The organism is Alcanivorax sp. S6407, assembly GCF_023016115.1.
Lineage (GTDB): Bacteria > Pseudomonadota > Gammaproteobacteria > Pseudomonadales > Alcanivoracaceae > Alcanivorax.
Genome location: NZ_JALKBH010000001.1, coordinates 402,447 through 517,789, shown reverse-complemented (window position 1 = coordinate 517,789; position 115,343 = coordinate 402,447). Strand labels below are relative to the sequence as shown.

Below are 115,343 nucleotides of genomic sequence, written 5' to 3'. Positions count from 1 at the left end.
GCATCGCCAGCTTCCTGAGCCTGTTCGAGCGGGACAGTGGGGCGGCAACGGGGCTGAATGGCACACTGCAATTTCTGCTTGCGGGCATCGTAGGGACCACGCTGGGTAATCTCCACGATGGCACCCCCTTGCCCATGGTCGGACTGATGGTACTCGCCAGTGTCTCGGCACTGACCCTGTTTCTGCTGCTGACCCGTGAGAAGCCAGCAGTCTGACACGCTACCCGACTATTGGCGGGCGTGTTGTTTCGTTTTCAGTGGCGCGATCATCACCGCCAGGGTCGTCAGTGACAAAGGTAGCAACCAGGGCAGGGCGAGCCAGTAACTCAGTGGCAGTTGGCCATCGAATAGCCGCTCGCCCAATGGCCAGAGTGCCACTGCGTGGATCAGGGTGGCGAGCAAGGCCGCGCCGCCTGCCATGAAGAATGCTTGCAAGGCGGCGGTCTTGCGCAGCAACCGGTTGTCACCTCCCAGTGTCATCAGCAGGCTGTTGTCCTGACGTAGTTGGTCGGCAGTGGTCAGCAGGGCGGCCCCCAGTACCAGCAACGCGGCCAACATCAACAGTACCCCTACCATGAAGGCGGCTTGACTGGCTTGGGCAACGATATCCTGCAGGTTGCTGAGTATGGCGTTGACGTCCAACAGGCTGATCTGGGGGAATTGCACCACCAGCTGACTCAGTTCCGCGCTTTTCTCTGCTGGCATGAAGAAGCTGGTAATCCAGGTACGGTTCTGGTCCTCAAGGGTGCCTTCGGCGAACATGAAATAGAAATTCGGCGCAAAGCTTTCCCAATCCACTTCGCGCAGTCCTGTGACAGTGGCGTTGATAGGGGTGGCAGAACCGGTAAAAGTCAGTTTGTCACCGATGCTCAGCCCCAGCGAATCGGCCAGTTTGCTCTCGACAGTGACTTCACCGGGTTGTTGCGCCATCCGGCCGTCCTTTATCAGGTTGCTGTCTGGCAGGGTATTGCTCTCGGTCAGAGACAGATCACGGTTCAGGGCTCGTTCGGCACGATCCTCTTCCTTGGTGACGGCATCGCGAACCGCTTCGTCGTTGATCCCGGTCAGGCGTGCCCTTACCACCGGATAAAGCGGCTGGCTCTCACTGTCATGCCCGGCAAGCCAGTCTTCAAAAGCCGCAAGGTCTTCATCAAACAGATTGATGACAAAGTAGTTGGGCGCCTGCTCCGGCAGGGTGTTTTGCCAGTCCGCCAGAAGTTGACGCCCCGCCTGCATGGACATGGACAGAACCGACAGGGAAATGATCAGCGCCGCCAGTAACGGCAGGGTAGTGGCCTTGCGCCGGCTGAGGCGGCGAAATGCCAGCCGTGCGGGAAGTGGGGCGTTGCGCAGCAAACGATCCACCATCATTACCAGCGGCCAGAGCAGTACCGGCAGCCCGATCGCCACGGCACAAGTGAGCAGCAATAGTGGCCACAGCGCGGTAAAGGAGCCAGTCAGAAGCAGTGCAAGCGGTACCGGGGTAATCAGGGCGATCAGCAAAGGGCCCCGGGAATGGGCTGTTTCCGCTCCACGCAGCAATGACAGGGGAGAAAGAGACAGCTGCTGCCACAGGGTGGGGGCCGCGAAACCTGTCCACAACACCACCGGGCCAATCAGCCCTTGCAGAAGTGCAGGCCAGGGCACAGTGACGGTGCTTTGCAGGCGCTCAGCGATGATTCCGCCCAATAACGCAGCCACAATGACGCCGCCCAGTGCTGGTAACAGCAAGGCCAGAGCGTCATTGCCAAGCAGGCGCCGGGCAATCTGCTGCTGGGTAGCGCCTACGGTCTTCATTACCGCACAGAGTGTCTGTTGCTGCCGCGCCCGGTGACGTGAGGTAAGGAAAATAGCAGCAGCGCACAGTAACACCACCAGCATGATCGCCAGCTGCGACCACAGGAAAAGCTGTTGGATCGGACCGCGCTCACGTAAAGAGGTGTTGGCAACGGTCTCCACTTCCTGATCGGGCCGCAGCGTCGGCTGAAGTGCTGTTTCGAGTGCCTGTCTTTCGTTCTCGCCTGCAGCAATAAGAAGATTGTGGTGATAGCGGCTGCCAGCAGCCAGTACCCCAGTGCTTTCCAGATCCTCCAGGGCAATCATGGCGCGAGGGTTCATGCTGTAAAAGCCGGACTGCTGATCCGGTTCCTGCACGATCACTCGCTCGATCAGCAGGGTACGTTCGCCAAGAGAAAGCGTCTCACCTACTTTCAGCTGGAGGCGATCCAGGGCCTGTCCGGCCAGCCAGATGCTGCCGGGCTGCGGACCTGCAGCGGCGGCATAGGGCGGTGAGAAACGTTCGTCGCTGATTTGCAGCTCTCCGTAGAGCGGATAGCTGTCGGAAACGGCACGGACACTGGCAAGCAGAAACTGGTCCTGGTGAATCAGCACGCTGGCAAAACTGGCCGTCTCGGTATGATTGAAGGCCTCCAGCAATTCACGTTGCCCAGGGTCTGGAAAACGGGTGCCATCAAGTATCAGGTCGCCGCCAAGAGCCACAGCGGTTCGCTGATTGAAGCGCTCGTCGACGCTGTCGCGCAGCACCAGCATGGTGGTCATGGCCAAGGCAGCAATGAAGATCGCCAGGGCCTGCAGGCGGAACGCATTGGAGCGCCACATGTTAAACACTGATGCGGCCCTCGTTCAGGGAGCATTGACGCTGACAGCGTTCTGCCAGTGCCGGGTCGTGGGTAACCAGGATGAGCGCCGTTCCCTGTTCCTTGTTGAGTTGGAATAGCAGGTCCGCCACGTGCTGACCATTGGCATAATCCAGGCTGCCGGTGGGTTCATCGGCAAACAGGATAGCGGGAGATACGGCGAATGCCCGGGCCAGCGCCACCCTTTGCTGTTCTCCACCGGACAATTGAGCAGGGTAGTGTTGCTGGCGTTTGCCGAGACCTACCTGATCCAGCCATTGTTGGGCTGTCTGTCTTGGGGCAGGGCGGCCAAGGATTTCCAACGGCAACATCACGTTTTCGATGGCAGTGAGGTCCGAGACCAACTGAAATTGCTGGAAGACGAAACCGCAGTGGCGGCCACGACGTTGCGCCCGCTGATCTTCATTGAGAGAACTGAACGATTCGCCTTTCAGGGAGACTAACCCACTGGTAGGGGTATCCAGGCCAGCCAATAGCGACAACAGGGTGGACTTGCCAGATCCTGAAGGGCCGGTAATGGCCAGGCTGTCTCCGGGAAACACATCGAACGTGATATTCTGCAGGAGTTTCAGGTTCCCTTCCGGGCCGTTAACCTCTTTGCCAAGATCCTGTGCTCGTAAAACCGGAGAAGTGTCATTCATGTCTGTCTGGAATCTCATGTTGCCGCGTCATCGCGTGATGGCTGTATTCGTGTTTGTGACCGCAATCCTGGCCACAGGTTCTGTTCGGGCACAGTCTGTGCTGATTCTTGGCGATAGTATCAGTGCCGCCTACGGGATGGAAAAATCCGAGGGTTGGGTGCACAGGTTCGAACAGAAGCTTATGCCCTATTGCAGCAACAGCCGGGTGATCAATGCGTCAGTGAGCGGCGAAACCACGGCAGGAGGGAAGGCCCGCCTGCCAACGTTGCTGGACACGCACAAGCCGGATATTGTGGTGATCGAACTGGGGGGTAACGATGGTTTGCGTGGTCTGTCACCGATCGCCATGCGACGCAATCTCGAAGCCATGATCACCCTGGCTCGAGACAATGGTGCCACGCCGGTCTTGCTGGGGATGCGTATTCCCCCCAATTATGGGCCGCAATATACACAGTTGTTCGAGCAACAGTTCAAGCAGGTAGCCAGCCAGCAGGCAGTTCCCTTTATGCCTTTTTTTCTGGAAGGCATTCTTGAAAATGGGGGATTTCAGGAAGATGGAATCCACCCGACAATAGAAGCCCAGACCTTGTTGTTGCGCAATGCAGAGACGGTACTGGGCCCCATTCTTCCGGACTGTTATGCGGGGAATGGCGACGCCAAGGAGGGTGATGAACATGTTTGATCTGATGTCTCCCTGGGAAAGCATTCTCGATTACTGGTTCGAGGATGGTCTTACCCGGGGTTGGCCCAGTGATCCGGCCACGCGCAAGTGGTTTCGTGCAACCCAGGGGGATGATGCCGAGATTGAACACCGCTTCGGAGATGCCGTCAGTGCAGCCCTGCAGCAGGAACTGGTGGAGTGGGAGCGGCATCCGGAGTCTCGGCTGGCGTTGATTCTGTTACTGGATCAATTCACCCGCCACATTCATCGCGGTACGGTTAATGCCTTCGCCGGTGATCACCGGGCAGCGACTCTGGCAGTAGAAGGCCTGTCACGGCGTATGAATACCCAGCTTCCCGTATGTGGCCAGGTGTTTTTCGTCATGCCATTGATGCACTCCGAAGACCCTGACCTTCAGGACCTGTGCATTCGCACACTGGTTGAGGTGGAAAGGGAGGCGCCGGACTTTGCCGCGAACCATGTGAAATTGCATCTGGCGTCTGCCAGGCACCACGCCGAAATCATTCGTCGCTTTCAGCGTTTCCCGCATCGTAACAAGGTACTTGGCCGGGAAAGTACCCGTGAAGAACTGCAGTTTCTGGAAGAAACCGGGCGTTTCGGTCAGTAGATAGCCATTAGACACACAAAGGCGGCTTACCACAGAGATCACTGAGTTCACCGAGTTAAATCATGTTTCTGGCGGCAGCCTGGCACAATGTTGCCACTGTTGGCAGGGAGGGAACCCCTGAATTTGGTCAGGAGTGGATAGGTTTGCGGCGGATATAGAGGGTCTTTGCGACCCGGGCCACGCATTCTCCCTGTTCATCCACGATATCGACTTGCCACTCCGGCAGATATTTTTCGCCACCAGCGGTGTGCTGGTGGATGGACTCGATCTGCTTGTCAGTCAATGTGAAGTGGGCAAACACACGGCCCTTGCCCGGGCGGATGAAATCGATGCTTGCTGCCTTGTCCCACACCACATAGTCCGGCCCCATCACGTTCATGACCATCAGCATGTAGAACGGGTCGATCATGGAATACAGGCTGCCGCCGAAATGGGTGCCGACATAATTACGGTTATACCAGCGCAGCCCCATGGAGACTTTCAGTTCACGGAAGTCCGCAGCCAGATAATCCACCCGGACACCGGCCCCCAAATAGGGGCCATAGAGATTGAGAAACCAGCGTAATCCCGCAGGGCTGCGGGCAAACCGGCCCAGCAATTTACGCATTACCCGGTTCCAGCACCGCCAGGGCATCAAGCAGTCGTTTGCGCTCTGCTTCGCTGATGCCACCTTCGTGCGTCTTGAGTAGCCTCTGCATCTCATCCATTACCGCGAAGCCCTGCTTCTTCATGGCAGAGGGCAGGGCTTCCAGTTGCCAGGCGAGGCGACGCTGTCGCTCAGGTTCCGGTGAGGGGACGCTGGCCAGCGCCTCAAAGGCCACCGCGAGAACCAGAGCGGCGTCGCTGGGGGCTTCTTCACCCGGTAAGGCCTGTACCTGTTCCTGCAAATGGTGCCAGTCCTGCCAATCACCAAGCCGGCTGAGTCGCTCCTGGGCTCGGCGACGCAATTGCTGAAGCTTCTTGTTCATGGGGGCAGGCAATCGTCCGCCACTGACGTCATCAAGGGCATTCAGTTCTGCCTTGAGGGTGGCGGCGTTGGCGTCAGAGAATTCGGCACCGAGAGCGGTCTCCAGAGCAGCAAGGTGGGAAGACAGCTGCTCCTGACGCTGTGCCATTTCCTGTTTTTGCTGGTCTTTTTGCTGGTCCCGGGCCTTGAAAACCCGGTCCATGGCCTTGCGGAAACGTTTCTGTAACGGACGGTGCCGTGAAGGAGGGAGCCAGGAGGTATTACGCCATTGCTTCTGGATCTCCTGAGCCAGGCCAATGGCGTTACGCAGATCCTCTCCTTCAACCGAAATCTGCTCAGCCTGTTCAATAAGCCGGGTGCGCTGGGATTCCGCTTCTTTGCTATGTTCATCCAGCTTCTCGTCGAGAGCTGACAGGGCAGCGGAAAAACGCTTCTGGGTATCGCGGGCATCGGTAAAGCGAACCGGGTGGTAACGTTTCCAGTCCCGCGGAGCTTGCTGGCGTATCTGCCATACCCCTTCCCAGTCGGCCTTGCTCCAGTCCTGGGCTTCCATGAATGCTTCCAGTTGCTGGCAAAGCTCCTTGCGCTTCACCAGATTGGCCTTGCGCTGGGCATCCTGCTCTGCGAAATGCGCCTTGCAGGGTTCATAGGCCACGTCTGTCGCGCCTTTGAAACGATCCCAAAGGGCCTGATCCTCATCCTGATCCGAACTCATCAGGCTTCGCCATTCTTCATGCAGGGCCTGAATGGCACTGGCCAGCTGAGGGGCGTCCATGGTGCTTCCTGCAAGAGCTTCCATCTGTTCGCACAACTCGACCTTTTTCGGTTCTGCGGCAAACCGATGCCAGTCCTGCAGTTCTGCCCGGCGCTCGCTGAGTTTCTCCAATTCCCGAGCCAGGGAAGGAGCGTCCCCGTCGGCAAGCACTGCTTCGGCCTTGTGCCAAAGCCGGTTCGCGTGACGCAGGTTGCCCTTGCTCAGCTCTCGTTTGAGAGCAATAACCAGGCCGCGATGCGGGTCAGCCTTCACCGGTTTCGATGGTGTCTCATCCAGCCGGGATTGAGGCTGCGTAATGGTGTCCAGGATTGGCGGGCGGGCGTATTCGTTTGGCCACTGGTTTGCCAGTTCGACCAACTTCTCAGGGTCGTCCCGGTGTTCATTCGCCTGGGTGGCGAGGGCCAGCATGGCTTCAAACGCTGCCGTCAGATGTGTGAAGGCATCCCGTTCCTCACTGCCGGGTTCACTTTGCTGGCTGGCACCTTGCCAGCGTCTCTGCTGGGTAGCGAGTGCAGAGCGCATCTCTCCAAGTTGGCTTTCCCAGGTCTCACCGCTGGCTTCCCCGAGAAGCTGGTAAAGCGATCGGCAGGCGGCATTGCGTTCGAGTCTGGCGGTTTCTTCCAGGGCCTTTCGGCGGTGTTCTTCCTGCAATTCCGATAATTGGCTGCGACAGCGGTGAAGTGCCTGGTTGACCCTTGTGGCCAACTCGGGGCTGGCAATGGAAGAAGACTCGTTCCACTGCTGTTCCAGTTGTTCCAGTCTTGGACCATAGAGGGCATCCACACGGCGACGTGCATGCTGCTCAAAACGGTCGGCTAACTGGATGATACGGGCCGACTGGGCTTCCTGTTGTTGCTGTTGCTCCTGCAATGCTCTGGCAGCATCACGGGCAATGCGCACCACGCGTTTGTCGCGTCCTTCCCGGGCAAGACGCTTCAGCTCAGGTAGTGAGGTTATCCGTTGGGCTGCGGCCACTCTGACCGGCTCACTGGCGGCTTCCAGTGCCAGGTTGACTAGTAGCGGGGCACGGTCAAGCCGTTCGATGGCTGCCAGCTGGCAGGCCTCATCCGGGCTTTGTGCAGCAATATGGGCAAGGACTTCCGGGTTGTCAGTCAACCTCACCAGGCGCAAACGGGTATCGTGAGGAGGTGCATCACTGGTCGTGCCGGCCAGTAATGCCATGATTCGCATGGACGCTGCTTCACGCACCGAAGGAGCCGCATCGTGGTTGAATACCTCGTCCAGCAAGTTGAAATCCGTCGCTCTTGCGGTGGCAGCGGCCCGCACCAGGGCACTGGCATCGCCACGGGCGAGTTGGGCGAGCACATCAGCGTCATCGTTTCCGGAAAGGGTCTCGATGGCTTTCAGGCGGATATCGGGGTTGGTATGTTGCCAGCGCGGTTTGAAAAATCGACCAAACATAAAGTTATAGGCCCGGTCTTTGCCGGGCATCCTGTCAGGGAGTGAAGCTGGCGGGAGTTACCGCTGCTCCAGTCGTGATGCGATCAAGGCGTCCTTTTCTTCCCAGAGTTCACCAATCCATTGCTGAAAACGTTCCCGGAAAGCCGGATCAGCTTCGTAGTTTCCCTCTGAAGCCCAGGCGGGAACCACGCGCTGTGTCACAACCACTTCCACATTGCGCATGGCTCCACCGAGATAGGCAAGCAGTGAGCGGGGCGCCTCCGGGGGGTAAATAATGGTCACATCGAGGAGATTTCGCAAATGGCCCGACATGGCGCCCAGGGTAAAGGCTGCACCGCCGGCTTTGGGTTTGAGCAGGTAGCGGTAGGGCGACTGTTGCTGGTCATGTTTGGCCTGGGTAAAGCGGGTCCCTTCGAAGAAATTCATCACCGAGGTGGGGAAGTAGGCAAACTTCTCACAGGCCTTGCGGGTGGTCTCCAGATCCCTGCCCTTGAGCTCGGGATTGTTGGCAATTTCTTCCCGGGTGTAGCGTTTCATGAACGGGAAATCGAGGCCCCACCATGCCAGCCCCAGAATCGGCACCTTGATCAGCTCCTGTTTGAGGAAAAACTTGAGGAACGGCACGCGGCGGTTGGAGATGCGTTGCAACACGAGGATGTCGGCCCAGCTCTGATGGTTGCAGGTCACCAGGTACCATTGGTCACGATCCAGGTTCTCCATGCCGGAAACCGTCCATTTTATCTGGCTGGTCAGGGCAACAATGAGGTTGTTGATGGCGATCCAGGTCTCGGCGATGGCGACCAGCACTTTGGACAGGGCGACCTGAGCCTTATCAAACCGTAGTATCAGTCGCAGAAGTACAAACAGGTAAAGGATGGGGCAGAGAATCAGGGTGTTGATCACGATGCCAAAAAGAGCGGCTATGCCACGAATTTTATGCCAGATATTCATAATTGCGTCTTTGTCGAATTCCCTTCACGGATGCTACCCAATGACCGTTCATAAGTCCCATTCGGTTTCGGTCAAAAACTGTTGGTAGAACGCTTTAACGTGCAGCTATTCTGTGAATATGGAGAGGATTTTTAGTCAGTTATTCTGGCTGTTTGCGGTTCTTTTGCTGGTTTCCGGGGTGCATGCAGAAGCAGAACAAAGCACCGATCCGATGCCGCCGGCATCCGTTGAACAGGCGCCGCATCCGTGCACATCTGACGGTTACAGCAGTTGGCTGGACAAGACCCACAACTGGATGTCGAAAACGGTGTGTGGCCCCAGCCGCTGGGTGGATGGTTTTTTTGTCGGCCCCAACGACGTCTATTCAGATCAGCCCGGAACCCAGGTGCGGGTTATCGGTGCTTCGCGGTTTCAGGAACATGATGGCGACAACCGGGAGCTCAAGGTGCGTGCCCGGGTGGAACTGCCAAACGCCCAGGAACGGTTGAGCCTGATGTTCCGCAATGACGATGACACCAGTGACGAGCTGCGTAACGATCTGGACAGCCGGCCAGAAGAGGTGGGCGAGAACAATACAGGCTACCGTGCTGCTTTACGCTGGATGGTCAACATGCCTGAGCGCATGGATGTGGATCTGGATGCCGGGGTCCGTTCCGAACTGACCACATTCGTGAGGGCCCGCTACCGTTACGTCAAACCCATCGGTAACACACTCGCCACCTTCCGCTTTACCGAGAAAGTCTATTGGGAAGACCCGGACGGGTTTGGAGCCAACAGCCTTTTCGAAATCGACCGCCCATTCACTGACAGGTCCACCATTCGTTTTGCCAGCGAATGGGAAAAGAGCGAGGAATTCAATGAGCTGAAGCGAGATTGGTATTTCAATCAGTCCGCCAGTGTCTATTTTCGTCTGGGCAGGCAGAGTGGTATCGGGGCTTCGGTAGGTTTTGACGGTTTCACGCGACCGGTATCGACGATTCAGACGGTGCGCACAAGCGTCCGTTTCCGTCGAAATATCTGGCGACCCTGGTTCTTTTATGAAGTCGAGCCTTATGTGTTCTGGCCCAGAGAAGAGAATTACAAGGGCGTGTCCGGAATCGTGCTGCGTCTGGAATTGCAGGCTGGCTTGCTATACGACTAGGGCGTCTCCAGGCCACGCCTTTATGCTCGTTAGAGTGCTCCCGGGTCTTCCAGGCTGGCTCGCACTCGTTGTTGCACTTTCTCGACAGGCAACCAGCATGCCATCAAAAGTGCGCCCCCCTTAACCTATTTGGCCCTAGAGGGGGCGAGCCAGCCTGAAAGACTGAGCATGCAAGGAGTTGTTCAGAGGCTCCCTAATTTGCCCAGCCACCGGTGCGGCGGCGGCCGGAGCGGGAGCGCATGATCAGGCCGATCACCAGGCCTGCAGCCAGGATCGCCAGGCCGGTGAGCCACTCGCGGTAACGGTTGCTGCTGCTCAGCATGACGTTTTCGGCTTTGACCTGATCCAGTTCGGAGCGCAGCAGACTCAGCTCTTCATTGAGGCGTCGGTTGGCCTGATCAAGACGAATCGGATCGGAAGCAACTTCCTGCAGTTGCTCGAGCTCATCACTGCGCGATGTCAGCGAATCTTTCAATGCCTTGGATTGTTCGGAGAGGGCATCCCGCTCCCCCTTGATCTCGGCTAGCTGGTTGCGCAGCTTGGCGGCTTCGGCCTTGGCTGCTTCACTCTCATTGCGGGCACGCTCCAGAAGAATAGCGGCGGTGGGTGACTGGCTCAGATACTGCTTGCCAATGTAGCCCTCGATGTCGCCGTACTGGATTTTTGCCCAATCGCCGTCGAAACCGAAGAATTCCACACGGGTGCCGCTCTTGATGCCTCGGTGGACGATGCGCCCTCCCGGGTTGGCCGCGGCACGAATGGGTACATAGATGCTGTCATCAACCCAGGCGGCGGCAGCATGGGTGTTGCCCCAGCAGGTGGCAAGGACCAACAGGACAGAGAGGCGTTTGAGCATGGGTGGAACTCCTTGTTTCAAGCGGCGCAGTCTAAAACACTGGGGGCAGTGACGGCGCAACAGTAATCACAATTCAGGCGGCAGACAGGGCTGTGTTTGTAAAAAATCGCTAATTGGCGGTCAAGGCAGTACTTTCTTGAACGGTTTGACGATCACATTGGCGTACACACCAGCCTTAATGTATGGATCGGCGTCAGCCCAGGCCTGTGCTGACTCCAGTGAATCGAACTCGGCAACCACGAGAGAACCCGTAAAGCCGGCCTCACCGGGATCATCACTGTCGATGGCCGGGTGGGGGCCCGCAAGAATCAGACGCCCTTGGTCACGCAGGGTTTCAAGGCGAGCCAGGTGGTCGGCACGGGCCTGCTTGCGTAGCGGCAATGAATCGGCGACGTCCTGACTGATGATGGCGTACAGCATGGCAGAATCCTTTCAGAGATTGTCTATTTGTGGTGTTCCAGCATTTCTTCAAACGTCAGACCAGTCAGGCTGGTCAGGCGGCGGATAAGATAAAACAGAGCGGCGGCGAAGATGATCATGGAGGGAATGACAATGACCGGGTAGCTGAGCGCGGTCATCTTTGCCAGCTCCTCATTGAATGCAACAGTGCCGGGCGGACTCTCGAGAATGACTTTGGCGAGCACATAGTTTAACACCGAGGAAACAAAGAAAGAGCCGGCAATCATCCAGGAGGCGACTTTCAGGGTGCGCTCGAAGTCAGCTTCGGTCCCTTTGAAGGCGAGCCCTGCGGCAATCTTCTCGGTGGCAAAGATCTTGTCGTTGTAGACGAAGGTGCGAACCAGTGGCCAGCGGGTGTACAGGGAGCCCACGGTAGCGATGCCGAGAATGCCAGGGATGGTGGCCTCCTTGACTGCCATGTACTCGGCATCCAGCTCGAGGAGTCCGATACCGCCGGTGAGCATGATGCTGATGATACCCAGTGCTGAGTAAAAATTGACCTTCCTGTCGCTGATCAGATCCTTGAGTCCGTACAGAAAGGGGAAGGCCAGCGCCACGACGATGGCCAGCTTGGTACCCAGATAGTCGTCACTGGAGAGTTTGCTGAGGATCAGCGTGGGGATAATGATGTTCAGCAGCAGATTGGCGAGCAAGCTTTCTTTCTTCGCAGGCGGTGCGCTGGGGCGTTCTGTGTCGATGGAATTGGACATGCGGGACGAATTTCACCTCGTTTTAGGAAAAGGGCAGCGCAGGCGCATGATGTTAACCACATCAGCGCAGCAATTCACCCTGCAATATGATAGGTTGTCGACCTTCTTAAAGGTGCCCGGTTCCATGTCAAATCAGGATTCAGTGTGTTTCGATCTGCATAGCCACAGTCTGGCCTCGGACGGTGCCCTGTCGCCTGCAGATCTGGTTGCCCGAGCGGCTGACTATGGCGTAACCGCACTTGCCTTGACGGATCACGACACCCTTGCTGGATTACCGGAAGCTCATGAAGCCGCCAAACAGCACGGTATCCGGCTGATCAACGGGATTGAACTGTCTGTGCGTCATGACAACCGTGAATACCACATCCTTGGGCTGGGGCTGGATATCGATAACGGCCAGCTTTTTGAGCGTGTGGAGTCTCAGCAGCAGGCCCGGGTGAAGCGGGCGCAGGAAATTGGTCGCCGGCTGGACAAGGCCGCAGGGCTGGCCAACAGCTATGAGCGCACTTGCGAGTTGGCAAACAGCTCCGCACCTGGTCGGCCATTATTTGCCCGTTACCTGGAGCAGGCGGGCAGGGTGCGTAATTCCCGCCATGCCTTCAACCGTTTCCTCAAGCAGGGCCAGTCTGCCTTTGTGGCAACGCCCTGGTGTAGCATGGCTGAAGCCATTGATGATATTCACGCTGCAGGCGGCCAGGCTGTTGTTGCTCACCCCCATGGCTATGGCCTGACGCGCAAGAAGCTGCGCCAGCTGCTTACCGCGTTCAAGGAAAGCGGTGGAGATGGCCTGGAAGTGGCCATGCCCGGGCTGACACGCCAGCAGCAGGAGTTGCTGGAGGAATGCTGGCGACATTTTGACCTTAAGGTGTCAGCCGGGTCGGATTTTCATTCCCCTGAGCAGAAGTGGCTGGCGTTGGGGCGCCTGCCGCCATTGCCCAGTGAGGCCACGCCGGTTTGGAATAGCTTCATTCATTAAAAACATATAGTTACTGGCTCATTTTCAAGTTACTTATCATGCTTGATTCGGGCAAAAAATGGTGGGATCAGCATGACCGAAGTGCTTTACATTCATCCGGAATCCCCACAGCCGCGGCTGATTCGTCAGGCTGTAGAGGTGATCCGCAAAGGGGGACTGATTGCCTACCCGACGGATACCACTTACGCGTTGGGTTGCTGCATTGGTGAAAAGAACGCGCTGGATCGCCTCATTCGCCTGCGCCGTCTGGACAAGAAGCACCAGTTTACCCTGCTGTGTGAAGATCTCTCCGCCCTGGCCACCTACGCCAAGGTAGAGAATCCGGATTACCGTCTGATCAAGGCCCATACACCGGGGGCGTATACCTTCATTCTCAACGGCACCACCGAGGTGCCGCGTCGCCTGATGGACCCCAAGAAGCGCACCATTGGTATCCGCGTTCCTGACCATCCCATCTGTCAGGCACTGCTGGCCGAGCATGGCCAGCCCATCATGACCTCTACCTGCCATCTTCCCGATGACGAGTTTCCGTTGACCGATCCCCAGGATGTCCGTGATTTCCTGCAGGGGCAGGTGGATCTGGTGATCGATGGCGGCTTTGGTGGAGTGCAGGAAACCACGGTGATTTCACTGGTGGATGGCGATGGCCCGCAGGTCATTCGTGAAGGTGCAGGCCCCCTCGATAGCATTTTTTAGCTTTATCGAGGAATTGCGGCATGGCAGATTTTACCAGGGATGGCCGGATGTGATTTCGACTTTGATGTGGGAGCTTGCTTGCAAGCGAAGGTTTTTCCACGCTCGACCAATAAACCTTCGCTTGCAAGCAAGCTCCCACAGTGAGAATAGGAGCAATGTTTGCTGATCCTGACGTTCAGTCGCTTTATGGTTAACCGTTAATTTGGCCCATTGGCGAAGATTTCGCCAGTGACGCCAGCCGGGGCGGCATTATGCTGTCCCTGATCCCCCTGTTCACCGTATAATCGCTTGCTTTGCCGGCGCCTCACCAGCGGCGTTGGCGTCGATCAGGCATAAGGAGTCGATTTTGAGTTCCGTGGTTTCTTCCCAGCGCGTTGTTTCCGGCATGCGTGCGACCGGCAGTCTTCATCTGGGGCATTACCATGGCGTCCTCAAGAACTGGGTGCGTCTGCAGCATGAATATGAATGCTTTTTCTTTGTGGCCGACTGGCACGGCCTGACCACGGAATACGAAAATCCTCAAAAAATCGAACAGCATGCCTGGGATCTGGTCATCGACTGGCTGGCAGCCGGGGTGAATCCTGGATCTGCCACCCTGTTTATCCAGAGTCAGGTGCCGGAGCATGCTGAACTGCACCTGCTGCTGTCCATGATGACGCCGTTGTCCTGGCTGGAACGGGTACCCACCTACAAGGACCAGCAGGAAAAGCTGCGCGAGAAAGACCTCAGCACCTACGGCTTCCTCGGCTACCCGCTGCTGCAGTCCGCCGACATTCTTGCCTACCGCGCCGGCCAGGTTCCGGTGGGGGCCGATCAGGTGGCCCACGTGGAGCTGACCCGGGAAGTGGCGCGCCGCTTCAACCACCTCTACGGTCGTGAGCCCGGTTTCGAAGAAGCCGTTGAGGCCGCTATCAAGAAGATGGGCAAGAAGCAGGCGAAGATCTATGTGGGTCACCGTCGCCAGTATCAGGAAAAAGGCGATGAGACCGCTCTGGAAACCGCCCGTGCCCTGGTAGACGCCCAGCAGAACATTACCCTGGGTGACAAGGAACGGCTGCTCGGTGATCTGGAAGGCGGCGGCAAGGTGATCCTGCCGGAGCCCCAGGCGCTGCTTACCCCGGCCTCCAAGATGCCGGGTCTGGATGGTCAAAAAATGTCCAAATCCTACGGTAACTTCATCAGCATGCGTGAAGAGCCGGCAGAAGTGGAAAGCAAGATTCGCCGTATGCCCACGGATCCGGCGCGGGTGCGCCGCACCGATGCGGGCAACCCTGATAACTGCCCGGTGTGGCAGTTCCACATGGTGTACTCCGATGAGCCCACCCGTGAATGGGTGCGCGAAGGCTGCACTAGCGCCGGGATTGGCTGCCTTGACTGCAAGAAGCCCATCATCGAGGCGGTACAGGAAGAGCTGGAGCCGATTCGCAAGCGAGCCGAGGAGCATTTGCGCAATCCGGATCTGGTCCGCACCATTGTCGCTGAGGGCTGTGAAGAAGCTCGCGAAGCGGCGCGTGCCACCCTCGAGGAAGTTCGCGCCAGCATGGGACTTAGCTACCGCTAAGGCGGTAACGGTGGCGCTATGACGGAAACGGCAGAATCGACAGCACAGGCACCCCAGGATGGCCATCTTGCCCAGCAGGCGGAGATGCCATTCGGTCTGGTGTACGGCAAGGCGATTACCAAGCTGCCGGATGACCTGTATATCCCGCCGGATGCCCTGGAAGTCTTCCTGGAGGCCTTCGAAGGCCCCCTTGATCTGCTGCTTTACCTGATCAAACGCCAGAATCTCGACATCCTGGATGTGCCGGTGGCTGCCATCACCGTCCAGTACATGGAGTACGTGGAGCTGATGAAGGCCATGAACTTCGAGCTGGCGGCGGAGTATCTGGTGATGGCGGCCATGCTGGGCGAGATCAAGTCACGCATGCTGCTGCCGCGCCAGTCCGAGGATGACGAGGAAGAGGGGGAAGATCCCCGTGCCGAGTTGATCCGTCGGCTGCAGGAGTACGAGCGGTTCAAGAAAGCAGCGGAGGACATTGACGAGCTGCCGAGGCTGGAGCGCGATGTGTTCCCGGCGGCGGCAAAGCGCCCGGAATACACTCGCGAGAAAGCCCAGCCCGATGTGGACATGCGCGAATTGCTGCTGGCCCTGAAAGAAGTGATGCATCGGGCGGATATGTTCGAGAGCCATCAGGTATCCCGGGAGAAGCTGTCCACCCGTGAGCGCATGGCGAACGTGCTGGACAAGCTCAAAGGCCGCGAATTTGTCCCCTTCATCGAGCTGTTCAACCCGGAAGAGGGCAAGCTCGGCGTGGTGGTGAGCTTTCTGGCGGTGCTGGAACTGGTCAAGGGCTCGCTCATCGAGCTGGTTCAGACTGAACCCTTTGCCCCGATCCATGTGAAGGCCAAGACGCTGGTAATGGAAGAATCTGACGTTCTCGCTCAACTGGAGCTTGAGGACGAACCGGAAACGGAGAATGACGCCCATGACGGTACCGAGGGGTAAGCGTGGACGCTGACAAGATCAAACGAGTTATTGAGGCAGCGATTCTGGTAGCGGAAGGTCCGCTGGATCGTGATGCCATGCTGATGCTGTTCGATGAGGAAGATCAGCCGACCAAGCCAGAGTTGTCGAAACTGCTGGAATCACTGGCGGAGGACTATGCGGACCGCGGCATTTATCTGCGTGAAGTGGCCTCCGGCTTTCGTTTTCAGGCACGCCCGGAACTGGGTCCCTGGGTGAGCCGTCTGTGGCAGGAAAAGCCCCCTCGCTACAGCCGGGCCATTCTCGAAACGCTGGCGCTGATTGCCTACCGACAGCCTATTACCCGTGGTGAAATCGAAGAGATTCGTGGCGTTTCGGTAAGCTCCCATATCGTCAAGAGCCTGCTGGAGCGAAACTGGGTTCGCGTGGTGGGCCATCGTGATGTACCAGGTCGGCCGGCCATGTTCGCCACCACCCGCCAGTTTCTTGACTACTTTGACCTGAAGAGTCTTGAAGACCTGCCACCGTTGTCCGAGATCCGCGATCTGGACAAGGTCAACGAAGAGCTGGAGCTCACCGACGTACCGCCTGTGAATGCGGCACCGGGTGATCATGACGAAGCACCGGTTGGCGAGGATGGACAAAGCCTGCTGGAAGAAGAGCATGAACACCGCTTGCCCAGCGACCAGGAAAGTTTCCCCGGCCTTGAGCAGGAACCGGATGTGGATGAAGCCGACCTGATGAGCATGGACAATGTGGATGCCGTGCTCGCCAGCTTCGAACAGGAGTTCCGTCGCAAGCCTGCGCCCGCGGCTGAAGAAGAATCGGAAGCCACCACGGAAGAGAATGAGGATCAGGCGGGTGCCGATGATGCGGCACAAACAGGTCAGGATGAAAGTAATGAAAGCAGCGATGAATCTGTCGCTGACGTGACAGCCGCGGAGGCTGGCAATACCGAGGACGGTCCCAATCGTCATGAGTGAAACTGAAAAGCTGCAAAAGGTGCTGGCCCGTGCAGGGCTGGGATCCCGTCGTGAACTGGAAACCTGGATTGAAGCCGGCCGGGTGTCTGTGAACGGCAATATCGCCACTCTGGGTGACCGGGTTGGCCCTGAAGATGTACTCCGAGTGGATGGCAGGACAATCAAAGTGAAGGCAGAAGAAGACATCGAACAGCGTGTGATCATGTACCACAAGCCCCCGGGCGAGGTGTGTTCACGCAACGACCCTGAAGGTCGCCCAACGGTGTTTGATAACCTGCCACGCCTGAATGGTCTGCGCTGGGTACAGGTCGGCCGTCTTGATATCAGCACTACCGGCCTGTTGCTGTTTACCACCGATGGTGAGCTGGCTCACCGTCTGATGCATCCCTCCAACGGTTTTGTCCGCGAATACGCCGTTCGTGTGCGTGGTGAGCTGACCCCGGAAAAGCGTCAGGCCATGCTGGATGGCGTGCTGCTGGAGGATGGGGTTTCCAAGTTTGAAACCATAAGTGACGCCGGCGGTGCGGAAGAGGGTGCCAATCACTGGTACAAGGTCACCCTGGTGGGTGGTAAATATCGCGAGGTTCGCCGTCTTTTCCAGTCCCAGGATCTGGATGTGGCCCGGCTGATGCGGATTCGCTTTGGCGATCTGCGCCTGCCGCCGCAACTGCGCCAGGGCCGCTGGATGGAACTGCAACCCGAGCAGATTCAGGGGCTGATCGACAAGGTGGAGCTGAAGGGCAAAAAATACACCGGCCTTTATGGTCGTGCCCGACTGCGTCACCAGCGTGGCAACAGCAGCAAGCCGCCGCGCAAGGCCCGCCGCGGGCCGTACCGGCGCTAGCGCAACAAAAAAGGGAGCAGAAATGCTCCCTTTTTTTGGGCCGCTCCGCGGCTGCTTCAGGCTTCAAGCAACATGCAACACGCCAACCCCCGGGCTATGTTGCTCCGTACCCGTTCAGGACTATTGCGCAGGCAGCAGCTGTTTGAGCGGGTTTTCGCCCTGGCTCAGCATCTTGTTTGCCAGCCACTGTGAACCGGCCTGGTTCAGGTGATCGTCATCACGATACAGCGGCACATCCTCGAGCTCGGTATAACAGCTCTCTTCGTCACAGAGCACCGCATTGGGGTCGATAAAGCCCAGCTCCGGAAATTCTTTTGCCAACCGGGCAAAGAGTTCCCGCTTGTGAGCCTGTTGCGAATCCGTGTGTTCACGGGGGAAACTGCAAACGGCGTCATGGAATGGCAGCAGGTTCATTCGTGAGCATTTGAAATCGCGCTTCTCTACCTGCGGATTGTCGTAAATCAGTATCGGTTTCGCCCCGGCGTCGACGATGGTGGCGATGGTTTTACGCAGGCCATCGGCAATGTTCTGGTTGGAGTTATCTTCGGAAGGCTCGGGATTCTCATCCGTCACGAAGAAATAACGATCGCCCTTGATATCAGTCAGAGACCAGTAGCCAGCAAGAACAATGGCGCGGTATTGCCCCGCATCGGCAAGAGCGGCTGCGTTTACCTCAGGGCATTCCTCGTCGACTTCGACATGATCCGCTTTGAAGTTGAGGGGCTTCAGGCCGGTATAGCCGGGACAGCCCGGGCGCCATTTGACGTTGTAAGCCAGTCCGGCATCCTTGGCGAGGATGCCGATGAAATCGCCAAAGTGCTGGGCGTGGGAATCTCCGAGTAGCAGGATGTCCGAGCACAGGCCATCCTTCTCCACGTTACAGGTGGTGGGGAATTTCCCGGGCTCACTTTCCAGTGCGTGGATCTTGCTGATGGTGGCGTCATCAAAACGGTTGATAAAGCCATCCCCTTCATCAATGGCGACCGTGGCAACACCAAACACCAACACCGGAATGCCGAACAGTCGCGCGGCAGTCTTGCCGGGCGGGAAGGTCCAGCGGAATCGGAACGGCTGCTCCACGAACTTCCAGGTCAGATGTGACAGCAGTACCGCTGCGGCAATCCCCACCAGAGCATGGCTGGTCTGGATTTCCCCGGTGGCATAGGTGGTAAAGCTGAAAATGGGCCAGTGCCAGAGATACAGCGAATAGGACAGCATCCCCAGCCACAGCATGACACGGCGGGTCAGCAACCAGTTCACTGAAGACGTGCCATCACCGGCATAGATCAGCAGCGCGGTACCCAGGCAGGGAATGGCCGCCAGATAACCTGGGAACGCGATGTTGGAATCCCAGATCACTGCCGGTACCACGATTAATACCAGACCCATCCAGCTGAGCAGTTCGCGCACAATGCGCGACGGGGCAGGCATCTTGTTCGCCTGGAAGGCGATCGCCAGCATGGCACCCAGAAACAGCTCGTGGAAACGGGCTGGCAGCAGGTAATAGGAGCGCATCGGGTCGGCCTGGGTATACCAGACCGAAAACGCCAGGGAACCGAGGAAAATGCTGGCCAGCAGGCCGGGCCGCCAGAAGCGGGCGCCTGAACGGAAAAACAGCAGTAACAATACCGGCCAGATCAGGTAGTACTGTTCTTCCACCGCCAGCGACCAGGTGTGCAGCAGGGCGATCTCGTCCGTGGCGACCTCGAAATACCCGCCGGTGGTATTGGCCAGGTAGAAGTTGCTGAGGCTGAGGACAGTGAGCCCCGCCAGCCGGGACAGGTAAATCAGATCTTCCGGGAGCAGGATAAAGGCGCCGGCCAGTAGGGTAGTGAACAGCACCACCACCATGGCCGGGGCCAGTCGGCGGATCCGGCGCATGTAGAACTGGGCAAAGGAGAACTTGCCCTGTTGAATGTTCTGCACCAGCTGACCGGTAATCAGGAACCCGGAAAGAACAAAGAAGACATCAACACCAATGAAACCGGCCCCGAAGACGCCAAGGCCCGCGTGGTAAACCACAACAAGTCCTACGGCAATGGCCCGGAGTCCGTCCAGATGCGCCAGGTAGCGTTGCTGCATGTGTTTCAGTTCCCGGTTTTTTTGAAAGGCGCAAGGATACTCGGGTTCATTTGGCGGGTCGAGGGAGGGGGTGGTTTTGCACCCGAACAGCGACGTTGGCAGGGAAAGCGTGTTTACCACAGAGATCACGCAGGAAAACCCTGGTGATCCGCTGTGACACTGAATTTCGGCGAGGCTGATACGAGTGATGAGAAGCGAGTTTGGAAAGCCAGACCCTTTTCCCCTACAGAGTGCCGGGTTTTGATTTCGAAACTCGCTATCGCTCGGTTCGCGCCTCCAGTGGCGCTCCTACAGCTCAAGCATGCGTTGCCCTGATTATGTTTTTCCTCAGTGAACTCGGTGATCTCTGTGGCAAAACAAGGTTTTCAGGGAAGTTGCATCAGGCGCCCGATCAGGGCGGGCAGGGCGGTTTCTACGCGTAATATGCGTGAACCGAAGCTGTGGCAGGTGAACCCCTGTTTCTGCAGCATGTCGATCTCGTAATCGGTCCAGCCGCCTTCGGGGCCAATGGCTAGGGTGGTCGGGGTTGTCTGGCTGTGAGGCATGGCGGGGTAGTCCCCAGGGTGAGCCAGGATTCGCTGCCCATCACCAGCCCAGGCATCCAGCTCATCTTCCACAAAGGGGCGGAACCGTGGCGCCAGGGTCAGGGTCGGCAGCAGGGTGTCCCGGGCCTGCTCCAGACCCAGCAGCATCTTCTCGTGTAGCAGGTCCGCCTTGAGATTGGGGGTTTGCCAGTAACTCTTGTCCACTTTCCAGCTGTTGATCAGCGCAATCTGCTTGATGCCCAGGCTGGTGGCATCGATCAGGATGCGTTTGAGCATCTTGGGGCGGGGCAGGGCCAGCAGCAGTGACAGCCCGGGTGGATCAGCGGGTTGAGAAAGCGCCTTAAAAGATACCCTTATCTCATTGTTATTAATCGACAATATCTCCGCCAATCCCATTGATCCACCAAGGATGCCGGCCTTAACGGTATCTCCCACGCCAGCCTGTAGAATCGCAAGCACATGGCTGGCCTGGCGCTCTGAAAGACGCCAATGGTCGTCATGGAGATGTTGTTCCGGTGTGAGAAGTAGCAGATTCATGGCGCGGATTATGGCACAGGACTGACGTAAATCACTGTTTCCTTGGCTCAAACGGCCCTTTGCGCCCTGAATGGGGATTGTTAGAGTGGCAGCCTTGTCTCGGAAGCACCAAAAGAGTGGAGAAATTCATGCAGTTTCAGGGTACTGACCAATACGTCGCCACTGATGACCTCAAAATGGCCGTTAATGCCGCCATCGCGCTCAAGCGCCCGTTGCTGATCAAGGGCGAGCCCGGCACCGGCAAGACCTTGCTGGCCGAGCAGGTGGCCGAGTCGCTGGGGCTGCCGCTGTTGTCCTGGAACGTGAAGTCCACCACCAAGGCGCAACAGGGCCTGTACGAGTACGATGCAGTATCCCGTCTGCGTGATTCCCAGCTGGGTGCCGAAGGTGTGGAAGATGTTTCCAACTACCTGAAGAAGGGCAAGCTGTGGGAAGCCTTTACCCATGAAGGCCAGGTGGTGCTGCTGATCGATGAGATCGACAAGGCCGATATCGAATTCCCCAACGACCTGCTCCAGGAGCTGGATCGCATGGAATTCTACGTTTACGAGACGGGTGAACTGATCAAGGCCAAGCAGCGCCCCATCGTGATCATCACCTCCAATAACGAGAAAGAGCTGCCCGACGCCTTCCTGCGTCGCTGCTTCTTCCACTACATCAACTTCCCTGATGCCGAGACCATGCAGGCCATCGTTGATGTGCATTACCCCGAGATCAAGAAGAACCTGGTCACCGAAGCCCTGCAGATCTTCTTCGACCTGCGCAAGGTGCCGGGCCTGAAGAAAAAGCCGTCCACCAGTGAGCTGATCGACTGGTTGAAGCTGTTGATGGCCGACGATATTCCCGAGGACATCCTCCGCAACCGCGATACCAAGAGCGCCATTCCGCCGCTGTACGGTGCCCTGGTGAAGAACGAATCCGACGTGCAGCTGCTCGAGCGGCTGGCCTTCATGAACCGTCGCGAAAGCTGATTTCTCCATGCTGATTGGTTTCTTTGAAAATCTGCGACGTTATCGGGTGCCGGTAACGTTGCGTGAGCTGCTGGATCTCTGCAACGCGCTACACGCCCACGTGGCGTTCGGCTCGGTGGAAGATTTCTACATGCTCAGCCGCGCCGTGATGGTCAAGGACGAGAAGTTCTATGATCGCTTTGACCAGGCCTTTGCCAGCTACTTTGAAGGGCTGGAGGAGCTGGAGCCGGACTGGCTCAGCAAGGTGATACCGGAAGAATGGCTGCGCAAGGAACTGGAAAAGAACCTGAGCCAGGAGGAGTTCGAGAAGCTACAGGGGCTCGGTAGCCTGGAAAAGATCCTCGACGAGCTGCGCAAGCGCCTGGAAGAACAGGAAAAGCGGCATCAGGGTGGCAACAAGTGGGTCGGTACCGGCGGTACCAGTCCGTTCGGTGGCCACGGCGCCAATCCGGAAGGGGTGCGCATGACCGGGCCTTCCCGGAACAAGAAGGCCGTGAAAGTCTGGGAGAAGCGGGAATTCCGTAATCTTGATGATTCTGTTGAGCTGGGTACCCGCAACATCAAGTTGGCCCTGCGACGGCTGCGCAAGTTTGCCCGTACCAGCAACCAGGAAGAACTGGATCTGGACGACACCATCCGCTCCACCGCTGCCAATGCCGGTCTGCTCGACATCAAGATGCGTCGCGAGCAGGAAAACCGTGCCAAGGTGCTGCTGTTCTTCGATGTCGGCGGTTCCATGGATCCGTTCATCAAGATCTGCGAAGAGCTGTTCTCTGCCGCCCGGGTAGAGTTCAAGCACATGGAGTACTTCTACTTCCATAACTTCGTGTACGAATACGTGTGGAAGGATAACCGTCGCCGCTGGGACGAGAAGATGTCCACCTGGGACGTACTCCACAAGTACGGCAGCGACTACAAGGTGATCTTTGTGGGCGATGCCGCCATGAGCCCCTACGAGGTGAATTCCGTGGGTGGCAGCGTGGAGCACTGGAACGATGAGGCCGGCGCAGTGTGGTTCCAGCGCATCATGGAGACCTACGAGAAGGTGGTGTGGCTCAACCCGGAACCGGAGCGCGCCTGGCAGATGACCACCTCAACCCAGTGGATCAAGCAGCTGGTGGAACACAACATGTTCCCGCTGACTCTGGAAGGCCTGGAAAAGGCCATGAGGTATTTAAGCAAGTAAACTTGCTCCCGAAGCCACACCTTGTGGGAGCGTGCTTGCACGCGAAGGGTTTGGTATCCGTCATTCGCGTGCAAGCAGGCTCCCACACGGTTTGATGAGTAGCATCGGCAAAAGCTAAAAGGCCGGACAAATGTCCGGCCTTTTAGCTTTTTCCGTCCGCCATCAAGCGTCCGGCATCCGGCATACATTCACGCCGCGTTTTCGATAATCTTTACCGGCTCACCGTCGGTGATATGCAGGTGGTCGATGTAGTCGGCGAGGGCGCGCAGCTGGTCGTCGTTCAGGTCCGGCAGGGTTTTCTTCAGCATCAGGCGCATGGCGCCTTTCACGGCCGACGTGGCCGCGCTGGCCATCTTGCGTAGCACGATCCCCACCTGAAGCAGTCTGACGGATTCATTGATATAGACATCAACGGCCTGGTCGGTGAGCTTGTCCAGCACATCCATGGCCACTGGCACGAATTCTTTCGGGTTATCGCCGCGCAGGCCGACCAGCAGGCCCTCGATTTCCGTGGACAGATCATCCGTCACCGGAACGCCCATCCAGGGCTGAACGTCGCCCTCAACATCCACGTCAAGCATCAGCCCGGCAACATGCTCTCCCATGGGACGGAGTTGCTTGTTGTCCATTTTCTTCAATGAGGCACTCGCAATGGTGGACCCCGCCTTGTTGATAGTGCCGGCGGTGCTGCGCACCATCTTGGCCATGAAGTTCTGCATCTCGAGCACATCAATCAACTTGAGCAGAAAACCATCCAGCAGGTCTTCAATCAGCAGTTCAATGGTGGACATGGCCAGTTTGTTCTGCGGTTCAGACACACCCATGTGCAGGTTAATGATCAACTTTTCGGTTTCACTGCGCAGCTCGGCGGAGCAGGGGAAGGCCACAAAAGGCTGTGTCATGGGTTGTCCCTCGGAGTCGGTTTAACAAAGGCCAGCGGTTGGTTGGCGTCGCGAACTGAAGGATAGGCAAAAGGTATACACCGGGACAATGACACGAAATATTCTCGTATGTTGCGTTCTGACAATCCAATAAAAGCTTTTGCACACCGCCTGTCGGTCGATGACAACCTTTTGAATCTTGTTCGTTTTCTCCCATGGCCTGTATACCCTTGCATCATTATAGTGCGCGCCTTTCGCGCTCCGCAGGCATGAATAAACGCCCACAAGGCAACCTATAACGACACACCAGGGATAGCGGAGCTCCCCAATACTGCCGTAATCCGGCAGAGACCAGGAGAATGCAATGTCCAGGGTGCAATCCACCATCTGGATGGCGGCATTGGCGGTGGCATGCGTCGCCACCCCGGCTCAGGCTGACAATACCCAGGCTGAAATCCGTCGTCTTCAGGATCAGATCGACTCTCTCAAGGCAGAAATTGCCGGCGAACCCGCCCGCTCTCTGTCCCTTCCCCGTCTGGCGGTATTTGGCAAGGTCAGCCTCGACGCCATCTACGATGACCGCAATGCCGGCCTCGATGAGCTGCTCATCCCCAGCACGCTGCCCATGGGCAACAACGAACAGCAGAACTTTGTCCTGCATGGCAAGAACAGCCAGCTGGGCGTGCGGGTAGGGGACAAGTCCGGCCCCCACGTGGTGTTTGCCGCCGACCTGTTCGGCAGCATCGATAGTTACGAGCTGCGTGTACGGGACTTCTACTACAAGCGTGGCGGCTTCCAGGCGGGTTATGGCTACACCAAGTTGCTGGATGGAGCCGCATGGCCGTTGACTCTGGATGCCCAGGGCCCGAACAGTGCCATCTTTGCCCGCCAGGCGGGCCTTAGCTGGCAGGGCGATAACCTGTTCGTTGCCGTGGAAGACCCCAACAGCGAAGTCTACGACCCGCAGAACCTCAGCAGTGCAGCAGGTCGTCGTCCGGATCTGGTCGTCGGCTGGCAGCAAGGACATCCCTTTGGCCATGGGCGTCTGGGCATGGTCTCCAGGGAGATCGGGGTGGAATTTGCCAATGGTGACCAGGAGTTTGCCCAGGCCGGCGGTGCGGTGCTGAGCGGCACTCTCAACGCGGCAGAATCACTGCGACTGCTGGCCAGCATCAGTGCGGGCAAGGGTTTTGCGCATTACTACAATGATCTGTCCGGGTTTGGCGATGGCGGCATGGACGGCTATGTCTTTGCCGGTGGCCTTGAGGCACTGGAAACCACTGGTGGCTACCTCGGAGCCGAATGGCAGGTAGGACAGGACTGGACACTGGCGTCGGTGGCGGGGCAGATCGACATCGAATCCGATAACCGACTTCCCGATGACGCCATGCGCCGCACTCGCTACGGCACAGTGTCACTGGTATACCAGCACAGCCCCCGGCTGAGCTATGGGGCCGAAGCCTCCTACGGCATGCGTGACAATCAGGCCGGCCAGCGTGAGGAAGTGCCGCGGGTGCAGCTGAATTTCACCTATCGGTTCCTGCACGAAAATCGCAACTGATCAGAGCGGCTTCAAGAACCAGCACACCGATCAAACCACTACTGTGGGAGCGTGCCTGCACGCGATGAGGCATCTCCACCCGCTCCATCGTCTGCAGGCAGACTCCCACAGAAGAGGAGAGGGCGCCTGCCTCCGTAGGAGCCTGCCTGCTGGTGATACTGCGGTTATCCAGAACCCTTCGCTTAATGTCATGATAGGTCAGCTTCCATAAAGGAAGCCTCGATTACAGTCGTTACTGTCTTTAAACGTAATAAAGGACGATCAATGCCGACCATTGGATCACTCTCGGTGAGCAGGGAATAAGTGGTATGGCGTAAGCCCCATACCTATACATCTATGTATACTAATTCGAACGTCATTCGTGAATACCCCAATTGGATGATCGGTTTGATCTGGATCAGAAAAACATGAGTTTGTTCTGTCAGTGGGGGCGGCGCTTCCAAAGTCTCCGGTAAAGGTTTGACGAATACTGTATAAAGAGAACTGGGGATTCTGAAGAGAAACGGATTAACCAAGCGCTCAAACAATAAGGGTAGCCATCTTTCCATTGCAGTTGGGTTAAATGGACAGGTTAAAGGTGCTGAGTGGTTGCGAAAGGCCTGATGCTTGAGGTTCAGTGCCGCGCTGGGCGGCGAAAGTAGATCTTTAGTTGGTCGGCCAGCTGGTGGCCGACCAACTAAACATCTAAAACACCCTAACCGAAAATCAATAGGTTAGGGGTAGCTAAACAACTAAAACCATTAACAAATGAGGTTGGTCGGACATTCGAAATGTGAATGAGATAGAGCCAACTAAAGTACTGAAATTGATAACGAGATTTTAACGAAATTGTATGTCGAGTCTCGTTTAGCTGTCATTTTGGACAGCATAGCAGATATTACGAATTATGTAGGGTCTTAGGAAGCAAATCACTCGATTGGACGCTCCGTGAGCAGTTTCAGCAGCCGCTTGTAGATATCCTCTCGGCGGTTGTTGAACCTGAATTCTGTCTCTTTCAAATGTAGATAAAACGTGTGTTTTGGCAAGCCCTTAAAGCGGCTCAGTCGCAGTTTCGCGTAGGCCCAGAAAGACTCAATGCCATTGATGTGGTTGCTGCCAAAAACCAATGCCAAACCCTCTTCAGGCCAGATGTAACCAGCGATACCGGAGAGTTGCTTGTTAGTAGTATTGGTGGATCTAAGCAATGGTGCATAGCAAACAAGGCAGCAGGCAACTATCGGGCGGCGCCAATGGCTTGGGGGGCAGTCAACCAGTGGGCTCGAGAATGGCGATTCTGTGCCATTAGTTCCTGTTTTCAATAGCTTACCGAGCGTGGGTGCTGGAAATTACCCAGGACAATTCCGGCATGGCGGAATGGTTCAGAGGGGCTCTGTTACCTGTCTTCCATGATCGAGCCCTCCTTCAGATTACACATATGCAACTTTACGTTTTCGAGGGGCGCGAGCCTGTTTGTTGACATTTGGTTGTTCAACCAAATAATATCAGGGCATGTCATCCTATAGACAGCCTGTTTCATTGGAGGAGTTATGAGTTCTGTGCCAATCCAACCGCGGAAAGTCGCTTTTGATGTCTCGTCAGTGCCACGGCACTGGAATGGCGGTGACCCCGTGCTGACCCGCTTCTTTGATGCCCTCTCAGTGCATTTCCCGGAGGGGGAGCGCTTCTTTATCCAGTCAGTGCGTAACTTCAAGGATCAAGTGACAGATGATCAGCTGAGCGAGGATATTCGTCACTTTATTCGCCAGGAAGGTCAGCACGGGATTGTCCATGATCGTTTCAACGATGTGATGGCCAGCCAGGGCGTGGATGTGGATAAGGTCACTGCGAATCTAAGGACCTTTATTCGCACCACACAAAAGTACCTGCCGAAGAAGTATCAGCTCGCCATGACGGCGGCGTTTGAGCACTTTACGGCAACCCTGGGCGAAACCATGGTCAGCGAGAAGAGCGAGATGTTTAGCGAGGCTGACCCCGTCATGAGAGCGCTATTTCTGTGGCACGGGGTCGAAGAAGTAGAGCACAAGGCCGTGGCCTATGATCTTTATCAGGGCGCAGCAGGTGGAGGCTACTTGACGCGCGCGTCTGCGTTGGTGGTTGCGACCCTGATGGTTCACCTTGTCGTGGCTCCAGTATTTTGGAATATGCTCAAGCTTGATGGCGTAACGCGCCAGCCTGGTGTGATTCTGCGAGGCCTGAACAAGCTTTATGGGCGAAAAGGTATTCTCACAGGCATGCTGCCTGATTTCCTCGCTTGGTTCCGCCCTGGATTTCACCCTTGGGATACCGGTATGCCTGAGAAGGTTGCCGCGTGGTTGGCGGAGTATGAGACTCATGGAGATCCGATGCGGGCATCGGAAACCATTTACGGTCCGGCTCCAGTGAGTGAGGCAGCCTGATGCCTGGAGACAAGAAGGATGTCCCCAGTACCGTCGATGTTCCTCATACACATCGGCCTGGGCGTCACTGTGGCAGTTCAGCTATCAGAGACCTGCTGGAGTTTCATGGGCTTACGTTGACGGAGGCTTTCTGCTTCGGGCTGGGTGCCGGGCTTGGTATTACTTATGTAGAAATACCAGGCACGGACACCCCGTTTATTGTCCATGTCCGTTCAATGGGATTTGAGGAAACGTTGTTCTCTACACTGGGCGTGCCGTTTCGCTGGGAAACTTGGCAAGATAAATGTGCTGCCGCCGATGCGCTGGATGCCCATCTTGATGCGGGGCGGCCTGCGCTTCTCTTAACTGATATTTTTTACCTTCCTTATTTCAAGAGCAGTACACATTTCCCCGGTCACGCCATCGTCGCCTGGCAGCGAGCCGAGAAGGGCGAGACGATGCTCGTTAGCGATACCGAGCGCCCAGGGCTTTTAGAGGTGCCTCGTGACAAGTTGGTTGAAGCCAGATTCTCCTTGTCGCCACCCTTTATCCATCATGGTTCATTGTTCGCCCCCGAAAGTGTTTCGGTTCAGGTGTCTGCCGATAACGTGCGCAGTGCGATTGTGAAGAATGCAGATAATCTCCTGCAAGGAAGCAGGAATCACGGTATTCAAGCGCTAACAACTTGGATCCAGGAACTTCCTCGCTGGAAGGCAGTGGATAAATGGCAATGGTTGCTCCGTTTCGCCTATCAAGTGATCGAGAAGCGTGGAACGGGGGGCAGCGGCTTTAGAGCGATGTATTCAGAATTTCTCGATGAAGCGAGTGAAATTGTTCCTGAAATACATGAGGCAGGCTTGGTCGAGTTGATGCGAACGAGTGCTGCGGCATGGTCCACTCTGGCTGATTGTCTGCGAAAGGGGTCCGAAAGTGAAACATTCCCTGAAGAGGCAATAACGGACGCCATTGAATCTGTGCGTGTTGCAGAGACCCGGTATGCGGATGCCGCTTCAACATTCTGATAAAAAGTTGCTAACTATGACAGCTGAGACATCACTCCCAAGAGAACTGCTTGCCGCAAAGGCTTTTTTTGGTTCAGGGCATCCGTTGTTCAGGGTTTTTGGTATCGCAATGGATGACATTACCAAAGATGGCGCGGTAATGAGCATGCCTTGTGTGGAAGAGGTTTGTGATCAACAGGGAAAGCTTCATCGGGGAGCCATCGCTACCTTGCTTGATACGGCATGTGGTTTGGCGATTTTTGTGCGCCTCGGCGACATGCGCCCAATTGCGACAATTGACTTGCGCGTTGATTTCATCGCTAACCCCGAGGCTGGCGAAGGGGTGGCATGTAATGTCACCTGTTTTGCAGTTGAAGAAAATATTGCCTATGTCCGTGGAGAGGCATTTGGGCGTGATGGCGGCAATTTGCTGGCGTCGGTATCAGGCAGTTTTGCGATAGGAACGGCAGGCCCGTCCTTTGATCAATCTGTGAATCCTAGCAATAAGAGAGCCCCCTCCAAGAAAAAAACAATCGATGATGAAGGAATCATCAGCTTCGAAACAGAAAGGGTAACCGCTCTCTCTACTGTGGTCGGCGATGTATCACCATACGAAAAATTTCTTGGTATGACGGCTTCGGACGATAACGGCGAAGCAACCTATAAAATGCCGTTTCGCGAGCAGCACATTGGCAACCCTCTGATCAAGACTTTTCATGGCGGTATTATCGCAAGCTTCGCGGAGCTTGTTGCTGGCGCGCACTTAACAGCGAATCAGACTGAAAAAAATAAGCCAGTATGTTCAAGTATGACTCTGGATTATTTGCGCCCGGCCTTTGCGGGTACGTTGGTGGCCAAGCCGAACATTATTCGTGAAGGAAAGCGCTTCATTGTGGTTGTTGTGGATGTGTTTCTTGATGGCGCCCAGGTTTCCCGAGGTCGCTTCATTTATAAGAGAGCCTTCGCTTCCAGCTAATCCAATCTATAAACAACCCTCCCCCCTTCCTTTTCTGCCTCAATAGAGGAGTTCTGTTATGTATATTTCACAGACTTTGCGCCGTGCGGTTCAATTAAACGGCCAAGGTACGGCTACCGTTTTTGCTGGTCGGCGGCAAACCTGGCGAGAGTTTGAAGACCGTATCGCATGCCTTGCTAACGGGTTGCTAAGTCTGGGCATCAATGCGGGTGACAGGGTTGCCATACTGGCATTAAACAGCGATCGCTACCTGGAGTATTTCTATGCAGTGCCGTGGGCCGGTGCGGCAGTGAATCCCGTCAATATTCGGCTCGCACCACCTGAAATCGCCTATACCTTGAATGACTCAGGTTCTAAAGTGCTTTTCGTTGATGACACCTTTGCAGCATTGCTGCCATCCCTACAGCCACAGCTTGAGTCTATCAAGCATGTTGTCTTCATGGGTGAGGGTGAGTGTCCACAAGGGTGTATTGATTATGAATCCCTTGTCGCCAACGCCGATCGAATCCGTGACGCCAATGCTGGCGGTGACGATCTGGCGGGGCTGTTTTATACCGGTGGTACCACTGGGCGGTCAAAAGGCGTGATGCTGAGTCATGACAACCTGGTATTCAATGCCCTGAACGTGGTTGCCGAGATGGGCTATGACAGTGACACCATATATATGCATGCCGGGCCCATGTTCCACTTGGCTGATATGGCCAGCACGTTTGCCGTGACACTGGCTGCGGGAACTCATGGCATTGTTCCTCGCTTTGATGTTGATGAAGTGCTGGCTTTCATTGAGCAGGAGAAAGTCACGAACACCCTGCTGGTGCCGACCATGGTCAATCTTCTAGCCTCATCTGGGCGCATCGCCAATTACGATGTCAGCAGCATAAAACGCATGCTGTATGGCGCCTCGCCAATGCCAGAGGCGGTATTGATTAGTGCTATGGAACAAATGCCGACAGTGTCATTTGCTCAGGGCTATGGCCAGACCGAAGCCTCCCCAATCATTACCTCACTCGGGCCAGAACATCACATTCCCGGCGGAGAAAAATTACGTAGCGCCGGTCGCGCAGCACTGGGTGTGGAGGTGGTGGTGCTTGATGAAAATGATCAGGTGGTATCTCAAGGTACGGTTGGCGAAATATGTGCGCGGGGACCAAACGTCATGTTGGGTTACTGGGGAATGGAATCAACAACCGCTGATACCTTGCGCAATGGTTGGCTACATACCGGCGACCTTGGCTACATGGACGAGGATGGATTTGTCTTCATCGTTGATCGAGCCAAGGACATGGTAATTAGCGGTGGAGAAAATATTTTCTCTGTTGAAGTTGAAGGTGCCATTTATAGCCATCCTGCGGTACAGGAGTGCGCGGTAATTGGTATTCCCGATGAACGCTGGGGTGAAGCTGTGCATGCAATCGTGGTGCTGCGTGAAGGAGAGCACGCCAGTGAGGCAGAGATTATCGAACATTGCCGTGAAAGAATTGCAGGTTACAAAGTGCCTCGTAGCGTTGATTTTAAGGCAGAGTCGTTGCCGGTGAGTGGGGCAGGTAAGGTGCTGAAAAACGAACTGCGAGCCCCCTTTTGGGAGAGCAACGGTAAACAGGTTAATTGAGTAATCGATGACCTTGTATTGCGAAATTTATTGGCTTGGAGGCTTCCATGAATCTGGATTTCAGTAATGACGAAAAAGAATTTCGTAAGAGTATCCGGCAGTGGATGAAGGAAAATGTGCCTGATGATATTCGGCGCTGTACTGCCCGAGGAGCGATGCCAGACAAGAATATGCAGCAACGATGGGAGCGTTTGCTGGGCAGTCAAGGTTGGCTCACGTCTACTTGGCCAGAACAATTTGGTGGCCCAGGGTGGAGCGCAACCCAGCGGTATATTTTCGATCAGGAACGCGCCTCGGCAGGGGCTCCGCCAACAAGTCCTTTTGGTGTGGCCATGGTTGGGCCGGTGTTATATACCTTTGGTTCTGAAGCACAGAAGGAACGGTGGTTGCCCGGCATTCAGCGTGGCGAAACGCTATGGTGCCAAGGTTATTCTGAGCCCAATGCGGGCTCAGATCTGGCCTCGTTAAAAACGCGAGCCACGCGTAATGGCGACCATTATTTGGTTAATGGTCAAAAAATCTGGACGACACAGGCCCATTGGGCAGACATGATGTTTTGCTTGGTGCGAACGGATAGCACCGTGAAACAGCAGCAGGGTATTTCATTCCTGCTGATCGATATGAAAACCCCCGGGCTTGAAGTACGGCCGATTTATTCAATTGATGGGCATCATCACCTTAACGAAGTCTATTTTACCGACGTGAAAGTGCCTGTGGAAAATTTGGTGGGTCAAGAAGGAATGGGGTGGACCATTGCCAAGTTTCTTCTTACCCACGAACGCACCACCATTGCCGGTGTGGCGGATATTCACTACGAAATCAATCGCCTTAAAAGTGCTATCGATGCGCTACCAACGGAAACAGATAAGCAGTTGGCGGTGCGTCGGTTGGCTGGCTTGGAAGTCGATCTTATGGCACTGGAATACACCAACTTTCGCACCGTTGCTGCCACAGATGAAGGCAAGCCGTTCGGCCCAGAATCGTCAGGACTGAAAATCAAAGGCACGGAACTACAGCAAAGGGTTTCCCAAGCGATGGTGGAAATCGGAGGTTTGATGTCTTTGCCATGGGATAACGAGGAGCCCATTGGGGAGCAAATTTTTAATCAGGCCAGTCGCCGCTATAACTTCCTGCGTGCGTGCACCATCTATGGTGGATCTAACGAGATCCAGAAAAACGTGTTGGCGAAGATGTTGCTCGGATTGTGAGGTGAAAAATGGATTTCAAGTTACCCGAAAATACCACCATGATTGCGGATACCGCGCGCCGTTATCTTAAAGACAACTATTCATTTGACAGCTACATTGCACAGTTGAATGAGAGTAATCACCTTGAAGCGAATCGCTGGCAGGCCATGAATGATTTGGGTTGGTTTGGCCTTCCGTTTGCTGAATCTGTTGGAGGGTATGGCGGCTCATTGCTTGACGTGTGCGCCATTGTTCAGGAGTTAGGAGCCGCGCTTTGTCTTGACCCTTTTGTCGATTTAATTGTTTCCCCCGGCAAGTTATTGGAGTTCGCCAATACGCCAACATCCTTGGCGTTGCTTGATCGCATTATTTCTGGTGAGGCACGTGTGGCTTGCGGTCTTTATGACCGGCATGCCGGTTATCACGTGCTGAACCCTTCCTTGAGGCTAAACGGAGAACGACTTTCCGGGCAGAAGCACGTTGTGTCTGATGGTGGCGTTGCAGACGCCGTGCTCGTCTCCGCTATGTCTGGTGATGAGTTGGCCATTGTCGCGCTACCTTTCGACGCCTGTGACGTTGAAAGATATCGACTGCTCGATGGAAGCCGTGCTGCCAGTTTGACGCTTGATGATGTGCTCATCACAGACGAAATGGTTTTGTGTCGTGGTGATGCGGCAAAGCAAGCGGTTTCTGCCTGGTTCGATTATCTGTGCGCATTGGACTGCGCACGTATGTACGGCGCCTGCCGAGAGGTGTATCAGGCCACTCTGGAATACGCTCGAACGCGTAAACAGTTTGGTACAACGATTGGCAGTTTTCAGGTAATCCAGCACTACCTTGTTGATGCGTTTATTGATCTCCAGCAGCTGGAATCCATGCTCTTGATGGTGTCAGTAAAAGGAGAGAGCGCAAACGTCTGTGAGCGCGGGCGCGCGACAGCGGCGGCAAAGGCTTACTACGCAAACCGGGCCGTTGGTATCACTCAGCAAGGTATCCAGATCCATGGTGGCGTTGGTGTTACGGAAGAGCTGAACATTGGCCATTACTTCCGTCTGGTGACACATGCATCATTGAGTCATGGCGACCGAGAGCACCACATGTCACGGTTTATTCAGGCGGGGGAGAAGCAAAATGAAGTCGTTTGATTTTATCGTCGTGGGGGCGGGCTCTTCGGGCTGTGTTCTTGCCAACCGGTTAAGCGAGTGCGGCAAGTATTCCGTTTGTCTTATTGAGGCCGGCCCCCACGATAATAGCGGTTTTATTAATATTCCGTTTGGACTCATCGGTCTAATTAAACAAGGAAAGCGAAACTGGGGCTACGACACCGCGCCACAGAGTCACCTTAATAAAAGGCGCCTCTACTGGCCGCGAGGAAAAACACTGGGGGGCAGCAGCTCAATCAATGCCATGGTCTACATTCGAGGCCAACAACAAGACTATGATGACTGGGCAGCGCAAGGCGCAACAGGGTGGGCGTGGAAAGATGTGCAGCCGGTATTCAATGCACATGAAAACAATGAACAATACTCCGCTGACAATTGGCATGGTGTGGGTGGGCCACTGAATGTTACCCGAGTCAGGGATGTTAACCCGTTAACCCCGCTGTTTATTAAGTCCGGTGAAGAGCTGGGTTATACCCGAAACGATGATTTTAACGGGCCGGAACAGAAAGGCTTTGGCCGGTTTCAGGTAACACAAAAAGAAGGGCGCCGATGGAGTGCCGCGCGTGCTTTCCTGGATCCTGCACGTGGCCGCGATAACCTGCACATCATGACGGATGTGCAGGTAACCAAGGTGTTACTGGATTGCGGCAGGGCGATTGGCGTCGAAATTTGTGATAGTGATGGTGCTCAATCGGTCATTCGTACGAACAAAGAAGTCATCCTGTCCGGTGGGGCGATCAATAGCCCTCAGTTGCTGATGTTGTCGGGTATTGGAGAGCGAGAGCACCTATCGAAAATCGGCATCACCTGTTTGCAAGACTCGCCGGAAGTTGGGGAGAACCTTCAAGATCACCTTGATATGACCGTCATGATCAAGGACAAAAGCCGTCAATCAATCGGCATGTCACCGTTTTTTATACCTCGGCTGATTAGTGCCTTCTACCAGTATTTTCGTCATCGGCGCGGCTTTCTTGCCAGTAACGCGGCGGAAGCGGGGGCTTTTGTCAGCCTGCTCAGCGAGCCGGATCGTCCGGATGCTCAGCTACACTTTTTACCGGCTTATCTTCGAGATCATGGACGTCAGTTGACGCCTGGGTTTGGTTGTACGATTCATGTGTGCCAACTGAGGCCTAAGAGTCGAGGCCAGATTCGATTGGCCAATAGCGATCCATTTGCTGCGCCTTTGATAGACCCAAACTATCTTTCTCATCCTGACGATATTCTTGTGCTCCGTGAAGGCGTGAAACTAGCCAGAAAAGTGTTTCACAGTCATTCTTTCAGCTCTGCTTTTGGCGGTGATGACGAACCGGCCTCCAGCGTGGAGAGTGATGACCAGATTGATGCGGATATTCGCCAGCGCGCTGAAACAATTTACCATCCCGTCGGCACTTGCCGAATGGGTAGTGATGAAAAAGCGGTGGTAGATGTCCGTCTGCGGGTAAACGGTGTGAAGGGGTTGCGTGTCGCGGATGCCTCAATCATGCCACTGTTGATCAGTGGTAATACGAACGCGCCATGTATGATGATTGGCGAGCGAGCGGCACAATTCATTCTAGAGGATGCGCAATAAAGATCGGCTAGAGAAAAGCTATGATAAAAGGTGTAATGCCGGAGTTGCATGGAAGCAATTCCGGCATTTTTTTGTGTGTCTTTTAGCAAACGGTGGTGACAGAGTCGTCAACTATTCAGAGGTTCCCTAAACCCCCTTGAGCATTATTATGCCGCCGGATTGCTATACAGATCATGCAGTTGGCCACCTTCAGCGAACAACTTCTCACGCCACAGTTTTTCCAGCCCTTTGGTGTCATGTTGATCAGGGTGGAAATCCGGCTGAATGAACTCAGGAAGGCGCGAAAGGATTTGCGATACAAACCCGTTACGACCTAGCAAAATATTCAGACCTTTAACATTATCGCTTATGTTGCCGAGCTGACCGTCTTTGAGAAGCATCCAGCTCCAGGTGATGCCCAGCATCGGCAGCAAGACGACCATCGAGGCGAGGGCTGCAGCCACGCGCTCTGTACGGCTGTTACCAATAAGCTCATATACGTCGTAGGCAACAGATTTGTGTTCCAGCTCTTCGAGCGCATGCCACTGCCATATTTTGATCATTTCAGGGTCTGCCTGGCGTACAAAATTCTCGTCTTCAAGTAGCTGCTCGGCGAGAAGCGCAGTAAAGTGCTCCATAAACGTGGTGGCGGCTAGCCGAGTGCTCGGCGGCAACTTCTCTAGTATGGCCAAGCCAATTTTGACAAACCGATCTGGCGACTGCATGTCATAGCCGTACTCGGCGAGAATCTGGTTCAGCCTGTCGTGCTCTCGTCCGTGAATGGCCTCTTGCCCCATGAAGCCCGATATGGCCGCCCGTAGAGATTCGTCCTTAACCTGACCACGAAAGTGTCTAACGGACTCCATGAAATAGCGTTCACCAGGTGGGAAAAAACCGGAGAGCATGGCAAAGAAAGTCGTTGCTGTGGCATTTCCAGCATAAAAATACTTTGGAATGGAATCCGGAAATTGAAAATTGATATGACGCGGTGGAATGCCCACCAGCGCGCCGCTGAGTTTCTTAATGCTTTTTACCGTATTAGACGAGCGCATATCGCCTCCAATCAATAATGTGATAGTTAAAGAGAAAAATGTCAGGCCATCCCCTGATGCGTTTTTTTATTTTTGCTGCTTTGCTGTTTTTTAAACATAATTTCAAGCAAGCGTTGGTAGCCTGTGGGTATCAGTCTCTGTGTGGTGTCCAGCATGACCGCGTCACCGCCTACCAAAACTCTTCGCCGGTTTTTCCGCACGCCTTTCAGGATGGTTCTAGCGGCAGCTTCGGGTGTGGTCATGGCAATTTTTTCGAACATGCTGGCAATCTCTTCTTTGTCGCCCATGTTCATGCTGCCCATGTCTCCCATGCGACTATTACGCGCGATGTTGGTCTTTACTCCACCTGGATGAACGCAAGTCGCGCTGACAAGGCCGCCCGCGATATCCAGCTCTTCACGTAATGATTCTGTAAATCCGCGAACAGCAAATTTTGCGGCGTTGTAGGCTGACTGGGTTGGAACACCGATAATGCCGAAAACGCTGGAGATATTGACGATATGGCCTTCACCTATTTTCTGGAGATGGGGAAGAAATGCCTTTGTACCGTATACGACACCCCAGAAATTGATATTCATCAGCCATTCAAAGTTTTCATAGCTCATGTTCTCGACGGTCTCACCCAGTCCCACACCGGCATTGTTCATGATGAGATTTACTTTTCCGTGTGTTGATACGGTATCTTCCGCGTATTGATAAACCGCATTTTTGTTGCTGACATCAACAACATGAGTGCTGATGTTGACGGCGTAGCCTGCCAGTAATTCGACCGTCTTCTCTAGGCTTTCTTCGCTGATATCAGAGATCGCTAAGTGGCAGCCTTCTTTTGCTAGAGCAATCGCCGTGGCTTGCCCGATACCTGACCCGGCGCCAGTGATCGCCGCGACTTTTCCTGAAAATGATTTCATCGTTGCGCCTCTATATTGAGTGTGTTAATCAGAAGTTTTTGGACGAGATTGCGTTTCGTTTTATGTAGGTTTGTCGTTTCGAATTTAAGGTGGCCATCATTCATTTTTCCATAACGAAGCGCCGGCAGGTCGTGAAGATAATCGTTGAGGTTTTGCCAAGGATCTTTGTTGCCTTGGCGTGGCAGGCGGTCATCAGCACGTTGAATGTAGCCAGAGCGAAGGTTGAGAAAGTTGACATCAGAGCCACACCCTTCCTCGTCGATAGGGGTCACTTTTTCTGCGCCTGTCTTGCGCATATGCTTGAGAAGCCGACAAACAAATTCGGAGGCAATATCTGCCTTGAGGGTCCAGGACGCGTTGGTATAGCCAAAGACCAGTGCCATATTAGGCACTTTTTCCAGCATTAAGCCTTTGTACATCATGGTGTTTGAGAGATTGACGTGCGTACCATCAACACGTAGCTCTGCGCCGCCCAACATTTGCAAATCCAGACCGGTAGCTGTGACGATAATATCGGCAGGTATCCAATCCCCAGATTCCAGTTTTATACCGGTTTTGGTGACATTTTTTATATGATCCGTCACCACGGAAGCCTTGCCTTCACGAAGCACCTTGAACAGATCCCCCTTGGGAACTGCGCACATTCGTTCCTCCCATGGGTTGTAGTGAGGTTGAAAATGCTTCATGTCGATATCCGGCCCCAGTTGTTTGCGAGCAGCGGCCAGCAGTAATCTGCGGATCGCTTTGGGCTTACGAATCGATAGGTTAAATACGGTTCTCTGCAGCAGGATATTGCGTGTGCGCGCCATGCGGTAAACAAGCATTTCTGGCAGTACTCGGCGCAGGTTTTTCGAGATGAGATCTTGCTCAGGGACGGAGGCAACATAAGTAGGGGAGCGCTGTAACATGGTGACATGCGCAGCGCGGTCGGTCATCGCGGGCACCAGTGTTACGGCGGTGGCGCCGCTGCCGATCACGACAACTCGCTTACCCGTATAGTCGTAGTCAGCTGGCCAGTGCTGCGGGTGAATTACGTCGCCGCCAAAGCGATTGATTCCAGGAATTTTCGGTGTGTAGCCGGCGTCATAGTTATAATAACCGGTACAGTTGAGGACAAACCCAGCGGTGAAAACTTCTTCTTCACCGGTTTCCTCGTTCAACGCGGTAACCGTCCAGCGATTGAATTCGCTGCTCCAGTCCTCGGCAGTGACTTTCAGGCCAAAATGAATTTTCTTGTGGACCTGATGATGCTCAGCGGTTTCTTCGATGTAATTGCGAATAGAGGGGCCATCGGCAAGCATCTTGGTGTCTGTCCAAGGCCGAAAGTTATAGCCGAGTGTGAACATATCGGAGTCCGAACGGATGCCGGGATAGCGAAATAAATCCCAGGTGCCACCAACGCGCTTGCGTCGCTCAAGGATGCCATAGCGTAGATCTGGGCACTTGCGGCTTAGGTGACAAGCCGCACCGACGCCGGAAAGGCCCGCGCCAATGATCAGCACGTCGAGGTGTTTATGTTTCATGGTGTAAGTCTCCGATCGGTGGAGCGTATGTGATTTCCTTGCGGGTCAAGGTGCTGAAGAAAGTCCAGCACTGCTCCGGTAAAAATACTGTTGCGGTCACCCGCTACCATATGACCTGCTTGATGGATTACTCGGTACTTGGCATGTGGCACGAGGGCTAATAATTCCTGGGCTCCTGCTTCGCTGAGTACATCACTGTGATGGCCGCGGATGAGTAATATCGGTAATTTGAGTTTGCTTGCTGCAAGATTGAGTCGCGCTCGGCCGAACATGCCTTCATTTGCTTCAGGGATTACCGCATGATCAAGAAACGCAGGATCCCAGTGCCAATGGAGACGGCCATTAGCGTCCTGGCGGAGGTTTTTTCGCAAGCCCTGTGAGCTTGATGGTGCTTTTCGTGTTGGGTTATAGGCAGCCACGGCATCCTGAACCTGATCCAGAGAGTCGAAACCGTCAGGGTGGCGGCGCATGAACTCAATCACCCGGCGAACGCCTTTGGTCTCAAGCCGTGGGGCCACATCCACCAGTACCAGACCTCGACAGGGCAAGGGGGGCTCCTCCCCAAGGGTAAGCATGGCCGTCAGTCCGCCCATTGACGCTCCCACGATATAAGGTGATGTGGGAAGTGATTGGATGATGGCGCGGAGGTCTGATACCAGCGCGGTGCCGCTGTAATCCCCTTCAGGGCACCACTGGCTTTGACCATGACCGCGGGCATCAATGCAGGTAGCGCAGTACCCTGATCTGGCCAGAGCTGTTGCCGTGTGCGCCCAGGCATGACGGGTCTGTCCGCCGCCATGCAGCAAAAGCACCTGCGGTGACTTCGGGTCCCCGAACTGGGTTGCACTAAGAACCAACCCGCCGTTTCCCGGGAACTGTATATCCCTGCCAGATTCCGGTGAGTGCTTTGAATCGCTGTAGGCAAGGCTTGCGAGGCTGTCGTGAGGATGCATCATTATAGGCATTTATTTATTTGGCCAAACAACCAAATATTAGCGTTTCTTCTACACAAAGAAAAGTCCTATTTGACGATATTGATGATCATTCAGCGGTGTGGCATACGGTGAGGACAGAAAAAAGCCCCCATAAAGGGGGCATGAAAGTGCGTTAGCACAAGGGGAATATATTAAAAATCTTTTACCGGCAAAAAGGTAAAGGTCAGATCTACGCCGAGGGGGGGGACTTCCAGCTCAACACCCGCCAAGCCGATTCCCAAGAGATCAATGTTGGCCGGTATGATGAGAGGGTCGGGGTTACGGACTTTGAGAATCAGACGACCATCATCGACAAAGCGCAGGGGGCCTTCGAGGGTGACTCCGGTAATTACTTTGCTGCGGATGTCATGCCCGAGTTCTATAATTAGCCGTGGTTCTAACTCTGGTGCATCCACCATGAGATCAAACGTAGTACTGAACCAGGGGCCATCCGGGGTTTCGGTGATATAGCCCGTAATGGGTTGATTGTTTTCGTATCCCAATCGAAGTACCAGAGGACCGGTGTCCAGCGGTATTGTGATTAATCCCAGTGCGCGAGCTTCCAGAAAGACACTGGTCGTTGAGAGAACGGTAGGGAAGACTTTGGCAATGACGGCGCCGGTGACTTCATTTGATGTCATTGGGTCGCTGTCGATGAGGCGTCGGTTGATGGTGACATCCGGCTCATACTGGCTTACCCCGGCTTGCAAGGCGCCTGACCCGACAAAGGCAAATTTCTTTTCCGGGCAATCGTCGCCTATACCACAGCCAATGTTGGCATGGGTTATTACTCCCGATTTGTTTTTTAGCCTAAGCTGTAGGTAGTTGGCATCGGCAATGGCACCGCCGTTACCATCGGGTACCGCACCTTGCTCATTGTCATCGAGACTGAGGTTCGCGTTGACATCCGCTACAGGTAGTGACCGTAATGATACGCGGGTAATCCTGTCCTCTTCTCCTGTTACCACAAAGTGATTGGTCAGGTCCGGACCTCCTTGTCTAAGGCCAGGCGCTGTGGAGCTGGACTGAGAAATTTGCCGTGTTTGCAGAGGGGCTCCATCATTTGAACATATGGCGTTGACTCCACAGTTCGGCGCTCCTTCCTCGGAGTGCAGGGTATAACGGTAAAGGTCACCAACCCGCCAGGGACTGTTCGGTAAAAATTCGATTCGCTGTGAAAGTACTTTATGGCGACCATTGACGGGTTGCCATACGTTATTAACGGTATCGAAGTGTTCAACAACAAAAGTCTGATCATTAACCGTGTCGCCGTCGATACTGCGGCTAAAGATGACTCGAATACTAAAATCCTTGAACATATTCGGTACAGGATAGAGCGGGTCGCTATTTTTACCTCCTACACATCGGCCATTGCGCCAAGTCTCTCTTTCGCCGGTAAGATCGACATCGGTTAACGCACAGGGGTAACCGGGAAAAACAGCAGCGACAAGTGGTGCACGTAGCTCATTGGTGCTGCCATTGGGAAGCACGAAGTCCGGTAGGCGGATGTTGAGTGTCTGGTCCTGGTTGAGCGGGTTTCCCTGCGTATCTCGGAGCAGGCTGGTGAGGGTGAGCTCGACGTCTTTTCCGTGTTGAAGGATATCTCCTCCGATGATGATCGTGGCTCCATCGTGACGTATTGGGTACGTCTTTACTACATCATCAACAGAAACCTGTACGGCACCGTCAAGGAACACCGAAGCTGGGTCTAATGGTTTGTTGAAGTTCAGGATAACGGGGTCACCAGGCCTTGCATTGGGTTGGAACGTTTCTCCCGGTGCCCAAGACTGAAGCTGCAAGGGTCGAGTGTCTTGGCTTGGGGCAGGCGCTTGGCGCTGGTTTTGATAGGCCTCCATGCGGAATGAGAGCAGACCGGATGCCTTCTCCAGGCCCAGTACATCAGGTTCAACCACACTGACCGCATCCAGTACTAGTACACCATCCTTTACAACGGCTAAACCCGCTACCTGCACATTAAGCAGGTTCTGGCTGAGAGCCGCATTGGGCTCTTGACCTGCTGCAGTCATTGCTGCGTCCATATTAAGCAGGGCATAGCGGGGAACCGATGGGGAATCACTGAATGGATTAGGGATCAGATACCCATTAGCGTCGCTGAGTATCGTGATGGTGACTTCACCGGTTTCCAGCCCGGACGGTATTTCGCCCAGTATATTGACGTCCACGGGGGTGCCTCGGAGTACGGAACCAGCGGGTACTCGCAGTGGAACGGCATTAGGAAAGTTGGGAGCAAAAGCCAGATCTGCAGCTAGATCCCCGCTCAACCCGGTAAATGATTCATCTCCCAGCACAAAGGATTGTACTGGCACCTGATTGATCGGGTTGCCGGTTAAAGTTGACACTAGTCCAGGTTGCTCAGCTCCAAGACTGCCAACTTTTAGAACGGATGTAGCACGGGGAAGAGTGGCTTCCGGAACAAAAGTCCGATTGTACTCCGGCAACTGTTCACCGGTAGTCTGGGCCCGCAGCCCAGCAATCGTTAGTGTGTGTTCCACAGGTTTCAGATCCTGGTCAGGATCCAGTGTCAGGTAACGACCCTGCAAAAATAGCGATGCGGGAACCAACTTGCCGAGGTTGTCACGAAGTTGAACCGATCCGGTTTCGCCATATGCTGTGCTGGTCGGATCAACCGTTTGGTTAAACGACATCCTGAAGGTGCTCATGTCGTTGGGATGGCTGGCATCATCAATCGGCTCTAGCAATGACGGTTGGTCTAGAGGAGTGGCTGAAAGCAGGGTGAAAGAGCCGCTTCCCATGGTTTGCGATGCGCCGGCTTGACTGCCTGCAGTCCGAAACCGAACGCGGGCCACGGAGTTATCATCAATGGCTCCAAGGCCATCATCGTTGACAACCAGATGGTACGCTTCCGCCGGAGCCAGCCGCGATTGAGGATACAGGGCCAGGCCTCTGCCATTGTCTACCACCTGATAGTCAACCATGACGGTATTCCCATCAGTATCACTGACCAGCTGTAGGCGTGAGTCAATGTCATCAATAACCTCTTGCTCAAGTGCAGAGGAAAATCGCAGGATTACTGGCGCGGTAGCTGGAACCTCGGTCTGGCCAGGATAAGGGTAAGAAAAAATTAATGTCTCTGGTGTGCTCCAGGGATTGCTTACATCGCCCTGATCGCCACCGCACCCGGTCAGAAGGGCTGCTATGGCGACCGCCAGACTAATCAGAAACTGGTGGATTGTGATGGGGTTATTATTCATTGCTCTTCTCCTGGTATTAATCGCATGCCTGTTGTTAAAACTTTAGCGACAGGGAGGAAGAAAATACGTTTATTTCACCATCAGCCCTTACCGTTTCATAAGGGGCTGGATCGGTGGAAGAGTTGATGGAGGTCAATTCGAAATCAGCTTCATCCAGCATTTGATACTGGTAAGCGAAGGAGAGTTCTAATGGCATATCTATTATTGGCGCGCTGGACAGACGGTAGCTGGCACCCAGACCGAAAACCTTTTTATCGGTGTCAAGATAGTTAACGTCCTGGGATCGGCTGGATTTTAAAGGTGAGTCCTCCAGGGCTGCGCCGGCAAAGAGTTTCATGGACTCCGACCACTGATAGCTAACGCCAATTCGGGGAATGGTGATGTCGTCAAACGCTAGATTAGCCTGATCGCGAATAGTATCGTCGGCAAACTCGCTTTCAAGCGCAGACCAATTGTGCTGCTCAATGCCTGCCGTCAATTCGAATTTGCCAACGGGAAGCAAAATGGCTGCGCCGAGAACTTCAGGTTGATAGGTATCAATTGTACTAAGCGCTAGGCTCAGGCCTGGTTCAGGGATAACTCCCGGCACAACCACATTGGCATCCACGGATACCTCATAGCTACTTTCCCCCCGCCAGAAAAGAGCCAGCTCCATCTTATCCATTCCAAAAGGCATGCACTCGCTTGTACCGCAGAACATTTCTCCAGAGCGGATATTGATACCTAGTGCCGGTGATAGGGATGGAGAGGCTTCCAGGGAAAGTTTTTCAGAGTCTGTGTTGCCGCCAAGGTCTGAAACTGCTTCCAGGTTGGCTTTGGCCTGGAGGGTAAGACGTGCTGATGCGCCGACGTCAACGCCCCTCAGGACGTTGCTGATAGCGCCACCAAAGGCGAGATAAAGTGGCTGAGATTCATAGCGTAGAAACTGCCCTTTCTGGCTGGTATTGGCCTGATAGGGCAATAGGTTGGATGTGTATTGGTCTACACCCACGTTCAGGCCAAAGTAAATGGGCTTGTCGATGCTGGAAATGCCGGCGACGCGGCTTTTGAAGCCGATTAATAATAGTTCGGAACTGGTGTCAGAGAGGATATCATTCTCTCGCTCCAAAGGGTCTGTTCCTCCCAGTGATTTGGCACGTAATTCCTGGTCGCCATACTGCACAATGACTCCCAGTTCGCCCTCCGGGGAGCGGGCCATGGCGGCCGGGTTGTAGTACACCGACCAGCTGTTGGATGCAAAAGGACTGAATGCCAAGGCAGTGCCGGCATTCATCGGGCCTAGCCCATAAGTGCTCGCTCCGTCGCCAGCACCGCCAATGGCCAAGCCGGGTGAGAGCAATGCTGTAGTGCACGTGAAGAAAAGGAGAGGTAACCGTTTTGTTTTTTTTGCAGACATTTCAGGCTCCTAAAGGGGGCTGTTCTGGTTATAGATGGTGAGTTGTTCTGATTTTCTGTTTGTTTGGTTAAACAACCAATATTGGTCTCAGGCTTAGCTGTCTGTGTCCATGACTGTAATGACGTTGTGCTCTGGCGCTCCGGTAATGTCACACATTAATGCGTGACGCCCAGTCGTCGTCTATGACGAGATGCCGTGTTCTGTTGCTGACCAGGCATGGGTTATCGAGTGGTGTAACGCCTCCTGGGCAGCGCTAAAGCGCACGGTCAACTGGATCTGGAGAGCTCTGCTGGCGTGACATGTACAAGCAGGCTCCACACTTTCTCTGGCACAGTCACTGAGAATTGTTATCTGTTTGTTTTGCCGGAATGCCCTTCTCTGGCAGCTGGGGATGTGGCTCACAGGCTTGTCTCCCGCCGTCGTGTCTGCTGGGAGTGTGCCCGGCCAGTACACTGAACCGGTAGTGATCCATCGGTAAATGCTTGGCTCGCCACAGCATTTCCAGAGAGGTAGAGGGCCGCAGCATTGGCGCGTCACCATGATGGTCGAAGTAATAACTGTTCGACAGCGCGCAGTTGTGGTTAAGGAACACGGTGTTTTGCTGGCGTTTCTGGATATTGCGGAAATACGCGTCATGGACGGACTGACGTATTTCCACTTGGCTGGCTCCACGTCGGTTGGCTTCGCGAATACAGCGAGAGAGGTGGATGGCATTCCCTTCGACCATCTTGAAGTAAGAGGTGCCGATAAGGGCATAGGGACCGAGCATGATGTAAAAGTTCGGGTAGCCCGGAATGGTCAACCCTTCATAGGCCTGGTAACGGTAGTCATGCCAGAAATCGCCCAAATTGATGTTGTTGCTGCCGATGACGTCGAACGAGGGAATATTTCCTTTCTCGAAGGTTTTGTAACCGGTGGCGAGGATCAAGGTATCTATGCGTCGTGAGCGGCCGTCTTCGGTGGTGATGCCACGGGAGGTGATGCGTTTGATCGGCGTCGTCACCAGCTCGACGTTGTCCCGGCCGAAGGTGCGGAAATAGTCGTTGGAGAAGGTTGGTCTTTTACAGCCGAAGCCGTATTTCGGTGTCAGTTTCTCCCACAGGTCTTTGCGGTTGGGCAGTTGTTCGCGCAAGTTGTTTATGCCCGCCTTTTCGCACATGCGGACCAGCCAGGGGGCCTGGCGATAATAAATTGCTGAAAGCACCATCAGGGTTTCACTGGCGGTATCGGTGGCGCCCCGAAGGGTGCGTTGCAGGCCCGGTACGGTTCGGAACAGAGTCTTGAGCCAGCCGGGCAGGCTATGATCGGGTTTTTTCAGTACCCAGATGGGGGTGCGCTGGTAGACATCCAATTGGCGGGCCTTGCCGGCAATTTTCGGAATCAGTTGCACTGCAGTGGCGCCAGTGCCTATTACCGCTACTCGCTTGTCACTAAGATCAAGGTCATCTGGCCAGCGTGCAGTGTGAATGACATTGCCCTGGAACGTATCAAGCCCTTCAATATCTGGCATCTTGGGTGATATCAAACCGCCACAGGCCGAGACAATATGGCGTGCACTAAGTCGCCTGCCATCCGTAAGATCGATCAACCAGACATGGCTGTCGAGATCAAAACGGGCGCTAGCGACTTCGACACCAAAGCGAATCAGTGGGTAGATGCCATACTTGCTTGTTACCTGTCTTGTATACTGGTAAAGCTCGTTTCCCGGCGCAAAAACGCGAGACCAATTTGCGTTTTGTTCGAAGGAAAATGAATAGGTAAACGAGGTAATGTCGACAGCGATTCCCGGATAACGGTTGTCGCGCCAGGTTCCTCCCACATCCTTGCTTCGCTCAAGGATCAAGATATCTTTGATGCCATCGGCACGCAGCTGGATTGCCGCACCAATTCCAGAAATTCCCGCGCCGATGATAATGACTTCATGATCAGGAGTAACGCTGGGACGAGGGTTATGGATTGCAACAGCAGCCATATTCATGATGCAACCTCAACTATGGCGCTATCGCTAGCATTGACCGTTTGGGATGGGGCTTTGCCGACGTTATTGCTGGTCAGATACTTTTCCAGAATTCGGACGATGGTAGGGAAGTCCTGCTTTGCCTCTGGTAGCAAAAAGGTGAATACGGGCCACACGTGCGGCATATCATCGCGCTCCAGAACCTGCACGGGCACCCCCGCATCTCGCGCGCATTGTGCTGCTGCATGGGTATCGTCGCGCAGACACTCTTCGCTACTGACAGTGAAAAGTAGAGGGGGCAAGCCGGTGAAATCCGCGGTGATTGGTGAGGCATACGGGTGAGCGGGGTCCGCGCCGGCCAGATAGATATCCGTTGCCACCTCAATCATGCCATGGGAAAGCATGGTATCGCTGTCGCTATTCGCCTGTCTGGACATCAGGGTGCCTCGCGCATCCGATGCCGGCGAAATGGCGAGGGCGCAAGCCGGCATTTTCAGCAGCTGATCACGGGCACGCAGCAATGTGACTAACGTCAGGTTGCCTCCCGCAGAGTCTCCCGCAATGACCACAGGGCGAGGGTCTGCGATCAGTTCACGATACACATTAAAGGCGTCATCCGTTGCTGCCGGGAAGGGGTGCTCAGGGGCTAGTCGGTAATCCGGAAGAAAGACCCGCGCATTCAGGGCGTGAGCCAAACGGCCACAAAAGTGGTGATAGGTATCAAGCCGCCCGCCGATGAAGGCGCCACCATGCAGGTAGAGTATGGTGATTTGTGGGTCTGCGGTGCCTAGCCAGTGGCCAGCTATTCCTGCAACCTTGCCTCGCTTGAGTCGCACTCCGCGTGGCAGCAGAGAGGGGGCCAAAGGCGCGTTCATCACCCTGCGAAGATGTCTTACCAGTTTGTCCGGGTCGCGTATATCACGCTTCATGCCGGCGCGAAAAAGTAGCTTCAAAATTGTTGTAGGAATGGAGGCCATATTGAATTCCTTGCGTGTTTCGTTTCCACTAATGCGGTTTAATCAGCCAGCATTCTGTAAGCTTCGCCAATCGCGCGGGCGTATAGTCGTGGCGTCAGGCGTTTCAACCGCCAGGCAAGCCGGCCGTCAATTTGTGGCAGCATGTAAAGCTCACCTCGATCAAGGGCACTGAGGGTCTGTCGGGCCACCTGGTCGGCGTTGGTGAGGGCATAGCGGGTCATCGCTGAACGGGCAAAGTCACGGCGACGTTCAGGCAGGCGCCCATTCTCGACGATATTGGTCGGGACCACGGTTGGGCACAGGGCCGTGATTTTTACGCCGGTTCCGGTCAGTTCAGAAGACAGCGTTTCGGACAGGGCCAGTACCCCTGCCTTGGTGACGTTGTAGGCGGCCATTTCCGGGGCGGACCCGAATGCGGCAGCAGAGGCCACATTGATGATGCCTCCATAGCCCAGATCGCGAAGCTGAGGGGCAAAATAATGGCAGCCGTGAATAACTCCCCATAGATTGACGTTCATGCACCAGTGCCAATCTTCAAGTGACACCTCGCCGATTGGGCCACCGAGGCCGACGCCGGCGTTGTTGATTACCAGGGTTACCGGCCTGCCGAGCAAAGGCTCGGCATTTTCCGCCAGGTATGCCATCTGTTTTTCATCGCCGACATCACACCCCAGGGCTACCGCGTGAGTACCGAGTGCTCGCAGGCTGATCGCCACCTGTTCGGCGCGCTCTTCATTGATATCGACACACAGTACCGAACCGCCTCGACGGGCAACTTCGTAAGCAAAGCTACGACCGATGCCGCTACCCGCCCCGGTGATGACAGCTGCCGCCTGAGTTGACGGGTGCAAGGGTTTCTTTTTCATGCCTGCCCCCATGCGGGTTCAGGTTGTGGCGTTTCGAATGTACCGTGTACATTGTTGGCTCGGTGGTCTCTGAGCGCTTGATAGGCCTTATGAGGGTCGCCAGTTCTTTCGTAGGCGCGTTTCCAGATCCGGATTACATCACGGTTATCGTCATCCCACGGGTGGAAAGTGGGGGAGAAATAGGGGGGCACGCCAGCGAGTACCTTGGAAAGAATGCCGGGACGCCAGAACAGGACTTTGGTCATTTTGGCGGCGGACCACAAATTCAGAATTTGACGATCCTTGTAGAGCAGATAGGTCTGGTTGCCGATCATAATGGGGAAGCCCAGGGCAATGGCCAGTAGCATGCCACTGATACGCAGTCGGTAACTGCGGTAGCCACCACCACTGGCATCGACGAAGACGTCATAACTGACGCTCTTGTGCTCGGTTTCTTCGACAAAGTGCCAGTAGAGCATGGCACGCAAATCCGGGTGGGTTTCGTCAAACAGCTCCGGGTGCTCAAGCAGTACCGAGGAAATAATGGCCGTGAAATGTTCAAACGCCGCTGCGATGGAGCTCTGCATATCGTCACTGAGGCGGTGTTGGAGTTGCTTACGGATCAGCTTGAACACGCCTTCAACCTTGTCGATGGGAACCCCGTGTTGCACGCCGATGGCGTTCATTTCATCGTGCTCACGAGCATGAATGCGCTCCTGACGAATGAATTCTTTAGCTGCGTTCAGCACTTCTGGATCGTCAAGCTTGCCAAGCTGCCGTCTTGCAGAATTCATCACCCAGCGTTCACCGTCGGGGACGGCGGCGAGAATGGCATTCATCCAGTGAGTGGACCACGGGTCGTTGCGAAACCAGTGGCGAGCCACGTTTTCGATGTTCATGGGAAAGTGAATGTCACGGGTTACAACCTCGTCGTAACCAATCTTGCGGTTTGCCAGAGCCATTGGATCGCTCCCAAGTAAAGTGCATTCATTGGACTTTATTTGTATGACCAACCAAATTCAAGATTATAAGGTAGACAGCGTGTTTTTATCTGTATAGATCGAATAGTGCCATCGGCCAGGAAGGCTGGGCCGACTTTAAAAGGAATGCTAGAATCAAAGGCTTATAGTATGGGAGTGGCTTGTGGGAAGAAAGAAAAATCAGGTAACACCGGTAGCGCAAGCGGATCGAGAGTTTGTGCTCGGTGCTGCGGCACGTCTATTTCGTCAAAAGGGGTTCGATAAAACCACCGTTAAAGAAATTGCCGAAGCTTGTGACATGTTGCCTGGCAGCCTGCATTACCGTTATCCCTCCAAGGAAAGCATCCTGGTAGACCTGATGCGTCTTGCGCTTGAGCAAGCCTCCACAGCTTTGTCTGAGGCTATTCGGGGGGAGAGTGAACCACTTGAGCAGTTGCGTCAGGGCATTAATGCTCACCTTGAGTTACTGGTCGGCGGTTCGGATATGGTCTATGTGCTCCTTTTTGAATGGCGCTCCTTGCAGGGCCAGTCACGCAAGGAAATGATTGATCTACGAGACAGATACGAACTTCTTTGGTCTGCTATGATCCAATCCTTGTCCTCTCAAAACCTGATTCGTGCGGATGTAGATCGTGACCTTTTGCGCCTTATCGGCTTGGGAGCGTTAAATTGGGTCGCAACATGGTTTAACGAGGGCGGGCGGTATACCGTAAAAGATATCGGTGACTTTGTGTGGGTGGTAATTAAAGACGGTGTGCTCAAGCGCTAGACGATCTATTGAATGAGAAGTCATGACCAGCGCTGATTGCTGACTGTCAGCACGGCTTATGTGCCCGTCCTTTGTCTGTACTGATCAGGAGTCTGACCAAACCAGCGTTTAAACGCCCGTCTGAAGCTGGCAGTGTCATGATAATTCAACAGTGTAGCGGTTGCTTCGACCGAGAGCTGACTCTCGCACAAATAGCTTGCTGCTTGCCTGGATAGCACTTCATCGCGAATCTTTCTGAAGCTGCTGTTTTCTTTCTTGAGCTTCCGTGCAAGGGTGCGTTTGCTCATGAAGAGGGAGGCGGCGGCTTCATCTTCACTCAGTGTCCCGGGTGGTCGGGAAAGCATCATTTTCTGTAGCCGAGTCCGATAGTCCGGTTCAGGGTTCTGAAGGCGCGCAAGCATGGATTCGCACTGCTGAAAGGCCAGATGATAGCTTTCATGATTGGCTGATGCGTTCGGCTTTCGACATAACTCCATTGCTAATTTTAGTTTGAAGTGATTGCAGTCGAAGTAAACTTTGCCTGGTAAATACTCCCGGTACATGTCCTGGTAGACGGGGGCTGGATGGGGGAAATGAACCTCTGATTCATACAATGGGCGACCTACGATGAACTCGCCAATTTCAAAAAAAGCCTTGATCACAGTATCTGCCAAGCAGCGCTCCACGTCGTTGTCCATCGCTACCTGAAAGCTCACAACACATTCCAGATAATCCTCAGTGTTTTGCAAGTTCACCTGAATAAAGCTTGCTCGCGTAGGCAGGAAAGTGTGAACGGCTTGCAGCGCGGTATAAAGGTCGGGGCTGCTGTTAGCAACAAAGCCCATCACCCCATGGGTTGCCGGGGTGAGGCGCCTGCCCAACCGCAAGCCGAACTCTGGTTTACCGGATAGATCCAAAGCATTACGCAAGATCTGGATCTGTTGGGTTGCGGTGAGTCGACTCTCATCTTTGAGTAATTGCGTAACATCCACATCTGTGTTGCGCAGGAGTCGGGGCAGCCCTCGTGCACTCAGACCAAGTTCACGGGCGATAAGGCGTGAGTAGTTCGATGGGATATCAGCATCCACGCTTTGCAAGCTATCACTCTGCGTAGTTATTGCCATTAGCCTCTCCTCGGAAAGTCATTACTGTCTTTAAATGTCCCTGTCCTGTCAAGAAATGTCCTCGCTGGCATGCCGCTATATAGCCAATCTTCAGGTTAGACATAAATACTAGGAGACGCGCTGTGGGAAAAATTATCTTTATTGAACATGACGATACCGAGCATGTGACGGAATTCAGGGCGGGTTCTACGCTTATGCAAGTTGCGGTTGATAACGCCGTGCCAGGTATCGATGGTGATTGTGGCGGCGAGTGCGCCTGTGGTACCTGCCACATGATTGTTGCCGATGAGTGGTTCGGCAATACCGGAACGGTTGGTGACGCGGAAGAACAGATGCTGTCCATGACCCCGGAGCGGGCGAGAACCTCGCGTCTGGGCTGCCAGGTAGAAATTACTGAGGCGATGGACGGTATGACCGTGCATTTGCCCGAATTCCAGATGTAATCAGGGATAAAGCTATGTCAACAAAAACAAGCTCAAGCAATAGTTTGCAGACCAAGGTTTTCAACGTTTCGTCGAAAGTGGTGCCAATGCATTTTCAGATTAAAACCATGAAAATGTTGATGAAGGCAAAGAGAAAGGCCGTGGGTTCTCGCTCCACACAAATGGAGTTTGTCGAAACTCCCCTGCCTGATGTTAGCACCTTGGCACTGGAAGATATCGACACCAGCAACCCTTTTCTATATCGACAAGATCAGTGGCGCGCCTATTTTAAGCGGTTACGAGATGAAGCTCCGGTACATTACCAGAAGAACAGTCCATTCGGGCCTTTCTGGTCAATAACGCGCTATGAAGATATTTTGTTCGTCGACAAGAACCATGAACTGTTTTCCTCTGAGCCGCAAATTATTCTGGGTGATCCACCGGACGGACTATCGGTGGAAATGTTTATCGCCATGGATCCGCCCAAACATGATGTACAGCGCCGAGCGGTGCAGGGCGTCGTTGCTCCGAAAAACCTTAAAGAAATGGAAGGGCTGATTCGTTCTCGTGCGGCGGAAGTGCTAGACAGCTTGCCTCTGGATAAACCTTTCGATTGGGTGCCGGCGGTGTCCAAAGAACTGACTGGCCGTATGCTCGCTACGTTGCTGGATTTCCCTTATGAGGATCGTCACAAACTCGTTGAATGGTCTGATCGTTTGTCTGGCGCGGCATCCGCCACGGGTGGAGAATTTACCGACGAAGATGTCATGTTTGATGACGCGGCAGATATGGCGAGGGCGTTCTCCAGGCTGTGGCGAGACAAGGAGGCGCGACGTGCTTCCGGCGAAGAACCCGGTTTCGATTTGATCAGTATGCTGCAGAGCAACGACGATACAAAAGACCTTATCAATCGACCGATGGAGTTTATCGGGAATCTGGCTCTGCTTATCGTTGGCGGCAATGACACCACAAGGAATTCCATGAGTGGTGGTGTTTTGGCCTTGAATCAATTCCCCGAGGAATTCTCCAAGCTGAAGGCGAATCCGGAACTGATTCCTAACATGGTTTCGGAAATCATTCGTTGGCAAACTCCACTGGCCAACATGCGTAGGGTGGCGACACAGGATGTAGAACTTCGTGGCCAGACCATCAAGAAAGGCGACCGGGTGTTAATGTGGTATGCCTCGGGTAATCGGGACGAACGCAAGTTTGATAACCCCGACCAACTCATTATTGATCGCAAGGACGCACGGAACCATATTTCTTTTGGCTACGGTATTCATCGTTGTATGGGTAACCGCTTGGCCGAACTGCAATTGCGCATTTTGTGGGAAGAGCTGCTCAAGCGCTTCGAGAATATCGAAGTGGTTGGTGACCCGGAGCGTGTACAGTCCAACTTCGTGCGCGGCTATTCCAAGTTGATGGTCAAACTGACGGAAAAAAATTAATGAAAGGTTTGACCGGACTGGCGACTGAAAAATTCGATTATATCGTTGTGGGGGCTGGGTCGGCAGGGTGTGCGGTAGCCAATCGTTTGTCTGAGAGTGGCCTCTATACGGTGTTGCTACTCGAAGCCGGGCCAGAGAGTCGCCGCAACCCTTTCGTCAGCACGCCTCTTGGATTTTTGCAGTTGATGTTCAGTCGCCGTTTCAACTGGCAGTTCTATACTGAGCCACAGCGGCACATGTACGGTCGTTCATTGTTCCAGCCGCGGGGCAAGATGCTTGGCGGTTCGAGTGGGATTAACGCCCAAGTCTATATCCGTGGTCACGCCAGAGACTACGACGAGTGGGCACGGCAGGGGTGTAACGGTTGGTCATACGCCGAGGTGCTGCCGTATTTTCGTAAGTCAGAACATTACGAGCCTGAGATGGTGCCGGATACAGAAGGGTTCCATGGTCAGGATGGCCCTCTCAATGTGGCGGAGCGGCGTTATACCAACCCGTTGAGTACGGCGTTTGTCGAGGCCGCAGTACAGGCGGGGTATCGGCGTAATCGGGATTTCAACGGTCCTGATCAGGAAGGTGTCGGTTATTACTACGCCTACCAGAAAGACGGCTCCCGTTGCAGTAATGCGCGTGCTTATCTTGAGCCTGCGGCGGGGCGATCTAACTTGACCATTTGCAGCGATGCACATGTTACCCGCGTGCTATTTGAGGGTGCTCGAGCTATTGGTGTCGAGTATCGTCACGCAAAGCGTTTGGTTAGAGCGCATGCCAGACGGGAGGTTGTCCTCTGCGGTGGTGCATTCAATTCGCCGCAACTGCTTATGTTGTCAGGCATCGGTCCCCGCGAGGAACTTGCTCGGCATGGCATTGAGCTACGTCATGCACTGGAGGGGGTGGGGCGCAATCTCCAGGACCATATTGATGTTTTCGTCCGGGTCAAGGCACGCAGCCGCCATAGTATCTCGATGCACCCCAGCTACTGGTTGAACGGTGCGTGGGCCTTGCTGCAATACCTATGGGGCCGTCGCGGAGCACTGTCGAGCAACGGCGCTGAGGCCGGTGCGTTTATCTGTTCCCGGCCAGAGTTGCCGATGCCCGATCTGCAATTGCATTTCGGGCCAATGCTATACGCCGATCACGGACGTGACATAAGAACCGCGATGAGCGGTTATGGCTACATAGTGATGCTCTATGGGCTCAGGCCTTTGTCCCGTGGCCGTATTGGTTTACACAGTGCCGATCCTCTGGCAGCCCCGTTGATTGATCCCAACTATATGGCTGAACCTGCCGATGTCGAGCAGCTCGTTCGTGGGGTAAGGATTGTTCGTAAGATATTGATGCAGCGTGCATTTTATGAGCACCAGGACGTAGAGCTTTCACCAAGCCAGTCCGTACAGGAGGACGTCGATCTCGCCGACTGGGTGCGTCGCAACGGCGAATCGGCATATCACCCGGTCGGCACCTGCAAGATGGGGAGGGGGCCGATGGCTGTGGTGGATTCCCGACTTCGTGTGCACGGTTTGCAATCGTTGCGGGTGGTTGATGCTTCCATCATGCCAACACTGGTTGGTGGGAATACTAATCAGCCGGCGACCATGATCGGTGAGAAAGGCGCTGCGATGATTCTTGAGGACGCCGCGATGACAGGCGGTCAGGCATGATGTTCTTAGTTCGCTGGATATTACAGGTTCTTTTTCTTCACTAAGTTTTTGGTAAGTGGATAACTCGGTTACAGGACACATAGAAAGAGACAAGATATGACCAACAAAAAGAAAGAGACCACTGTCATCATTGGTGGTGGACACGCAGCAGGAACACTTCTGACCGCCTTGCTGCAAAAAAAATACCCAAACGAAGTGGTCTTGGTGAGCGAAGAGCCGCACCCTCCCTACCAGCGGCCGCCCTTGTCCAAGACTTATCTGGCGGGGGAGGTTGATCAGACGTCGTTATACCTTAAATCGCCCTCTGTCTACGAGAATGCGGGGCAGCAATTACGACTCGGCGTGCGCGTAGAACAGATTAACAGAGACGACAAAAACCTCATTTTGTCAGATCAGAGCACCTTGCAGTACGACCGACTGGTCTTGGCCACTGGCTCACATGTTCGCCGCCTTAACGCGCCGGGCTCAGAATTGAAAGGCATTCATTATCTGCATGATATCGCGGACACGGATGCCCTGCGTAGTGAGTTAGCACCCGGTAAACGCCTGGTCATCGTGGGGGGCGGCTATATCGGACTTGAAGTAGCAGCCAGTGCGACCAAGCAGGGTGTTAATGTTACCGTCCTGGAAGCTGCTGATCGACTGATGCAGCGTGTTACGGGGCCAGAAATTTCAGAGTTTTTCTACGCCAAACACACGGATGCCGGCGTTGATGTGCGCCTGGACACGGCCGTAACCGGTTTTGAATCAGACGGTAAGGGGCGTGTCTCTGGCGTCACCTTGGCCGCTGGGGGCAGGGTGTCAGCGGATATTGTGCTTGTCTCAATTGGTGTAGTACCGGAAACAGCCTTGGCTGAGCATGCTGGCCTGCTATGTGATGACGGCATTGTCGTTGATGAATTTACTCGCACTGATGATCCAGACATTCTGGCAATCGGCGATTGTACCCGCCACCGGAATCTATTCTTCGAAAAGAGGCAGCGCCTTGAATCTGTGGCTAACGCTGTGGATCAAGCGCGTACGGCGGCGGCGACTCTTATGGGCGAGGAGAAGCCCTACGATAGCGCCCCCTGGTTCTGGTCGAACCAGTATGACGTTCGCCTGCAGATGGTAGGGTTGTCGCAGAATCATGACCAGCGCGTACTACGTGGCAACATCACTGACAAGGAATTTGCAGTTTTCTATCTATGCGAGGGGTGCGTCATTGCTGTTGATGCAGTCAATCTGCCTATTGCTTTCATGGTGGGTAAGAAGCTGGTGCAGCAACGCAAAAGCATCAGCGCTAAAGCATTGCGTGATCTTAATTTTGAACTGAAGTCTTTAATCTGAAGTACTGAATTAATTGTTATCTGTAACCGGTCTTAATGACGAAGTGTGTCAATGAAGTTCGTACTTTCGTCCAAGTGTATCCAACTGAAAACGCGGTTTTAGTATAGCTTATGGTGTAGCTAGCCTTACATCCCTTATCCAAAGCAGCAAAAACAGCTGCAAACACACCTGTGCATCATCGGTTATGCTGTCAGAGTTACTCATAATCCTAGAATAAGGAAACTGATATGCGGGTGGCGGTTAAGCTAAGAAAATACTCCATGCTTAGCCCTCAAAAGCAATATCCGTACCTGTTCGGCATCATGGCTGGTTTTGCACATCTCCAGCGGTGAGGATCCATTAAAGATACGCCTCGGTGTACTTAGCCAAGTGACGGCCTCATTCTTATTGCCATCAAAAACGTCTAAGGCCGTAATAAGGTTGTTTGCAATCCGGATGATTGCCTCTCCCTCCGCGGGGGATAAACCGGTGCCTTTTGTGGGGATCGATTTGGAGGTTTTATCAGAGTGGAGCACGCTTACAATTTTGTCATCTTCTACTCTAATGAGGTCAGCCATTCTGGTAATGATAGAGGCATCCAGTCCTGAAAGGACCAGATTTTCTCGCTCCTTGCTGTTAATCGGTAAATCAAGAAGAGGCCATACCTGATCATTTCTGAGTTTCTTTTCCATGATGTTTCTCCATTTTTGCGCATCCTTCATTCCCTGAAGAGATGTGTAGTAGTTCCTAAGTGAGTTGCTATTGTCAAACTGTTCCCTGTACCAATCAGCGAACGATTCTATAGAAGGGATAGCATTTTTTTCGATAATGATTGAGCAGCCTTTAACCATGACAAATGGGCGCAATGAATATGCGTTATGTGATTGGCACCACTCATTTGATGGCTTCATGGATTCTAGGTCGATCTGATCAAGGGGAGAGTTGAAATCTGTATAAATAGACATTCTTCCATTTTGAATCGAAATTTTGATTTTCTGAGTAGTCACGGGGGGAACGTTAGGAAGTGATTTAACATGGTTGGGCCGATAATTTTTCAATACCAGTTTATAATCGGCATCCCGTATTAACGTAAGATATCGAAGCAAATCACAGAATACCTGCTCTATGGCCATTGAGCGATAATACCTGGCCATTCTATAACCAAATTTATACAGCGAGTCATTGTGTGAAATAAGAGGTGGGCTATAGTTCATTTCAGGGAAATAGTAGCGATCAAGGAGCGGGTAATTGTTCAGATCTACACCTATCGAAAAGCGATCATCCGATAAGGAGTTAACAACCAAACTCAACGCGCCACAAATGGGGCAGATCCCGTCATCCCAGCTATGCCCTCGGTAATTGCCGATTCTGCACTCTTCATGGTCGGTATTGGTGAATATCCAGTCGATGATTTTGAGAAGGGTTTTGCAGTCCTCCGTTACATGACTACGTTTGGGTTCTATGGTGCCGCCAGGAAAGCCTGACATACCTGCTATAACCCAGTAGCCAAATGGGACTCCCTTCGAGTCGATTTGGACGACAGGACCGGTTTTGGACTTGATTGGGATGTAGTCTATATAAGGAGCAGGGGGCTTTCCCGGAGAGCTCATCAGGTCCCAGGCCGGCGTTATCGCATCAGCGATATTGGATAGCGACCATGACGGACAGGTATATTCTCGAGGTATCACGCGATTATCATAAAAAACCAGCCTGTATGCGCCATCCTGCTGCTGATGTTCAGCAATTGATCTAAGGTCAGCAAAGGAGAAACGCCTAATTCTATCCCGTTCTGATATCGAATCCTCATCCATGTCATCGATACTGGGTATTCCGCATGTGGGACAGGGGTTGCGAGGCAGCGATTTGATGTTGGGCCAGTACTTACCACAGTCCGGACATTTTTCTTCAAATGGAATGTTATGGATTGGACAGCGTGTGAGCCAAGGCAGGGAATAATACTCTGTGTGAAACAGCGACTTTGCACAAATTGGACATTGGCGAGGCGCTTCATCCGAGAAGGGAAAAAGGGAGGTTCCCATGTTTTGCTTATCGACCAGCCATGAGTAGATATTCAATGGCGTCATTGAGTTTGCCACTTTTTTGAATCGGGCTAATGGTACGCCGGAATTGTGCACCAGGGCTCGCCGAATCGTTGCGTAAGCACTTTCTTCTGGGTGTCGAAAATAGCTTCCCGTATTCAATGTCATGTCAATCCCCCCTCTTTTTAACCAGGTCGGGAAGAATCCCTGAAATATGCAGGCATTCATGGATGTGTTCTGGTTCGTAATTGCGATGTCCGCAGCGGGGTAGCACGTCGCAGAGGAGCGTGTTCACAGTAGAGATGAAATATTGCATTCCCCAATATTGGATACCTAGCCCTTGGGTATGCGCCACAAACGCGGACCATAAATCCTTGGCCATATCGGCAAGCGCCCAACCATCGGCCATGGTGTCGGGCAAAAAGTACTCAGCATAGGTAGGACCTTGTGCGGGATATCGGAGAATGTCGTATTGTTGCAGGCAATCGCGGACATCGCCCTCTGACCGTAGCCCTTTAAATTTGATGTGCTGGCGAAAAAAGCGCCCATAGATATGGGTGTAGTGCGGATTTTCCAGGGTTTCGAGTAGCCCACGGCAGTCGGGGTAACTTCCGATAAATACCGTCGTCAAATCCAGGTGATATCGTTCAGAGCGGTCATACAGTTCAGCAAACGCATCGAGTTGAAATGGTGACAGACGTTGAAACTCATCGATAATAAGGAGGGCAGCATCGGATCCGGAATCCGAGGATTGATCCAGAATATAACTGAAATACATTTCGCTTAACGTATCCGCCGTGTCGCCTTTGGTGATATGTAAATCCGCAGCCAAGCACAGGTTGCGTAATACCATCCTGATGGTTGTCTGATCGCGACTGGGAATCGAGCTGTATAGCACGGGGATAGGTATGCCATTACGGCCTTTAATAGGATCCAGCTCAATACTTCTGGCCACTGAGGTTTTACCCGCGCGTGAAGCGCCAGTAATCACCATGCCTGGCTGCCGGGTATAAATGCATCGTGTGATGCTCTCTCGCACGAAATGCATCGCGGGAGTGGGTATCAGAAACTCGCGGGGCCGGAATATGGGATGCGTGTAATGCGTGAGATCGTCTGCGCGGCTTTCCATGCTAATGCCTCCTGTCGGCTAAACTGACACTCCATTTGAAGCCCGAGGATTTCGATCGGGCCTCGTCCTGATAGAGATTGATGCCTCGTCTTTCCGGGTCGTACTCGCTGCAAATTCGGATGATTTGCTGCGCACAATAAGGGTGGTGTTTGTTATCGATTAATTGGCGCAAATAGCCCGCCATGATGTCCTTGCCGTGGAGCGCGTGCTTTTTGACGAGTTTCATGATGGTTTTTCGAGTCCGTATCGAATGCCGATACCCCTGCCATTCCAGGGGGGCATTGAGCTCGCCAAGCAAGACTCCGTCCTTCGTGATTGCTCGCACTTTTCGGATATCTCGTCTATTCACCGCGATGAGAATGGATTTGTCATTATTAGGGAGCTCAGAAAGACATGCGCCGGAATAGCGGGCATAGCAAAAATTCACAAAGGCATATCGAGATCGGTCAGTGGCTCTATGCACTGCGACGGAATGCGTCGTTGTCAGCGGCTCCCAGTGGTGTATGCCATCCAGCGGATCAAGGGGTCGACAGCTGAGGAAGCTCTCCTGGTGGAACCGAAGCAGCTCCAGGGGCGTTGAGCCGCCGAGCCGGGCGAGAGGCGTGACATTATGTGCTGTAATAGCCACCTCGAGGGCCTCCTCGAATGCCTGGTAGGTGATGACAGGCGGCTTATTCCTGTTCTTTCTCGCCTCATGAGCCGGATCAGTCGGGTAAGACCCTGTCGTCGATGGCAGCCGATGCACCAACCGCTTATTCAATCGTTGGAAGGCGAATTCCACTAAATGACGGGTCAAGGGGGAGGCGGGATGGCTATAGTTCGTGGTTGCACACAGTTTTTTGAGGAGCAGATCTTTCACGGTCAGCGCATAGTGGCTCATGGCGTTGTCAAACGCGTACTGCTTTGCGACCAGAAAGGAGGGGTTGTCCTGACTATTGGGTAGGCACGCCTCTACCTGATAACTCAAGCCCTCGTGCCGGAGGGACCATGGCTTCCAGGGGGTCAACAGGCGCTCAAACAACTCAAGGAGGTCATCCTGCGATGCGGTGTGCACTGGGTTGAGGACATAACTCAAAATACAGTCCGTTGCCTTGTCGATCATCACGACGAGAGTCGCTCGGGCTGTACGTAACGGAATGAACTTGTTATTCAGATCGAGAATTAGCTTCCCCTGGAAATCAATGAGATGCTCGTCAATCTGAACCTCATCCAGCGCCCGTCGACCAAACTCACTCCCTACGATCACTGACGCGCGTTGGCGTGTGATCAGCTTTTGGTTGGCTAATTCCAGGCGACGACGATGAAGGTACTTGCGAACGCTTTCATAGGCGCACTTCTCCGTAGTGTAGGGATAAACGTCTTTGGGCCAGCAAGCTTCCTCTAATACCCGCTTGAATTCCCCATGGAGGCCAGCGGGGGTGAGTCGTTGCCCAGCAATCGTCTCTCGAACGGCGTGCTCGATGGTCTTGTCCAGTCCCGCTTTGAGACCAGGCACTTCCCCCAGAAGGCGAGTGAAAGCCCCCGTGCCTCCACTGGGCTCATCCTCAGTGGGCAGGGGGGCGTTTCGCCGTTTCGTGACGAGATGCTTTCCAGGGATAAGCCCACCCAGCAGCGCAGGGGAGCTATCGCTCTCACTGGACAGACACCGATCCAGTAACTGACTGATCCGCCCAATGGATAAGCCGGTCTCCTTGGCAGCGTCGCGTAACGTGGCGCCTTGTAGTACCTGTTTGACGGCACGGCGATTGCGGTCGAAGCCTATCTTTGCCGCAGGCCTCAGGGGCTCAAGCACGGTGGGCCAGGTACGCATATCCTTTAGATCCGGGTTCAGAATCAGCTGTTCACGCCAGGGAATTTTCATAGGAAAGCACCGTGTCCACATTTAACGGCTCAATCCGCAGATCCGCCGTGATCACGCCCTGATGAAGCAGCCGAAACAGGGCCACTTCGGTGACAGGCGAAGGGACGGATTCCTGGGGTGGGAGCACGTCACCGACGGTGAGGTCATGGCCGGCGAGCAGCTGCTCCAGAATATCCTGTTCCCGATGCCGTGTTTCCAGGGACTTGAACCGCATCAGCACTTGAATGATGTGCAGCCAATGTCGGGCTTCAGGCTCTCTCTCGAAGATTTGCTCGTTGCTGACGGCGCTGAACTGCATGCCCTCGCGTCTAAAAAACCGTTCCAGAGGTTCCTGATCCTGTACCGGTATGGCACTCGCGGGTTTGACCTCGATTACCTGAGCTGGGCCAGAGCGTCGCCTGACATAAAAGTCAGGCGTATAGCGTCTGTTACCGACCCACAATCGAAATGGCTGCGGTACGAAATGCGTTACCTCAGGGTCCGCCTCCAGGAGACAGCAATACAAGTACTCGGCTGGGGAGTGGCATTCGCTGCTGTCGGCGGCGTGCTTGGGGAATTGTTGGTGAGAGAGGTTGGTAGCAATCTGAAACTGCTTACCAGCGCTGTGCTGCTGGGGGACCAGCTCGGTCTCAGGCCGGATCCTGAGGGAGTGGGCTCTTCCTGAGCGGTCGTGATGCATGGCGATACCTCCTGATCAGACTGATTTCAGTATAGGTATCGGGGGGAATCACTAAAAACTACGGTGTGCACCAGTTACCGGTAAATTGGTGCATCGCCGATTATTCCTTGGAAAGGTGGTCAAATTATGATCTATTGTGGGTCTGGAGGTAACGGATATACCTCCCGAACCGCACCATCCTATAAGGGCTGGAATGGTACAAAAAAAATGAGCGAGAACGGAATTCTGCATCCGCCGTGCCAACGGCTCTTCGATCCTCCTGAACCGCCAGGCGTGGATTACCCCGTACGTTTCGTCCAGATCCACTGGGATCGGCTGATCGCCAAGCGCCACCTCGTTCTCGAAACCACTGACCTACATCAGGCGTATCTGCTCAAGCCTGAGGTGGTGAAACTCCTGGATGCACAGAAGAACACGACGCATCGATTGATCATGGATCTGTTGTGGGGAACCGGGGGCAGGGTGTCTGAAATTTTGGGACTGAAGCCAAGCAGCTTCATTGAAGACGGTTACGGGTTCGGAGTGATTCTGAGGACCTTGAAGCAGGGCAGGGGACGGCCCACAAAGCGGTCACTGCATCGATCCCCCAAGCGTTACATCCCTATAGAAGATCCCTTACTTCAAGACCGGGTGCAGAGCTACCTCTGGTCCGGTAAGTTCAAAAAAGACGAACGCATCTTCAAGATGGCTCGGCAGACCGTAAACCGGCACATCAACGATCTTGTGGTCAGAATGGGTGGAGCGCCGTTTCCGATCAGCGCCCATACCTTTAGGCATTCGTTTGCCATTCACCTATTGCTCCATGGCCTGCCGCTCAAGTACGTTTCACAGCTGATGGGGCATCGAAGCATCGAAAGCACAGAGATATACACCAACGTCCTGACAGTGGACGGGGGGCATTTTTTAAAGGGTGTGGATTTTCACTAGAGAATAACAGTCATGACAGAGCGTAAGCTTCCTAAAAGCAGTAGCAGTCAGAATGTTGGGCATAGAGCAACTAGGGCCCTCGTCGCACAGCTACCTGATAACTGGAGAGAAAATCCTTTAGATGGAGATTCTGACTTCGGCATAGATTATGTGATTCAAGTTCTTAACGAGAACAGCGAGGCTTACTCTTCCTTTTTTTTGCAACTCAAAGGTACTGAGTCTATAGATTTGGTTGAGGGCGGGGATGAAATTTCCTTTTCAATGGACTCAACCACACTAAATTTCTATAACCACAATGAGCCCGCAACAATGCTTGCAATTGCGGACATGTCTTCTGCGAATAGACCTGCGGATTGCAAAATTTACTACAAATGGCTAGATGATGATTATCTAGAGGAATTAAAACAAAGAATTGCAGATCATCAAACTGTCAAAGTACGGATTCCAATTGCCCAAGTACTTAATGAAAATTTAGATGTCCTACCTTATATAAGAGAAAGAATAGATCTTAAAGCGGGTGTCGGGGCTTTGAGCAGGGTGGCTAAGACACATGGAAGAGTTCCGAATCAGGTTTTTAGTGACTTTGCAAATTATGCAGAAAAAAAGCCAGTCGCTTTTGATCTGGCAGATGACAAGTCTGGATCCCCCTGGATTGAGAATCCCAAAGGTTCAACCCCGGAATCATTGAGGGAAATTGACCTTCTTATCTCAAGTAACAAACTTGGTGAGGCTGTTGAATTAATCGAGAAAGAAAGGGAATCATCAAGTAACTACTCAGAACATGAGCTATCTGAATTAAAGTCACTCGAAGGTCGATTGCTAATATTGCAGGGTAGGGAAGAGGAAGGATCACAATTACTTCAGGAAGCTTTTTATAATTACGGTGAAGAAAGATACAAAATTCAGTATTATGAAAGCCTATTTTGTACGGATAAAATCTACGAAGAAGAAACACAAAAACAGCTTCTCGCTGATCTGTCACGGGACAATCTTAAAGAATGCATCATAAGGGCTAAATGTCTAGCAATCATGGCTGATGAATCAGCTCTTGATGAAATTGCTGACCATGATTATGACGAAACGTTAATTACTCGCTTGCTATTGCTCACCATTCTTGGCAATGAGGATTTGCTTGGAGAGCTATTAGAAAGTATTGACGTCGATAAATTCAATAAAAAACAGCGTTATACGTATAATTGCCTAGCTGCAAGATTTTATTTTTCTAAAGGGGTATCCCCGCATTCAGATGAAAGTAATGGCGAAAGGCTACTGGCTCCTGCATGGGGGTACAACGACTTTGATTATCAATCACTCGAGATCTCACTTGGGCATACGCGAAACGCTTTGAAATTAGCAGCAGAGCTCGGCTATCCATACGACATATCCGTAGTAATAGATTTTGCTGGCCCTCTGTTTTCATTTTTCTCAGTTGCCGATGAGCTTATTGACTTTGTGACAAATATCGGAAGTGAAAGTGAACGCTGGGCCCAAGCTGCCAGCCGGGTTTTGCCACTTTTTTTCAATTCGGGGGATTATGAGGGGGTTATCAAAATTCTTGACGCAAAAGATCACGAAGATCCGGAATCAGTATGGATGCGCATTGCCTCAAAGTATTACCTTGGCGCGAAACGGGATGTTGTAAACCTCGTCAAAGAAAATAGAGGCATTATTAATGATGAGAACATGCTGGAGCCTGGTGCAATTTTATCGATGGGCGCCATGTGCGCATATGACATATTAGACAATGAGGCCGAAGTGGAATTTTTGGACTCGATTTCCAAATTAAGTAACGGCGCTGAAGTAACCATTGTTTATGATTTTGTTAAGGCTTCATCTCAGGGGCCATATTCAAAAGATATAGCCCTAAATGTTTTGATAGAAGAGTTTTTTAAAAGTGACTCTTTAATAATTGCTCAGCAGCTTGTCAGCTGCTTAGACAACAATAACTTGAAACATGCGGAAGTTGCCATTCATTGTTGTGACTTGATTTCTCAGGAAAGACGCCTTTCACCAAAAGAAACCAAAACGCTTGCGTTTTCTTATTTGAAAACTGAGCAGTGGGAAAAGCTCAAAAAAATCTGCGAAGATTTCGAGCCCCATCAGCAGAGCGACGAAGACGAGGACTTCTGGGCGCTAATGCTGTCTTCAGCTTATGATCGTCTTGGATCACCCCAGGAGGCGTTGAGCATTCTTGATGCCGCGATCAGGAAGAATCACTACTCAGGCCAAAGGGCCCAGTATTTCTGTGAACTGTGTATGAGGCTGGGCCTAACTGATACTGCGATTACAAAGATAGAGTCCCTATTAGAGGCTGACAATAAGGACAGTCTCACATCAATACTACGTACTTTAATCTTTGTTTATACATCCGAGCCTAAATACCATTCAAAAATTCCTGCTGTTATCAGAAGGCTCTCATCAACAGTAGATCAAGAAAATGAACAAGAAGAGGCTTCTTTCTTATTTACGTGCGTTAATTTGATGCAAATGGGAATTGTTAGAGAGAATGACCCATTGATCCCTTCGTTTCAGAAACGTGCCAATGATTTTTTTGAACGTTTCCCCGAGTCTGCCTTTTTCCGGCGTATTGAGTTTGACGATTCTAATCCTTCTAGCGTCATAGACCAAGTCAAGATGCTTACAGGTATAACAGATGAAAAAAACGCTGAAAGGATTAAAGTTAGGCGTCAGATAAGATCCAGAAAGCTACCGGTTCCATACTTTATGCTTAATCGCTTTCTGCCTGATGTTCAGGACTTATTTTCAGCCTGGTCAAGGCAAATAAGTTACGCTGAATGCACCTCCGAATATAAGATTTTTAGAAGCCGGAACAATAGAATAACACTTGGTGAGCATTTCAAAAGAAAGAATAAGGTTTTATTCGACCAAACATCTCTTCTGGTTTTGTCTGATATCGGCATTCTTGATCTCGTTCTAGACTCGATGCCTGGAATTTTCATGATAAGAGATGACTATGAACAAATAATTGAGTTGGCTCACCCGATTTTTGGGTCTTTAAGCTCATGGCTACCTGAAAAAATAAAGGCTTCACTATCCAAAAGGCTAGGGAGAATTACCTTCTTGGCCTTGCCAGACGAAGCAATTAACCTTCCTGATAATATAGCTTCCCTCATTGAACAAGATGATTTGCTTTTTTGTACTGACGATTACTTTGTCTCATTATTCGTCAACAAAAACGACTATACGATCAACTCTGATGACATTCTTTTATATTTGGTAGAAACACGAACGATTGACGAATCCCAGTTCTTTGATGCGTATACATCACTGTGCAATCTTGGAATGGAAAATATCACTCCTTGCCTGCAAACCCTACATTTACTAACTGATTTCTATATTTCGGAAGTCAGATCTGGCAATCAGGATAAAGAACTTGCCAAGGGCTTCCTTTCTGTAATAGATGCGGCAACGTCCCAACTATATTCAGATCAAGCCGTCATTGAATGGTATGCATCATTCTTCTCAATCTACCTCAATCAAGGTAAACAAGCCGAATCTGCAACATCCCTTTATGGTTTGGTGGTGCGCATGCTTTTTCGTCTTCAACGCATTAGTAGAGACGAAGCATTGGCGCGATGGTTCGTTCATGCTTGCCATGCAACTGACTATAAAGAGATGAGTGAATTTTTGAAATGTGGTATTTGGCAACACGAATACTTTAGTGTTGTAAAAGACTTGTACGGCCAGGACTGGAACAAAAACCGATTCTTCTATTTTGTGTCCAAAGTTATTTGCGAACGATCCGAGATTGAGTCTTCCGACATATTTGACAAGGTACGCTTATCTGTTGTTGAAGGAACAAATGATTCTGAATTATTGGTGAGGGTGTATACCCAGACCGTTTTACGTACACGGCTAAACGAAGAAAATCAGGCTAGTACTAATTGAGGTTTTTAAGTGCATCAATAATTTGCTCTTCCGGAGGGTCTTCATAAATCAAAGTCGTCGATGGATTTACATGCCCAGCGATTTTCTGGGCAATTTTCACCGATTTTTTTTGCTTATGTATCACATCAGTAATCAAAGTTCTGCGCCCGCTGTGAGAGCTGGCTTTTTCGATTCTCGCCCATCCATTAAGTATCAATTTCATATGTTCTTGGATTGTGTTGGGAGAGTAGGGGCCACCTTTCTGAGAAACAAACAAAGGGGAGGAGGGCTTTAGGCTTCCTACTGAATCAAGCCTTAATTGCAAATAATCAATGAGTGATTGCCTAAGCGCCAAATCTACCAATGGTAGATCTCTGGACTTTCCCTTGTGCTTGCGTACAGGAGGGTAAAAATCCTCAGGGTTAACAGAAACACCTGCCTTTGCGAGTTTTTCCACCTGTCGAATGACCTGGTCAAATCTTGATACATCAAAGCTAACGGTCTTACGGTCGTAGTGGGATCTTGAGCGGCCCATCGCATCAGCCCCCTTGGTATATGCCGCAGGTAGACTCATCACTTCCAGAAGCTCCAAACTGGTGCCCGACGGGTTGAGTCTTGCAACCTCCTTCACCTGAAGGAGAGCTATCTCCTGCGCTCGAAGCCCCAGCTTGAAGCTGATTTGCATGATCGCTGTGTTCTTTTCGGGGTGCCGATGATGCTGAATCACGTCGAACACGTGGTCTTGTTGTTCAGCAGTGAGGGCCCGCGCCTGACCTGATTTGGGCATAGATCACCTAGAATAGGGTGAAAAACATAATCCGTAATAATGATATTTTAACGGATTATTGGTCGGAATGGGACTCCCAGGGGGCACATCCAGAGCCGCTAAAGGCAAATAGCTACAACCATCAGCAACCAATCCCAACCCGCATCAGCCATAGCCATCTTGTTCTAGAACAAAACAGATGGGTCGCGCAGAACGCGATCAGCCTGGCAGATCCCGTCACGCCAACGCAGCAATCACATCCTGTCTTGCCAGTGGGTAGGCCCCGACCGATTCACTCTTTGGGTTTTCAGCCAGACTTGAGCTGCCATGCATTAGGACAGAGGGCAGGAGAAGAGGCCCCAGAGCAGTGCGACGACTTTAGGGCTTTACGTGGATGTTACGACGACTTTAGGCCTTCAGTTGTAAGTTTAGCCCTTGTCTTGAAATAGTTTAGATCTTTAGTTGGTCGGCCAGCTGGCATGACCCACTGAATCATCTCAAACAGTTAATTTAACATAATATACATTATGCGTAGTTATTGATGGTTAATCAGGGCAGGCATTCACCCTGTGGTCTTCTCTATGGCACTATCTCTACATACCAAGGATTGGCCAAGGCTGTTTATGCCTATTTATCTCAAGTACCTCATTACTGCCGCCATTGTCGTGGCAGTCTCTGAAATTGCCAGGCACAGCGACCGTGTCGGCGCATTGATTGCGTCGCTTCCCATGGTCTCGTTACTCGTCATGTTCTGGTTGTATCTGGATAACCAGCCCCAGGACAAGATCGCCAATCACGCCTGGTACAGCTTCTGGTATGTGATACCGACACTGCCCATGTTTGCTCTTTTTCCGATGATGATCAGCCGCTGGGGATTCTGGCTCGCCATGGGCACAGCCATAATCCTGACTATTTTCTGTTTTGTGGGCTTCGCACTGATTGTACGTTCATTTGGTGTCAGCCTGTTTTAGACAGGCTTCCATGCGCGTGAGCCTACGCTGACAACTGGCTGGGACAAAATGTCCACATTGAAAATGCGGCTTTACTATCGCCATTCGGCTTATAGCTAAATAGTATAGCCATATGGTCATATAGTCCCTGTAGCTTCTGATGTCGGGGCTGATTTCGAATAATGCTCAAGGGGCGATCAGCGCACAAAAACCCTTGATCTGTATCAAAAAGCGCCAGAGAAAGCCTGCTAGAGTCGCGGGCAGAATCAACCGGAAGGAAACGCACATGGAAAACGCTGTTGCTTCGCCACCCTACAACTACAGGGTTGTCCGGCAATTCACCATCATGTCGGTGGTGTGGGGTATTGTCGGGATGCTGGTCGGCGTGATTATCGCTGCCCAGTTGGCCTGGCCTGCCCTGAATTTCGAAATTCCCTGGCTCACCTTTGGCCGTCTGCGGCCATTGCACACCAATGCGGTGATTTTCGCCTTTGGTGGCTGTGCGCTGATGGGCACCTCGTATTACGTGGTACAGCGGACCTGTAATACGGTGCTGGCCTTTCCAAAACTGGCAGCCTTTACCTTCTGGGGCTGGCAGGCAGTGATTGTGGCCGCGGCCATTTCCCTGCCGCTGGGTTTCACCAGCGCCAAGGAATATGCCGAGCTGGAATGGCCGATCGATATCCTGATCACCCTGGTCTGGGTGGCCTACGCCATCGTTTTCTTCATGACGATTGCGCGCCGCAAACAGGCTCATATCTACGTGGCCAACTGGTTCTACGGCGCCTTCATCATTGCTGTGGCGCTGCTGCACGTGGTGAACAACCTGGAAGTGCCGGTTTCCGCCATGAAATCCTACTCTGTCTACTCCGGCGCCATCGATGCCATGGTGCAGTGGTGGTATGGCCATAACGCGGTGGGCTTCTTCCTGACCGCGGGCTTCCTGGGGATGATGTACTACTACATTCCGGTTCAGGCGCAACGCCCGGTGTATTCCTACCGGCTGTCCATCGTGCACTTCTGGGCACTGATTGCCGTATATATGTGGGCTGGCCCGCATCACCTGCACTACTCTTCCCTGCCTGACTGGGCACAGTCCGTGGGCATGGTGTTCTCTATTGTGCTGCTGGCCCCCAGCTGGGGCGGCATGATCAACGGCATGATGACCCTGTCCGGTGCCTGGCACAAACTGCGCACCGACCCGATTATCCGCTTCATGATTGTTGCCCTGTCCTTCTATGGCATGAGCACCTTTGAAGGCCCAATGATGTCCATCAAGACGGTGAATGCGCTCAGCCATAACACCGACTGGACTATCGGTCACGTGCATTCCGGTGCGCTGGGCTGGGTAGCCATGATCACCATTGGTGCCATCTACGTGATGATTCCTCGCCTCTTTGATCGCAAGCAGATGTACTCCGTAGGCTGGATCAATGCGCACTTCTGGCTCAGCACCATTGGTACGGTTCTGTATATCGCCTCCATGTGGGTGTCCGGCATCATGCAAGGCCTGATGTGGCGTGCGGTGAACACCGACGGCACCCTGACGTTCAACTTCGTTCAGGAGTTGGTGGAGCGCCAGCCGTTCTACATCATTCGTTTGCTGGGTGGGGTCATCTTCCTTGCCGGCATGGTGCTGATGGCGGTGAACGTCTACAAGACCATTCTTGGTAACCGCGATGTGAGCGGCGCCGATAACGTGATGCAGGCGGCCTGAGGAGAACGACATGTCTAATGCCCATGAAAAAGTGGAAAAGAATGTCGGCCTCATGATTGTGCTGACATTGATCGCAGTGAGCTTTGGTGGTCTGGCCGAAATCGTGCCGCTGTTCTGGCAGAAAGCCACCACCGAGCCGCTGGAAACCCTGCGCCCCTATACCGCGCTGGAACTGGAAGGCCGGGATATCTACATCCGTGAAGGTTGCCACGTTTGCCACACCCAGATGGTGCGCCCGCTGCGTGCGGAAACCGAACGTTATGGCCCCTACTCTGTAGCTGGTGAGGACGTCTGGGAGCACCCGTTCCTGTGGGGTTCAAAGCGTACCGGTCCGGATCTGGCCCGTGTTGGTATCCGCCCAATTACCGAGCAGTGGCACCGCGAGCATCTTCGTGACCCTCGCCAGGTAGTGCCGGAATCCAACATGCCCGCCTACCCCTGGCTGGAAACCACCCAGGTAAACTGGAAGCACACCGAACGCAAGCTGCGTGTCTTCAAGGACATGTTCGGCGTGCCTTACAGCGAAGAGGATCTGAACCAGCAGTTGGCCAAAATCGAAGGCGAATGGGCTGATGCTACTGAAGAAGATGCGCTGGTGGCTTATTTGCTATCACTCGGTCAGGAACGCAAGGAGGTGATCCAATGAGTTACCACGCCTTGTTAACACTGGTGTTCTTCGTGACGTTCATCGTCATGGTTGGCTGGGTCTATCGCCCCGGTCGCAAGCAGGACTATGAAAAGCTGGGTGAGATTGCAATGGAAAAGGATCGCAATCACCAAGGGGGTGAGCAATGAGCGATTTCTGGAGCTGGTTCATTATCGTAATTGTTGCCCTCAACTTGCTGGGCTGTGCCGGTCTGCTGTTGTGGAACAAGCAGATCTCGCCGGAAGAAGCGGCCAAGGAAACCACCGGTCATACCTTCGACGGTATTGTGGAGCGTAACTCTCCCCTGCCCCGTTGGTGGCTGGGGCTGTTCATCGGCACGCTGATCTTTGCCTGTGTGTACTTGGCCCTTTATCCAGGCCTTGGCAAATATGAAGGCGCACTTGGCTGGACCAGCAGCAATCAGTATGACGCGGAAGTGTCGCTGATGGAGCGCAAGACCGGACCGCTGTTCGAGCAATACGCCCAAGTTCCCATCGAAGAACTGATTCAATACCCGGAAGCTCTGGCTGTGGGCGGTCGTCTGTTCGCCAACAACTGCGCCATCTGCCATGGCTCGGATGCTCGCGGCGCCAAGGGCTACCCTAATCTGACCGATAACGACTGGCTGTACGGTGGCGAACCGGCACAGATCGTGACCAGTATCGCCGCTGGCCGCAAGGGGATGATGCCGCCCATGGCAGCGGCCATCGGTAACACGGATGAAGCGGTTCGAGACATGGCCATTTATGTACAGAGTCTCAGCCGTCCGGAGATTGCCAAACAGGCGGACAAGGCTGCTGCCATTGAGCGTGCCAAGCCCAAGTTCATGGTTTGCGCTGCCTGTCATGGCACCGACGGCAGTGGCAACCAGATGATGGGTGCACCGAATCTCACCGATGCCGTATGGCTCTATGGCCCACGCATTGAAGATATCGAGCATACCATTCGCCAGGGTCGAAATGGCAACATGCCGGCACATGAATCCCTGCTCTCCGAGGAGCGTATTCATGTGATTGCCTCTTACGTGTACAGCCTCTCTCAGCCTGCGAAGCAGTAACACGCAGGTAGGACAATCTGTCGCAGTGCCAGCGAGGCTGGACTGCGGCAGACTTGAACATTAAAGGGAGCGCGATATCCGCCCCCGAGTCCAAGGAGGTCAGCCATGTCAGATCCTCGTCGTATCGAGGTCAATGACGCCAGCCCCGATGGCGCTGTCAGTCTCTACAGCAAGCGCAAGCGCATTCAGGTCAAATCCATTGCCGGTCGCTTCCAGACCATCCGGAATATCACCATCCTTGGCACCATGGGTCTCTATCTTCTGCTGCCCTGGGTTCGCTGGGATGGCCAGCAGGCGGTATTGTTTGACCTTCCCGGGCGTCAGTTCCGAATCTTCGGCCTGACTTTCTGGCCCCAGGATTTCCTGTTTCTCTCCTGGACACTGATCATTGCCGCGTTTGCACTGTTTTTTTTCACCGTGCTGGCCGGTCGTGTCTACTGTGGGTATGTGTGCCCGCAGACCACCTGGACCCGCTTTTTCCAGTGGATTGAGCATTGGCTGGAAGGCGATCGCCACAGCCGCATGAAAATGGATGAGGCCCCCTGGAGTGCCAGCAAGATCCTGCGTCGTGGCACCAAGCACGTGCTATGGCTGGCACTGGCGTTTCTCACCGGCCTGACCTTTGTCGGCTATTTTTCACCTATCACGGATCTTACCACGCGCATCTTCAGCCTCGGCTGGGGCGGCTGGGAAATGTTCTGGGTTGGCTTCTTTACGGTGGCGACCTACGGCAATGCCGGCTTCATGCGTGAGCAGGTGTGCCTGTACATGTGCCCCTACGCTCGCTTCCAGAGCGTGATGTTCGATCGCAACACGCTGATCGTGTCCTACGATGAGGAGCGCGGTGAGCCACGTGGAAAAGGCGCCAAGAAAAAGCAGGCAGAAAACGCCAACCCGCTGGGTGACTGTATCGACTGCGGTCTGTGTGTTCAGGTGTGTCCTACCGGTATCGACATCCGCGATGGCCTGCAATACGAGTGCATTACCTGTGCTGCCTGCATTGACGCCTGTGACGATGTCATGGATCACATCGGCAAGCCCCGTGGCCTGGTACGTTACACCACCGAAAATGCCCTGGAACACAAACCCTCCAGTGTGGTTCGTCCGCGACTTATTGGCTACGGCGCGGCTCTGCTGGTGATGGCTACCCTTTTCATGGCCAGCCTCTATGGCCGTGTGCCTCTACAGGTGGATGTGATCCGTGATCGTAACCAATTGTACCGGACCACCAGCACTGGCGAGATTGAAAACATCTATCGTGTTGTCGTGCTCAACAAGGGCCAGGACGCAGAACGCTATGAGTTGCTTCTTGAAGCCCCGCAAGGCCTGAGTATGGTAACCAGCAAACAGTTCACCCTTGAGGGTGGGCAAACCCTGAATTTACCGGTCACCGTCAGCTACGACCCCTATGAAATTGAAGTCCCTTCATCCACCATCTGGTTCACCGTCAGATCCCTGGATGACCCGGACCTGGAGAAGCGCCATGAATCAAGATTCATTGCACCCGGACGCTGACAAGGCCTGGTACCGCCACCCGTTCCTGTGGCTGGCGATTCTGCTGCCCGCCACCGCGGTGGTGGCCGGCCTGATCACGCTATATATCGCGATTATCAATGCTGACGATCCAGTGGTGGATGATTGGTACAAGGAAGGCAAGTCAATCAATCGCTCTGCTGAACAGGAACAGTTGGCAGAGCGCCTTGGCATCGCCCTTGAACTGTCCCAGGTTGGCGCCGGAGTGCAGGCACGTCTTCTTGCGTCCACCGCCATTCCCATGCCTGCCAGCATTACCGTCGCACTGCGTCACCCTACTCTGGCGGATCGCGACGTGGTGATTGAGTTGGTAAACCTGGATGGCAACCATTACCGCGGTGACGGGGTGCTCCCGGATGACGGTCGCCGAAATGTCACCGTCACTTCCGCAGGTGGCCACTGGCGTCTCTATCAGACGGTGATGACCGACAAGGGAATGCTTCACCTGGGGGCTGCCCCCGCTTCATGAGCGAATCCTGCTGGCACTGTGGCAACCCATCCCCCTCCGGCGCGTTTCAGGCGCGTACACCGGAAGGCCCGCGTGACGCCTGTTGCCCTGGTTGTGCCGCGGCCATCGAAACCATCTACGGGCTCGGCCTGGATGACTACTATGCCGTGCGTGAAAGCCAGGCTCCGGTTCCCGACGAGACACGTACGGCACTGAACCGCGCCCTGTTCCGCGTGCCGGAACTGATTGCCCCGCACCTGACAGACATTCCTGGCGGCCAGCGTCTCAAGCTACAGCTGGGAGGCTTGACCTGCGCAGCCTGTAGCTGGCTGATCGAAAAGGCGGTGCGCGAACAACCCGGTGTCACAGCGGCCTCGGTGAATCTTGCCAGCATGACCCTGCTGGTGGATTACCAGGGGGAAGCGGATGCCGAAGCCACCGCTGACCGCGTCCTGCGCCTGGGATACAGCGTGACTCTGCCCGGTGATCCGGAGCAAACCCGGCTACAGAAGCGCGAACAACGCCGTCTTGTTGGACGGCTGGCGTTGGCGGGTCTCGGTGCCATGCAGGCGATGATGTACGCCACTGCCCTTTATATTGGCGCTTTTGACGGCAAGGATGCGGTCTACGAATGGGTATTCCGGATCGCCAGTTTACTGGTGGCCACACCAGTGGTGTTTTATTCCGGTTGGCCCTTTTTTCAGGGGGCCTGGCTCGGGTTGCGCAAGGCGCGCCTTACCATGGACGTTCCCATCGCGCTGGCGTTGCTGCTTGCCTGGGGCGGCAGCATTGCAGTGATGGCCACTGGCGGCCGCCATGTCTATTTCGATTCCGCTGCCATGTTTGTGTTCTTCCTGCTTACCAGCCGCTGGCTGGAACAGCGGCAGCGACGTGCCATCCATGACAGTTATCAGCACCTTGGTGAAACCCTGCCTCAGGCCGTCAGGCGTCTGGATGAGCAGGATAAACCGGTGTGGGTCAGCGTTCGTCAGGTGGCCGCGGGGGATCGGCTGCAGCTGATTCAGGGTGATACGGTGCCCGTGGACGGGGGAATCCTGCAGGGTGAAGCCGCGCTGGATGAATCTGCCTTTACTGGCGAATCCCTGCCCGTTCAACGCGCAGCGGGTGAACCGATCCATGCGGGCACACGGGTGGCGGAAGGCAATCTGATCATTGAGGCCAGCGGCACGGTGACGGGAAGCCTGATGGCCCAGATTGGCGAGCAGGTGGACCGGGCCCAACTGGAACGGGTGGCAGTGATCCGTGACTGGCAACAGGTCGCCCCTCTGTTTACCAGCGGAATCTTGCTGCTGGCCGCATTTACCATGGCCTGGCACTGGTCTGCGGGCCCGGCAGTGGCGTTTGAGCATACCCTGGCGGTGCTGGTGGTCACCTGCCCTTGCGCCCTCGCTCTTGCGGTGCCGCTGACGCTTTCCGCCACACTCGGCGCTGCGCTGAAGAACGGTGTGCTGGTAGCGTCCCCGCGCCAGTTACTGAAATTGCCGGCCGTAAGGGGCGCTATTTTTGACAAGACCGGCACCCTCACCACCGGGCAATTTCGCATCATCACATCCCGGGTGGTTGAAGCTGCTGATGACAGCTTGACCGCCGACGACTTGATGGCCATTGCCGCCGCTCTGGAATGGCAGAACCCCCACCCCCTTGCCCGGGCATTCCAGTCCGTGCTGCGTGACCCGGCAGTAACGGGGGTTCAACCCTCGCGTAGTGGTGCACAAGGTTTGCGCCATGGAAAACAATGGCGCATCACCGGTGATCCCGAGGCCGCCCGGGAGGGCATGACCTGCCTGGCGCTGTACTGTGATGGCGCTCTGCGTCTGCAGCTGTGGCTGGAAGATTCTGCCCGTGAGGAAGCCTCCGGGGTGATTCAGCAGCTGGCCACACAGGGCATTACCAGCCGCATGGCCACCGGGGATAATGCCGATGCGGCAGCCAAGGTCGCCTCGCAAACCGGCATTCAGGAATGGCGCTCTGGCATGACGCCCGAAAGCAAGCAGCAATGGGTCGAAGCCCTGGAGCAGTCCGCGCCACAAATGATCATCGGTGATGGCATCAATGATGCTAACGCCATGCTCAGCGCCTCGGTCTCGGTAGCTACTGCCAATGCCACCAGCCTGACCCAGCGGGCCGCTGGATTGTACCTGTTGCATGACAAGCTGGATGCCACCCCGGCATTACCCTCGCTGGCCCGTTTATGTCAGCGCCTGATACGTCAGAATCTTGCCTGGGCCCTGCTCTACAACGTGATAGCCATTCCCTTTGCCGTGGCCGGGTTGATTCCGCCCTGGGCAGCGGCCATTGGCATGTCGGCCAGCTCCCTGCTGGTGACCTTTAACGCTTCTCGGATAAGTCGATGGAAATTGTCATCCTGCTGATCCCGCTGGCGCTGATTTTTCTCGGCGGAGCCATTGCTTTCCTTTTCTGGGCCCTGCGCAAGGACCAGTTCGAAGATCTGGATAATGCGTCCTGGCGGGTGGTCTTTGACGACCGCGAGCAACGCAAGAACAACGATCGCAAACGGGCTGACGAGGAAGATGACAGCCGTGAATCCTGAATCCGTTTTCGCCCTGCTGGCCAGTAGTGCCCTGATTGCGGCCACTGGCAGCATCCACTGCGTAGGCATGTGTGGCGGCATCAGCAGCGCACTTACATTCACCATTCCCGAGCAGCAGCGCAAAGGTATCTCGCTGTGGTTGTGGCAAATCACCCTGGGGCTTGGTCGTATCAGCACCTATATCGTGTTCGGTGGCCTGGCCGGTATGCTCGGGGAGCAATTGCTCAACCTCCTGCCAGGCCCAGCCATGGCCCTTGGCCTGGCTCTTTCCGGTGTGCTCATGTTGTTGCTGGCCCTGCATCTGGCTGGCAAGGGCGGCATGCTGGCGCAGCTTGAGCGCCTTGGTCAGGGGGTATGGCGCCGGTTGCAGCCGTTGACAAAAAAGCTTCTGCCTCTTGATCACCCTATCAAGGCGTATGCGCTGGGAGCATTGTGGGGCTTCCTGCCCTGCGGGCTGGTGTATACGGCGCTGGCTCTGGCCGCTACCAGTGGTGGCGCCCTGCCCGGCGCATTGATCATGGCCGTATTTGGCGTCATTACCATCGTCCCGGTGGCAACTACCGGTGTCGTCGCCTCCCAACTTCAGGGGTTTCGCAGCCCCGGCGCCAGGAAGGCTGCGGTTGCCCTGACGCTATTGTTGGCCGTGGGCTTTCTTGTGATGGCCTGGCAAATGTCCTCCGGGGCTGGCCATGCCATGCACCAGCACACTTCTGATCCAGCTGTGACTGCTCCTGTTGGCTCACCCGGCACCTCAACTACCGAGACGGACAGCGGGCAAGCCCACGGGCATCACCAGCACCATTGATCCACATCAAGAAAGCCTCCCGTAAGCAGCGTGATAATAGTGCCGTCTGTTTGGGAGGATTTTTTGTGGTTGAATGGAATGAAGCTCTGATCCATCAATATGGTGGGCCGGGTCCACGTTATACCTCCTACCCCACGGCGCCCAATTTTCATGACGGGATCACCCAGCAAGATCTGATCAAGGCGGTGGAAGAAGGCAATGTGGCGCGCCGTCCATTGTCACTGTATTTCCATATCCCGTTCTGCAGTACCGTTTGCTACTACTGTGGCTGCAATCGCATCATCACTGCCAATCGCGCCCGGGCAGCGGAATACCTCAAGCATCTAAAGCATGAGATCCGCATGCGGGCGGCGATGATTGATGATCGTCGTCAGGTGACGCAGATCCACTGGGGTGGCGGCACGCCGACCTATCTCAGCGATGCGCAGATGACCGAGCTGGTGTACGACATGGCTCGCCATTTCAACCTGCGGGAAGATGACCGCGGCGATTACGCCATCGAGATCGATCCGCGCACCGTGGATCGTTCCCGGCTGGGCCTGTTACGTGGCCTGGGTTTCAACCGGGTCAGCCTGGGGGTTCAGGATCTTGATCCCGGCGTTCAGGAAGCCGTCAATCGTATCCAGTCCTGGGAAATGATTCGCGACACCATGCACTGGGCCCGGGATTTTGGCTTTCGTTCCATCAATCTGGATCTGATCAGTGGCCTGCCACGGCAATCCGAACCCTCCATGATGCGTACCCTGGAGAAGATCATTCCGCTAAAGCCGGAACGGATTTCTCTCTATAATTACGCTCATCTTCCGGACCGCTTCAAGGTGCAAAGACAGATCAACTCTAACGAACTGCCCTCTCCCGAAGAAAAAGTGCGCATGTATGCTCGCGCCGGTGAGATGCTGCAAAGCGCAGGCTACCGGTTCATTGGAATGGACCACTTTGCGCTGGAAAGTGATGAAATGGCGGTTGCCCAGAAGAATGGCCTGCTGCATCGCAATTTTCAGGGTTACAGCCTGCATGGTGATGCTGACCTGGTCGCCATGGGGGTCAGCGCCATCAGCCAGATTGGCAATCTTTATGTGCAGAATGAGAAAGGCATCGAACAATGGCAATCCCGGGTGGAAAATGGGCAGATCCCCATTGAAAAGGGCTATCTGCTGACTCAGGATGACCAAATGCGCAAAGATGTGATTATGCGCTTGTTGTGCGATCTGCATCTGGATATTCCGGCGTTCGAGCAGCGCTGGGCAATGAACTTTGCTGACACCTTTGCCGACGCCCTTCAGCGCTGGCACTTTTTCGCCGATCAGGGCCTGGTGACCCTGTCTGCTGAGCACTTGAAAATCACCGAACAGGGGCGTCTGGTCAGCCGGGCCCTGGTACAACCTTTTGACCGTTATGTGGCCCAGCAGAGTGAGGTAAAATTCAGCCGAATTCTGTAGGCCCGTTCCGGCTTTGATGCTCTATACTGGTAGAGTCAATACGCAGCGCAAGATTTGGGAGTTACCCCGTGTCACAGCATGTTTCCTGTAGCGAATGCAGCCTCAGCCCGGTTTGCCTTCCGCTGGCGGTAGCCCCCGCCCAGCTGGACCAACTGGACAACATTATCCACCGTGGCCGCCCCCTCAAACGCGGCGAGCACCTGTTCAGGGCCTCGGATAATTTTGAATCGGTTTATGCGGTACGTTCCGGAGCCATCAAGACCTATGTCCTCAGCGACCAGGGTGATGAGCAGGTCACCGGCTTCTATCTGCCCGGAGAAGTGCTGGGCATGGACGGCATCAGTACTGCACACCACATTTCCAATGCCAAGGCGCTGGAAACGGCTACGGTCTGCGAAATCCCCTTTTCGCAGCTGGAGGGGCTCTCGCAGAAGATTCCCTCATTGCAGCATCATTTTTTCAGCCTGATGAGCAACGAAATCCGTGCTGACCGCGAGCTGCATATGCTGCTGAGCAAGAAGAACGCTGATGACCGTGTCGCTTCTCTGTTGTTATCCCTTTCTGCGCGACATCAGCGCCGGGGCCTGAGCCACCGCTCTTTCCGCCTGCCCATGTCACGCTATGACATCGCCAATTATCTCGGACTGGCGGTAGAAACCGTGAGCCGGATCTTCACCCGCTTCCAGCAGAACGGCTGGCTGCGAGCAGAGGGCAGGGAAATCGAAATTCTCGATCGCCAGAAACTGTGTGGCCACGACGCCATGGAGGATTCGCTGTGAATCAGCCAATCATGGTGGTGCTGGATCCGGTCCTGAAGGCACCCCAGCCTGCTTTTGAAAAGGCCAAACAGCTGGCGGCGGCCCACAATACCTCACTGGTGGTAGCGGTGAATGGCTATTCCTCTCCCATGGTACGTGCCGTGGGTTATGACAAGCAGAGACTGGAAGCGGCCACTACCCAGATTCGCCATGCCTGGGAGCAACGTATTGCCTCACTGGCCAGCGGGATGACCTGTAGCGCCCATGTGCTGTGGGAAAAGCGTGAAATCGATGCGCTGCAAAAGATTATTCTCGATTACCAGCCCGCCATGGTGGTGGTGCACACCAGCGCCGAGAGTGGCCTGAAGCGTCACCTGTTCACCCCCCGTGACTGGCAGCTTATCCGCAAGGCGCCCTGTGATGTCATGTGCATTCACAGTCAGCCCTGGCAGTCCCCGCCATCCCTGCTGCTGGCGGTGGATCCGGACACAGGCAAAGACGGCGCAGATGCCTTGTCCATCAAGGTGACCGGGGCTGCCAAAGCCTTGTCAGCACAGGTTCAGGGCTCCCTGAAAGCCTGTCATGTAATGGATGCGGTTGATGACAGCCTGGTGCTGTTGATGGGAGAGGCCCTGTCAGAATTCAGTGGCAGTCTTGAAGATATCAAGGAAAGCCAGAAAGCCGCTTTCCAGCGTTTCGCCAGCGGTGAGGGACTGTCTGCTGATCAGGTGGTACTGCTTGAAGGCCCCGTAGCCCCCACCCTGTCCCATTACTGCAAGGATAACGACGTAGATTTACTGATTGTCGGCACGGTGCACCGGAAATTGCCAGAGCGGCTGTTGCTGGGTACCACTGCCGAAGCGGTTATCACCCGCGCCAGCTGTGATGTGCTGGTCGTCAAACCTGATGATTTCCAGACACCCTGGAAATCCTGATCGGAGAAGCTTACCCATGTCAGATAAAAAGGACTTTGTTGAATCGGTTCGCCAGAAACTGGAAGACTGGGATTACCAGCGTGACCGCCTGGCGGCACGTATTGAGGATCTCAGCCAGGAATGGCGAGAAGAGGCTCAGGAAAAACTGGCTGACTTCAAGGAGCAACGCAAGGATCTGGAAGCGAAGCTGGAAGTTCTGGAGTCACGCAGCGAAGACGCCTGGCAGGACATCAAGGACGGCATCGAGCTAGCCTGGGACGGCCTGAAAACCGGCCTGCTTGCCGCGCGCAGCGAGTTCGAAGACAAAGACAAATAATCAGTGATGAGTCTCGAGTAACGAGTTGCGAACCACTGAACCGTTGGTGTTTTGAATTTCGCAACTCGGAACTCGTCACTCGATTTTTACTGTTCTTCCCTTCTGAACACCGGCTTGTCGGCAGTGGATTCTGATTCACAGTAGCGATAGCCCGCCACATCGAAATTCACCAGCTTGTCCGGATCCTTGACGCCCTTTTTCAGGATCCAGGCGGCCATCAGTCCTCGCGCTTTCTTCGCATAGAAGCTGATTACCTTGTACTTGCCGTTCTTTTCGTCCTGAAATACCGGTTCGATGATGCGGCCGTTGATGTCCTTCTTCTTCACTGACTTGAAGTATTCGTTGGAGGCCAGGTTGACCAGTACATCGGTTTTCTGGGCCTTCATGTCCGCATTCAGTTGGTCGGTGATGGAGTGACCCCAGAAGGCGTAAAGGTCCTTGCCGCGCTGATTGTCGAGCTTGGTGCCCATTTCCAGCCGGTAGGGTTGCATCAGATCCAGAGGGCGAAGTACACCATAGAGGCCGGACAACATACGAAATTCCTGCTGGGCCCGCTCCAACTGCTTGTCGGTAAAGGACTCGATTTCCAGGCCGGTATAGACGTCCCCCTTGAAGGCAAACGCGGCAGGACGGGCATTATTCTTGTTGAACGGCCGTTGCCATTGGGCAAAGCGTTCCACGTTGAGATGGGCAATCTTGTCGCTGACCTTCATCAGGCTGCCTACATCAGCCGGAGACAGCTGCCGGGCACGCTCAATCAGTATCTCGCTGTCATCAAGAAGGCGCGGCTGGGTTGTCTTCAGTGTGGGCAGCGGGGTTTCGTAATCCAGCGTTTTTGCCGGGGATACCACGATCAGCATGATGTTCTCCTTTACCAGTTGCTATGGGATTATATGAATCAACGCCGCGCAGGTCTGCACAAGAGGAGGTGAAATGCGCCTATTGCTGATATTGACTGTGGTTATCGCCGTTATCGCCCTGCTGCTTGCCAGCTGGCAACGAGGCAAGCGGGTCTTTGTGATCACCGCGACGGTTACTGCAATTGCCGTTGCCATTCTGACCTTCGGCGTACTCAAGCCCGGCAAGCATGACCAGGTTACCCTGCCGCCAGATGGTGTTCGCGTTGTGGTAGAGGAAACGGTGCAATCGGAGTCCGGCATCCGTTTTACCGGCACCATCCATAATGATGGGGAGCTCGATCTTGCCGGGGTGACGCTGCAGGCAACGGCACTGGAGTGCGATGATGAGGGCAGCGATTGCCGCGTTATTGATCAGCAACAGGAGAAACTCCTGCTGTTTATCCCGGCGGGCCGGCACTACGCGTTTGCCATGGTCGCCCGCTATCCCGCGGGCGGCCAACCGGCCGACAAATGGGAGATTGCCCCCCTTTCCAGGATCGCCTATCCCTCGCCCTGACCATCCCGGACTGGCAAGATGCGGTGATAATGGTCACAATTCGCGTTCCTGACACCCTGGAGTCTTTATGGCGTCCTTGATCCCAGGCCAGGCCACGCCCATCGGGGCCCATGCCTGGCGAGTGCTGGCCCGCAATCCGGGAATGATGACCGGTCCCGGCACCAACAGTTATCTGTATGGCAAGGACAGCCTCACCGTGATTGATCCCGGCCCGGAAGATCATGACCATCTCCAGGCCTTGCTGCACGCCGCAGACGATCTTGGCAAGCCCATCACCCAGGTGATTGTTACCCACACCCACCGAGACCATTCCCCTGGTGCCCTGGCGCTGGTTGCCGCCACTGGCGCCCGTTGCCTCGGCCCCTTTGTCCCGGACGATGGGCTGCAGGATGAGAGTTGGCAGGCGGACACCCTGCTCACCGATGGAGACGTGATTGATTGTGGTGGGGTGGAACTCGAAATCATTGAGACCCCGGGGCATGTCAGTAATCATCTCTGCTTTCTGACTGAGCAAGGCCTGCTGTTCACCGGCGACCACCTGATTCAGGGGTCCACCGTCGTGATCGCGCCGCCATCCGGTTCCATGGGCGCGTATTTCGCTTCCCTGCGAAAGCTGCAAGGCCGCGGCATCACCATGATGGCCCCCGGCCATGGCGATGTTATAGAAGACCCGGAAACCGCCCTAAGCCATACCCTCGCCCATCGCCAGAAACGAGAAGACAAGGTCCTGGATTGCCTCTCTGAGAAATCCGTACCGGTTAGCACTCTGGTAAAAAGCGTCTACGACGACGTCCCCGCCTTCCTCCACGGCGTAGCCGAATTCTCCCTCCTGGCCCACCTGATCAAACTCGCCGAAGACGGCAAAGCCGAACAATCCGAAGACGGATGGCGCAGAAGCGAGTAATGACGGTTGAGAAGCGAGTTTCGAGTAACGAGTTACGAAACCCCAAAACCCCGATGACACGGGGTTTTCCCGGCTAATGCCGGCCCTTGCTCCGCAAGGTTCGCACCTCACCGAGCGAAGCGAAGGAACGCCTTTTAAGGCGGCCCCGAAGGGGTGAGCGTAGCGAATAAACGGTGCTCCTACAGTAAAATTCCCATCCGTCGCAGCTGCGCGGTTTTGCCTTTGATCTTAGCTGTTAACTATTAATTGTTAACTGTTAACTGCCTTTCACAGCCACCCCTTACGCTTGAAGTACCAGTAAGGTGCGATGCCGGAAAGAATCATCAGGCAAATGGCCATGGGGTAGCCGAACTCAAAGCCCAGTTCCGGCATGACTTGAAAATTCATGCCATAGATACTGGCAATCATGGTGGGAGGCAGAAATACCACTGCGGCGATAGAGAAGATCTTGATGATCTGGTTCTGCTGAATGTTGATGAAACCCTGGGCAGCATCCATCAGGAAGTTGATCTTGTCGAACAGGAAGGTGGTGTGTGACATCAGGGTTTCCAGATCATGCTGGATTTCCGCACAGGTACGGCGACGGGTCTTGTCGGATCGCACATAACGCTGGATAAACGAAATGGAACGCTGGGTATCCATCAGGCACAGGCGAATTTTCCCGTTGGTATCTTCCAGCCGGGCCAGTTGTTCGATATCCCGGTCCAGCTCACCGTTCTCCTCTTCCAGCACGCTGTAGCCCACCTGCTCCAGATCGCGGTGCACATCTTCGATGGCATCAGCCAGGTTCTCTACCTTCTGGTCGAGGATACTGAGCAGGATATCCATTGGCTGGGACACTTTTACCCAGCCACGGCGGATTCGCATTCGCATGAGCCGAAAATCAGCCATACGAATGTCATCGCGGAAAGAAATCAGACGCTCATCCTGAACCACAAAGGCCACGGACGCGGTCTTGGAGCGGCCGTCTGACTGCATCAGGAACAGCGAATGGACGTGCAGGCCGTGCTCGTCACTGAAGTAGCGTGCTGAGGATTCGATTTCTTCCTTGTCGTCAGACGGCAAGGCATCGCGGAACAAGGGCTGAACCAGTTGCTGGTCGGCTTCATCGGCCTCTACCACATCCAGCCAGCTGGCCTGCTCTGCCAGCGCCATGTCGACTGGCTCGGAAGCGCTATCCCTTTCCCGAAGCACACCGTTTTCAATGTTGAAAAGATGCAGCATGATGCGTCCTTGTAGCTGAAATCCGTAAATCACCTGATAACATCAGCAGATCATGAACGCGACCCCCAGCCCTTGCCAACCGGAAATTATCACTTTGCATCAGGATGCCACCCTGATGCTCTGGCATGACGCATTGCCTGCGGTTCTTCATCAGGATCTTTATCGTAATCTTGAGCGGCAATTGGCCTGGGGGCAGCCACTTGTTCGGGTATTCGGACGGGAACACCGCACCCCGCGGCTGACCACCTGGGAGGGAGAGAAAGGGGTACGGTACCGATACTCCGGCCTGACAGAAACGGCATCCGGATGGCCTCGCCTGCTACTTCCGGTTCGGGACAGGGTAGAGCTTCTCACCGGCCAACACTTCAATAGTGTGCTGGGCAATTTCTACCGCGATGGCCAGGACAGCATGGGCTATCACAGCGATGATGAACCAGAGCTGGGTGCGGCACCATGGATTGCCTCACTGAGCCTGGGAGCCAGCCGGGATTTCGTCTTCCGCCCACGCGATGGCGGGCGTCGCCAGTGTGCAAAGCTGGCTCTTGCTGATAATTCCCTGCTATTGATGAGCCCGAATGTGCAGTTCAGGTTCCAGCATGCCTTGCCCCGTCGTGCCGGTGTGACTCAGGGTCGTATCAACCTTACCTTCAGGAACATTGTTCAGCCCCAGAAGGCGTAGCTGATCAGAATCGCAGCAATCAGGCCTGCTGCGTCGGCCGCCAAACCGCACCACAATGCATAGCGAAAATCCCGTATTCCGACACTGCCAAAATACACGGCCAGCACATAGAAGGTGGTCTCGGTGGAGCCTTGCATGACGGCAGCCATCCGCCCGGCCAGCGAATCCACCCCCTGAGTCTGCATCACGTCAATCATGGCAGCACGGGCACCAGAACCGCTAAGAGGCTTCATCAGTGCCACCGGTAATGCCTCCACAAAACGGGTATCCATGCCCAGTGCAGCAGCTAACCAGCGCAATCCATCCAGCAGCAGGTCTAGCACCCCACCAGCTCGCAACATGGCAATAGCCGCCAGCATGGCAACCAGATAGGGAATGATGCGCACCGCCGTGGTAAAGCCTTCCTTTGCCCCCTCCACAAAGACGTCGTAGCTGTCCACCCGGGTTCGCCAGGCGGCAATAAAGAACGCGGCCAGAACCAGCAGCAGAATGCCGTTACCCAACAGGCTGGACAGCATGTTGGCCACTTCCGGTGGCGACAACCACACCATCAATCCCAGGCCGGCCAGCAACGCCAGCCATAAACCGGCCACCAGAAGAATCAGTGGCTGGAACAGCGGAATTTTCTGCACCTTTGCTGTTACCCACACCCCCGCGAAGGTCGATACAGTGGTAGCCATCAGCAAAGGCAGGTAGATCGCTGCGGGGTCAGCTGCGCCTTGCTGGGCGCGGAACAACAGCACGGTGACCGGCACCAGGGTAACCGAAGACGTATTCAGCACCAGGAACATGATCTGGCTGTCAGTGGCCACGCGCGGGGCGGGATTGTGAGTCTGCAGGGCCTCCATGGCCTTGAGACCCAAGGGGGTGGCGGCATTGTCCAGCCCCAGCATGTTGGCCGCCAGATTCATGGTCACCGGGGCGCTGGCAGCGGGATTCTGCTTCAGGCCTGGCATCAGACGGGACAACAAGGGGGTAAGCCAGGTGGAAAGGCGGTCGGCCAACCGGCTGGCTTCGGCCAGCCGAAACAGACCACTCCACAGCGCCAGTACCCCGATCAACCCCAAAGAGACCTGTACCGCCAGATCCGCCGCATCCCACAGGGCATTGACTAATCGCCCCGGTGCCTCCATATCTCCCATCAGCAACTGGAGACAGGCGCCGGCGACGCCCGCGAGGAAAAACAGGCTAAAGAGTCTGTGCAAACCTTCCCCCTTGCGCTAGGGTTTACATCTAAGTGTATGAAATTCTGGTAATTGGTGCTTTCCGAACCGCTTTCACGGGAACACCACTACAACGGCCGGGTCTATAGTAATAGCTGTTGGGATAATCGCCATCAGCTACCGGGTCACAAACAAGGTAAACCATTGAGAAAACGCATGTCATTAGCCCGAAAAATGTTCCCTGCTGCACTTTCCGTGCTGCTTCTGGGTGGCGCGCTTCAGGTCACCGGCAGCCTGCGTGCTTCGCCGGAAATTGAAGGTGTCCTGAAACCTACCAGTGAGCAGACTGATGCGGCAGAGGAAATTTCGGACAAGCTCAAGTACCACTACCGCAAGCTGGACTTCAATGATGCCCTGTCCAGCCGGGTACTTGACCAGTATCTGAAAGACCTCGATCCCAACCGCCTGTATTTTGTAGCCGGCGACATCAAGGAATTCGAGCGCTACCGCAAACTGCTGGATGACCAGCTCAAGGACGGCGAGCTTGAGGCCGGTTATACCATTTTCAACCGCTTCCAGACCCGTATCGAGCAACGCCTTGATGCCATGCTGGAGCTGGTTCAGGGTGACCTGTCCGAGCTCAAGTTTGACGGCGATGAAAGCGTCCGTGTCGATCGTGAGGATGCGGACTGGGCAGCTGATGAGGACGCCCTGGCTGACATCTGGGAGCGCCAGTTCAAGAATGCGGTGCTGACAATGCGCCTCAACGACGCAGAGGACGAGGACATCAAGACTCGCCTCACCCGCCGTTATGAAAGCCAGCTCAAGCGTATCAAGCAGAACACGCCCGAGGATGTGTTTCAGGTCTATATCAATGCCCTGACACAGACGTTTGACCCTCACACCACCTATTTCACCCCGCACAATTCAGAGAACTTTGACATCAGCATGAGTCGTTCCCTGGAAGGTATTGGCGCGGTACTGCAATACGAAGACGGTTACACCAAGGTGGTGCGTCTGGTCCCAGGCGGTCCGGCCGCCAAGAGTGGCCAGCTGAAACCCGCTGATCGTATCGTCGGCGTTTCCCAGGATGATGAGGCCCCGGCCCCGGTAATTGGCCTGCGCCTGGACGAAGTGGTTGACCAGATTCGCGGCCCCAAAGGCACCAAGGTGAATCTGGAAATCATCCCCGCCGGTATCAACAGCGAGCACGACACCCGGGTGATCAGCATCATCCGTAACAAGGTGGTTCTGGAGGAACAGGCCGCCAAGAAAGATGTGATCGAAATCCAGCGAGACGGTGAAACCCGCAAGCTGGGCATTATCGAAATCCCCGCATTCTACCTGGATTTCGCCGCCTTCCACCGTGGCGATCCGGACTACACCAGTACCACCAGTGATGTGGCGAAACTGCTGGTGGAACTGCGCAAGGAAAACATCGACGGCCTGGTCATTGACCTGCGCAACAACGGTGGCGGCTCACTGCTGGAAGTGAACAAACTGGTTAGCCTGTTCATCAACCGTGGCCCCACCGTACAGGTGCGTGAATCCAGCGGCCGGGTGAGCGTAGAAGCTGACAAGTTTCCCGGCGTGCTCTACGCAGGCCCCATGGCAGTCATCGTCAACCGCTACAGCGCTTCCGCCTCGGAAATTTTCGCCGGCGCCATGCAGGATTACGGTCGCGCCCTCATTGTCGGTGACCAGACCTATGGCAAAGGTACCGTGCAGACCCTGCTGGACCTGAACCACGGCAAGCTGAAGATGACCAATGCCAAGTTCTACCGGGTATCTGGCTCCAGCAACCAGAATCTGGGTATCGTTCCGGATGTGGACATGCCTTCCCTGATCGACAAGGCCGATGTGGGCGAAAGCTCCCTGCCCAACGCCATGCCTTGGGATGAAATCGATTCTGCCAGCTACCAACGCGTGAGTGACATGGTTCCTTATCTGCCCATGTTGCGTGAGCGCCATGACGATCGAATCAAGCAGGACCCGGAATTCATTTATGTGGAGTCCCTGCGCGCCCTGCTGGATCACAACCGCAGCATGAACGAGCTTTCCCTTAACATTGAGAAACGCGCCAGCATGCAGAAGGACTTTGATGTACGACGGCTGGCCATTGAAAACAGCCGTCGCAAGGCTCGCAAGGAAGCTCCTCTGGAAGACATCAAGGCCCTTCGGGATCTGGAAGAACAGCGTGCGCTGGATCCTCAGAGTCATGAAGAAGCCATGGACGAAGACCCCTATGTCCGCGAGACCGGGGAAATCCTGGTGGATCTTATCGATCTGATCCGCGATAACCAGGTAGCCCGAAAAGGCTAAGCCTCGTTAGCCAATGAACACAGAAAAGCCGGCTTCAAGCCGGCTTTTTTGTTGTGCGCGTAAGACGCCGAGGTAATGCGCCTCATTGTGGGAGCGTGCTTGCACGCGAATTGGCATCAGGCATCTGGTTCACCCCAACGATTTGAATCCCCAGCGCGCCGGATTATCACCCAGGCCGATTTGTAATGTTCGGCGACCAAGGTTGTGGTTGAACCCTTCCAGTAACCGCTTGGCCGGATCCGGCAGCATGCGCATGCTGATACTGGCTGCTCGAATAGCCGTCTTGACGATGTGAACGGCGGAACTGGCAGGTACAGAGCTGTGAATGTTCAGATCATCCGCCACCCTGTCGCCAATCAGGTATCGACTGAAGGCCAGCAGCACGTCGTAGGGCAGATTGAACGGGGGCTTGCCAGACATATCCCGCAGCAGAGCCTTGGCCAGGGATTCGCTGTCCGGCGTCGGATCATACAAATGCGAGGTAAGCTGTAACGCCATGATCTCCTGTTCTTCCAGGGTGGTAGTGAGCAAGGCTTCATCCACGCCCAGCAGGTAGCCCGCATAGCGCCAGAAATAATGCATGGACTCATGCTCGCGCCGGTTGATTTTGACGCCCAGACGTTTGAGTCCGCGCACCACCATGAAATCAAATTCCAGAATGGTGCCGGCCATGTCCTCCTGATTGATGGGCAAATCGTACTTTTCCACATCCCAGCGCGGGTTATTGCTCAGGAATTGCCGCACCGCAGCATGCAACAGTCGCACCTCCATGATGGTCCGATGGCCAAGGCCACCCGGCTTCAGGCCATCATCGCCGACGATGTTGTGCAGCATCTGGCCGGTTTCATAGATTCGCCGTGAGACATCTTTCTGCAACCGTCCGGTAGCAACCAGCACCTGAGACGGTTTGTTGTGGGCATAGCCTTCAACGAGGCTGGAGCACATCAATACCAGGCCTTGCAACGCACCATTACGACGATACATCCGCCTGCCCAGCTCCATTTCGTCAAAGTCCACCCAGGAAGGCACGGTGTAACAGTGGTCGAGAAAGGCCTGGAAGTCCCCGCCCTCCTCTTTCGCTCGCCGTTCCACTTCGTCGAGCAAGCCGGAGGGCCGGGTAAATTTGATCTGGGCGGCACAACGGTCCGCCAGCGGATCCTGAACCCGGCGCCAGCGGTTCAGGTTTGCATGGGAATAGCGGTCCCACCACACCCTTTCCTGCGGGCTTTGCGGCCCTTTTTGATAGCGGGCAAGCTCCTGTGGAGTGGCCATAGATACCTCACAACTATTATTGTTATCAGAACCCACGAGTTCTGATTCAAAGGTACGGCCACAGTCAGGGAGGGTCAATACACTATTTGCCGCTTTCTGTTACCCCTTCGATCAGGGTGTTGATCAACCACTGCGGGGCGTCCAGCGGCAGGTCATGGCCAGCCTGGGGGTGCACCTTCAGGGGTAGCTGCCAGGCCTCTGCCATGCGTCGGGAACAACTTGGGCTGACCAACCTGTCTCCGCCACCACTGACGATGATAGTGGGCACGCTGGCCGGCAGTGATGCTGGGGCATGAAAACGCATGGCGGCGAGCAGCTGTCGCAGGCTATTGGCCACGGATACCGGTTGCAATTGCGCATAATCCGCCCACTTTTCTGCCAGCTGATGAAGAAATTCGCGGTCATGCAGGTTAGAGGTGATCTCGAGAATGGCCTGTTCTTTTCGAACCCGATCCCGGGTGAGAATGCCTTCTCGTATCAGACGCACGTAATTGGCCGGACGGAGTCGCTGCCAGAAGGGGCTGAAGCGGCTTGAGGACGTGTTGATGAGTGCCGCAAACGCCACCTCTTCAGGAGCCTGGGATAGCCACTGCACTGCCGTCATGGCGCCAAGCGAGAGCGCAACCAGGTGATAAGGCCCATCCAGCCCCATTTGTTTCAACTGTTGTCGGGCATGGATCACCATGGCACCAATACGTGTCGGGCTGGGCTCCAGATAGAATTCTCCGTTTCCCGGGAGATCCACGGTGACAACCCGGTCACTGGGCAGGGCAGCCTGCATTTTGGCGGGAAAATCTTCCCAGTGCTTCTTTTCCCGGACCAGGCCTCTGAGTAACACCCAGGTTCTTGCCATTCGTTGTTATCCTTTCCGTTGTGGTATCCCGTGTGTAACCCCGCAGGTTTGGACAATGACCAGTAAGGGTTTACCCGCTAGAATGCCACCGGCAATCAGGATGGCAAATGGAGTTTCCTCGCCAATGACACGAAAAACGGTAAAACGGGTAAAAACAGGTTCCGTGGAGCGTCGCTTCTCCATGGCAAAGGCTGGCTTCATGGCAGGCGCCAAATACGCCACCGCCAGTGCCGGCACCTTCTTTACCAGCAAGGACAAGCGTGACGATCGTCGCAAGGAAATTCTTTCTGCCCGCGCCCGGGAACTGGTCGAGGAACTGGGCAAGCTGAAAGGCTCGGTGGTAAAGATTGGCCAGATGATGGCGCTGTTCGGTGAGCATTTCCTCCCCGAGGAGGTCACTGAGGCCCTGCACACCCTGGAAAACCAGACCACCGCACTGGAATGGTCCGCCATTGAAAAGCATCTCCAGCTTCAGCTGGGTGAAGTCAAACTTTCCGAACTGGAGGTAGACCCAACCCCTCTGGGTGCGGCCTCCCTGGCCCAGGTTCATCGCGCTACCCGCAAGTCCGACGGCCGCCAGCTGGTACTGAAAATCCAGTATCCCGGGGTTGCCGATGCCATCGACTCGGACATGCGTGCTCTGGTGCGCCTGCTTAAACTGAGCCGCCTGGTCCCCATTACCGAACAGTTCAATATGTGGCTGGCAGAGGTGCAGGAGATGCTGCGCCGCGAAGTCGATTATGATCTGGAAGCCCACACCACCCGCCATTTCCGACAGATCCTGGCAGATGACCCGCGCTTTATCGTGCCCGAGATCATCCCGGAGTATTCCAGCCACAACATCATGTGCATGACCTTCGAGGAAGGCATCGGGGTCAGTGACCCGGCGGTACTGCAATTGTCCCAGACCCGCCGTAACTTTATCGGCCGCGCCATCATGGAATTGTGCTGCCGCGAAGTGTTCGAATGGAACAAGATGCAGACCGACCCGAATTTCGGCAATTATCTGCTGAGAATTGGCGACGAGCCGGAACAGGATCAGATCGTACTACTGGATTTTGGCGCCATTCGCGACTTCGACAATGATGTATTGGGCCCGGGTCGTGAAATGATCCGCGCCTCCTACCATCATGATGCAGACCGATTGATCCGCGCCCTCAACGCGCTGGACTTCCTGGCTCGAGGCACGCCACGCCGCATTCTCGACGATTTTGCCTCGCTCTGCTTTGAGGCTGTTGAGGTTCTGCAGGATCCGGAACGCTACCCTCCCCCTGCCAACCTGCTCAATGAGAAGCTGGAATATCGCTGGGGCAAGAGCGACCTGCCCTCACGCATAATGAACAAGGCGGGCAAAAACGCCATTTCCGTACACTTTGATGTGCCGCCCAAGGAATTCATCTTCCTGTTCCGGAAACTGCTGGGGGCATACACCTTCCTGCATGTGATCGATGCAGAAGTGCGCGGCAATGACATTCTGGACCCCTTTATTCAGATGCAGGAGCAGGAAGACATCATTCTGGTTGACCAGAAAACCATCAGTCCGGTGGATTGACGCCTTCCTTCCTGAGGCTCAGGATGGCTCGCAATGTCGACAATGAGGGGCAATTTGCCCCTCATTGTCGTTTCTGGCTGTCATTTTGGGTCAGACAGGCACTGAAAAAGTATTAGCAGACGTTATCAGACTGTTAAGCGCTTATCGGTACGATAACCATTTGTCATTTGCCAAGCTGGTGGACGCACAATATGGTTAGCACCCTGCTGAGGCCCTGCATCCTTGTCTGACTGAATTGTCGACAACTTGCAGGCCTTACTTTACGCGGCTTTCAGGGGATTGGGTTGCCCTTCATCCCCCTCCGGAAGTCGATTATTTGCGAACCACAGACGGGGGTAACGCAGGTGATTATCGGTGTTCCCAAAGAAATCTGCCCTGGCGAGCAGCGCGTTGCTTTGACGCCTGCCAATGTCAGCGCACTGCTGAAAAAACAAGGTGTCGAGATCAAGGTTGAGCGCGGCGCTGGCGATATCGCCGGCTACCCGGACAGCGCTTTTGAAGCTGCCGGTGCCAAGCTTGTTGATCGTGACGAGATTTTCTCTTCTTCCCAGGTAGTTCTGCAGGTCCAGACGCCCGGCAGCAACACCGCCAACGGCAACGACGACCTGGAAAAGCTGAAAGAAGGCCAGATCCTGATCGGCATGACCGATCCGCTGGCGAATCCTCAGTTTGCCCAGACTCTGGCTGGCAAGAAGGTCTCCGGCCTGGCGCTGGAACTGGTGCCGCGGATCACCCGTGCCCAGGCCATGGACGTTCTGTCCTCCATGGCCATGATCGCCGGTTACAAGTGTGTGCTGCTGGCAGCCACTGAGTCCCAGCGCATGTTCCCCATGAACATGACCGCTGCCGGTACCCTGAACGCTTCCCGTGTGTTCATCATGGGTGCGGGTGTTGCCGGTCTGCAGGCCTGTGCCACCGCCAAGCGTCTTGGCGCCGTGGTAGAAGCCTACGATGTTCGCCCCGCTGCTCGTGAGCAGATCCTGTCTGTAGGTGCCAAGCCGGTAGAACTGGACCTGGATACCGGTGAAGCTGAAGGCTCTGGCGGCTATGCCAAGGCCCAGGGTGAAGATTTCCTCAAGCGTCAGCGCGAATTGATGACTGAAGTCGTCAAGGAAATGGACGTAATCATCACCACCGCCGCTGTTCCTGGTGCCAAGAGCCCGATCCTGGTTACCGAAGACATGGTCAAGGCCATGAAGCCCGGTTCCATCATTGTCGATCTGGCAGCCGAACGTGGCGGTAACTGTGAAGTCACCGAAGCCGGCAAGACCGTGGTCAAGCACGGTGTCACCATTATCGGCCCGGAAAATGTACCGTCTTCCGTGGCTTTCCATGCCAGCCAAATGTTCGGCAAGAACATGGAAAACCTTCTCAACCTGCTGCTCGACGACAATGGCGACGTTCAGCTGGACTTCGAAGACGAGATCGTTGCCGAAACCGTAATCAGCCACAACGGCGATGTGCCTCAGGCCCGTTTGCGCGACCTGCTTTCCCTGCCCGCTCTGGCCAAACCGGAAGCGCCGGCTGAAGAAGCTGACAGCGAGGAGGAAAAATAATGGATTTCGTAGCGCAACTGACTCTGTTCGTGCTGGCTATCTTCCTTGGTGTGGAACTGATCACCAAGGTACCGCCGACCCTGCACACTCCTCTGATGTCTGGCTCCAACGCCATTTCCGGCATCACTGTGGTGGGCGCCCTGATCGCCGCGGGTTCTGACTCCGGCATGCTGATCAACGTACTGGGTTTTACCGCGGTGGTACTGGCTACCATCAACGTGATTGGGGGCTTCATGGTCACCAATCGAATGCTGGCGATGTTCAAGAGGAAGTAATTCATGCACGTTTCCCAGAACTGGATTGATATCGCCTACTTGATCGCCGCAGTCTTGTTTGTTGTCGGCATCAAGGGGCTGACCAAGCCCAAGACCGCTGTACGTGGCAACCTGCTGGCAGCAGCCGGTATGGGTGTTGCCGCTGTGGTGACCCTGCTCAACGAGCACATTGTTACTTATGAAATCATCATTGCCGGCGTTGTCGTTGGTGGCCTGATTGGTGCCGTGATGGCCAAGAAGGTACAGATGACTTCCATGCCGCAGATGATCGCCCTGCTCAACGGTTTCGGTGGTGGTGCGTCCTTCGCCGTGGCTTCAGCAGAGTTCTTCCGCGGTTCTGCCAACGACACGGTTTCCATCATCGCTACCGGTGCTGCGGTACTGATTGGTGCCGTGACCCTGACCGGCTCGCTGGTGGCTTTCGCCAAGCTGCAGGAACTCATCGACGGCAAGCCCATGGGCTTCCCCGGCATGAAAGTGGTTAATGCGATTCTGTTCATCGGTTCTCTGGTGGGTATCGGCTACCTGGTGATGAACCCGGGTAACGAGACCGTCTTCTGGGGTCTGGTTGCCGCAGCCATGCTGCTTGGCCTGCTGCTGGTACTGCCGATTGGCGGCGCCGACATGCCGGTGGTTATCGCCCTGTTGAACTCCTACTCCGGTGTTGCCGCGTCTGCTGCCGGTTTCGTGATGGGCAACAGCGCGCTGATCATCACCGGTTCCCTTGTAGGTGCTTCTGGCCTGATCCTGACCAGCATCATGTGTAAAGCCATGAACCGCTCCCTCACCAATGTACTGTTCGGTGTAATGGCGGAAGCTGGCGAAGCCATGGACGAAGACGAAGTCTACGCCGGCAAGGTTAAGTCCACCTCTGCCGATGAAGTGGCCATGCTGCTGGAAACTGCTCAGCGCGTCGTCATTGTACCGGGCTTTGGTCTGGCCATGGCCCAGGCGCAGCACGCTGTGCGTGACATGGCTGACACCATGGAAGCCATGGGCATCGAAGTGGAATACGCCATCCACCCGGTTGCCGGTCGTATGCCCGGTCACATGAACGTTCTGCTGGCTGAGGCCGAAGTGCCCTACGAGCAGCTCAAGGACATGGACCAGATCAACCCGACCTTCGAACAGACCGATGTGGCTATCGTGCTGGGTGCCAACGACGTAACCAACCCGATGGCTCGTGAAGACAAAGGCAGCCCGATTTACGGCATGCCGATTCTGAACGTGGACAAGGCCAAAACGGTTGTTGTGGTCAAGCGCTCCCTGAGCTCCGGTTTTGCCGGTCTGCCCAACCCGCTGTTCGCCAAGGACAACACCCTGATGTTGTTCGGTGACGGTAAAGGCGCAGTCCTGGACATCACCACTGCCCTGAAAGAAGGCTGATTGTTGGCCTGCAAAAAAAGGAGCCCGATGGGCTCCTTTTTTTTGGCTGCCAGATGCTAGACGCCTGAGGCCTGACGCTAACCCCTCCGCCTCATTCTTAAACGCCGCAGCCCATACCGTCGCGGAGCACGTGGCTCAACCCTCTGAGGAGCTTCTGCTATCAGCTCTACGCCGATCCCGAGCCGCTGCAGGGGCACATCTTGAGGTGCGAACCGAGCGGCAGCGAGGAATGAGTGGTGAGTACCGAGTGACGAAAAGGCAAACAACAAAGCGCCTATTCTCGTGGGTTTGATTTTCGCAACTCGAAACTCGAAGCTCGCTTTCAAACCTCAATTCACCTCTCATCGGCCGCAGTTCATTTCCCTTCCGCGTGTTGCGTGTTGCGTGAAGCGTGCTGCAGCCGCGAAGCGGCACAAAAAAAGCCCCGGTCTCTGTCGAGCCGGGGCTTTTTCTATCCCTGAATATTTACTTCAGGGTGTAAACCACGCCAACGGAGAAGGTGTGGTCGCTTTCCTTGGTGCCGTCAGGCGCCTTGGAGTCATGCTCCAGAAGATGGCGCAGGCGCAGGGAAAACTTCGAGTTGATCGCTGTAGTCAGAGAGGTTTCAGCACGGGTGTCGGCACCCTCTTCGCCTACCTCGGTGGAGAAGTCTTCGCGGAAGACAGTGTTGTCACTGACTTTGAGCTCGTACTTCACACCAATACGCGCAATAGCATCTTCTTCTGCCTTGTCGCAGCTGAAATAGGTGTCCTGGGGATCCAGGCACTTTACGCGATAACCCGGACCGAGTTCGGCGTCCAGGGTCTGGCGATCCGTGTCAATCCAGCGACGACCCAGACCGATCGCATAACTGGCCTCGTAGTGGTAACCGGAGAAGTTATCCTTGCTGTAGGTGAGCACATTGAACAGGTAGTTCCTGGAGTTTTCACCCAGCTTGCGGTCCAGTTTGTAGGAAGCGAAGTAATTCTCGTCTGTCCGGTAGTACTCTTCGGTTTCCGGATCCTCTTCCTCTTCATTGTTGGCGTCGGCCTTGAAGGTATGACGCCATTTGGCACTGTCGCGACTCATGTTCGCATTGGCGTTGGTTGAGTCGGAATTGGTGTTGCCACGCTTGAACAGAAGACCGACACCAATATCACCTGACCACTTGGTGGCACCTTCGGCTTCATCTGCCGCCACTGAAACTGCCGGCAAACCGGCAGCAATCAGCATGGCAGCAAGATATTTACTACGCATGAATCTCTCCTTACTCGCTCTTGTCCAGGTGAACATCCATCTGCGGGAACGGAATGCCGATACCGGCCTCGTCGAAACGACGCTTGACGGTCTCGGTGGTCCCCCAGAAGACACCCCAGTAATCTGCGCTGTTAACCCACGGACGACACAGCAGATTTACAGAACTGTCAGCCAGTTCAGCAACAGCGATGACAGGAGCGGGATCCTTGAGCACACGCTCGTCGGCAGCAAGGATTTCCTCAAGAATTTTCTTCACCTGGGAAAGGTCGGCATCATAGGCAACCCCGAACACCATATCCACTCGACGGGTGGGCATTTCAGAGTAGTTGATGATATTTCCACCCATGATGGCGCCATTGGGGATGGTGATGATCTTGTTATCCGGAGTGTTCATGATGGTGGCAAAAATCTTGATTTCCTTGATCGTGCCCGCCGCACCTCCGGCTTCCACATAGTGGCCTACCCGGAATGGCTTGAAGAGAATCAGCATCACGCCAGCGGCAAAGTTACCCAGGGAATCCTTCAGTGCCAGACCAACAGCCAGGCCGGCAGCACCTAGAATGGCGACCAGGGAGGTGGTTTCCACACCCAGCTGGTCAAGTGCAGCAATGATGACGAAAGCAAACAGGATGATGTGAACGATATTGCCAACGAATTTGGCCACGGTAGCGTCGATGCGCTTGTCCATCATCCGGTTAACGCCGTGGGCAATCTTGGCGACGATCCATTTACCGATGATGAAGATGACGATTGCAGCAACGATATTCCATGCGTATGGCATCAGGTTCTCGTTGGCAAAAGTCTGAATTTGTTGCAGATATTGATCCATTAGACGTACTCCTCTTCCTGTGAGCGCGGATTATGCCTTGAATTGCGTGAATCCCAAGTGGATGGAGGCTGTGGGGCTTCCGATTTTACAAATCTTTCACCTGATTACGATCGTTACAGGCAAAGGCAACCCCCGATTGCCGCCATATGATGAGGGGTTGAGATGGGATTGACCAGTAAACCAGCGGGTAAATCACCGTTTTATAACCGAAAATCTACACAAGCTTGGGTATCTCGAGGCTGCACCGGTATAATGCCTGCCCTCACTTTTTGCTGTCCCTGTCGGAGCCTTTCATGACTTCTAGCCTGCGCGCCACGCTCACTGCCAAGCTGCAAGAACGCATCCTGATTCTGGATGGCGGCATGGGCACCATGATCCAGCGCTGCAAATTCAGCGAGGAAGACTACCGTGGCAGCCAGTTTGCGGACTGGCCCTCCGACCTGAAAGGCAACAACGACCTGCTCTGTATCACCCAGCCGGAGCGCATCAAGGCACTGCACAAGGGCTATCTGGATGCCGGTGCAGACATCATCGAGACCAACTCCTTCAACGCCACCTCCATCGCCATGGCCGACTACGACATGCAGGACCTGGCGCGGGATATCAATGTGGCGGCAGCCCGGGTGGCCCGGCAAGCGGCGGATGAGGCCTCAACCCCGGACAAGCCCCGTTATGTGGCAGGCGTACTTGGCCCCACCAACCGGACAGCCAGTATCAGCCCGGACGTGAACGACCCGGGGTTCCGCAACGTGAACTTCGATACCCTGGTGGAAGCCTACCTTGAAGCTCTCGATGGCCTGGTGGAAGGTGGCATCGACCTGGTGCTGATCGAGACCATTTTCGACACCCTCAATGCCAAGGCCGCGGTTTTCGCCGTCGACAAATACTGCTACGAAAACAACCTGGACCTGCCGGTGATGATTTCCGGCACCATCACCGATGCCTCCGGCCGTACCCTCACCGGGCAGACCACAGAAGCCTTCTACAACTCCCTGCGCCATGCACGTCCGATCAGCTTTGGCCTGAACTGTGCCCTGGGTCCCATGGAGCTGCGTCCGTATATCGAGGAACTGTCGCGCATTTCCGAGACCTTCGTGTCAGCCCACCCCAACGCCGGTCTGCCCAATGAAATGGGGGAATACGATCTGGACCCGGCCACCATGGCCAAAGAAATTCGCGGCTGGGCCGAGAAAGGTTTCCTCAACATCATTGGCGGCTGCTGTGGCACCACTCCGGAGCACATTGCGGCCATGGCCGAGGCCGTGGAAGGTCTGGCACCCCGCAATCTCCCTGACATTGAAGTCGCCTGCCGCCTTTCCGGCCTGGAGCCCTGCACCATCGACAAGAACTCCCTGTTCGTCAACGTGGGCGAACGGACCAATGTGACTGGTTCCAAGCGTTTCCTGCGCCTGATCAAGGAACAGGACTATGACGCCGCCCTGGATGTGGCCCGGGACCAGGTGGAAAACGGCGCGCAGATCATCGATATCAACATGGATGAGGGGATGCTGGAATCCGCCGAGTGCATGGTGAAATTCCTCAACCTGGTGGCTTCCGAGCCGGAGATCGCCAAGGTGCCGATCATGATCGACTCCTCCAAGTGGGAGGTGATCGAAGCCGGGCTCAAGTGTATCCAGGGCAAGGGCGTGGTGAATTCCATCTCCATGAAGGAAGGTGAAGCCGCCTTCCTGGAGCAGGCACGCCTGCTGCGCCGCTACGGTGCTGCGGTGATCGTGATGGCCTTTGACGAGGAAGGCCAGGCAGAAACCCGTGAGCGCAAGGTGGAAATCTGTACCCGGGCCTACAAGCTGCTCACCGAAGAAGTGGACTTTCCGCCGGAAGACATCATCTTCGACCCCAACATCTTCGCCATTGCCACCGGCATTGAAGAGCACAACAACTATGCCGTGGACTTCATCGAAGCCGTGGCCGACATCAAACGCACCCTGCCCCACGCCATGATTTCCGGCGGCGTGTCCAATGTCAGCTTCTCGTTCCGAGGCAATGACACGGTTCGTGAAGCCATTCACGCCGTATTCCTGTACTACGCCATCAAGAACGGCATGGACATGGGTATCGTCAACCCGGGGATGCTGGCGATCTATGCGGACATTCCGGAAGAACTGCGCAATGCGGTGGAGGAAGTGGTACTCAATCGCCGTGACGATGGCACCGAGGTACTTCTGGATCTGGCTGAAAAATACCGTGGCAGCGGTGCGGAAAAGGCCAAGAAGGAAGATCTGGCCTGGCGCGAATGGCCGGTGGAGAAGCGTCTTGAGCACGCCCTGGTGAAAGGCGTAGCTGATTATGTTGAGGAAGACACCGAGCTGGCCCGCCAGAACGCAGAACGCCCCCTTCACGTCATCGAAGGCCCGCTCATGGATGGCATGAACGTGGTCGGTGACCTGTTCGGTGAAGGCAAGATGTTCCTGCCCCAGGTGGTGAAGTCTGCCCGGGTGATGAAAAAGGCGGTGGCCTACCTGCTCCCCTTCATGGAGAAGGAAAAGGAGGAGATGGGCACCCAGGATGAATCCAACGGCAAGATCCTGATGGCCACCGTGAAAGGCGATGTACACGACATCGGCAAGAATATTGTCGGCGTGGTGCTGCAATGTAACGGCTATGAGGTCATCGATCTGGGCGTGATGGTGCCTTGCGAGAAAATTCTCGACGTCGCCAAGGCAGAGAACGTGGACATCATTGGCCTGTCTGGCCTGATCACCCCGTCTCTGGATGAAATGGTACATGTGGCCAGCGAGATGCAGCGTCTTGATATGGACTTGCCGCTGATGATCGGTGGCGCCACCACCAGCCGCATCCACACTGCTGTGAAAATCGATCCTGCCTACCAGCATGCCGTGGTTCACGTGGCCGATGCCTCCCGTGCCGTGGGCGTGGCCTCCAAGCTGCTGTCCAAAGAAGCCCGTGGCGGCTATGTGGCGGAATTGAAGGAAACCTATGAAGGCCTGCGGGTCCGTCGCCAGCAACAGCAGGTGGATCGTAGCCTGATCTCCATCGAGCAGGCACGGGAACATCGCTTCCAGCCGGATTGGACTGAGTACACGCCTGCAGAGCCGAAGGTAAAAGGCCTCAAGGTCTTTGATGACTACCCGCTGGAAGATCTGGTGCAGCGCATCGACTGGACCCCGTTCTTCCGCTCCTGGGAGCTGGCCGGCAAATTCCCCAATATCCTGGACGATGAAGTGGTCGGCAAAGAAGCCACGCGCCTCTACCGGGATGCCCAGTCCATGCTTGAGAAAGTGGTTAAAGAAAAGTGGCTAACTGCCCGTGCTGTAATAGGTTTCTGGCCTGCAAACTCGAAGATGGACGACATCGAACTGTATCGCAACCCCGGTGACAAGGAGGCGTTCATGACGCTCCATCACCTGCGCCAGCAGCTCGACAGAACCAAGAATGACAAGCCGGATTTCTGCCTCAGTGACTTTATCGCACCGAAAGAAACCGGCCTGACAGACTGGCTGGGTGGTTTTGCTGTCACCGCCGGCATCGGTATCGATGAACACGTGGCACGCTTTGAAGCCGACCACGATGACTACTCTGCCATCATGCTCAAGGCACTGGCTGATCGTCTCGCGGAAGCCTTCGCCGAACGCATGCACGAGAAGGTGCGCAAGGAATACTGGGGTTATGCCAGCGACGAAGCGTTAAGCAATCAGGACATGATCAGCGAGAAATATCGCGGCATCCGCCCTGCCCCCGGTTATCCCGCCTGTCCGGACCACACCGAGAAAGCCCTGCTGTGGGAACTGCTGGAGCCGGAGAAAAACGCCGGCATGACCCTCACCGAAAGCTACGCCATGCTGCCGGCAGCAGCCGTTTCCGGTTGGTACTTTGCACACCCCCAAGCCAAGTACTTCGGCACCGGCAAGCTGGCCAAGGACCAGATGGATGACTACGCCGCTCGCAAAGGCATGTCCCGCAAGGAAATCGAGCGGATGGTGCCGCATTTGCTGGGATACGTTGAAGAGCAGTGAACAGTTAACAGTGAATAGTTAACAGTGCGCGCTAGCGCATTGTTTTGATCTGAAACGCAAGAGGCCGCGCCCGGAAGATGGGCGCGGCCTCTTGCGTTAGGGAAACAACCAGGGCGCTCACGCGCGCTGTTAACTATTCACTGTTCACTGTTAACTGTCTTCCGGTGGCAATTCAAACCTCGCATCCCACTCCGCCGCATCAATGGATTCCCGATAGGCATGCCAGGTGGCGTAGCCCAGTACTGGCAGTAACACCACCAGGCCCAGGTAGGCGGTGAACAAGCCTATCAGCAGGCAGATACCTATCAGGGCAGCCCAATTGAAGAGGGCCAGTTTGTTGCGAAGCACGGCGTTGGCGCTGGTGATCACACCAGTGACCATATCGGTTTTACGATCCATGATCATGGGCAGGGAAAAAGCGCTGGCGGTAAAAACGATGGCGCTGAACAACGCCCCGACACTACTGCCCACCCCGAAGAACAGCATTACATCCTCGGCACGCCACTCATTGACGGGATAAAAAATGTAGATCAGGTTGGCTGCCCGGGCCCAGACCAGAAATACCACAATCATGATGACCGTGAACGTGAGTCCGTCACCAAGGCAGGCTTTGACCTGTGCAAGGCTTTCCCTGAGCGATGGCTCCCTGCCCTGCTGTAGCTGGATGCTGATGCCATAAAGATTGAGCGCGAGGATCGGGCCAAGAAAAACGAAGCCGGAAATCAGCGCGAGATACAGGCCCATGTTACCAAAGGCCCAGGCGGCGGCGGTGATCAAGTAGCTGAGCACGAGCATGATCAGCCCATAGATGAGGCTGACCCGTGGTGCGGCGCGAAAATCCCGCCAGCCCTTTCGCAACCAGCGCAGCGGCGCTGAAGGCGCGATTGGCCGACATGGCGCCACAAAGGGGCGGGTATCCTCAGGCAATCCATTCGCCTTGGTGCGTGGTGGTTTTTCGTCCATGTTCAGATTCTCACGCAGTCAGAAAACCGGACACTGATCCAGATCACATTTGACGGCAATGATCGCCGTGCCGTTCTCAGGGATGCTTGTCCTGTCCACTTTCCGATTCACTCGGTGGCTCGATCTCGAGTGTGCCCTGCTCCGCGTCCAGGGTTCCGATACGCTCATCCTGGACACTGTGCATCACATCACTGGCGGCCCAGATCGCAGGAATCCCAAACTCCACCGCAAGGCTGGCGGCCGCATTGGCGGGATCCTGTTCGCTGATGACAATACCTCCGGCCTGCAATAGCCAGGGCAACCAGGACGGATCGACCTGATCTACCACCACGATGTCACCGGGACTGACTCGATTCAGGGTCCAGGCGCTGCATACCCGACGAACCGGACCCTGCACCTTGCCGGAAACCAGCGACTGGCCGCGCAGCAAGGGGCTGATGCGCTGCCCTCCGCCGAACCCATAACCGATCTGGTCCATCTTCCAGTCAGGCGCCCCTTGCAGACTGTCATCAAGATAACGCAGCTTGCGGTCTGCAATGGTCTCATGGCTGGCACTGGAAGGCAGGCGCAAGCCCATCCACAACTGCCAAAGTTCATCGAAATACAGGAAATAGATGTCGTCGGGGTGCTGCAACAGACCATCGTTGACGACCAGTGCCCCCATATCCCGCAACAGCTGTCTGAAACGGTTGCCCAGCGCGATTCTCAGGGCCCGGGCCTGGCGCAGTAGTTCCACCGGTTTGGCCACTTCCCGGCTACCTGCCAGAGCCCGTCGCTGGCGCTGACAAGGACCGAGACTGGCGGCCTGAGCCGGCTTTTCAGACAACGCGGCATGTACCGGATCACTACCGGTGCGAAGTTCTGACTGTTCGGCCAGATTGTTGCGGCCGGCGGCAAGATCCAGCAACAACGCCAGCTCTGTGGCAGTGGTAAGCGCCTGCAGCGGCAACGGGGCCTGCTCTCTTGTCAGCAGATCCGGTACCACCAGATAGGATAACCGCCCTTCTACCTTGCTGAGGCGCTCACCCAATGAATCCAGCTGCATCAGGCTGTGCCAGAGCGCTTCCTGAGTTGCCTGTGGATGCTGCCACTGGCGTACTTCCCGGGAGATCATGGCAAGCGCGAGGCGGTCCAGGGTGTATTGCAGACCGCTATAGGGAGCGATCTGTTCCGCTGGCTGCAAACGTTGCCAGGCGGGGGGAACATGCCTGAACACACCCGGGTGCTCATCCTGCAATGCCATAAAATAGGCGCAGTTGGTATAGATGTGACTATGTTGGCGGCGGTAAGGCTCAACCTTGACCAGCTTGTCCCAGTCACGTTTTTCTACCATGGGTTCCCAGAACGAGGATTTGAACCAGCGGGCCGCCAGGGTGTACCACAGGGGGCTTTCCGCCTGCACGAACAGTCCAGTACCTGCACGCCGTGTCCAGGCCTCACGGGGGGCGGGCAAGGAACCCACCGGCAAGGTCTGCAGCAGCCAGATCCGTTTGCCGTCATACACCCATTCGCCAGCCTGGGGGCGGTCAAAATTCTGTTTCAGGGCTTGATGCAGCGCCAGTAATTGATCATGGCCCACCGCTTCCGCCAGTGAATGGTGGTCATGGCTGGCATGCACAAGACGCCCCTGATCATCAAAAATGATCCGTTGCCGCTCGCTATTGCCGTCGGCTACGCCCTCTACCACCACATGGGGCAAATCCTGTCGTAGCGGGTGGCGCGTAAAAAGGACGCCTGCCGCGCACTGACGGGGCATGGCCTGTATGACGACCTGTTCGGGCGGCGGATCATGCTTGAAAATCGCCTGCAAAGCAGAGGCTAGAGCGTTATCGGAATCCAGATTCAGCAGGCTTTCACGGCAGGAACCCGGGTTCATCGGGCCCTGATGGAGCACCCAATAGCGGTCTTCATCGAACATACGGGGCAAGGCGCGCAGTTTTTGAACCAGAGCGTCGCCATCCATATTCAGCACGTCTTCCCGGTGCAGGCGCCAACTGGGCGGAACAGGCAGCCCCATGGCGGCCCAGCGCTGCAGGTTTTCGCTACCCTGCTCGTCTGCCGTCAGTACATCTATGCTCATTAAGGATTCTTTTGTCTTTGTGTTTTTTGTCTATGTAATCGTGCGGCTGCAATCAGGCCAAGCCAGTAAAACGCCGGCAACAGTAACAGCGCCCCCAGGGCAATCACTGCAGCGATGCCACCGAACAGTACCGGCGCTTTCATCAGGGTGCTCATCAATGAGTCCTGCCAGTAGAAGAACCACTGGTGATCCGCCGGAAACAGCCAAAGGTGAAACTGGTAGAAGACCTCAGTAGGCCCTGCAATGCCAAGCCACGCTAACACAGCCCCCAAAGTGATGACAGCCGCCACCAGGCGCCTCCGCATGGATGGCTGTCCAAGGCGACGGAGCGCCAATGCAGCAGGTAACCACAGCACCAGCAACACCAGGAACAGCCACCGCCCTTGATCAATCAGGTTGGCCACGTCCTGCAGGTGTTGCACTTCTGCAGCGTGCAATAGTGTACGCGGGGACTGACCTGGTGGCTGGTAGAGAATTGTAGCCAAACCCTCGCCATGATCATGAACCGCATCCCGGATTTGCTCAAATGCCCGCCAGTGTTGCTCGGCTGGCAATAGCTCAAGGCCCGATTTAAAGCGATTCTGTGGGCCATACTGTTGAATGTGCTCACGAATATCCAACTGGTCATACCAGAACGGATAACCGTAGTCTGCCTTGCTGTACAAGGCCCAACTGCTCAAGACCGCGAGCAAAACAGTGATGACAGCATAGGCAAACCACACTAAAGTGGCTGCATTCGGGCTTTTTAATGCCTTTTTTGTCATATCATCCCCTCGATAACGAACAGAATAATAAAAGAGGATGTTGCGTCATGCGAACGCTCACCATTCATTGCCGTAGTTCCTACCCCAAAAAGGCGCCATTGCGGTTTGCATTCCCTCTGAGATCCCTTTCGCCATCACTGGCCACACTGACCTTGCTCCTGCTGGGCTTACTCTCGGGCTGTGCCACCACACAGCTGCCAGTGACGGACGCTCGCCTGACAAGTGCAGCCCAGGAGGCAGACTACTTCCAGGTTCGCATCCAGGCTCGGGACGGTAAAAAACTGGCCGCCACTGTGTATCAACCAGCGCTTCAGGCGGGACAGAGTGCACCACTGATTATTGCCACCCACGGTTTTGCCGGCTTCAGGGCAAAGCGCCCATTCTCTATCTATGGCAAGGCCATGCTTACTGGAGAAGCGGCCATTGCCGCCTGGAAAGCCGGCTACTGGGTAGTATTTTATGACCAGCGCGGGTGGGGACAGTCCCAGGGCAAGGTCCACATGATGGATCCTGACTTTGAAGTGGCAGATCTGAGCAACGTTATCGACTGGTCCCTGTCTCACCTGCCCGGCATTTCCCGCCTTGAAGATGGCAGTCCGGCCATCGGCATGATTGGTGAGTCCTACGGCGGCGGGCTGCAGAGCCTGGCCAGTTTCAATGAGCCGCGGTTAAAAGCGCTGGTTCCGCTGGCCAGCTGGCATGACCTCAACAGCCTGGCTCCTAATGGGGAATTTCGTACGGCCTGGGGCGCGGTTCTGATGGGAGCCGGGGCTTTTTCCAGTGGTTTCGATATCGGCCAAATGTTTGCTTCACCCTGGAACAGTGCCATAGATGGCACTATCAGCGCGGAAATGTCCCGTCTGATGTACGAGCGCAGCCCTGCCAGCTACTGCGACCAGAACAAGGCCCCCCATGCAGACGCCCTGTTCATTCAGGGCTTTACCGACACCATTTTTCCTTTCCAGGAAGCGGAGAAGAATTACGACTGCTGGCGCAAGGCCGGTCGGGATGCCCGTGTGATCGGATTACAGAGTGGCCATGCCATGCCATGGCCGGTGCAGAAAATGCGCGGCGGCCTGCCCTTTTTTCATACCGATGACATGGTTCACTGTGGTGATTATGAAGCCACCACCGTCGAAACGGTTCTCAGCTGGTGGGATGAAAAGCTGCGCGGCGCAGAAAGCACGGTACCTGAGTACTGTGTGAACATTACGGAAGACCGGGGCCTCGCCATTGTTGATGAACTGCCCCCAGCCAACCAGTTTTCCCTGCCAAGGGAAAAGGTCACCATTCCCCTCGCCGGCGCTTTTGAATGGCTGATGGTACCTTTTGACTCCGGAACCGATCTGTTTCGGGCCATGTGGCCGGGGGCCGATCTGCGAGAGCTGAAAACCAATGGTGGCTTTGGCCGCCCCAAATTCATTCCCCTTTACATCGTCCGTGGTGATGACGAACTGCTACTCGGCAAGCCGCGCATCGATCTGCGTGTGGCCGGGACCAGTAGCGGTGAAAGCATGCCCATGTTTGTCGGTATCGGAGTGCAGCACGCCAATCGTCGCCGGGTCAGAGTGGCCAGTGAGCAGCTCACCCCACTGACCGAAAAAGGCACCCATCGACAGGAGCTGGCCGCTGTCAGCCAGCCTCTTCGCCCCGGTGACCGCGTTGGCGTGGTGGTATACGGGTATACCGCCCAGTTTCCGCTGAACTCGGCATTTCTGGCCCGCAGTGCGACAGTGAAAGGGAACGTATGGCTACCCCTGACCCGGGAAGAGGATGTGGCACTGGCCCCGGATCGTCCATTCTAAAGGGGGCCGCTCTGCAGCTGCATCACGCTTCTCGCAACACGCAACACGCAACACGCAGAAGCACAGCCCCTTGTGAGAGCGCTTGTGCCCTTTAGGGTATGCCTGCACGCGAATTTATTGGTAACGGTCAGGAAAGCTTTGGTTACCAGCCAACGCCCATATCAGGAGCGATACCGTCATCGGCCAATACTGGTTTATGCCGGTTTGCAGCGAAAGCCATGCCAGGCTGCTTCCAGTTCAGGGAGTGACGTGAACTGCCACGTCTCTGGCACGCTGGTCAGCATACTCGCCGGCAGAAAAACCGCGCATGCTGCTATCAAAAAACATGCTCACCGTGAAGCGCAGTTCGCGCTGCTCGGGCCACCCCTTGAGCATGTATCCCAGGTTGGGAAGCTGGCCCTGAAACTGCTCCGGTTCCACCGAAAGCAGGGTGTCATCTTCATAAATCAATTGCAGCGGCACACTCATCAATGATTCGGGCACAGATAATTCCGTCAGCAGCGTGAACTGCTGGTTACTATCAAACAGAATCCAGTTTTCCGCCATGCTGATGGGCTGCCCGGCAAAACTGGCATCATCCGCGACCCCATTCACAGTAACCGGGTTATCGGCAAAATTGTGGGTGTAGACGTTCGCACCCATTTGGTTATTGCCATCCACAGTCACTGAGACTTCCGGTTCCTTGAGTGTTGCCCGGTAAAGCTCCGGCACCTTGGCATAGGTATGCGCCTCGTAATGCGCCGCGTAACGCATGGCCTGTACCTGGATCGTCATTACCGGAATACCGGCCAGTACCACCCGCGTGCGAAGGTGCATCACTGAACGAATCGGTCCCGCACGATGACCAACCAGCTGCGGGCGCAGGTTATGATTATCCAGTGTCATGCGGGTAAATTTGGAAAGTACCCCGGCGCTCATGCGCATTTTCAGGGTGTCGATAATCGAACCACTGCCCTGATAGCTTCGATAACCCAGATAACGCCAGTTGAGTTCATTTTCCGGATCCACGTCCAGCTGATAGAGCGCCGTCCTGGTCTGCCCTGTGCGAGTATCGTGGGAGACATAGTAGTTGTCACTACGCAGGGGATTATCCTTGACCAGGTAGAAGTGACAGTTATTTGCCACTTCAAGATCCGCCACCACCTGCCCCTGTGCCGGAAGCAGCGTATCCGGTCGCTGTGGACCGGCATCGGTGAGCATGGCCAGCAGACGGTCGTCAGCATCGAGCACACCACCCTGTCCAAGCTGGTCAAAACCGGAGTGCTCGAACCAGACCATGTCGTGATCGGACATCTCATCGAACTGGAAGGCAACGGGTATCAGCTCGCCATTTTCCACCCGCATCAGCGACAGATCAGAAAGGGGCAAGCCCTGTGCCGAAGGCAGACTGTGGGCAGACAACTGCATTACCTTGCCTTGATCCAGTGGATCAAAGCGGCATTGGGCATTTGCGTTGGCACACAAAAGCAACAGTGGAAAAGACAGAATTTTAAGTAGTGTCATTATTGCTGCAAGGTGGCACGCACGGTGGCTGTCCCTGATTTGTCACCGGGTGTCATTTCCAGATTAGTTATTTGCACCCCTTTCTCCTGAAGGGATTGCAACCAGAGAATACTCTGGCCCGCCGGTTGTTCTTCCATTTGAATACGCACCGACGTGGTGCCATCCGGCGTGAAGTTCTTCAACGTGAGCCCGAACGCATTGGCGCTACGGCTGACTTCCCCAACCCAGTTACGCGGCAGTGAGGCCGACTTGCCGCCTGAAGCCGCTTTGACAGCACCAGCATTGGCATTGATCCACTCCAGCGTCTGCATGTTGGACACATACCGCTGCATGGCTTGATCACGGGCATTAAGGCTGGGCGCCCAAATAAGCCAGTAAATCAGCACGCCGAAAAATACCGCTGCGAGCAACTTGAGCACCTGCTGCTCGCGGGGTTCGCGGCTGTTATACCACTGTACGACTGGAGCAAGCCGTTGCTGCAGGTGCTGTTGATAGGTGGCAAGGCTCATCCGGGCTGCTCCACTTTGATTCTCGCATTCACACCCTGGGCGGCATTGCGGTAATTGGCGATAGAAGCCTTGGCGCCCTGCTCGCGCAAGGCATTCTGCAGGGCTTCCAGTTGCGCATAATCCTTGGCCCCTACGTCCAGCAGAAGACTGTTCTGGCGCTGGTCATACTGGAGACGCTTGGGCTCCACCTTGCTGCTCTTGAGTACTTCCGCCACCGGAACCAGCATGGGGAAGAAGGAAGAACCGGAAGCGCCACCACCTCCGGACAACCGGGCCAGACGCCCCTGAAACTGCCGGACCAGTGCGGAAGAGGCCTTTTCACCAGGGAAAAGCCGCTCGTACTGCCCTTTGGCATCGGCCAGCGCAGCCTCTGCAGCTTGATCATAGCGCCATGCCTGAACGCGCAGCCCGATAATGGCCAGCACCAGAACCGAAGCCGCCAGAATCAATAACGGACACCATTCCGCCAGTGCCCCGGGTTGCCCAGCCTTTTTACGCGGAGCATGGACACCCGTGAGCAACTGTTGGCCGGTGTGTTGACGAAACAGATCGAACAGGGTGTGGTCGGCGCCGATCTGCGTGGCATCAGCCAGGGCACTGCCAAATAGCGATGACAGTTCTTCGCGCGCTGCCTGATCCATGACCAGATAAGTCTCGCGGTCCGTGGCTACAAGAGCCTGCTCTGCAGGCAGCTGCACCACCACTGGCAACATCCCGGCGAGACATTCCACATCCACCTCGACGGACTGCAGATCGGCACCGGCGGCGCTGGCGCAATCCCGCACAGCAGCGATCAGGGATTGCTCTGCCGCGGTGACCAGGTACTCGTCCCCCTCCCCCTTGCGGGAATTGAAGAACAGGTTGTCTGGCGCATCCAGTAACTGCTCCTCAAGAAGGTAGGGCATCACCCGGTCCAGATGACGCGCCTGCTTGCGGCTCAGCGATACCCGGGTCAGGCGCACCAGTGAGGCACACAGGATAATTCTCAGCGGGCCGCGATCAGCAGCCGCCGTGCAGGCTTCATCCAGACTGCAGTATTCCACGGCATCGCCGCCGGCAGCCTGATACAACACCGGGCTGTTGCCGGTCAGGGGCAATCCATCAATGTCGTAAAGATAGATTAATGGAGCTTGTGACACTGAATCCGGTCCTTCATTCGTTATTGTTGGCCACAATAGCCGTTATTCCACATTGTAGAAAGGATTACAGGCGGGTTCGAGCGGTGTCAGTAACGGGCTGACCTGACGACTGAATACCGCTGTCGGTTCACCGTTACCACCACCGCGATACAAACGTGTAACCAGCCGACTGAGTTGGCCATCCACTTCCACATCCACCATCACCTGAAAATACTCACTGGCCACCCCCAGACGGGTCTTGAGCAAGTCACGGTCATCTTCATCCAGATCCGCAAATGTCGGGCCGGCAAGCAAGGCGCCGATATCAGTAATCGCCTCATCGGCGCGCGCGTCAACAATCGCCTTGACTCCGTCCGGTCCCGCCAATGAGCCTACCACAGCATCCAGCACCTGTTGTGGCGCAGTATTGACATTAAGAGTGGTCCCCGGAGGCAATGCCGTCAGCAGCCCCCACAGCATGGGGTCTTCCGGCATGTCGGTGACCTCGAAACCAAGCAGGGCCCGCAACTCGCTTTCGTGGGCGGCCGGCATGTTCGGGGTGCGACGGTCCCGGTATTCCGGATCCTCTGCCCCTTCCACATCATCGACAATATTGTTGCTGTCCAGCCAGTCTGCCATCTCATTGGCCAGACGGCTGGAATTGGACTGATCCGGCAGGATGCTATCCAGCAACTGTTCCAGTTCGCGGATACGATCCGGCTGACGGTCAAAACCGCCGGCATTCGGGCTGATCAACCAGTTGAGATTGAAGCGGCCCTGCAGATCCTGCACGCTGGCGCTGAGAAAAGCGTCCTCGTAAGGCGTCGGCGGAAGCTGGACTGCCCACTGCTCATCCACGCAATCATCCACTTGCGCGTTGTTTTTGACATCATCCTGCAGGTCATCAATCAGCCCCTGCTGAGCCACCACCTCAGCCGCCATGGCGTACTGATAGCGTTTGTCCCATTGCAGGAGATTGTCCGCCCGGTTCAGGAAACGATTCTGGCGAAACAATATCTCCATCATCAGTGTGGAAATGATCGCAAACAGCATCAGCACGATAATCAGCGCCATGCCTTTCTGGAGAGGTCGCTTCAGGCCCACGGGTTCACCACCGTGCGGTAGAACCGGTGTATCACATCACCGTTTTCCAGTTCGATCTCCACTTCGATGCTTTTGGGCAGTCGCTGGCCCCATACCGGCTGGGCAGCCAGGGCCGCATCCGGCCATAGCTCAAGCCACTGCCAATCGCCTTGGGGAGTCAGATCCAGATAGCGGACGGTAAAACGCGCCACATCCTTGAGCAGGACGTCCTGCTGATAGCGGGTCGCCACCGTGGTATCCAGGACCGGCCAGTAGCGTCGATACAGATCCCCGTTCTCCAGGGTATAAACCACTCGCTGCATCTCACTACGCTTGCGCAGGCCGAAGGGGTTGGACCAGCCCATACGAGTGAATTCAACATAGTTGTCACGGCCGACAATGGCCGGCTGCGGATCCCCATAAGGATCTCGTACCGGCCGACTGACCAGTTGCTCGAAATCCAGGGTCAGAAAGGTGATGGCACGCTGACTGCGCTCCATCTTGTCGGCACTTTCGGTAAGCTGCTCTCTGCCACTCAGGGCACTGCCGAGAAACGACGCGGCCCACACATAGATAAACGCAAAAATGGCAATGGTGACGACCATTTCCAGCAGCGTAAAACCCTGATAGTGGCGCTGACGAATCATGAGGCTGGCTTTCCGATCAGGCTTGCCAGGTGGTAGGCCAACTCTTCCTTGTCGTCACCACGCAGGATACCAACGTTGATATCCACCCGTCGGGTGTCCGGATAAGGCCCTTCGGAGACGATGGTTTCGATCCACCAGTCTCGGCCGTTGCGCGTAACTTCGCTGTCAGACTGCCCGGTAGGTGGCCATTGTTGATAAACCTGCATTTCCACCAGCTTGTCAGAAGCGACCAGAAAGCCCAGGTGAGTCTCGTTGATATTGGTGTAAGCCCGGGCACTGGCACCGAGGGTCTGGCCAAGGGTAACCATCACCAGCGCCAGAATGGAAACAGCGATGAGCACCTCGATCAGTGTGAAGCCTCCCTGGCGACGTATCACGATCAGCGCTCCTCCTCGAAGAGGGTGCCCTGCTCTTCCGCTTCTTCTTCCAGCGCATCCGGGTTGATGACCTGCCCCAACGCACTCACCTGCCAGCGGCGAAACTGGTCCAGGTCATCATTGGACAGCAACGAGACCGTCACCGGGGTTACCTCCCCACTCGGGAAGAAAAACACCTGGGGCAGCTCCTTGTCTTCCTTGCGGGATTGTTCAGGGGCACGTTCTTCGTCTTCCTCGCCTTCCCTGTCGCCTTCCCTCTCGTCTTCAGACTGAGTCGACAGGCCTTCCGGGGTGGCCATCATGTCATCCTTGACCAGGTTCTCGGCCACATCAGAGAGGGAGACCTGGTCATCCTCAAGGGCATCCACCTGCCACTCCAGTGACAAGTTCGCAGCAAGCTGGCGCGCTTTCAGGGAAGTATCATTGAGTGGCAGAAATTCCTGCTCATTTCGGTCATAGGCCAACGGAACCCAGCCATCGCCACGCAGGCGCAGGGCAAGCAACTGACCGGAAAAAAGACTGCGCTCGTTGAGCAATTCTAGGGTGTCTCGAAGCCGGGCGGACTCTTCATCCAGCCCGTCTTCACTGAGCGTCCAGTTGCCCTGCCCGGCAATCACCGCCGTGAGCAGCCCGACCAGCATCACCACCACCAGGATTTCCAGTAGCGTAAAGCCTGACTGTCGGGCCCGGGATGGCATGATTACTGGACGTCGCGCCAGTTGATGTCGGCATCGTTGCCCTCGCCACCTTCAGCTCCATCGGCACCCAGGGAAAGCAGATCGAAGGGGCCGTCGACACCCGGGCTCAGGTAGACGTAGTCGTTGTTCCAGGGGTCCTGGGGCACCTTGGGCAGGTAGCCACCTTCCGGCCATTTTTTGGCAGAAGCAGGACGCTCCACCAGACCATTGAGGCCCTCTTCCGTGGTCGGATAGCTGCCGTTGTTGAACTTGTACAGGTCCAGCTGCTGAACGATCTTGCCCATGTTGGCCTTGGTCAGGTCGACCTTGGCTGCCTCACCCTGGCCAATCACGTTAGGCACAATCACTGCTGCCAGCAGGCCGATAATCGCCACTACCACCATGATTTCCAGCAGGGTAAAACCGGACATGGCCTTTCGATGTTTCAGGGTCTTCATTGCTCATCCACCTAGCATGTTATTCATTTGCATGATCGGCATCATTACCGACAAAACGATCAACACTACAATCCCCGCCATTACCAGTAACATGATGGGGCCCAGCAGCCCGACCATGGTATTCACCGTACTGGTAAGTTCGCGTTCCTGATAATCCGCTGCCCGAGTGAGCATGTGATCCAGCTCACCACTGGCCTCACCACTGGCAATCATCTGCACCAGCATGGGCGGGAAGTAGCCACTGGCGTCCAGGGCACGGCTCAGGCTGCCACCTTCCCTTACCTTGACCGCTGCCTGTTTGACGGCATCACGGATCGCAAGGTTCCCGACCACCTGGGCGGCAATGAACAGCGCATCCACCAGTGGCACTCCAGAACGGCCCAAAATGCCCAGAGTACTGGCCAGACGGGCACTGTCGGAAGCTCGCAGCATGGTGCCTACCAGCGGCATGGCTGCCAGGCGCTGGTGCACCCTCATACGGAAGCTGCTGTTGCCCATGGCCCTTGCGAAGACCACCACTGCCATGGCCAGCAGCAGGATAACCAGCCAGGCCCAGTCACGGGTGAAATCACTGAGCGTCATGACGATGCGAGTCAACAATGGCAGAGCCTGATCACGGCCTTCGAACACTTCCACCAGCTTGGGCACCACAAACGTCATCATCAGACCGATGACCACGGAGGCGAACACCATGATAAAGGCAGGATAAATCATCGCCTGGGCAACGTTGCGGCCGGTATCGTGACGGGTTTCCAGATAATCTGCCAGCTGTTCCAAAACCTGTTCCAGATGCCCGCTCTGCTCTCCGGCTGACACCGTGGCACGATACATCTCGGGAAAAGCGCGCGGAAAGGACTCGAAACTCTTTGCAAGGCTGTAACCTTCGCGTACGCGGGCACGCACCGCCAACATGATACGCTCGATACGATCATTGGCGGCCTGCTTGGCCACCGCAGATAACGCCTGCTCAACGGGCAAACCGGATTTCAGCAGGGTTGCCAGCTGACGGGTGATCAGCGCCTGCTCGGCGCCCTTGAGTTTGCCGGAAGCAGAGAACAGCTGAATACCACCGCTGCTTTCCGTGTCACGGGTCTCGTTGACCTCAATGGGCACCCAGCCCTTGTCGCGTAGTTGCTGACGCACCTGGCGGGCACTGTCGGCCTCCATGGCGCCCTTGCGAATTTTCCCCTTGTGATCGAGGGAGCGATACTCGAAAGCTGGCATGTGTCAGATTCCGTCAGTCTTCGCGGGTGACGCGCAGCACTTCTTCCACACTGGTGTGGCCCGCTGTCACCTTGCGCCAGCCATCTTCACGGATGCTGCCGGTCAGGGTGCGCGCATGTTTGGTCAGGGCCAGTTCACCGGCCTGATCATGGATCAACTGACGCATGGTCTCGTCAATCAGTACCAGCTCATAGATCCCGGTACGTCCGCGATAGCCTTGATTGTTGCAGTGCTCACAGCCGTTCGGATGATACAGCGTCCGGGGCTGGTCTTCAGCCAGCCCCATCATGCGCAATTCACTGGCTGAGGCCTGATAGGGAGTCTTGCAGTCGTCGCACAGCACCCGCACCAGACGTTGGGCCAATGCCCCCAACAGGGAACTGGACAGCAGGAAGGGTTCGATACCCATGTCCTGGAGGCGGGTAACCGCACCGACGGCGGTATTGGTATGCAAGGTGGACAATACGAGGTGACCTGTCAGCGACGCCTGTACGGCAATTTCCGCGGTCTCCAGATCACGAATCTCCCCCACCATCACTACGTCCGGATCCTGACGCAGAATGGCGCGCAGCCCACGGGCGAACGTCATGTCTACCTTGCTGTTCACCTGGGTCTGGCCGATTCCTTCCAGTTGGTATTCGATGGGATCTTCCACGGTAAGGATATTGCGGGAGCTGTCATTCAGTTCGGTGAGTGAGGCGTACAAGGTGGTGGTTTTACCGGAACCGGTGGGGCCAGTCACAAGAATGATGCCGTGGGGCTTGCTGATCAGCTCACGCATCATCTTGTCGTTTTCCTGTTCCATGCCCAGGTGGGCCAGATCCAGGCGTCCAGCCTGCTTGTCGAGCAGACGCAACACCACTCGCTCACCATTACTGGACGGCATGGTGGATACCCGCACATCCACATCACGGCCACCGATTCGCAGCGAGATACGGCCATCCTGGGGAATCCGCTTTTCAGCGATATCCAGTCGGG

The 115,343-nt window shown here is 55.0% G+C and carries 98 protein-coding genes and 1 pseudogene (2 of these 99 cut by a window edge); 51 read left to right on the top strand and 48 right to left on the bottom strand.

The window, feature by feature from the left end; translation table 11 throughout:
- Positions 1–215, top strand: partial view of a multidrug effflux MFS transporter gene (locus tag MWU49_RS02320; RefSeq protein WP_246967574.1) — the 3' portion only. The gene continues 973 nt to the left of window position 1, outside the view; only the last 215 of its 1,188 coding nucleotides appear in the window; the start codon falls outside the window, past its left edge; the stop codon is at positions 213–215.
- Positions 216–227: 12 nt separating this feature from the next.
- Here the strand turns inward: MWU49_RS02320 and MWU49_RS02315 are convergent, their stop codons facing one another.
- Positions 228–2,618: an FtsX-like permease family protein gene (locus tag MWU49_RS02315; RefSeq protein WP_246968068.1), complete on the bottom strand. Its 2,391-nt coding sequence runs from the start codon at positions 2,616–2,618 to the stop codon at positions 228–230.
- Position 2,619: 1 nt separating this feature from the next.
- On the bottom strand, positions 2,620–3,297 hold the full coding sequence (locus MWU49_RS02310; RefSeq protein WP_246967571.1) for an ATP-binding cassette domain-containing protein: 678 nt from the start codon (positions 3,295–3,297) through the stop codon (positions 2,620–2,622).
- On the opposite strand from MWU49_RS02310, the gene MWU49_RS02305 reads away from it, so the two are divergent.
- Complete coding sequence (locus tag MWU49_RS02305; protein WP_281502012.1) at positions 3,296–3,979, top strand: arylesterase; 684 nt, start codon at positions 3,296–3,298, stop codon at positions 3,977–3,979. The two genes, MWU49_RS02310 and MWU49_RS02305, sit on opposite strands and share 2 nt — an antisense overlap.
- Positions 3,972–4,586, top strand: a complete 615-nt coding sequence (locus tag MWU49_RS02300) for a DUF924 family protein (protein ID WP_246967568.1) — start codon at positions 3,972–3,974, stop codon at positions 4,584–4,586. Before MWU49_RS02305 ends, MWU49_RS02300 begins: the two co-directional genes overlap by 8 nt.
- A gap of 127 nt (positions 4,587–4,713) precedes the next feature.
- Here the strand turns inward: MWU49_RS02300 and MWU49_RS02295 are convergent, their stop codons facing one another.
- From MWU49_RS02295 to MWU49_RS02285, 3 genes are read right to left on the bottom strand one after another with little or no spacing between them, the layout of a single operon-like run.
- Positions 4,714–5,193 carry a DUF4442 domain-containing protein gene (locus MWU49_RS02295; RefSeq protein WP_246967566.1) on the bottom strand — a complete coding sequence of 160 codons (480 nt, stop codon included), beginning with the start codon at positions 5,191–5,193 and terminating at the stop codon, positions 4,714–4,716.
- On the bottom strand, positions 5,186–7,750 hold the full coding sequence (locus MWU49_RS02290; RefSeq protein WP_246967563.1) for a DUF349 domain-containing protein: 2,565 nt from the start codon (positions 7,748–7,750) through the stop codon (positions 5,186–5,188). The genes MWU49_RS02295 and MWU49_RS02290 overlap by 8 nt, the downstream gene beginning before the upstream one ends.
- Positions 7,751–7,807: 57 nt before the next feature.
- A complete protein-coding gene (locus MWU49_RS02285; RefSeq protein ID WP_246967560.1) occupies positions 7,808–8,701 on the bottom strand; it encodes an acyltransferase in 894 nt (297 codons plus the stop codon).
- A gap of 118 nt (positions 8,702–8,819) precedes the next feature.
- Between MWU49_RS02285 and MWU49_RS02280 the strand changes: the two genes are divergently transcribed.
- Entirely contained in the window at positions 8,820–9,842 is a 1,023-nt protein-coding gene (locus MWU49_RS02280; RefSeq protein WP_246967557.1) for a hypothetical protein, read from the top strand.
- A 193-nt stretch (positions 9,843–10,035) separates the two neighbouring features.
- Here the strand turns inward: MWU49_RS02280 and MWU49_RS02275 are convergent, their stop codons facing one another.
- From MWU49_RS02275 to MWU49_RS02265, 3 genes are all read right to left on the bottom strand, one after another.
- On the bottom strand, positions 10,036–10,698 hold the full coding sequence (locus MWU49_RS02275) for a TIGR04211 family SH3 domain-containing protein (RefSeq protein WP_246967554.1): 663 nt from the start codon (positions 10,696–10,698) through the stop codon (positions 10,036–10,038).
- 120 nt (positions 10,699–10,818) lie between these two features.
- Positions 10,819–11,118, bottom strand: coding sequence for a YciI family protein (locus MWU49_RS02270; protein WP_246967551.1), 300 nt, complete (start codon positions 11,116–11,118; stop codon positions 10,819–10,821).
- Between the two features lie 23 nt (positions 11,119–11,141).
- Positions 11,142–11,867 carry a VC0807 family protein gene (locus tag MWU49_RS02265; RefSeq protein ID WP_246967548.1) on the bottom strand — a complete coding sequence of 242 codons (726 nt, stop codon included), beginning with the start codon at positions 11,865–11,867 and terminating at the stop codon, positions 11,142–11,144.
- Positions 11,868–11,991: 124 nt separating this feature from the next.
- Between MWU49_RS02265 and MWU49_RS02260 the strand changes: the two genes are divergently transcribed.
- The 6 genes from MWU49_RS02260 (at position 11,992) to rluB (ending at position 17,851) form a co-directional block, all read left to right on the top strand.
- Positions 11,992–12,843: a PHP domain-containing protein gene (locus MWU49_RS02260; RefSeq protein ID WP_246967545.1), complete on the top strand. Its 852-nt coding sequence runs from the start codon at positions 11,992–11,994 to the stop codon at positions 12,841–12,843.
- Between the two features lie 72 nt (positions 12,844–12,915).
- The gene (locus MWU49_RS02255) at positions 12,916–13,539 is read left to right on the top strand and encodes an L-threonylcarbamoyladenylate synthase (RefSeq protein ID WP_246967542.1); all 624 of its coding nucleotides are present in this window, start codon (positions 12,916–12,918) and stop codon (positions 13,537–13,539) included.
- 346 nt (positions 13,540–13,885) lie between these two features.
- Positions 13,886–15,100, top strand: a complete 1,215-nt coding sequence (locus tag MWU49_RS02250; protein ID WP_281502010.1) for a tryptophan--tRNA ligase — start codon at positions 13,886–13,888, stop codon at positions 15,098–15,100.
- Positions 15,101–15,118: 18 nt separating this feature from the next.
- Positions 15,119–16,045 carry a ScpA family protein gene (locus MWU49_RS02245; RefSeq protein WP_348646684.1) on the top strand — a complete coding sequence of 309 codons (927 nt, stop codon included), beginning with the start codon at positions 15,119–15,121 and terminating at the stop codon, positions 16,043–16,045.
- Positions 16,046–16,047: 2 nt separating this feature from the next.
- On the top strand, positions 16,048–17,007 hold the full coding sequence (scpB, locus tag MWU49_RS02240; RefSeq protein ID WP_246967539.1) for an SMC-Scp complex subunit ScpB: 960 nt from the start codon (positions 16,048–16,050) through the stop codon (positions 17,005–17,007).
- Positions 17,000–17,851: a 23S rRNA pseudouridine(2605) synthase RluB gene (gene rluB / locus MWU49_RS02235; protein WP_246967536.1), complete on the top strand. Its 852-nt coding sequence runs from the start codon at positions 17,000–17,002 to the stop codon at positions 17,849–17,851. Before scpB ends, rluB begins: the two co-directional genes overlap by 8 nt.
- A 120-nt stretch (positions 17,852–17,971) precedes the next feature.
- Here rluB and MWU49_RS02230 read toward each other — a convergent pair whose 3' ends face one another.
- Both MWU49_RS02230 and MWU49_RS02225 read right to left on the bottom strand, forming a co-directional pair.
- Positions 17,972–19,933, bottom strand: coding sequence for an acyltransferase family protein (locus MWU49_RS02230; protein ID WP_246967533.1), 1,962 nt, complete (start codon positions 19,931–19,933; stop codon positions 17,972–17,974).
- A gap of 365 nt (positions 19,934–20,298) precedes the next feature.
- On the bottom strand, positions 20,299–21,015 hold the full coding sequence (locus MWU49_RS02225) for a 16S rRNA (uracil(1498)-N(3))-methyltransferase (protein ID WP_246967530.1): 717 nt from the start codon (positions 21,013–21,015) through the stop codon (positions 20,299–20,301).
- Between the two features lie 128 nt (positions 21,016–21,143).
- Between MWU49_RS02225 and MWU49_RS02220 the strand changes: the two genes are divergently transcribed.
- Both MWU49_RS02220 and MWU49_RS02215 read left to right on the top strand, forming a co-directional pair.
- Entirely contained in the window at positions 21,144–21,986 is an 843-nt protein-coding gene (locus MWU49_RS02220; RefSeq protein ID WP_246967527.1) for a MoxR family ATPase, read from the top strand.
- 7 nt (positions 21,987–21,993) lie between these two features.
- On the top strand, positions 21,994–23,172 hold the full coding sequence (locus tag MWU49_RS02215) for a VWA domain-containing protein (RefSeq protein ID WP_246967525.1): 1,179 nt from the start codon (positions 21,994–21,996) through the stop codon (positions 23,170–23,172).
- A 188-nt stretch (positions 23,173–23,360) separates the two neighbouring features.
- Here MWU49_RS02215 and MWU49_RS02210 read toward each other — a convergent pair whose 3' ends face one another.
- Positions 23,361–24,074, bottom strand: a complete 714-nt coding sequence (locus tag MWU49_RS02210; RefSeq protein ID WP_246967522.1) for a hypothetical protein — start codon at positions 24,072–24,074, stop codon at positions 23,361–23,363.
- Between the two features lie 343 nt (positions 24,075–24,417).
- On the opposite strand from MWU49_RS02210, the gene MWU49_RS02205 reads away from it, so the two are divergent.
- Positions 24,418–25,614 (top strand): hypothetical protein, encoded by a 1,197-nt coding sequence (locus MWU49_RS02205; RefSeq protein WP_246967519.1) that lies wholly within the window; start codon positions 24,418–24,420, stop codon positions 25,612–25,614.
- Positions 25,615–26,522: 908 nt separating this feature from the next.
- Here MWU49_RS02205 and MWU49_RS02200 read toward each other — a convergent pair.
- A pseudogene (locus MWU49_RS02200) lies at positions 26,523–26,702 on the bottom strand (IS1595 family transposase); the annotation flags it as partial.
- A 438-nt stretch (positions 26,703–27,140) separates the two neighbouring features.
- Here MWU49_RS02200 and MWU49_RS02195 point away from each other — a divergent pair.
- The 7 genes from MWU49_RS02195 to MWU49_RS02165 are packed head-to-tail and all read left to right on the top strand — an operon-like array spanning position 27,141 to position 35,495.
- Entirely contained in the window at positions 27,141–28,010 is an 870-nt protein-coding gene (locus tag MWU49_RS02195) for a metal-dependent hydrolase (protein ID WP_040297295.1), read from the top strand.
- Complete coding sequence (locus MWU49_RS02190; RefSeq protein ID WP_246967516.1) at positions 28,010–29,011, top strand: BtrH N-terminal domain-containing protein; 1,002 nt, start codon at positions 28,010–28,012, stop codon at positions 29,009–29,011. The genes MWU49_RS02195 and MWU49_RS02190 overlap by 1 nt, the downstream gene beginning before the upstream one ends.
- 16 nt (positions 29,012–29,027) lie before the next feature.
- Positions 29,028–29,966, top strand: a complete 939-nt coding sequence (locus MWU49_RS02185; RefSeq protein WP_246967513.1) for a PaaI family thioesterase — start codon at positions 29,028–29,030, stop codon at positions 29,964–29,966.
- A 58-nt stretch (positions 29,967–30,024) separates the two neighbouring features.
- On the top strand, positions 30,025–31,575 hold the full coding sequence (locus MWU49_RS02180; RefSeq protein ID WP_246967510.1) for a long-chain-fatty-acid--CoA ligase: 1,551 nt from the start codon (positions 30,025–30,027) through the stop codon (positions 31,573–31,575).
- A gap of 47 nt (positions 31,576–31,622) precedes the next feature.
- Positions 31,623–32,783 carry an acyl-CoA dehydrogenase family protein gene (locus MWU49_RS02175; protein ID WP_007150215.1) on the top strand — a complete coding sequence of 387 codons (1,161 nt, stop codon included), beginning with the start codon at positions 31,623–31,625 and terminating at the stop codon, positions 32,781–32,783.
- 8 nt (positions 32,784–32,791) lie between these two features.
- A complete protein-coding gene (locus MWU49_RS02170) occupies positions 32,792–33,907 on the top strand; it encodes an acyl-CoA dehydrogenase family protein (protein ID WP_008930247.1) in 1,116 nt (371 codons plus the stop codon).
- Positions 33,894–35,495 carry a GMC family oxidoreductase N-terminal domain-containing protein gene (locus MWU49_RS02165; protein WP_007150726.1) on the top strand — a complete coding sequence of 534 codons (1,602 nt, stop codon included), beginning with the start codon at positions 33,894–33,896 and terminating at the stop codon, positions 35,493–35,495. The genes MWU49_RS02170 and MWU49_RS02165 overlap by 14 nt, the downstream gene beginning before the upstream one ends.
- Before the next feature lie 146 nt (positions 35,496–35,641).
- Here MWU49_RS02165 and MWU49_RS02160 read toward each other — a convergent pair whose 3' ends face one another.
- The 10 genes from MWU49_RS02160 to MWU49_RS02115 all read right to left on the bottom strand — a co-directional run bounded on the left by MWU49_RS02160 (position 35,642) and on the right by MWU49_RS02115 (position 49,301).
- Entirely contained in the window at positions 35,642–36,526 is an 885-nt protein-coding gene (locus tag MWU49_RS02160) for a metal-dependent hydrolase (protein WP_246967507.1), read from the bottom strand.
- Positions 36,527–36,567: 41 nt separating this feature from the next.
- Positions 36,568–37,434, bottom strand: a complete 867-nt coding sequence (locus MWU49_RS02155; RefSeq protein ID WP_007150445.1) for an SDR family oxidoreductase — start codon at positions 37,432–37,434, stop codon at positions 36,568–36,570.
- Positions 37,431–38,957, bottom strand: coding sequence for an NAD(P)/FAD-dependent oxidoreductase (locus tag MWU49_RS02150; protein WP_246967504.1), 1,527 nt, complete (start codon positions 38,955–38,957; stop codon positions 37,431–37,433). Before MWU49_RS02150 ends, MWU49_RS02155 begins: the two co-directional genes overlap by 4 nt.
- On the bottom strand, positions 38,954–39,910 hold the full coding sequence (locus MWU49_RS02145) for an alpha/beta hydrolase (RefSeq protein WP_008930243.1): 957 nt from the start codon (positions 39,908–39,910) through the stop codon (positions 38,954–38,956). Before MWU49_RS02145 ends, MWU49_RS02150 begins: the two co-directional genes overlap by 4 nt.
- A 173-nt stretch (positions 39,911–40,083) precedes the next feature.
- Positions 40,084–43,164, bottom strand: coding sequence for an Ig-like domain-containing protein (locus tag MWU49_RS02140; protein WP_008930242.1), 3,081 nt, complete (start codon positions 43,162–43,164; stop codon positions 40,084–40,086).
- A gap of 34 nt (positions 43,165–43,198) precedes the next feature.
- Positions 43,199–44,560 (bottom strand): outer membrane protein transport protein, encoded by a 1,362-nt coding sequence (locus MWU49_RS02135; protein WP_063509526.1) that lies wholly within the window; start codon positions 44,558–44,560, stop codon positions 43,199–43,201.
- A gap of 334 nt (positions 44,561–44,894) precedes the next feature.
- Complete coding sequence (locus tag MWU49_RS02130; protein ID WP_040297294.1) at positions 44,895–46,538, bottom strand: NAD(P)/FAD-dependent oxidoreductase; 1,644 nt, start codon at positions 46,536–46,538, stop codon at positions 44,895–44,897.
- Positions 46,535–47,494 carry an alpha/beta hydrolase gene (locus MWU49_RS02125; RefSeq protein ID WP_008930239.1) on the bottom strand — a complete coding sequence of 320 codons (960 nt, stop codon included), beginning with the start codon at positions 47,492–47,494 and terminating at the stop codon, positions 46,535–46,537. The genes MWU49_RS02130 and MWU49_RS02125 overlap by 4 nt, the downstream gene beginning before the upstream one ends.
- 38 nt (positions 47,495–47,532) lie before the next feature.
- Entirely contained in the window at positions 47,533–48,372 is an 840-nt protein-coding gene (locus MWU49_RS02120) for an SDR family NAD(P)-dependent oxidoreductase (protein WP_022983810.1), read from the bottom strand.
- Positions 48,357–49,301: a metal-dependent hydrolase gene (locus MWU49_RS02115; protein ID WP_008930237.1), complete on the bottom strand. Its 945-nt coding sequence runs from the start codon at positions 49,299–49,301 to the stop codon at positions 48,357–48,359. The genes MWU49_RS02120 and MWU49_RS02115 overlap by 16 nt, the downstream gene beginning before the upstream one ends.
- A gap of 181 nt (positions 49,302–49,482) precedes the next feature.
- Here MWU49_RS02115 and MWU49_RS02110 point away from each other — a divergent pair, with 181 nt between their 5' ends.
- Positions 49,483–50,088 (top strand): TetR/AcrR family transcriptional regulator, encoded by a 606-nt coding sequence (locus MWU49_RS02110; RefSeq protein WP_063525805.1) that lies wholly within the window; start codon positions 49,483–49,485, stop codon positions 50,086–50,088.
- 56 nt (positions 50,089–50,144) lie between these two features.
- Here the strand turns inward: MWU49_RS02110 and MWU49_RS02105 are convergent, their stop codons facing one another.
- Positions 50,145–51,191 carry an AraC family transcriptional regulator gene (locus MWU49_RS02105; protein WP_008930235.1) on the bottom strand — a complete coding sequence of 349 codons (1,047 nt, stop codon included), beginning with the start codon at positions 51,189–51,191 and terminating at the stop codon, positions 50,145–50,147.
- A gap of 122 nt (positions 51,192–51,313) precedes the next feature.
- Between MWU49_RS02105 and MWU49_RS02100 the strand changes: the two genes are divergently transcribed.
- The 4 genes from MWU49_RS02100 to MWU49_RS02085 all read left to right on the top strand — a co-directional run bounded on the left by MWU49_RS02100 (position 51,314) and on the right by MWU49_RS02085 (position 56,051).
- Positions 51,314–51,634, top strand: coding sequence for a 2Fe-2S iron-sulfur cluster-binding protein (locus MWU49_RS02100; RefSeq protein ID WP_008930234.1), 321 nt, complete (start codon positions 51,314–51,316; stop codon positions 51,632–51,634).
- A 14-nt stretch (positions 51,635–51,648) separates the two neighbouring features.
- On the top strand, positions 51,649–53,061 hold the full coding sequence (locus tag MWU49_RS02095; protein WP_246967502.1) for a cytochrome P450: 1,413 nt from the start codon (positions 51,649–51,651) through the stop codon (positions 53,059–53,061).
- Complete coding sequence (locus MWU49_RS02090; RefSeq protein WP_008930232.1) at positions 53,061–54,722, top strand: choline dehydrogenase; 1,662 nt, start codon at positions 53,061–53,063, stop codon at positions 54,720–54,722. Before MWU49_RS02095 ends, MWU49_RS02090 begins: the two co-directional genes overlap by 1 nt.
- A 96-nt stretch (positions 54,723–54,818) precedes the next feature.
- Positions 54,819–56,051, top strand: coding sequence for an FAD-dependent oxidoreductase (locus MWU49_RS02085; RefSeq protein ID WP_246967500.1), 1,233 nt, complete (start codon positions 54,819–54,821; stop codon positions 56,049–56,051).
- Between the two features lie 245 nt (positions 56,052–56,296).
- Here the strand turns inward: MWU49_RS02085 and MWU49_RS02080 are convergent, their stop codons facing one another.
- Genes MWU49_RS02080 through MWU49_RS02065 form a run of 4 tightly spaced genes read right to left on the bottom strand, consistent with a single transcriptional unit; the run spans position 56,297 to position 61,738 of the window.
- The gene (locus MWU49_RS02080) at positions 56,297–58,237 is read right to left on the bottom strand and encodes an antitoxin Xre/MbcA/ParS toxin-binding domain-containing protein (RefSeq protein WP_246967498.1); all 1,941 of its coding nucleotides are present in this window, start codon (positions 58,235–58,237) and stop codon (positions 56,297–56,299) included.
- A 1-nt stretch (position 58,238) separates the two neighbouring features.
- Positions 58,239–59,198, bottom strand: a complete 960-nt coding sequence (locus MWU49_RS02075) for an ATP-binding protein (RefSeq protein ID WP_246967496.1) — start codon at positions 59,196–59,198, stop codon at positions 58,239–58,241.
- Position 59,199: 1 nt separating this feature from the next.
- On the bottom strand, positions 59,200–61,059 hold the full coding sequence (locus tag MWU49_RS02070) for a hypothetical protein (protein ID WP_246967494.1): 1,860 nt from the start codon (positions 61,057–61,059) through the stop codon (positions 59,200–59,202).
- On the bottom strand, positions 61,040–61,738 hold the full coding sequence (locus tag MWU49_RS02065) for a TnsA endonuclease N-terminal domain-containing protein (RefSeq protein ID WP_246967492.1): 699 nt from the start codon (positions 61,736–61,738) through the stop codon (positions 61,040–61,042). Before MWU49_RS02065 ends, MWU49_RS02070 begins: the two co-directional genes overlap by 20 nt.
- 207 nt (positions 61,739–61,945) lie before the next feature.
- Here MWU49_RS02065 and MWU49_RS02060 point away from each other — a divergent pair, with 207 nt between their 5' ends.
- On the top strand, positions 61,946–62,665 hold the full coding sequence (locus MWU49_RS02060) for a tyrosine-type recombinase/integrase (protein ID WP_246967491.1): 720 nt from the start codon (positions 61,946–61,948) through the stop codon (positions 62,663–62,665).
- A 12-nt stretch (positions 62,666–62,677) separates the two neighbouring features.
- A complete protein-coding gene (locus tag MWU49_RS02055; protein WP_246967488.1) occupies positions 62,678–66,574 on the top strand; it encodes a DUF4365 domain-containing protein in 3,897 nt (1,298 codons plus the stop codon).
- Here the strand turns inward: MWU49_RS02055 and MWU49_RS02050 are convergent.
- On the bottom strand, positions 66,567–67,340 hold the full coding sequence (locus tag MWU49_RS02050) for a site-specific integrase (RefSeq protein WP_246967485.1): 774 nt from the start codon (positions 67,338–67,340) through the stop codon (positions 66,567–66,569). The two genes, MWU49_RS02055 and MWU49_RS02050, sit on opposite strands and share 8 nt — an antisense overlap.
- Before the next feature lie 602 nt (positions 67,341–67,942).
- Between MWU49_RS02050 and MWU49_RS02045 the strand changes: the two genes are divergently transcribed.
- The 14 genes from MWU49_RS02045 to MWU49_RS01980 all read left to right on the top strand — a co-directional run bounded on the left by MWU49_RS02045 (position 67,943) and on the right by MWU49_RS01980 (position 80,495).
- The gene (locus MWU49_RS02045; protein WP_246967482.1) at positions 67,943–68,290 is read left to right on the top strand and encodes a DUF3147 family protein; all 348 of its coding nucleotides are present in this window, start codon (positions 67,943–67,945) and stop codon (positions 68,288–68,290) included.
- A gap of 265 nt (positions 68,291–68,555) precedes the next feature.
- A complete protein-coding gene (gene ccoN, locus MWU49_RS02040; protein ID WP_246967480.1) occupies positions 68,556–69,986 on the top strand; it encodes a cytochrome-c oxidase, cbb3-type subunit I in 1,431 nt (476 codons plus the stop codon).
- 10 nt (positions 69,987–69,996) lie between these two features.
- Positions 69,997–70,632 (top strand): cytochrome-c oxidase, cbb3-type subunit II, encoded by a 636-nt coding sequence (ccoO, locus tag MWU49_RS02035; protein WP_246967477.1) that lies wholly within the window; start codon positions 69,997–69,999, stop codon positions 70,630–70,632.
- Positions 70,629–70,781 (top strand): cbb3-type cytochrome c oxidase subunit 3, encoded by a 153-nt coding sequence (locus MWU49_RS02030; RefSeq protein WP_246967474.1) that lies wholly within the window; start codon positions 70,629–70,631, stop codon positions 70,779–70,781. Before ccoO ends, MWU49_RS02030 begins: the two co-directional genes overlap by 4 nt.
- Complete coding sequence (ccoP, locus tag MWU49_RS02025; RefSeq protein ID WP_246967471.1) at positions 70,778–71,689, top strand: cytochrome-c oxidase, cbb3-type subunit III; 912 nt, start codon at positions 70,778–70,780, stop codon at positions 71,687–71,689. The genes MWU49_RS02030 and ccoP overlap by 4 nt, the downstream gene beginning before the upstream one ends.
- A 105-nt stretch (positions 71,690–71,794) precedes the next feature.
- Positions 71,795–73,204: a cytochrome c oxidase accessory protein CcoG gene (gene ccoG, locus MWU49_RS02020; RefSeq protein WP_246967468.1), complete on the top strand. Its 1,410-nt coding sequence runs from the start codon at positions 71,795–71,797 to the stop codon at positions 73,202–73,204.
- A complete protein-coding gene (locus MWU49_RS02015) occupies positions 73,173–73,691 on the top strand; it encodes a FixH family protein (RefSeq protein WP_246967465.1) in 519 nt (172 codons plus the stop codon). The genes ccoG and MWU49_RS02015 overlap by 32 nt, the downstream gene beginning before the upstream one ends.
- Positions 73,688–76,063, top strand: coding sequence for a heavy metal translocating P-type ATPase (locus MWU49_RS02010; protein ID WP_246967462.1), 2,376 nt, complete (start codon positions 73,688–73,690; stop codon positions 76,061–76,063). The genes MWU49_RS02015 and MWU49_RS02010 overlap by 4 nt, the downstream gene beginning before the upstream one ends.
- Positions 76,042–76,242 (top strand): cbb3-type cytochrome oxidase assembly protein CcoS, encoded by a 201-nt coding sequence (gene ccoS / locus MWU49_RS02005; protein ID WP_246967459.1) that lies wholly within the window; start codon positions 76,042–76,044, stop codon positions 76,240–76,242. The genes MWU49_RS02010 and ccoS overlap by 22 nt, the downstream gene beginning before the upstream one ends.
- Positions 76,232–77,047, top strand: a complete 816-nt coding sequence (locus tag MWU49_RS02000) for a sulfite exporter TauE/SafE family protein (RefSeq protein ID WP_246967456.1) — start codon at positions 76,232–76,234, stop codon at positions 77,045–77,047. Before ccoS ends, MWU49_RS02000 begins: the two co-directional genes overlap by 11 nt.
- 65 nt (positions 77,048–77,112) lie before the next feature.
- The gene (gene hemN, locus MWU49_RS01995; RefSeq protein WP_246967453.1) at positions 77,113–78,486 is read left to right on the top strand and encodes an oxygen-independent coproporphyrinogen III oxidase; all 1,374 of its coding nucleotides are present in this window, start codon (positions 77,113–77,115) and stop codon (positions 78,484–78,486) included.
- Between the two features lie 68 nt (positions 78,487–78,554).
- Positions 78,555–79,265, top strand: coding sequence for a fumarate/nitrate reduction transcriptional regulator Fnr (fnr, locus tag MWU49_RS01990; protein ID WP_246967450.1), 711 nt, complete (start codon positions 78,555–78,557; stop codon positions 79,263–79,265).
- Positions 79,262–80,179, top strand: a complete 918-nt coding sequence (locus MWU49_RS01985; RefSeq protein WP_246967447.1) for a universal stress protein — start codon at positions 79,262–79,264, stop codon at positions 80,177–80,179. Before fnr ends, MWU49_RS01985 begins: the two co-directional genes overlap by 4 nt.
- 16 nt (positions 80,180–80,195) lie before the next feature.
- On the top strand, positions 80,196–80,495 hold the full coding sequence (locus tag MWU49_RS01980; protein WP_246967444.1) for a hypothetical protein: 300 nt from the start codon (positions 80,196–80,198) through the stop codon (positions 80,493–80,495).
- Positions 80,496–80,581: 86 nt separating this feature from the next.
- Here the strand turns inward: MWU49_RS01980 and yaaA are convergent, their stop codons facing one another.
- Positions 80,582–81,355, bottom strand: a complete 774-nt coding sequence (gene yaaA / locus MWU49_RS01975) for a peroxide stress protein YaaA (protein WP_246967441.1) — start codon at positions 81,353–81,355, stop codon at positions 80,582–80,584.
- A gap of 73 nt (positions 81,356–81,428) precedes the next feature.
- Between yaaA and MWU49_RS01970 the strand changes: the two genes are divergently transcribed.
- Together MWU49_RS01970 and MWU49_RS01965 are read left to right on the top strand one after the other, a co-directional pair.
- Positions 81,429–81,911 carry a hypothetical protein gene (locus MWU49_RS01970; RefSeq protein WP_246967438.1) on the top strand — a complete coding sequence of 161 codons (483 nt, stop codon included), beginning with the start codon at positions 81,429–81,431 and terminating at the stop codon, positions 81,909–81,911.
- A 67-nt stretch (positions 81,912–81,978) separates the two neighbouring features.
- The gene (locus tag MWU49_RS01965; protein ID WP_246967434.1) at positions 81,979–82,815 is read left to right on the top strand and encodes an MBL fold metallo-hydrolase; all 837 of its coding nucleotides are present in this window, start codon (positions 81,979–81,981) and stop codon (positions 82,813–82,815) included.
- A gap of 267 nt (positions 82,816–83,082) precedes the next feature.
- Here MWU49_RS01965 and corA read toward each other — a convergent pair whose 3' ends face one another.
- A complete protein-coding gene (corA, locus tag MWU49_RS01960; protein ID WP_246967431.1) occupies positions 83,083–84,039 on the bottom strand; it encodes a magnesium/cobalt transporter CorA in 957 nt (318 codons plus the stop codon).
- 52 nt (positions 84,040–84,091) lie between these two features.
- Between corA and MWU49_RS01955 the strand changes: the two genes are divergently transcribed.
- Complete coding sequence (locus tag MWU49_RS01955; protein WP_246967429.1) at positions 84,092–84,718, top strand: alpha-ketoglutarate-dependent dioxygenase AlkB; 627 nt, start codon at positions 84,092–84,094, stop codon at positions 84,716–84,718.
- Here MWU49_RS01955 and MWU49_RS01950 read toward each other — a convergent pair.
- Positions 84,700–85,923 (bottom strand): nucleoside recognition domain-containing protein, encoded by a 1,224-nt coding sequence (locus tag MWU49_RS01950; RefSeq protein WP_246967427.1) that lies wholly within the window; start codon positions 85,921–85,923, stop codon positions 84,700–84,702. The genes MWU49_RS01955 and MWU49_RS01950 overlap by 19 nt on opposite strands.
- Before the next feature lie 174 nt (positions 85,924–86,097).
- On the opposite strand from MWU49_RS01950, the gene MWU49_RS01945 reads away from it, so the two are divergent.
- Positions 86,098–88,203, top strand: a complete 2,106-nt coding sequence (locus tag MWU49_RS01945; RefSeq protein WP_246967425.1) for a carboxy terminal-processing peptidase — start codon at positions 86,098–86,100, stop codon at positions 88,201–88,203.
- A 129-nt stretch (positions 88,204–88,332) separates the two neighbouring features.
- On the opposite strand, the gene MWU49_RS01940 is transcribed toward MWU49_RS01945, so the two are convergent.
- Both MWU49_RS01940 and MWU49_RS01935 read right to left on the bottom strand, forming a co-directional pair.
- A complete protein-coding gene (locus MWU49_RS01940) occupies positions 88,333–89,475 on the bottom strand; it encodes an oxygenase MpaB family protein (protein WP_246967423.1) in 1,143 nt (380 codons plus the stop codon).
- 82 nt (positions 89,476–89,557) lie between these two features.
- On the bottom strand, positions 89,558–90,328 hold the full coding sequence (locus MWU49_RS01935; RefSeq protein ID WP_246967421.1) for an alpha/beta hydrolase: 771 nt from the start codon (positions 90,326–90,328) through the stop codon (positions 89,558–89,560).
- Positions 90,329–90,452: 124 nt separating this feature from the next.
- On the opposite strand from MWU49_RS01935, the gene MWU49_RS01930 reads away from it, so the two are divergent.
- From MWU49_RS01930 to MWU49_RS01915, 4 genes are all read left to right on the top strand, one after another.
- Entirely contained in the window at positions 90,453–91,880 is a 1,428-nt protein-coding gene (locus tag MWU49_RS01930) for an AarF/ABC1/UbiB kinase family protein (RefSeq protein WP_246967419.1), read from the top strand.
- Between the two features lie 344 nt (positions 91,881–92,224).
- Positions 92,225–93,436: a Re/Si-specific NAD(P)(+) transhydrogenase subunit alpha gene (locus tag MWU49_RS01925; RefSeq protein WP_246967417.1), complete on the top strand. Its 1,212-nt coding sequence runs from the start codon at positions 92,225–92,227 to the stop codon at positions 93,434–93,436.
- A complete protein-coding gene (locus MWU49_RS01920; RefSeq protein ID WP_246967413.1) occupies positions 93,436–93,711 on the top strand; it encodes an NAD(P) transhydrogenase subunit alpha in 276 nt (91 codons plus the stop codon). The genes MWU49_RS01925 and MWU49_RS01920 overlap by 1 nt, the downstream gene beginning before the upstream one ends.
- Before the next feature lie 3 nt (positions 93,712–93,714).
- On the top strand, positions 93,715–95,097 hold the full coding sequence (locus MWU49_RS01915) for an NAD(P)(+) transhydrogenase (Re/Si-specific) subunit beta (protein ID WP_246967409.1): 1,383 nt from the start codon (positions 93,715–93,717) through the stop codon (positions 95,095–95,097).
- Between the two features lie 465 nt (positions 95,098–95,562).
- Here the strand turns inward: MWU49_RS01915 and MWU49_RS01910 are convergent, their stop codons facing one another.
- Both MWU49_RS01910 and MWU49_RS01905 read right to left on the bottom strand, forming a co-directional pair.
- Positions 95,563–96,333 (bottom strand): DUF481 domain-containing protein, encoded by a 771-nt coding sequence (locus MWU49_RS01910; RefSeq protein ID WP_246967406.1) that lies wholly within the window; start codon positions 96,331–96,333, stop codon positions 95,563–95,565.
- A gap of 10 nt (positions 96,334–96,343) precedes the next feature.
- Positions 96,344–97,162: a mechanosensitive ion channel domain-containing protein gene (locus MWU49_RS01905; RefSeq protein ID WP_246967403.1), complete on the bottom strand. Its 819-nt coding sequence runs from the start codon at positions 97,160–97,162 to the stop codon at positions 96,344–96,346.
- A gap of 293 nt (positions 97,163–97,455) precedes the next feature.
- Here MWU49_RS01905 and metH point away from each other — a divergent pair, with 293 nt between their 5' ends.
- Entirely contained in the window at positions 97,456–101,157 is a 3,702-nt protein-coding gene (metH, locus tag MWU49_RS01900) for a methionine synthase (protein ID WP_246967400.1), read from the top strand.
- A gap of 150 nt (positions 101,158–101,307) precedes the next feature.
- Here metH and MWU49_RS01895 read toward each other — a convergent pair whose 3' ends face one another.
- The 3 genes from MWU49_RS01895 to MWU49_RS01885 form a co-directional block, all read right to left on the bottom strand.
- Positions 101,308–102,120, bottom strand: coding sequence for a DUF2189 domain-containing protein (locus MWU49_RS01895; RefSeq protein ID WP_246967398.1), 813 nt, complete (start codon positions 102,118–102,120; stop codon positions 101,308–101,310).
- Positions 102,121–102,196: 76 nt separating this feature from the next.
- Positions 102,197–104,200, bottom strand: a complete 2,004-nt coding sequence (locus MWU49_RS01890) for a PEP-utilizing enzyme (protein WP_246967394.1) — start codon at positions 104,198–104,200, stop codon at positions 102,197–102,199.
- Entirely contained in the window at positions 104,200–104,964 is a 765-nt protein-coding gene (locus MWU49_RS01885) for a DUF1461 domain-containing protein (RefSeq protein ID WP_246967391.1), read from the bottom strand. Before MWU49_RS01885 ends, MWU49_RS01890 begins: the two co-directional genes overlap by 1 nt.
- 200 nt (positions 104,965–105,164) lie before the next feature.
- Here MWU49_RS01885 and MWU49_RS01880 point away from each other — a divergent pair, with 200 nt between their 5' ends.
- On the top strand, positions 105,165–106,769 hold the full coding sequence (locus MWU49_RS01880; protein WP_246967387.1) for a CocE/NonD family hydrolase: 1,605 nt from the start codon (positions 105,165–105,167) through the stop codon (positions 106,767–106,769).
- Between the two features lie 237 nt (positions 106,770–107,006).
- Here the strand turns inward: MWU49_RS01880 and MWU49_RS01875 are convergent, their stop codons facing one another.
- The 10 genes in view from MWU49_RS01875 to gspE are tightly spaced (at most 42 nt apart) and all read right to left on the bottom strand, a layout consistent with a single transcriptional unit that may run on beyond the window.
- The gene (locus MWU49_RS01875) at positions 107,007–108,272 is read right to left on the bottom strand and encodes a hypothetical protein (protein WP_246967384.1); all 1,266 of its coding nucleotides are present in this window, start codon (positions 108,270–108,272) and stop codon (positions 107,007–107,009) included.
- Positions 108,272–108,781: a type II secretion system protein M gene (locus tag MWU49_RS01870; protein ID WP_246967381.1), complete on the bottom strand. Its 510-nt coding sequence runs from the start codon at positions 108,779–108,781 to the stop codon at positions 108,272–108,274. The genes MWU49_RS01875 and MWU49_RS01870 overlap by 1 nt, the downstream gene beginning before the upstream one ends.
- Positions 108,778–109,920, bottom strand: a complete 1,143-nt coding sequence (gene gspL / locus MWU49_RS01865) for a type II secretion system protein GspL (RefSeq protein ID WP_246967378.1) — start codon at positions 109,918–109,920, stop codon at positions 108,778–108,780. The genes MWU49_RS01870 and gspL overlap by 4 nt, the downstream gene beginning before the upstream one ends.
- Positions 109,921–109,962: 42 nt before the next feature.
- Complete coding sequence (gene gspK, locus MWU49_RS01860; protein WP_246967375.1) at positions 109,963–111,003, bottom strand: type II secretion system minor pseudopilin GspK; 1,041 nt, start codon at positions 111,001–111,003, stop codon at positions 109,963–109,965.
- Complete coding sequence (gene gspJ, locus MWU49_RS01855) at positions 110,994–111,629, bottom strand: type II secretion system minor pseudopilin GspJ (RefSeq protein WP_246967372.1); 636 nt, start codon at positions 111,627–111,629, stop codon at positions 110,994–110,996. Before gspJ ends, gspK begins: the two co-directional genes overlap by 10 nt.
- Positions 111,626–112,006, bottom strand: coding sequence for a type II secretion system minor pseudopilin GspI (gene gspI / locus MWU49_RS01850; protein WP_246967369.1), 381 nt, complete (start codon positions 112,004–112,006; stop codon positions 111,626–111,628). Before gspI ends, gspJ begins: the two co-directional genes overlap by 4 nt.
- Before the next feature lie 2 nt (positions 112,007–112,008).
- Complete coding sequence (locus tag MWU49_RS01845) at positions 112,009–112,704, bottom strand: prepilin-type N-terminal cleavage/methylation domain-containing protein (RefSeq protein WP_246967366.1); 696 nt, start codon at positions 112,702–112,704, stop codon at positions 112,009–112,011.
- 2 nt (positions 112,705–112,706) lie between these two features.
- Entirely contained in the window at positions 112,707–113,141 is a 435-nt protein-coding gene (gspG, locus tag MWU49_RS01840) for a type II secretion system major pseudopilin GspG (protein WP_246967363.1), read from the bottom strand.
- Positions 113,142–113,144: 3 nt separating this feature from the next.
- Positions 113,145–114,365 carry a type II secretion system inner membrane protein GspF gene (gene gspF / locus MWU49_RS01835; RefSeq protein WP_246967360.1) on the bottom strand — a complete coding sequence of 407 codons (1,221 nt, stop codon included), beginning with the start codon at positions 114,363–114,365 and terminating at the stop codon, positions 113,145–113,147.
- A gap of 13 nt (positions 114,366–114,378) precedes the next feature.
- Positions 114,379–115,343 carry the 3' portion of a type II secretion system ATPase GspE gene (gene gspE / locus MWU49_RS01830; protein WP_246967357.1) on the bottom strand. The gene runs 538 nt beyond the window's last position, so only the last 965 of its 1,503 coding nucleotides appear in the window; the start codon falls outside the window, past its right edge — the gene reads right to left on this strand; the stop codon is at positions 114,379–114,381.

Coding starts and splice junctions, on each gene's coding strand:
- MWU49_RS02045 (WP_246967482.1), top strand. CDS start 67,943: ATGCCTATTTATCTCAAGTACCTCATTACTGCCGCCATTGTCGTGGCA.
- MWU49_RS02160 (WP_246967507.1), bottom strand. CDS start 36,526: ATGCGCTCGTCTAATACGGTAAAAAGCATTAAGAAACTCAGCGGCGCG.
- gspG (WP_246967363.1), bottom strand. CDS start 113,141: ATGAAGACCCTGAAACATCGAAAGGCCATGTCCGGTTTTACCCTGCTG.
- rluB (WP_246967536.1), top strand. CDS start 17,000: ATGAGTGAAACTGAAAAGCTGCAAAAGGTGCTGGCCCGTGCAGGGCTG.
- MWU49_RS02155 (WP_007150445.1), bottom strand. CDS start 37,434: ATGAAATCATTTTCAGGAAAAGTCGCGGCGATCACTGGCGCCGGGTCA.
- MWU49_RS02280 (WP_246967557.1), top strand. CDS start 8,820: ATGGAGAGGATTTTTAGTCAGTTATTCTGGCTGTTTGCGGTTCTTTTG.
- MWU49_RS02150 (WP_246967504.1), bottom strand. CDS start 38,957: ATGAAACATAAACACCTCGACGTGCTGATCATTGGCGCGGGCCTTTCC.
- MWU49_RS02065 (WP_246967492.1), bottom strand. CDS start 61,738: ATGCATCACGACCGCTCAGGAAGAGCCCACTCCCTCAGGATCCGGCCT.
- MWU49_RS01885 (WP_246967391.1), bottom strand. CDS start 104,964: ATGACAAAAAAGGCATTAAAAAGCCCGAATGCAGCCACTTTAGTGTGG.
- MWU49_RS01965 (WP_246967434.1), top strand. CDS start 81,979: ATGGCGTCCTTGATCCCAGGCCAGGCCACGCCCATCGGGGCCCATGCC.
- MWU49_RS02015 (WP_246967465.1), top strand. CDS start 73,173: ATGAATCAAGATTCATTGCACCCGGACGCTGACAAGGCCTGGTACCGC.
- MWU49_RS02270 (WP_246967551.1), bottom strand. CDS start 11,118: ATGCTGTACGCCATCATCAGTCAGGACGTCGCCGATTCATTGCCGCTA.
- MWU49_RS01910 (WP_246967406.1), bottom strand. CDS start 96,333: ATGCGTAGTAAATATCTTGCTGCCATGCTGATTGCTGCCGGTTTGCCG.
- MWU49_RS02105 (WP_008930235.1), bottom strand. CDS start 51,191: ATGGCAATAACTACGCAGAGTGATAGCTTGCAAAGCGTGGATGCTGAT.
- MWU49_RS02120 (WP_022983810.1), bottom strand. CDS start 48,372: ATGGGGGCAGGCATGAAAAAGAAACCCTTGCACCCGTCAACTCAGGCG.
- MWU49_RS01935 (WP_246967421.1), bottom strand. CDS start 90,328: ATGGCAAGAACCTGGGTGTTACTCAGAGGCCTGGTCCGGGAAAAGAAG.
- MWU49_RS02055 (WP_246967488.1), top strand. CDS start 62,678: ATGACAGAGCGTAAGCTTCCTAAAAGCAGTAGCAGTCAGAATGTTGGG.
- MWU49_RS01870 (WP_246967381.1), bottom strand. CDS start 108,781: ATGAGCCTTGCCACCTATCAACAGCACCTGCAGCAACGGCTTGCTCCA.
- MWU49_RS02145 (WP_008930243.1), bottom strand. CDS start 39,910: ATGCATCCTCACGACAGCCTCGCAAGCCTTGCCTACAGCGATTCAAAG.
- MWU49_RS02180 (WP_246967510.1), top strand. CDS start 30,025: ATGTATATTTCACAGACTTTGCGCCGTGCGGTTCAATTAAACGGCCAA.
- MWU49_RS02190 (WP_246967516.1), top strand. CDS start 28,010: ATGCCTGGAGACAAGAAGGATGTCCCCAGTACCGTCGATGTTCCTCAT.
- MWU49_RS02080 (WP_246967498.1), bottom strand. CDS start 58,237: ATGACATTGAATACGGGAAGCTATTTTCGACACCCAGAAGAAAGTGCT.
- MWU49_RS02095 (WP_246967502.1), top strand. CDS start 51,649: ATGTCAACAAAAACAAGCTCAAGCAATAGTTTGCAGACCAAGGTTTTC.
- gspF (WP_246967360.1), bottom strand. CDS start 114,365: ATGCCAGCTTTCGAGTATCGCTCCCTCGATCACAAGGGGAAAATTCGC.
- MWU49_RS02210 (WP_246967522.1), bottom strand. CDS start 24,074: ATGACACAGCCTTTTGTGGCCTTCCCCTGCTCCGCCGAGCTGCGCAGT.
- MWU49_RS02265 (WP_246967548.1), bottom strand. CDS start 11,867: ATGTCCAATTCCATCGACACAGAACGCCCCAGCGCACCGCCTGCGAAG.
- MWU49_RS02230 (WP_246967533.1), bottom strand. CDS start 19,933: ATGCAGCAACGCTACCTGGCGCATCTGGACGGACTCCGGGCCATTGCC.
- MWU49_RS01955 (WP_246967429.1), top strand. CDS start 84,092: ATGAACGCGACCCCCAGCCCTTGCCAACCGGAAATTATCACTTTGCAT.
- MWU49_RS01905 (WP_246967403.1), bottom strand. CDS start 97,162: ATGGATCAATATCTGCAACAAATTCAGACTTTTGCCAACGAGAACCTG.
- metH (WP_246967400.1), top strand. CDS start 97,456: ATGACTTCTAGCCTGCGCGCCACGCTCACTGCCAAGCTGCAAGAACGC.
- MWU49_RS02285 (WP_246967560.1), bottom strand. CDS start 8,701: ATGAATATCTGGCATAAAATTCGTGGCATAGCCGCTCTTTTTGGCATC.
- MWU49_RS02050 (WP_246967485.1), bottom strand. CDS start 67,340: ATGCCCAAATCAGGTCAGGCGCGGGCCCTCACTGCTGAACAACAAGAC.
- MWU49_RS02255 (WP_246967542.1), top strand. CDS start 12,916: ATGACCGAAGTGCTTTACATTCATCCGGAATCCCCACAGCCGCGGCTG.
- yaaA (WP_246967441.1), bottom strand. CDS start 81,355: ATGCTGATCGTGGTATCCCCGGCAAAAACGCTGGATTACGAAACCCCG.
- MWU49_RS02305 (WP_281502012.1), top strand. CDS start 3,296: ATGTCTGTCTGGAATCTCATGTTGCCGCGTCATCGCGTGATGGCTGTA.
- MWU49_RS02290 (WP_246967563.1), bottom strand. CDS start 7,750: ATGTTTGGTCGATTTTTCAAACCGCGCTGGCAACATACCAACCCCGAT.
- MWU49_RS02135 (WP_063509526.1), bottom strand. CDS start 44,560: ATGTCTGCAAAAAAAACAAAACGGTTACCTCTCCTTTTCTTCACGTGC.
- MWU49_RS02115 (WP_008930237.1), bottom strand. CDS start 49,301: ATGGCTCTGGCAAACCGCAAGATTGGTTACGACGAGGTTGTAACCCGT.
- MWU49_RS02165 (WP_007150726.1), top strand. CDS start 33,894: ATGAAGTCGTTTGATTTTATCGTCGTGGGGGCGGGCTCTTCGGGCTGT.
- MWU49_RS02090 (WP_008930232.1), top strand. CDS start 53,061: ATGAAAGGTTTGACCGGACTGGCGACTGAAAAATTCGATTATATCGTT.
- gspJ (WP_246967372.1), bottom strand. CDS start 111,629: ATGATTCGTCAGCGCCACTATCAGGGTTTTACGCTGCTGGAAATGGTC.
- MWU49_RS02300 (WP_246967568.1), top strand. CDS start 3,972: ATGTTTGATCTGATGTCTCCCTGGGAAAGCATTCTCGATTACTGGTTC.
- MWU49_RS02010 (WP_246967462.1), top strand. CDS start 73,688: ATGAGCGAATCCTGCTGGCACTGTGGCAACCCATCCCCCTCCGGCGCG.
- MWU49_RS02175 (WP_007150215.1), top strand. CDS start 31,623: ATGAATCTGGATTTCAGTAATGACGAAAAAGAATTTCGTAAGAGTATC.
- MWU49_RS02070 (WP_246967494.1), bottom strand. CDS start 61,059: ATGAAAATTCCCTGGCGTGAACAGCTGATTCTGAACCCGGATCTAAAG.
- MWU49_RS02215 (WP_246967525.1), top strand. CDS start 21,994: ATGCTGATTGGTTTCTTTGAAAATCTGCGACGTTATCGGGTGCCGGTA.
- MWU49_RS02085 (WP_246967500.1), top strand. CDS start 54,819: ATGACCAACAAAAAGAAAGAGACCACTGTCATCATTGGTGGTGGACAC.
- MWU49_RS01895 (WP_246967398.1), bottom strand. CDS start 102,120: ATGGACGAAAAACCACCACGCACCAAGGCGAATGGATTGCCTGAGGAT.
- MWU49_RS01970 (WP_246967438.1), top strand. CDS start 81,429: ATGCGCCTATTGCTGATATTGACTGTGGTTATCGCCGTTATCGCCCTG.
- ccoO (WP_246967477.1), top strand. CDS start 69,997: ATGTCTAATGCCCATGAAAAAGTGGAAAAGAATGTCGGCCTCATGATT.
- corA (WP_246967431.1), bottom strand. CDS start 84,039: ATGCTGCATCTTTTCAACATTGAAAACGGTGTGCTTCGGGAAAGGGAT.
- MWU49_RS02185 (WP_246967513.1), top strand. CDS start 29,028: ATGACAGCTGAGACATCACTCCCAAGAGAACTGCTTGCCGCAAAGGCT.
- ccoS (WP_246967459.1), top strand. CDS start 76,042: ATGGAAATTGTCATCCTGCTGATCCCGCTGGCGCTGATTTTTCTCGGC.
- ccoN (WP_246967480.1), top strand. CDS start 68,556: ATGGAAAACGCTGTTGCTTCGCCACCCTACAACTACAGGGTTGTCCGG.
- MWU49_RS02060 (WP_246967491.1), top strand. CDS start 61,946: ATGAGCGAGAACGGAATTCTGCATCCGCCGTGCCAACGGCTCTTCGAT.
- MWU49_RS02195 (WP_040297295.1), top strand. CDS start 27,141: ATGAGTTCTGTGCCAATCCAACCGCGGAAAGTCGCTTTTGATGTCTCG.
- MWU49_RS01945 (WP_246967425.1), top strand. CDS start 86,098: ATGTCATTAGCCCGAAAAATGTTCCCTGCTGCACTTTCCGTGCTGCTT.
- MWU49_RS02315 (WP_246968068.1), bottom strand. CDS start 2,618: ATGTGGCGCTCCAATGCGTTCCGCCTGCAGGCCCTGGCGATCTTCATT.
- MWU49_RS02295 (WP_246967566.1), bottom strand. CDS start 5,193: ATGCGTAAATTGCTGGGCCGGTTTGCCCGCAGCCCTGCGGGATTACGC.
- MWU49_RS02245 (WP_348646684.1), top strand. CDS start 15,119: ATGACGGAAACGGCAGAATCGACAGCACAGGCACCCCAGGATGGCCAT.
- MWU49_RS01980 (WP_246967444.1), top strand. CDS start 80,196: ATGTCAGATAAAAAGGACTTTGTTGAATCGGTTCGCCAGAAACTGGAA.
- MWU49_RS01890 (WP_246967394.1), bottom strand. CDS start 104,200: ATGAGCATAGATGTACTGACGGCAGACGAGCAGGGTAGCGAAAACCTG.
- MWU49_RS02140 (WP_008930242.1), bottom strand. CDS start 43,164: ATGAATAATAACCCCATCACAATCCACCAGTTTCTGATTAGTCTGGCG.
- MWU49_RS02170 (WP_008930247.1), top strand. CDS start 32,792: ATGGATTTCAAGTTACCCGAAAATACCACCATGATTGCGGATACCGCG.
- MWU49_RS01930 (WP_246967419.1), top strand. CDS start 90,453: ATGACACGAAAAACGGTAAAACGGGTAAAAACAGGTTCCGTGGAGCGT.
- MWU49_RS01915 (WP_246967409.1), top strand. CDS start 93,715: ATGCACGTTTCCCAGAACTGGATTGATATCGCCTACTTGATCGCCGCA.
- MWU49_RS02125 (WP_008930239.1), bottom strand. CDS start 47,494: ATGGCCTCCATTCCTACAACAATTTTGAAGCTACTTTTTCGCGCCGGC.
- MWU49_RS01875 (WP_246967384.1), bottom strand. CDS start 108,272: ATGACACTACTTAAAATTCTGTCTTTTCCACTGTTGCTTTTGTGTGCC.
- MWU49_RS02275 (WP_246967554.1), bottom strand. CDS start 10,698: ATGCTCAAACGCCTCTCTGTCCTGTTGGTCCTTGCCACCTGCTGGGGC.
- ccoP (WP_246967471.1), top strand. CDS start 70,778: ATGAGCGATTTCTGGAGCTGGTTCATTATCGTAATTGTTGCCCTCAAC.
- MWU49_RS01940 (WP_246967423.1), bottom strand. CDS start 89,475: ATGGCCACTCCACAGGAGCTTGCCCGCTATCAAAAAGGGCCGCAAAGC.
- MWU49_RS02310 (WP_246967571.1), bottom strand. CDS start 3,297: ATGAATGACACTTCTCCGGTTTTACGAGCACAGGATCTTGGCAAAGAG.
- MWU49_RS02130 (WP_040297294.1), bottom strand. CDS start 46,538: ATGAATATGGCTGCTGTTGCAATCCATAACCCTCGTCCCAGCGTTACT.
- MWU49_RS02225 (WP_246967530.1), bottom strand. CDS start 21,015: ATGAATCTGCTACTTCTCACACCGGAACAACATCTCCATGACGACCAT.
- MWU49_RS02205 (WP_246967519.1), top strand. CDS start 24,418: ATGTCCAGGGTGCAATCCACCATCTGGATGGCGGCATTGGCGGTGGCA.
- MWU49_RS02220 (WP_246967527.1), top strand. CDS start 21,144: ATGCAGTTTCAGGGTACTGACCAATACGTCGCCACTGATGACCTCAAA.
- MWU49_RS02030 (WP_246967474.1), top strand. CDS start 70,629: ATGAGTTACCACGCCTTGTTAACACTGGTGTTCTTCGTGACGTTCATC.
- MWU49_RS02075 (WP_246967496.1), bottom strand. CDS start 59,198: ATGGAAAGCCGCGCAGACGATCTCACGCATTACACGCATCCCATATTC.
- ccoG (WP_246967468.1), top strand. CDS start 71,795: ATGTCAGATCCTCGTCGTATCGAGGTCAATGACGCCAGCCCCGATGGC.
- MWU49_RS01845 (WP_246967366.1), bottom strand. CDS start 112,704: ATGCCATCCCGGGCCCGACAGTCAGGCTTTACGCTACTGGAAATCCTG.
- MWU49_RS02260 (WP_246967545.1), top strand. CDS start 11,992: ATGTCAAATCAGGATTCAGTGTGTTTCGATCTGCATAGCCACAGTCTG.
- MWU49_RS01920 (WP_246967413.1), top strand. CDS start 93,436: ATGGATTTCGTAGCGCAACTGACTCTGTTCGTGCTGGCTATCTTCCTT.